Below are 113470 nucleotides of genomic sequence, written 5' to 3'. Positions count from 1 at the left end.
ATCGGCGAAATAGGCGGCATCGGCCATCGCCTCCATCGGGAAGAGGGCGACGGCCTGCAGCGCGATCCGGTCCTTCCAGGCGTCGCGAACCTCGTCGAAGACATCGAAGGAGATGCGGTGCTGCGGCGCCAGCGAATCCAGGTGGGTGCGGATCAGGCTGGTGCCGTGGGCATAGGCCGAGCGCAGCGAAAACTCCATGCGCGCCCGGACGTCGGCAGCCGACCAGTGGGCCTCGCGATCGGTGCGCACGGCGTCGAGCGCGCCGGTGAACGTGCCGTCCGGATTGGCATGGCGCGCGGAGATGTGGCCTTTGTCGAGGTGGGTATGGATATCGGCAAAGCAGGGCCAGACCATGCCGTCCTTCAGATCAGATCTCGCCAGCTCGACCGGCGCGCTGCCAGCGGGCAGGATCGCCTCGATCAGGCCGTCGTTGACGACGAGGTCGGCCTTGACCAGGCCCTCGTTGGCGGCTGTGGCAAAGCCCTCGACGGCAACCGCCGGCAGCGTCGCATGGCTGAGCACGAAGCGTGCGGCATTGGGCGGGGAGAGGAAGGATATCGACATCAGTTTTCTCGCTTCAGACTGCTTTCATGCCAACGGTGCAGGCTTGCCCAGGCAATGAAGGAGGTAATCGCGAAGATCGCCACGCCAAGCAGCGACAGCATCAAAAGGGCGGCGAACAGGCGGGGAATGTTCATGCGGTATTGCGCTTCGAGCAGACGGAAGGCGAGGCCGGAGCCCGCACCCGCCGAGCCAGCGGCAAACTCGGCGACGACAGCGGCGATCAGCGCCAGGCCGCCGCCGATCCTGAGCCCGGTCATGAAATAGGGCTGGGCTGCCGGAAGTTTCAGGTAGAGCAGCGTCTGCCAGCGGGACGCGCCGTAGAGCTCGTAGAGATTGATGAGGTTGTGATCGACGCTCTTCAGCCCTTGCACCATGTTCGAAAGGATCGGGAAGAAGGCGACGAGAAAGGCGCAGATCAGCAGCGCCGACTGGGTCGAGGGCGCATAGATCAGGATCAACGGCGAGATCGCGACGACGGGCGTAACCTGCAGGATGACGGCGAGCGGATAGAAGGCGAGCTCGATCCAGCGCGACTGGACCAGGAAGATGGCAAAGCCGCAGCCGCCGACCAGCGCCAGCAGCAGCGAGATCAGCGTGATCTTGGTGGTGACCCAAAGCGCCGGCGCGAGCGTGCCCCAATCGGTAACGAAGGCATTGGCGACGGCGACCGGACCGGGGAGAATATAGGGCGGAATGCCGGAGAGACGAACATAGGCATACCAGATCAGCACCAGCGCGGCGATGACCAGCAGGGGAACCGTGATGCGCAGCACGAGGTCGCGATACGCGGCCCTGGATGCCTGCAACTGCTGTGGCGACGGTGCGACGGTCGGCTCGAGGCTCATTGCTCATCCTTTGCCGCGTTGATGGCCCCGATCAGCGCGCGGGACACGGTTTCGCAGGCCTGCCGATATTCCTCGGAGGTGCGGTAATGGGCATCCCGCTCGAGGCTGGTGATCAGCGGCAGATCCGCGTGGACGCGGCCGGGCCGCGATTTCATCACGACAATGCGGTTGGAGAGATAGGCGGATTCGAACACCGAATGGGTGACGAAGATCACCGTGATGCCGGTGGTCTTCCAGAGCCTGAGCACGTCGTCATTGAGCTTCTGGCGACTGATCTCGTCGAGCGCGGCAAATGGCTCGTCCATCAGCAGCAGCTTCGGCTTCGTCACCAGTGCCCGCGCGATCGATACGCGCATCTTCATGCCGCCGGACAGTTCGCGTGGATAGGCATCGGCGAAATCGGTGAGACCGACGGTCTCCAGCGCCTCCATGATCGGCGCGCGGGCGGCTGCCTTCGACACGCCGCGCAGGCGCAGCGGCAGATAGACGTTTCCGAAGGCCGTCTTCCAGGGCATCAGCGTCGGCTCCTGGAAGACGAAGCCGATGTCGCCTTCCGGCAGGCCCCTGGCGTTGATGCGCGAACTCGGCCAGTCGATGCTGCCGCTGCTGGCGCCGCCGAGCCCGGCGATGATGCGCAGCGCCGTCGACTTGCCGCAGCCGGAGGGTCCGAGCAGGCTGACGAACTCGCCGCTCTCCACCGTCAGCGACATGTCGGACAGCGCGGTCGTGCCGCTGGAGAAGACCTTCGACACCGACTGCATGACGACGAGCGGACGTTTGCGGGCTTCCGTCGGTCGTGCCGCCTGGGGTTCGGCTAGGGACATGGACTGGCTCTTCATGGAGGCGGTTGCGGTTCGCCTTGCTGACATGGCGAACCTCTCGGGCGTCGTGGCGACTATTTCTTCAGCGCCATGCCGGTGCCCTTGCAGACGAACTTCGTCGTGAAGGCCTTGGTGTAATCCGTGTCCGGCTTGACGACCTTGATGCCAACCATCTCCTCGAAGAACTTCTTGTAGTGGGCGTCCGTCATGCAGCCGATGCCCTTGTCGAGCGCCTCGCCGGATTCGACGATACCGTATTCCTTCATCTTGGCGATCGAATAGGCGATCTGCCCGTCCGTCATGTCAGGATTGTCGGTCTTGATCAGGGCGTTTGCCTTGCTGTTGTCGCCGTAGAGATAGTTGTACCAGCCCTCGATCGAGGCATCGACGAAGCGCTGGACGACATCAGGCTTGCTGTCGATCATCGTCTTCGAAGTGGTGATCATCGTCGAATAGGGCGAATAGCCGCTGTCGGCGAGCAGGAAGACCTTCGGGACAATGCCGGTCTGCTTTTCGATCTCGTAGGGCTCCGAGGTCAGGTAGCCCTGCTGGGCCGATTGCTTGTCGGCAAGGAAGGGCCCGGAATTGAAGGTATAGGGCTTGTACTGCTCATCGGCAAAGCCCTTGAAGTTGGCCTTCATCCATTCGAAGTAGGTGAGATAGCCGTCCTTGCTCATGAACAGCGTATGGAGCTTGGCCAGATCCTCGAACTTGTCGACACCGGCATCGGGATGGGCGAGCAGGACCTGCGGATCCTTCTGGAAGATCGCCGCAACGTCGACGATCGGGATGCCCTGTTCGACAGCCGAAAGCTCCTGCTGCGGTCCACCCATGTAGAAGTCGATCTTGCCGGCAATCAGCAGCGCGCTGTTGGCGGCGTTGGGACCGCCCTGGACGATTTTGACGTCCAGCCCGTGCTTGGCATAGGTGCCGTCAGCGACGGCCTGGTAGAAGCCGCCGTGCTCGGCCTGCGCCAGCCAGTTGGTGCCATAGGTCACCTGGTCCAGCGCGTAGGCCGGGGCAGACGCAAGCGCGCCGCCGAGGCTGAGACCGAGAACCGCAGAAAAGGCAATGGTGTTCATGAGCTTCGACATGGCAGGCGTTCCCCTTTGTGGCTGCCGACGGCCCTTCCAGGCTGCCGCTTTTTGCCATTTGAGCGGTTGCCTTGCGCTTTGAAAAGCACCAAAATTCGTGCACAACGATGCCTTTTTGGCATCCCACGGATGGCCTGTACCGAATTTGTGCGGACTGCCCAAAATTAACGCATGGAGGCGACGATGCTGCATTCCAGGAAGCTTCTCTACATGAATGAGATCGCCCGCTGCGGCTCGATTCGTAAGGCGGCGGCGCGGCTGAACGTGGCTTCGTCGGCGATCAACCGGCAGATCCTGGCGCTGGAGGAGGAAATGGGGGCGCCACTGTTCGAGCGCCTGCCGCGCGGCCTGCGCCTGACGGCGGCCGGCGAGCTCTGTATCGAGCATATCCGCGAGGTGCTGAAGACCTATGAACGGCTCGAGGGGCGCATCCGCAGCCTGAAGACCCAGCAGGCCGGCAAGATCCGGCTGGTGACAACAGTCGGGCTCGCCTCGGGACCGTTGCCCGATATCATCGCCCGCTTCCAACTGGAGCATCCGCGCGTCTTCCTGCAGCTGCGCAACGATGCAGGCACGACGACGGTCAACCCGGTGCTGACGGGGGAGGTGGATATCGGCCTCGGCTTCAACATACCGGCCACACCCGGCATTCGCACCCTGGCGAATTTCGACATCCCGATCGGCGTGGTCTTTCCGCGCGGCCACCGGCTCTTGGCACCCGGCCCGATCAACCTTGCCGACGTCGTGCAGGAGCGGCTGGTGCTGGCGCAGTCGGGCACCAGCCTGCGCGACGCCATCAACCTGATGCTGGCCCGGCTCGACGTGCATGTCGAGCCGGTCGTGGAGACCAATGCCTCGGAAATGCTGAAGAAGCTGGTGAAATGCGGGGCGGGGCTGACATTGCTGAATCCGCTCGACGTTATCACCGAATGCCGCTCGGGCGAACTGGTGTTCCGGGCGATTGCCGAACCCCATACCCGCCATCAACCGATGAAACTGTTCGCCCGGGCGCGCGCGCCGCTCGACGCCGCCACCAGCCTGTTCGTCGAATATCTGCTGGCCGAGCTGGCCGGGCTCGTCAAGGAGCTGCAGGGCAAGGGCCATATCGCCCCCGACCGCCCGGCCGTCGCCTGAGGATCACGGCGTGTAGAGATTGGAGAGCGGATAGGCCTTGAGGTCGTACAGCATCTCGACGAAGCCCTCGACCTGATGCCGGCAGATGGCCGCGCCCTTTTCCGCGGTGCCGAGTGAAGCGTCGCCGACGACGCCGTTGGGGTTGAGGTCATGGGCGATCCAGGCCAGCGAATGCGGCGGCAGGGGCTGGATATATTTCGACTGCTCGCCCATCCATTCTGCTTTCGAGATGAAATTCTGCGCCTTGTCCATCCGCACCAGATCCGGGCGGAAATGCAGCATCAGCGAGGTCTCCACCTCGCCGCCGTGGATGCCATAGCGCGATTCATGGTCGCTGATCAGGCCTTCCGGATTTCCGAAGCGGCCCCATTGCGTCGACAGGACGGCCATCTGGTAGCGGACGCGCAGCTCGCGGGCGACGATGCTCATGATGTCGACATTGCCGCCATGGGAGTTGACGATCACCATCTTGCGCAGGCCCGTTTCGGCCACCTTGGCGCCGATCGCCGTCCACACCGGGATCAACAGTTCCGCACTGAGCGACAGTGTGCCGGGACCGTAGACATGCTCGTTGGCCTTGCCGATTTCCTGGGTCGGCAGAACGAGGATGTCGAGGTCGTCCTGGCGCTGACGGCGCAGCTCGGCCAGCATACCGTTGGCGATCGCCACATCGGTGGCAACAGGCAGATGCGGGCCATGCTGCTCGGTGGAGGCGATCGGCAGGATGGCGATGGTGGTGTCGGGAGACAGCCCGGCAAAATCGTAGGTGTTCAGCTCGTTCCAGTAAAATGGCGTCGACATCGCCCTGTCCCTCATTGTCTGTGACTTCTGAGTAAAGGAAATCCACCGCACGCGAAAAGCATCAATTTGTGCCAGCGCTGATGCCTTTTTGAGGGCATTGGAGAGAATGGCATGCCGGCTGGGACTAACGGCGACGAACGGACGGCCTCAGTCGGCGGCAAGCGGTCGCGGACCAGCGCACGACCGTCTCGCCTGCTCGCCCAAGGTCGGCGAGACAGTGTTGACGGACGCTTCGGGCTGAGCGAAAAGCTTTGCCATGTCGCACGAGGACGTCAGGCCATGACAGGCGTTGAGCTCCCCGACATTTGAGGAGAGCCCCATGGCCGAGGCATTTATCTGTGACTATATCCGAACGCCGATCGGCCGCTTCGGCGGCGCTTTGAGCTCGGTTCGAACCGACGATCTCGGCGCCGTTCCTCTGAAGGCCTTGATGATCCGCAACGGCTCCGTGGATTGGGACGCGGTGGAAGACGTCATTTTCGGATGCGCCAACCAGGCCGGCGAGGACAATCGCAATGTCGCGCGCATGTCGTCGCTGCTGGCCGGCCTGCCGATCTCCGTCCCGGGCACGACGATCAACCGCCTCTGCGGCTCCGGCATGGACGCGATCTTAGCTGCCTCCCGCGCCATTCGGGCAGGCGAAGCGGAACTGATGATCGCCGGCGGCGTCGAAAGCATGTCTCGCGCGCCCTTCGTCATGCCGAAGGCCGAGACCGCCTTTTCTCGCAGCGCCGAGATCCACGACACGACGATCGGCTGGCGCTTCGTCAACCCGCTGATGAAAAGGCAATACGGCGTCGACAGCATGCCGGAAACCGGCGAGAACGTCGCCGAAGAATACAAGGTCAGCCGCGACGACCAGGACGCCTTCGCGCTCTCCAGCCAGGCCAAGGCAGCGGCGGCCCAGGCCAACGGCCGGCTCGATAGGGAGATCACCCCGACCACCATCGCCCAGCGCAAGGGCGACCCGATCGTCGTCGACAGGGACGAGCATCCGCGCGCGACGACGATGGAGGCGCTCGGCAAACTGGGCACGCCGTTCAAGAAAGAAGGCGGCACCGTCACGGCCGGCAATGCCTCCGGCGTCAACGACGGCGCCGCATCGTTGATCATTGCCTCGGAAGCCGCAGCCAGGAAACATGGCCTGACGCCCATTGCGCGCATCCTGGGCGGCGCGGCGGCGGGCGTGGCGCCACGCCTCATGGGAATGGGGCCAGTCCCGGCATCGCGCAAGCTGATGACGCGGCTCGGCATGACGCAGGACCAGTTTGACATCATCGAACTCAACGAGGCCTTCGCCAGCCAAGGCCTTGCCGTGTTGCGGGAACTCGGAATTGCCGATGACGACGGCCGCGTGAACCGAAACGGCGGGGCAATCGCGCTCGGTCACCCGCTCGGCATGTCCGGCGCGCGAATCACCGGCACGGCAGCTCTCGAACTGCGAGAAACCGGCGGCCGTTATTCGTTGTCCACCATGTGCATCGGCGTCGGTCAGGGGATCGCAATCGCGCTGGAGCGCATATAGATCAGGGCCTTGAACTGCCGTGACCGGCGAGAATAACATTATTGTAAAACAACCGCATTCGGCATCGTGACATTTGTTGACACGGCAAATTTGACCTGTCAGGACGAGCAATGGCCCAACGTCAATCTCGCAATGTCTCACTTACCCCCGAACTCGAGGGGTTTATCAACGACAGCCTAGCATCCGGCGATTATGCCAATGCCAGCGAGGTGGTCCGTGCCGCCCTTTGCAAGCTTCGCGACGGCGAGGTTGGCCCGATCAGTTTGCCGGTCGGCAACTGGCCGCTCGGCGGCGGCGAATGCGGCGCACTCATCCGATCCCGCGACTGGAACAAGAGCCTGCTCGGCCCCATCGAAGGATGGAGCCTGGAAATGCGGGCGACCGTTGCCAACATCGTCAATTCGCCCGTCGCAAAAGTGCTGATGTGGGGCGAGCAGCACGTCATGATCTACAATGATGCCTACACCCGGATCGCGGACGACCGTCACCCCATGGCGTTCGGCACGCCCGTGGCGGCCGCCTTCCCGGAAGTCTGGGAGTGGAACCGCCCCATCCTGGAGGCCGGGCTGCGGGGTGAGACAGTCACCCACCGCGATCAGCCGATCACCTTTAACCGCGCCCATGGCGCGGAGATCCTCTATCTCGACCTTTTCTATACGCCCGTTTATGACGGCGACGGCCAGGTCGGCGGCGTCATGTGCACTCTCATCGACAACAGCGCCCGCATCCTGGCCGAAGCCCGGCTGGCGGCGCGCGAGGCGGAACTGCGCAGCGTCACCGATGCCGTGCCGATGCTGATTTCCTATGTCGACCAGGATCACATCTATCGGTTCGCCAACGGCACCTACCGGGAGTGGTTCGGCGTTGATCCTGCCAGCATGATCGGCCGGCACGTGCGCGATGTCATCGGCGAGGCGGCCTATGCCAATCGCGCGGCTTCCATTTCGCGCGGGCTTGCCGGCGAAAGCTTCGCCTCGGAAGCCATCCTTCCCCACGTCAATGGCACCACGCGCCGTATGGAAGTGCGCTATGTGCCGCGTATCGAGCCCGATGGCTCGGTGGCGGGAGTGCACATTCTCGGTGTCGATATCGAGGAGCGGGCCCAGCGCGAAGCCGCCCTTGCCGTCAGCAACAGCCGCTTCCGCAAGGCTATGGATGCCGTCCACGGTGTGTTGTGGACCAACAGCGCCGACGGCCGGATGATCGGGGAGCAACACGGCTGGTCGAAACTGACGGGGCAGACGCGCGAAGAATACGAAGGCTACGGCTGGACGAAGGCCGTCCACGGCGACGACGCTGAAGCCACTGTCGAAGCCTGGCAGCAGGCCGTCGATACGAAAAGCATGTTCGTCCACGAGCATCGGGTACAAAGGCACGACGGCGCGTGGCGGCGGTTTGCGATCCGTGCCCTGCCGATCCTCGACGCGGCGGGCGAGATCTTCGAATGGGTGGGCGTCCACACCGACATCACCCACCAGCGGGCGGCAGAGGCGGCCTTGCGCGAACAGGCCGATGCCCTGGCACGGCAGGTGCGCCATCGCGAACGGGCCGAGGAGCAGCTTCGCCAGGTCAATGAAAACCTGGAAGCGCGTGTTGTCGCCGAGATCGGCGAACGGCGCGCTGCCGAGGCAAAACTGATGCAGGCGCAGAAGATGGAGACCGTCGGCAAGTTGACCGGCGGCGTGGCGCACGACTTCAACAACCTGCTGCAGGTCGTATCCGGCAATCTGCAGCTGCTGGCAAGGGACATTGCCGGCAACCAGAGGGCGGAAACCCGCGTAGCCAATGCCATGGCCGGCGTGTCGCGCGGCTCAAAGCTGGCAAGCCAGCTTCTCGCATTCGGCCGCCGCCAGGCGCTCGAGCCGAAGGTCGTCAATATCAGCCGCTTCGTCAACGGCATGGACGACATGCTCCGCCGGGCGATCGGCGAGTCGATCGAAGTGGAGACCGTCGTCGCCGGTGGCCTGTGGAACACCTATATCGACCCTGCCCAGGTCGAGAACGCCCTGCTCAATCTGGCCATCAATGCCCGCGATGCGATGAATGGCAATGGTAAGCTGACCATCGAACTCGCCAACGCGCATCTCGACGATGCCTATGCGCTTGACCACGACGAGGTTACCCCGGGCCAGTACGTCATGCTCGCCGTTAGCGACACCGGCTCGGGCATGTCGCCCGACATTCTTGAAAAGGTATTCGAACCCTTTTTCTCCACCAAGGCGGAAGGCAAGGGCTCGGGGCTCGGCCTGTCGATGGTCTACGGCTTCGTCAAGCAGTCCGGCGGTCACGTGAAGATCTATTCCGAAGTGGGCGAGGGAACGACGATCAAGCTGTACCTGCCGCGCGCGGTGCAGAGCGAGGACATCGAGATCGCCGTCGACACTGGACCGATCGCCGGCGGCACAGAGACGGTACTTGTCGTGGAGGACGACGATGCGGTGCGAGAAACCGTCGTCTCCCTGCTGTCCGACCTCGGTTATCGCGTCCTCAAGGCCGTCGATGCGGCCAGCGCCCTGAACGTTATCGAAAGCGGCATCCCGATCGACATCCTGTTTACCGATGTGGTCATGCCGGGAACGCTGAAAAGTCCCGAACTCGCGCGCAAAGCCCGCGAGCGCCTGCCCGATATCGCCGTGCTCTTCACCTCGGGCTATACGGAGAACTCGATCGTGCACGGCGGCAAGCTCGATGCCGGCGTCGAACTTCTCTCGAAGCCCTATACGCGCGAAGCCATGGCCCGCAAATTCCGTCACGTGTTGAGCAACCGGAGCCAGCGGATACTGGCAAAGGACAGCTCCGCGAAGGTGGCGTCCCCCACTTCGAGCAACGCGTCGGTTCACAAGCCCTTTGTTACCTCGCAACTGACCGTGCTGCTGGTCGAGGACGACAATCTCATCCGCATGAGCACCGGCGAGGCGCTTCAGGAGGCCGGCTGCATCGTTATCGAGGCCGGCAGCGCCGAAGAGGCAATGGCGGCGCTGGAAACGGTGCCATTCGACGTTCTCGTCACCGACATAAACCTGCCTGGCGTTCCCGGACCGGAGCTTGCCAAGCGGGCGCGGGCGATACGACCCTCGGCTGCTATTGTTTTTGCAACAGGCGATCCCTCCAGCGTCGCCGGCGACCGCGATGCCTTCGTGCTCGGCAAGCCCTATGACGCCAATGCCCTGATTGCCGCCGTCTGCGCATCGGTGTCGTCAGCGACGAGGACGGAGGAAAAAGCCTCCGGTGCCGAGCCGACCAGGGGCTGACAACGGCAACCAACGGCCCGAGCGGCTTTCCCGACTGGGGGCAAGCGCCTGCGGCGGCCGACGCGGGCGGACTTGCCGTGATTGACTGCGCAACACGGCGGGCCGATCTGTGCCTGCGGCAAATTTTTCCTGAACTTGGTACGGTTCCGAACGTTTTCCTCGCACCTGGTTTTTACTAAAGTCGTTGCGAACACGGGAACAGACGATGACAAATCAATGCCAAGGCTGCAAGGACGGCCAAAAATTTCCAATGCCCTTTTCGATGGCGCTGCAGCCTATCGTCAATGTCACGAACGGCACCGTTTACGCCCATGAGGCGCTGGTGCGCGGTGCAAACGGCGAGGGTGCCGGCAGTGTCCTGTCCGCCGTCGCCGATGAAAATCGCTATGCTTTCGACCAGCAATGCCGCGTCAAGGCAATCGAGCTCGCTTCGCGCGTCTTTCCGGAGCAGGAAGCCCCCCGGCTCTCGATCAACTTCATGCCGAACGCGGTCTACGAGGCCAAAGCCTGTATTCAACTGACGCTGGCGACCGCCAAGAAGACCGGTTTCCCGGCTAGTCAGATCATCTTCGAATTCACCGAGGATGAAAAACTGGATACCGACCATGTGCTGCGGATCCTCTCCACCTATCGTGAAATCGGCTTCATGACCGCGATCGACGACTTTGGCGCGGGTCACGCGGGGCTGGGTCTCCTGGCGAAGTTTCAGCCTGACATCGTGAAGCTCGACATGGAGCTGATCCGCAACGTCGACAGCAATAGCGTGAAGCGCACGATTGTCCGGCACACGGTGGCGATGTTAAAGGACATGGGCATCATCCCGCTCTGCGAGGGAATTGAGACCCAGGCGGAACGGTTGGTGCTTCAGGACCTGGGCGTCGAACTGATGCAGGGTTACCTCTTCTCCAAGCCGGTGTTCGAAGCGGTTGCGAAAGACATCGCCTTCCTCCAGCACTAGCCCCTGCTACCACAGGTAGCGTGCAAGCGGACACACCGGGCTCAATTCACGCTTTCCGGAGCGGCCATTCCTTACGGAACTGATTGGAAATAGGCTGGTTACCCTCCCCGAAGCAAAAGCTGAAAGGGAAAGCACGTGACCAAGAAAGACGAATCCGCGACGCCGAAACTAACCCGCCGATCGATTGTCGGCGGTGCTACTGCAGCCGTTGCCGCCGCCGCCATGTCGACGCGCGGAGCCGAGGCAGCACCGGCCGCCGCGGCCCCGTCGCAGCCGAAGATCAGCAACCCAGCGACACTCTACCCGAAGCCGCCCTTCAAGTCGCAGACGCAGCCCTGGCCTGGACTTGCCGGCAAGATGGATCCGAAACCGGACCACGGCGAGACCAGCTACAAGGGCTCCGGTCGATTGATGGGGCGCAAGGCACTGATAACAGGCGGTGACTCCGGCATGGGCCGCGCGGCGGCCATCGCCTATGCGCGAGAGGGCGCCGATGTCGCGATCAGCTACCTGCCGGATGAGGAGCCCGACGCCCGCGAGGTGATCGATCTCATCAGGAAGGAAGGCCGGATCGCCGTGGCGCTGCCGGGCGATATTCGCGACGAGGAGCATTGCCGCAAGATCGTCGACGAGGCAGTACGCCAACTGGGCGGGCTCGACATCCTCGTCAACAACGCCAGCCGCCAACAGCAGCGCCCCTCGCTCCTCGACATATCCAGCGAGGATTTCGACGCGACGATGAAGACGAACCTCTATGCGACTTTTTGGCTGACGAAGGCGGCGTTGCCGCATCTTCCGCCGGGCTCCGCGATCATCCAGACGACGTCGGAGCAGGCCTATGACCCCTCTGAGAACCTGGTCGACTACGCCATGACCAAGGCGGGGATGATGTCCTTCACCAAGTCCATGGCCAAGCAGCTCGGCCCCAAGGGCATTCGCGTCAACGGCGTTGCGCCCGGTCCGATCTGGACTCCGCTGCAGGTTAGCGGCGGCGCCACCCAGGAAAAGCTGATGTCCTTCGGCGGCGACACGCCGCTGGGAAGGCCCGGCCAGCCGGTCGAGCTCGCTTCGATCTACGTCCAGCTAGCCGCCGCCGATGCCAGCTATGCGACGGGCCAGGTCTACGGTGCCGCCGGCGGCAGCGGCCAGCCGTAAGGCAAAGCAATAGCACCAATGAGCAAGCGCCCGGGAAACCGGGCGTTTGCATGACACTCCGAAGCCCGGAGCTTATGAAAAGAAGCGTCTGAGCGGCGGGACGAAGCGGATCAGCAACTGGTCGATCAGGATCATTGCAACGATGGCGAGGCCTGTCAGCGGGAAGGCCAGACCAAAGACGATGGCGATCAGCCAGAGGCCGAGATAGACCGATTTTTCCGCCGGCATCGGCGGTACGCCGAGCCGCCCGGACGGCCGCCGCTTCCACCACATGACGACGCCCGTCGCGCAGCAAAGGATGATCGCAAGGCAGGTCGCCAGCATCACCAGCTTGTTGAACATCCCCCACTGCTGACCCTGATGAAGATTGATGCTCCACTCGATCGCGCGCCCTAGAGCCGGATATTGATCGTAGGAGATGTCGACCAGCGGTTTGCCGCTGTATTGGTCGATATGGACGGTCCGCTCCTTGGCGAGATCGCCGAAATAGTGGCTTGCCGTGTAGACGCCAGTGCCGCCGTCGGGGATCGACATGTCGGAACCAGGCGCCATCCCCAGCCCGTGCATGACGGCAACAGCCTCGTTGAGACCGATCGGCGTGCCGCCCATCGCCGTGGCGGAGGCATCGGAAAGCGGGACCGGCGCATTCTCCACCACCCAGCCGGGACGACTGACCACATGGTGCGTCATCTTCGTCGAGACAGGAACCTTGTCCCAGAGTGCTGCCGGCGCTCCGAGATCATGCGCCGTCAGCCAGGCATTGACATTGGCGCCCCAATAGCCGGACCAGGGCATGCCGCTAAAGGCGAGGAAGAAGATCACCACGCCGGCGACCGCGCCGGTGACCGCGTGCAGATCGCGCCAGAACACACGGCGCGACGGTGTGCCGCGAATGCTGAGGACCCCGCCCGTCTGCTGCCTTGGCCACCAGAGATAAATCCCGGTGACGACCAGCACCAGGGCGAAGCCGGCGACGATCTCGACGATCCGGTTGGTCCATTCGCCGAAATATTCGAGGCTGTGGATGCGCTTGACGACCCAGCTGAACTCTTCCTTCGAGCCAACGGAAGCGAGCACCTGTCCGCTATGCGGATTGACATAGACGATGGTGGAGTGGCCGTGCTGCGAGACTGTGACGGCCGCCGAGCGTTCTCCCGTCGGCGCCTCTCGGTAGGATGTGGCGATCGCGCCCGGCTGGCTTGCCACCGCCGCATCGACGATCTGCTCGGGTGACAGCAGCGGTCCGCTATCCGCTACGATGTTGCGGGATGCGTAGAAGGTATCGGCGATCTCGTCCTTGAAAAGATAGAGCGAACCGGTAACCGCGAGATTGATCATGAAGGGGATGACGAGCAGCCCCGCAAAGAAGTGCCAGCGCCATATGGCCCGGTACAAAGAGATATTCGTCGTTGAGATGGCCGATGGATCGGCCGCAGAGAAAGCAGACATGAGGTCCCCTGGGAGCGGGCGGCGGGATGGATCATGGGGCTGTGGGATGATGTGACATTGCGGTCGAAGCCGCCACGCGCCAGATCACTGAACGGATCGTCGTTCAGTTTGCGCGCGCTTGCGAAAGACCAGTCATTCTCACAGCCCGCCCGACCGCAGTCGGTGCATCCGGCCGCCGTTGACGAGAAACGTCGCAGCGAAGCTGCAACGCGAAGGCTCAGGCAACGGTCGTGAGATGGGGTGGCGCACGCGGGCCGCTGTTGGGCGGATAGAGCCTGCGGTGGAAGGCTGCGCGGCGCGGCGCCACAAAGCTGGCAACGACGAAGGGCAGGTGGCCGCTGTCGACGAAGGGTACCGCCGGCAAAAGAACCGCTGAGGCAAGCTGGCAAGCATAGCAGGCAGGTACATGCACCTTGCCGCGCGTCTTGCCGTCCTCATCCTTGTAGGTGATGCACAGGATCGGCAGCGAGCCGTCCGGCAATCGATATTGCGCGAGTTCCGCCGGTGTCAGCTCTGCCGCACCGGCAGCGGGCGATTGAGAACCGAAGCCGGCAACGACAAGCGCCAGCACGCAGAATATGCGCACCGCCCATCGTCTCGTTCCGGAAAAACCTCTGTCCAACGCCGCCCACCGCCCTGTCTGCCTCTTTGCCTAAGCGATGAAGGCAGCAACTTCAATGCGGCAAATCGGCCGATCAGCGCGGGTGGCATCGCGCTTGGCGCAAAGGCAGGAGGCTTGACGGCAACAGCCGCGCATCGGGTGGATGCGCGGCTGCGATCTGGCGGTACGCTCAGCCTAGCGGGCTGGCGGGGTCGGTCCCTTCAGGCGATCGAGAACCTGCATCAGGGTATCGGAGCAGGCCTTCATCGGTTCATCGTCCGCGCACTTGATGTCGATCACGTTGCGCCCATCGTCGATGTGGAAATGGGCTGCCTTGGACGGCGGAGGCGGCGGCGGCGGGGGCGGGCGATGACCGTCCGGACCCATGTCGGGACCAGGTCCACCAGGACCACCGGGACCACCAGGGCCGCCAGGGCCGCCAGGGCCGCCGGGGCCGCGCGGGCCGCCATCCGGACCGAGCGGCGGAGGACCGGCGCGGTCGGCAGGACCGGGGCCACCGGGAGCCGGCGGAGGTGGCGGAGGCGCTGCCGGATCGACCACCGGCGCAGGGCCCGTTGGGGGAGCCGGCGGGGGAGGTGGCTGCTGCGCGAAGGCGGCACCGGCAAAAGCGGCAAAAGCCACGGCGGATAGCAGGTATTGTTTCATGGGATCATCTTTCTCTTGGGGTTGAAGAGGCGTTGACTGATGGGGGTGGAAGCCATCAAGGCCGCGGAGGATGTGCAGGACCGCCGAACTCGGGTGGTGGCGGTGGAGGCGGGCCGGGCGCACGCAGTTCTTCGGCCTTTCCATCCTTGTCGACGAGATAGCTCGCCTGGACAAAGCCCTGGTCGAAGCGGCCCTGCACGGTAACGGCTTCGTTCTGGGTCACCAGGCCGCCGCCTTCGCCGGCCGGTCCGGTCTCAACAAGGGCCCGGCCGCTGGCATCCTGCAGAACGAACTTGTTGCCGTAGATCTCCGCAACGGTGCCCTTGATGGTCACGAGGCCGGAGGTCGGCATCGCCGAAATCGCAACGGGCGTCATCGGCGCCATTTCCGCTGTCGGGCGAACCATCTTCATCGCGACCGCACCGCCGGCCACGCCGACTGCAAGGGCAACCGCCACCGCCGGCAGCACGACCCAGCCTCGACGGCGTAGGTGCGGCGGCAGATGTCTTGGACCCTTGCCAGGGCCTTCGCTGGTATCATGCTCGATCGTCATCTTCGATCTCCTTGGTAAGTGACAACGCCAACTTACGCGCTATGTCCCCTCACGCGCCTGAACCCGCTGGTTCAGATTGAGTTCAGGCATTTTCGATAGGACTAGCCCCATCTCTTGCAGCGGAAAGTCTCCCCCCATGCGCGTATTGCTTGTTGAAGACGACGACGACCTCAGCGGCCGTATCGCCAGCGCCCTGAGAGCCGAAAATTTCGTCGTCGATGTCGCTCGCAACGGAGAGGATGCGATCCATGCGGGTCTCACCGAGATGTTCGACGTTGCGGTTCTGGATCTCGGGCTGCCGAAGGTCGATGGCGTCACCGTTCTGAAGACCTGGCGCGAGGGTGAGCGCAACCTGCCGGTGCTGGTGCTCACCGCCCGCGACGGCTGGCCTGACAAGGTGTCGAGCTTCAAGGCCGGCGCCGACGATTTTCTCGGCAAGCCGTTCAGGGTGGAGGAGCTGGTGCTGCGCCTCCGGGCGCTGGTCCGCCGGGCCACCGGTCACGCCGCCGCGCGCGTGAGCTGCGGTGCATTGGTGTTCGATGCCCAGCTCGGCACCTTCGAGCTCGATGGCCTGCCTCTCAAGCTGACGGCACTGGAATGGCGGGTACTGTCCTGCCTGATGCTCCGCAAGGAAACCGTCGTCGATCGCAGGGAGCTCAACGAACGCGTCTATGACGGAGACGCGGAGGTCGATTCCAACTCGATAGAGGTCATCATCGGGCGGCTGCGCAAGAAGCTCCGCCCGGAACTGATCGAGACCGTGCGCGGTCGCGGCTACATGCTAACCGCAGCGGGGGCGACATGAAACGCGTTCTCTTAAGGCGACCCAAGTCGATCGCCGGGCGGCTGCTGATCTTTTCGGGGGTCTTCGTGACGCTGGCGCTGGTGGTCGCTGCGGCGGTGCTGTGGCTTGCCTTGAATGCAGTCATCCGCGAACAGGTCGACCAGCGCCTCGACACGCAGATCGGCGCCCTTGCCGCCACCGTCTCCCATGACAGGAACGGCAGGATAGCGCTGTCGGCAAAGCTGGATGCGCCGCCCTTCGATCGCCCCGGTTCCGGCTGGTACTGGCAGATCGACGGGAGGGATCAGCACCTCGTCTCGCACTCGCTTCTCGACGGGACCATCGACGCGCCGCCGCCGCGCCAGGATTTCGTCCAGATGCTGACCTCCATGCCGACGCCTGGGGCAGGCGAGGCGCAGGGCCGCAGGCTCTATCTTCGCCAGAGCACGCGCGACATAGACGGCGAACTGCTGCTGATTACCGCGACCGCGCCGGAGAGCGCACTGGTCGACCCGGCCTGGCGGGCGCTCCTCTGGCTCGTTCCCTGCATGCTGCTGCTCGGCCTCGTTCTTCTGGCAGGCACGCTCTGGCAGATCCGGTTCGGCCTGAGGCCGCTGAAATCGATGGCGGACGACATTGCGGCCATCGAGCGTGGCGACCGGTCGCGGCTGCCGGATCAGGCGACAGTCGAGCTTTCACCGCTTGCCTCAAACGCCAATGCACTTCTGCAATCGAACGAGGAGCGACTGAGCGCGACGCGCATCCAGTTCGCCAACTTGGCGCATGGCCTCAAGACGCCCGTCGCAAGCCTGCTTCTCGGGCTGGACGATGGCAACGATCCGGACGGCACGCTGCGCAGCCTTGCCTTGCGCATCGACAACCGCATCAAGCATCATCTCAGCGCCGCCCGCCGCGTCATGGCATCGAACGACAGCGCGGCGACCACGGATGTCGCAGCCGCACTTGCCGATCTCCACGGCGCGATCGGCCACATCTACGCCGATCGCATGATCGCCTTCCAGGCCGACGTCGCAGAGGGCCTGTCCGTTGCCTGCGAGGCGAGCGATGTCGAGGAGATGCTCGGAAACCTTATGGACAATGCCTTCAAATGGGCAGCCAGCCAGGTCAGGGTGGAGGCGGCGCGGGATGGCGCCTTCGTGCGGATCGCCTTTGCCGACGATGGACCGGGCATTCCGCAGGACCGCCTTCAGGCCGTGCTGTCCCCGGGAGTGCGCGAGGACGAGCGCGTCCCGGGAGACGGTTTCGGCCTCACCATCGTCGTGGAAATGGCCGGCCTCTACGGCGGCTCCCTCCTGCTGGAACCCAACCTGCCAAAAGGCCTCAAGGCCGTCCTCCGGCTGCCGGCGCTTCGTCAGCCGAAAGGCTGAGAGGGGGATTATTGGTCAGGCGGCCTCATGCGGCGTGTGCCCTGGCTCCGGCGCGCCGCGGGCGAGCATCCTTTGCAGGGTGCGGCGGTGCATGTTGAGCAGACGGGCCGATTCCGACATGTTGCGGCCGGTCCCCTCGAAGACGCTGAGAATATGCTCCCAGCGCGCCATGTCAGGAGGGATCAGCGATGTCGCAGCCCGGACGTGCGACTTGTCCAGCAAACCGAGGACTTCGAGGATTTCATCCGCGTCCGCCGGCTTGCTGAGGAACTCTGTGGCGCCGAGCTTGACGGCGACAACTGCGGAATGGATGTTTCCGTAGCCGGTGAGCACAAGCGTCTTCGTTTGGCTGGACAGCGCCCGGACGGCTTCTATCACGTCGAGGCCGCTTCTGTCGTGGATCCGAAGGTCGGTGATGACGATGTCGGGATGACGGTCGCCGACGATCTCTATCGCTCGGTCGACAGTCTCGCATACCTCGACCTCGAAGCCACGGTCGGAAAAGGCTCTCGCCAGCCGATGGGCAAAGACGCCGTCGTCATCGACGATAAGGATCGATCCATGGTTGAGCCCATAGGTGCCGGTTGGATGTTCAAGTCTCGCTGCCGCCTGGTTCATCGCACTTTCTCGCATCTGGTTAAGACCGTGATTGGCATAAAAGCGGAACGCTGCTCTCGGGATATCGGAGAGACAAAAGGTCGTCGCGCTCGCCTACGAACGCGCCGCGACCTGGCAATGGGCAAGCCTTGCAAAGCGCCAGCGCGCGAAAACGGGGTAGATCGCCCGCATCAATGCCGTCACCGGCGGGAAGCCGGCGATGGTCCCAACCAGTCTCCAGCTGGGGATGTTCCGCCAGATCAGCAGGAAAGCATCGACGCCGACATGCATGACGCCATTGTCGTCCTTGGCATGCAGTTCCATGAGGGCATCGGCCAGCGACATCGGCTCGTTTGCCAGGGCGGTCGGATTGGCCATGACGTCCACCCAGTCGAACACGCCTTCAGGCGCGACCTTGCGGTAGTGGTTGATTTCCCGCGTACACAAGCCGCAGGCGCCGTCGTAAAATATCCTGATCATGAAGGGTATACGGGGCCCCCGCGCTTCGGATCAGAAGAAAGTCTGTTGTCCCACGTCACCAGGGGATGGTCGTGCCGTCATAGGCGAAGAAACGTCCCGTATCCCTGGACTGCAATCCATCCAGGGTCGTCAGGATGCGCTGGGCGGCATCGCTGGGCTCGAAGCGCTGGTGTCCTGCGGCAAATGCCTCCGACAGCTCGGTCTTCACCGTGCCCGGATGGATGGCGACGATGGTCGAGGCCGGCGCTGTCCGAGCAATCTCGATGGCCGCAGTGTGAACGATCTGGTTGAGCGCCGCCTTCGACGCGCGGTAGGAAATCCAGCCGCCCAGTGCATTGTCGCCGATCGAACCGACCCTTGCCGACAGGAATGCCATGATTGCGCGACGCCGCCTTGCAAGAAGCGGCGCGAAATACTTGAGGACAAGAGCCGGACCGACGGCATTCAGCGCAAACTGCGCCATCATTGCCTCGGCCGAGATCTGCTTGATCGATTTCTCTGGCCCGACCCCGCCGATGGTCAGTGCGCCGGTCGCGCAGAGGATGATGTCGAACTCCTGGCGTCCCAGCCCCTCGGCGACCCTCTGGACCGAAGCCTCGTCCGTGACATCGAGCCCATCCGCGCGACGGGAGAGGCGGACGATCTTCTCGCAATTGCCGTCCTCGGCCAGCTGGTCCGCCAGCGCCTTGCCGATCCCGCCACTCGCCCCGATCACCAGAGCGCGATAGCCGACATCGAGCGACATCATCAAAGCATCCGACATTGGCTCCTCCTTTCTCCGACCGACCGTCAGCCCCGCACGAGCATGATAAAACGCGACTGGTCGGATGCCGACATTTCGAAGCTTCCGGTGAAGCTGGTGGTCAGCGTCTTTGCACCCTGCTTGGCGATGCCGCGCATGGCCATGCACATATGCTCGGCCTCGATCATGACGGCCACGCCCTTCGGCCGCAGGCTGTCATCCAGGGCCTGGGCAATCTGGGCGGTCATGGTTTCCTGGGTCTGGAGGCGTCTCGCATAGAGGTCGACGAGCCGTGCCATCTTCGACAGCCCGAGGACGCCGCCGTCAGGAACATAGGCAATGTGGGCCACGCCGTGGAATGGCACCATGTGGTGCTCGCAATGGGAGTGGAAGGCGATATCCTTGACGATCACCATGTCCTTGTAGCCCGAAACCTCGGAGAAAGTCCGGGACAGCACGTCCTCCGGCACCTTTTCATAACCGGAGAAAAGCTCCCGGTAGGCCTTGGCAACGCGCTTCGGCGTGTCGAGCAGGCCCTCGCGCGCCGGGTCGTCGCCGGCCCAGCGGATCAGCGTCCGTACGGCCGCCTCGGCTTCCGCCTGCGTCGGTTGGTCAGAAGCGGCCACAAGGCCGGCCGTGTTGGCAATCGCATCCATACACACTCTCCAGATTTCGATAATCGACCGGCATTACGCGATTTGCGGAATTTCAGATCAAAATGCCTTTCCCTTCGCGGAAGATGCCTGTTTGATCCGTTTCAGCGACGATGACGTATCTCTCGAAAAATCCACGGATGGCCCGCGTGTCACGCAAGATTGCAATTGTTGGGAACGGCTCCTTTGAGAGCCATGAGGCGGTGATGATCGACGCTTGCGATCTTGTCATCCGCTTCAACGATTGCCGCTCGCTCGGTCGCGGCGGATCGCGCACGGACGTCGTCGCCGTCTGCAACACCGGACGGCCGGCGCACGGGATGGTCAGGCAACGCGCCTGGCGGGAATTACCGGCGGTGGCCGGCGCCTCCGAGATCTGGTGCGTTCGCGACAGCATGAAATTTGCAGAACTGAAGTCCGGCCTCGCCCCTGGGCTGGAGGACTTCTGTGACGATTACACGGCCGAGTTCGCCGAGTTCGCCGCAGAGACCGGCAAGGCATTCAAGGTCATTCCGCGCCGCCACCACGACAGGATCGACATCGAACTGAAAGCCATCCGGTCGGCGGAATATATCGTGCCAAGCTCTGGCCTGATGGCGATCGCCTATGTCATCGAGGAGGCGGCAGACGTCGGAGACCGCGTCATGCTCGCAGGTTTCGACCATGAGGGATGGAACGGGCATCCTTTCGACGCCGAACGCGTTCTCATAGAACGCTACATCGTCGAGGGACGCGTCCGCAGGCTGACGGCAGTACCGCAACGATATGCAGACTGCGGCGCCTGAGGCGACGTCGCTGCCAGATGCAACGAGACATGCCGCGCCTTTTCTCGAGAAGGCGGGCTTAACGGACCGGAAGATTGATGGCGGTGAGCATACGGATAGGCATTATCGGGGCGGGAATGGCCGGACTGACCCTTGCACGGGGACTTTCGGATCGCGCTGACGTCAGTATATTCGAAAAGAGCCATGGTGTCGGCGGTCGTATGGCAACGCGTTGGATCGACGGCGTCAGCTATGACCATGGCGCCCAATATCTCACAATTCGAGACGCTCGGTTTCACGACGCGCTGGAGGCTGCCCGAGCCGAAGGGCTGGTGGAGCCGTGGAGCGGCCAGGTGGCGTCGCTCGGCGAGGATGGGCTGATAGAGCGGACGGCAAAGGGAACGATCCGCTATGTCGGCAATCCGTCGATGAACGCGCTGCCGAAGTTCCTGTCGGGCGGCATCGATATCCACCCGCACGCGCAGGTCGGCGCCATCAGCGGGGAGCCTGGTCGATGGTTCGTGAGTGTCCGTGACAGCACGGAAGGGCCGTTCGATTGGGTGGTTGCCGCGGCGCCTGCGCCGCAGTCGGCGCGGCTGCTTCCGGCCCGCTTCGCCCATCACGACAAGCTCGGCAGCGTCGAGATGAACGCCTGCTTCACGCTGATGACGACGCTGCGTCATTTCGCGCGTTTCCCTTTTGCTGCAGCCCATGTCGACGATCCCGTCATCAACTGGATTTCGCTCAACAACACAAAGCCCGGAAGACCATCGACGCCCTGTCTTGTGGCCAATTCCAACTCGGTCTGGGCCGATGTGAATATCGAAAAGCCGCTGGACAGCATCAAGCAGCAGATGCTGGAGGCGCTGCGGCTCTATGTCCAGATCGACCCCGACGAAGCGCAAGCGGCAACCGTCCATCGCTGGCGCTATGCCAATGTCCAGCAGGCCGCTGGGGAGCCCTACCTTATCGACCGCGATTCCCAGCTCGCCGCCTGCGGCGACTGGTGCATCGCCGGCCGGGTGGAAGCGGCCTTCCTCAGTGGCGCCGGTCTCGGCGACGCCCTTGCTGCCATCATAGAGGCCGCGGAATGAACGCCAGCCCGCGCCAGGTCTCTACCGTTCTAACCCTCTCAGGCGTTCTGCCCTTCTGGTTTCTGGCGCTTTCGCCCGAAAGCCTGTTCGGGCTCAACACCGCTTTGCTCTTTGTGACCTATGGCGCGATCATCAGCGCGTTCCTGGCCGGAGCGCTCTGGGGCTGCGTGCAAGCCGGACCGCAGGGCAACCGCAGCACCATCCTGCTGCTGGTCACGAGCAATGGGCTGGCCCTCATCTCCTTTGCAACGGCGGTCTTCAGCCTTTCGCCCGTAGCCCTCCTGATCCAGTTGATCGTCTTTGCGATTCTGCTTGTCGTCGACCATGGAATCTACGCCGGAGACGGGGCGCGGCGCTGGTATTGGAGGTTGCGATTGGCGGTGACGCTGCTGGTTTCGCTCGGCTACGCCGTCATGCTTCTCAAATGGATGCTCGCAGCCTCCCCTTGAAGAAGGCTCGGCATACTGGCACCGTGCAAAAATGATCCGGCATCGGCAAGCACCCGTATACCGGCCATGAGATCACTCGAGCGCGACCGAATTGCATCCTCTGTCCAACAGGCCGCCACGACGCGTCCCGCGAGACTGCCACGTTTTGATAGGAAGGTCCTGCCTTTGGCAGACACACAACCCGCACTCGACCGGAACCGCATCAACGCGCTGATGGCCGCGGTCGCCGAGCGGCAAGACGTGGATTCCTACGAGGCTCTCTACAAGTACTTCGTCCCCAAAGTACGCTCCTACATGTTCCGGATCGGGGGAGATCGAATTCAGGCCGAGGAGATGGCACAGGAGGCGATGCTTTCGGTTTGGCGCAAAGCCAATCAATTCGATCCGGAAAGGGGAGCCGCCTCCACCTGGATATATACGATCGCCCGAAACGTGCGCATAGACGCGCTGCGCCGCGGACCGCGTCCGGATTTCGATCCGAACGATCCCTCCTTCGTCCCCGACGACACGCCGGCGGCCGATATTGCCTTCGACAAGGAGCAGGACGCGGAGCGGCTGAGACTGGCCATGGCCTCGCTCAAGCCGGACGAGGTGAAGGCGCTCAGAATGTCTTTCTTCGAGGACATGGCACACCCGGCTATTGCCGCTTCGCTCGGCATCCCGATCGGCACTGTTAAATCAAGGATAAGGAATGCATGCCTGAAGCTACGCAACATATTGAGGGACGAGTGATGGTCTCGCACCATCTCGGCGACGAGCTGCTGATGTCCCATGCTGCCGGAACGCTTTCGGAGGGTTGGAACATAGGCGTTTCGACGCATCTGTCTTTTTGCCCGAGTTGCCGCGCCCGCCTGCGTGAATTCGAAACCATAGGCGGCTATTTTCTCGAGTGTGAACAGGTGGAACCGGCTGGGGCCGACCGCTGGGAAGACATGAAAAGGCGCATGGCGAGCCCGGCGGCGGCCGACCCGGAGCCCCAAATCCGGTGGGATCCGCTGCTGCCGCAGCCCTTGCTGTCCTATGTGGATGCTGCGGGCGGCCTGAAATGGCGTTCGCTCGGGAGCGGCGCCTCGCAGATGAAAATCCCGACATCCGACCCGAGCACAATCGTCCGCCTGCTGAAGATCCCGGCGGGGAAACCCGTTCCCGAGCACGGGCACCGCGGACGCGAGCTCACCCTTGTGCTGGCCGGAAGCTTTGGCGATTCCGTTGCGGTCTTCAAGCGCGGGGATGTCGAACTGGCTGACGATGAGTTGACCCACCAGCCGGCCGCGACGCCGGGCGAAGACTGCATCTGTCTTGCCATCACGGAAGCGCCGTTGCGCTTCACCAGTCGAATGCTGCGCTTTATTCAGCCGTTCATCGGCATCTAGGAATGTAAGAGTTGCCTGATAATGCGGAAAGCTCTGGAACGGACATGCTGGTGACGGTATGAGGAAAGCGAACAGATGAGCGGGAAGCACCAGTGGCACATGACGGCCAAGCAGATATCGATGCCGTTTCCGCGGCGCGCACCCGCCGCGTCGCGCCTTTGGCCATATGTGTGGCACTGCTTCTTCTCAGCGGATGCGGCGGGCGGCTGATTGGCGTCATGGCGCCAAGCGGAGCGGTCATCCCCGGCACCTCGCAGGTGCACCTGCTGGCCGCGACGACCAGGGCGCCGTCCGAAGACAAGTCGATCCTGTTCACGGGTGAGCGCGGCACGGGGCTGAAGGTCGATGCAATAACGGTGTCCATTCCGCCGGAAGCCAACCGCACGGTCGGCCAGGTTCAATGGCCGAGGCGCCTGCCGGCGAACCCGATCAAGGAATTCGCGACTGTCAACGTCAAGCCGCTGGTCTCCAAAGCGGAGGACGAAGCCTGGCTGAAGAAAAACCTTCCACGCAGTCGGCGGGCGCTCGTTTTCGTTCACGGATTCAACAATCGCTACGAGGATGCCGTCTATCGCTTCGCCCAGATCGTCCATGATTCCGGTGCCGAAGTCGTTCCCGTCGTCTTCACATGGCCGTCGCGGGCGAGCATTTTCGACTACAATTACGACAAGGAAAGCACCAACTACTCGCGCGACGCGCTGGAGGATCTTCTTCGGCGGATCGACGCGGAACCATCGATCGGCGAAATCACGGTCATGGCCCATTCGATGGGCACCTGGCTGGCGGTCGAAGCGCTCCGGCAGATGGCGATCCGCGATGGACGGACGCTGCCGAAGATCAAGAACGTCATCCTCGCGTCTCCCGATCTTGACGTCGACGTCTTCAGCCGGCAGTTCATCGCCCTCGGCAAGAACGCGCCGCACTTCACCCTCTTCGTCTCCCAGGACGACCGCGCGCTCGGCGTATCCAGGCGGATTTCCGGCAATGTCGATCGCCTGGGCCAGGTCGACGCCAATGCCGAGCCCTATCGGACGCAGTTCGAGAAGGCCGGCATCAGCGTCATCGACCTCACCAAGCTGAAATCCGGTGACAGCCTGAACCACGGCAAATTCGCAGAGAGCGCCGAAGTGGTGAAGCTGATCGGACAAAGATTGATATCCGGGCAGACCATCACCGATTCCGATGTGGGCCTCGGAGAAGCGGTCGGCGCCGTTGCGCTAGGTGTCTCCACCGCCGTCGGCAACGCGGCAAGCGTAGCCGTCAGCGCGCCAATCGCCGTCTTCGACCCGCGCACCCGGCGCAATTACGGCGAACAGGTAAACCGGCTCGGTCGATCTCTCGAAAATACGGCGGGCTCGGTTGGCGATACGGTCGGCGTTGCCGGCCTGCCGGTAGGGCAGCCACGCTCCGAAGGCGCGTGTCCGACAGATCGACCCGATCCTCAGGGCAGTTGCAAGAGATAGCGATGTTGCGCCTAAGGCGGCTTAAACATCGGCGATCGCGCGGCGACCGACGACATGCATAGGGCTGATGGAGATCAGCGGGATACGGCGTAGGCGGCCGCGACGTCTCCGAGCACGGACAGGGCCAGAGTGTTGGCATCGCGGGCCTTGGCAATGATGCCGATCGGCGCCTTGATCCGGTCGATATCCGCCTGTCGGTAGCCGAGGCTCACCAACGCTTCCGTTCGCCGCCGATGGGTCGTCGAACTGCCGAGCGCGCCGATGTAGAAGGGCTTGCCGTCGAGCGCCGCGCGCAGAACCGGAAGCTCCACGTCAAGATCGTGATGCAGCAGCGCCACGGCCACATCCGCATCGAACAACGCCTGCGGAAGGTCCGCCATGTCCTCGCGTCGCAGGACGTCGTAGCCGGTCGAGAGCGCAAGCTGCATGGTCCGCTCGGCCTCGATCGACCTGCCACTCAGGAAAAGGCGAGGGCGGGGGCGGTAGCCCCGCTGCAGATGCGATCCGTCCCACGACGTCTCTTCCGGAAAGGCGGATGCGGTCAGGGACTGCATGCCGGCATCGTAATGCAATCCCATCCGACGTCTTGTCTTCAATCCTTCGAGAACGGTGTGGAGGTTCAGGCTTTCGCGCAGCACATGGATCGCGAGCGTGATGCCGCCACCGCAAGGAAGGACGATATCGAAGAAACGGGATCCTTCGCCCAGCCTCAGGAAGCGGTCGTTGCCCTTCGAGATCGCCTGCAATGCCTCAGCCGCAACGGCTGCTTCCGTGCAGCCGCCGGAGACGTAACCACAATAGAGCCCGTCCTCCCGCACCGTCATCTGGGCACCGAGGGCGCGCGCCGCGCCGCCGCGGATTTCCACCAGGGTGACAAGGACAGTGCCCACGCCAGCGTCAAAGGAGTCGGCTGCATATTGCAAAATCTGCTGGCTGTCGTCGGTCATGAACGCCATCAGCGGCGTGACGTCCGGTCTGGTCTGGATGAGCGACAACGAGCAGTCCTTCGGTGTAGCGCCGGCTTCTGAGCGCCGGCTGAAATGAGCTTGGGACAAATATAACTTTGGCGCAAGTTATAGGTTCCGTATTGGCGGCCCGTCTTCCCGCCAGACAGCAGGCAGGCATCCAGTTGGCGTCCTCGTCCAAGACGACAAAAATTTCGCTATCCGTCAACCCTCGGGCCTGCGGACCCCGCGCTGCCTGTCAGCCGCCAGTTTGGTTTTAGCTAAGAGGTTGGCGGTTGAGTGCGGTGGTACAGCAAGTCGCTTGCGCGGCTCAGGCGGGTCGCCTTGCCAGGGCAATCGTCGTCTCAAGCATCACGCGGGCGCCCGACAGGATGTGTTCCGGTGCGACATATTCCGCCTCGTTGTGGCTGAGGCCGTCGCGGCAAGGGACGAAGATCATGGCCGAGGGCGCCACGCGCGCCAGGAACAGTGCGTCGTGAAAGGCGCCCGAGACCATCCGCTTGCTGGCGAGAGACAAGCTCCGTGCCGCCATCTCGATCGTCTCGACGACGACAGGCGAAAAGGTTGCCGAGGGCATATCGAAGGTGCGCACGACGGCGCAGCTGCACTGCTGCGAGGCCGCCTGCTCCTCGCAGACCCGGCGCACCTCGGCCTCGATGCTATCGAGGCGGTCGGGATCGGGGTGGCGGATATCGATGCTGAAGACGACTGAATCCGGAATGGCGTTGATCGAACCGGGATAGGTCATCATGCGACCAACCGTCAGCCGCGCCTGCGGGTCGGCGGGCATTATAGCTTCCTGCAGCTGGTGCAGGGCAGCGGCGGCGGCGACCATCGGATCGCGTCGGTAGGCGAGCGACGTGGTGCCGGCATGTCCCGCCTGGCCGGACAGGGTGACCAGCAGCCAGCGCGTACCCTGGACGCCCGTGACGACACCGATCGGGATGTTTTCCTTTTCCAGCGACGGCCCCTGCTCTATGTGCAGCTCGAGATAGGCGGCGACAGGCGTTCCGAACGGACGCATCGTCGCCTCCGGCAGGGCCGCAAGCGTTGCCGCCAGCTCGTCGGCAAAGGAGGCGCCGTCTGCGCCCGTGAGCGATTGCCAAGCGGCAGGATCGGCCGCGCCGGCGAAGGCCATGGAACCCATGACGCCGGGAGCAAAACGGCTGCCTTCCTCATTGGTCCACGCGACAACCTCGATCGGCCCATCGGTCTCGATGGCGAGATCCTCGATGGATTCCAACACCTCGAAAGCCGACAGCGTCCCAAGCGCGCCATCGAACTGCCCGCCGGTCGGCTGGCTGTCGAGATGGCTGCCGATCAAAACCGGCGGACGGGACGGATTGCGGCCTTCTCGTCGGACGAAGAGGTTGGCCATTCTGTCCTGGAACACGCCGAACCCCCGTGCAAGCGCCAGATCGCAGAGCAGCCGGCGGGCGGCGCGGTCGCCGTCGCTGAGCGCCTGCCGGTTGACGCCGCCGGCCGGGGTGGCGCCGATCTCGGCAAAAACCCGCATCCGGTCCAGCAGCCGCTCCCCGTTGATATCGACCTTAATCACTGCCTGATGCCTGCAATGAAAGACTGCACACGCGACAGCTCAACAGGATTCCACCAGACGCCGTCATATTTCAGCGAACTGGCGACGATGACGCCGTCGACGATGCCGAGAATGTCGTTGACGTTCTCCGGGGTGACGCCGCTTCCGACCAGCGTCGGCAGGCCGGCCGCCTCCTTAATCATGCGGATATAGCCGAGATCGGCGGCATGACCGGTGCGCTGGCCGGTGGCGATGACGGCGTCGGCATCGAAGAAGACCAGATCCTTGACCTGCTCCTCGACCGGCCGGTCGGCGACAATGGCGTGGGCGCCGTGCTTGACATGGGCATCGGCGAAGATGCGGATGCCGTTGGCTCGGAGCTTGGCGCGGAAGCGCATGGCACGTGCGGCCTCGCCCTCGATGAAACCTTCATTGGCGACATAGGCGTTGGCCCATTGATTGACACGGACGAAGCCGGCACCGGCGGCGCTGGCGATCGACAGGGCCGGGATCGACGCATTGGCAAGCACGTTGATGCCGATCGGGCGGCCCAGCTCGCGGCGGATACGGTCGGAGACGACGGACATGTAGGCCGAGGTTTCCGGCCCGATATCGTCCGGCTTGGCGAAGGGAATATCGCCGTGATTTTCGACAATGACGCCGTCGCAGCCGCCGTGCAGGTACGCCTTGGCGTCATCGAGGCCGCGCTGATAGATCGTCTCGACGGCCTCGCCGTCATAGCGCGGCGAGCCGGGGAGCGGCATCAGATGCACGACGCCGATCACAGCCTTGGCCTTGCCGAACAGGGAGACCAGTACATTGTCGGCCACCTGGCCGATGCGGTTCGTGGGGGCTGTCATGCGTTTTCCGTTTCCATTTCCATATCGATGAGGTGAGCCATTTCCTGCAGACTGGGGCAGGACTGCATGGTGCCGCTGCGGCCGACCGAGAGAGCGGCAGCGGCGGTGGCGATGCGCACGGCTTGCCCCAGCGGTATCCGCTGGGCAAGACATCCGGCGACACAGCCGCAGAAAACATCGCCGGCGCCGCTGGTGTCGACCACCGTGGCCGCGGCTCCGGCAACGCGGTCGGCAAGCCTGTGGTCGACAACGAGGCAACCGTGCGCGCCGAGGGTGACGATCACCGTGCCGGCACCACGCGTGAGCAGATCCTTGGCAGCGCTCAGTGGCTCGGCATGGCCGGAGATCGCTTCTGCCTCGCCCTCGTTGACTATGACGATATCGGCGTTGGAGAGATCCGGGGTGCTGGCCGGCGCCAGCGGACTGGGGTTGAACAGCGTCGTCGCCCCCGAGGCCTTGGCGAAGCGAAGGCAGTCGGCGGTCACATCCTCCCGCAGGTTGCCCTGCAGGACGACGATGTCGCCGGTCCTGATCGAGCGCTCCAGGTCCGTGTCGCGCAGCGGCTCGAAGGCCTGGGCGCAGGCGACGCCGCTGACGATGACATTCTCGGCCGCCATGTCGACCATGATGGTCGACCGGTCGGTGGGCAGATCGATAGCCGGCATAAGATCTTCGTCGAATTCGGGCTGCAGGAGATCGCGGATGATTGTGGCCGCCAGATCCTTGCCGGTGGCCGCCAGGAAGTCGACCTTGGCGCCCGTCCGTGCGGCGGCAACCGCCTGGTTAGCGCCCTTGCCGCCGACGCCGTCGGCGTGGCTGTCCGCATTCAGCGTCTCGCCCGGCCGCGCAAAGCGGCCGAGACGGAACGTGGTATCGATGCAGACATTGCCGACGACGTGGACGCGCATGGTTCAATCCTTGGTGGTTGCCCAGGCAAGCATCTGCTCGAACAGCGTCTTGTAGCCGCTCCAGGCGATGAAGCTCTGCGGCAGCCAATGGGGGCCGACGTCGGAGGTCCAGGCAACGGTTCGGCCCTTGCCATAGGAGCCGGCGACCAGCAGCGGCAGCGAACCATAGTCGCTGGAGACAGTGGCGAGGATCTCGGCATCCGGCTTGACGGTGACTTCATTGAAGCCGAGCAGGATAGGCCAGTCCTTGCCGAGACCCTTGAGGATCGGATGGTCTGCGTTGCCGTTGACATCGGGTGCAAAGCCTTCCGGCACTTCGACGCGGTCGTCGACCGAGAGGCAGTCAACCGGCAGGACGTCCTCGATCGGCGTCTTGTGGTAGCGGGCACCGCCATTGATGCCCTGGAAGCTGTAGTAGCCGCCGAACATCAGGAGACCGCCGCCATTGCCGACATAATCGCGCAGCAGGCGCAGGCGGTTCGGCGTCGGCTTGGAATGGATCCAGGTGTCGGGATGCAGCAGCAGCGTGTTGGCGCCGATATCAGACAGAACGATGGCGTCATAGGCAGAGAGCGCCTCGATGGTCTGCGGGAAGTCGCGCTGGGCTTCGTGGGCCGGCATGAAGGTGACGTCGAAATCGCTGTCCTTTAGCGCTGTCAGCAGCTCGTCGGCGCCGGTGTGGTAGGTAACGGTCGGGAACTGGTCGAAGCCCTTGATGTGGGTGGCGGTCGACACCCAGGATTCGCCGGCGAGAAGGACCTTCTTCTTGGGCATGCTTTACTCCTTTAAAGACTGTGTTTGCGGTTCAGACCGCTGCGGAAAAGACGGATTTTGGATTGTCGACCAGCATCCGGTCTATGGCGGCCTGATCGACGCCGTGGCGCTTCAGCCGCGGCACGAAATGTTTGAGGATGAAGCCGTAGCCGAACCCGCCGTAGCGGGTCAGCATGATCTTGAGGAACACGTCCTGCGACAAAAGCAGCCGGTCGACGAACCCCATGTCGATCAGCGAACGCAGGGCCCGCGCATTCTCCTCGTCGGACGGCGATTGCGCGTCCTGGTCGGCATAGTAGTAATCCATGCCGATCATGTCGTATTCCAGGAAGGCGCCGCGCTCGGCGAGGCTCTTCTGGTAGGGCAGGTCGCTGTGGCTGGGGTTCATGTGGCAGAGGACCGTGTGCCTGAGATCGGCCCCTTCCTCCTCGACAACATCGAGCACCTTGTGAGCCAGCCGCTCCCAGCCGGGCAGGTGGATGGTCAGGGGCAGGCCGGTGATGCGCGATGCCCGCGCCGCGGCACGCAGCGACTTCAGCTCCTCGGATGTGAAATCCTTGCTGACACCGACTTCGCCGATGATGCCGGCCATGATTTCCGGCTGCGTCTCGCCCCCGCCGACATCGTTGACGATGAATTCGGTGACCGCGTCGACATCCATGGCCTTCAGCCATTCCGGATGGGTGTGCTGCAGGTAGAAGCCGGTGCCCATGATGATCTTCATGCCGGACATGCGCGAGATGCGGGCGAGCTTCACCGGGTCCCGGCCGATGCCGATATTCGTCGTCTCGACGACGGTATGGCCGCCCAGCACCTGGAACTTCTTGAGCTCCGTCATGGCGAGGTCGCTATCGTCGAGCGAGACGTTGTCGCGGTTCATGTAGGGGTTCATGCGGAGCTCGCCGATGATCTCCATGCTAACCGGCTGCTCGGCGATGGCCTTTTCGTCGGGATGGCACGGGCACTTCCAGGTGCGGGCGCCATCGAGAAGGATGTGCTCGTGCATCAGCGTGATGCCGAGGTCATCGACGGCGACGGGGCCTAGAACCGTCATCGCCGTGCCGGAGCGCACGCCGATCTCGGCGCGCTCAGCTGGCGTGGTGTCGAACAGATGATCCATGCTCAGCGGCTCCTCACGGCACCCTTGAAGATGCGGAAATTCAGCCAGATGGCGATGAGGATGATGGACCCGGTGACGATCGGCGTCAGGAAGGGCGACATATGGGCGAGGATCAGGCCGTTGGCAATGACGGCGACGGTGAGGGCGCCGAGCACGGTGCCGAGGATCGTCCCACGGCCGCCGAACAGGCTGGTCCCGCCGAGCACGACGGCAGCGATGACATCGAGCTCGAAGCCCTGACCGGCATTGGACGAGCCAGAGCCGAGACGGGCGGCAAGGATGATGCCGGCAGCAGCAGCAGCTGTCCCCGAGATGACATAGACCATCAATGTCGTCAGGCGTGTGTTGACACCGGCGCGGCGTACCGCTTCCGCATTGGCACCGACTCCCGTGACATAGCGGCCGAACGGTGTCTGGTTGAAGACGATATAGCCGACGCCGAGGATGACGAGCGCGATCAGCGCGGGGACGGGAACACCGAGAAACCAGGCGCGGCCAAGCACCGTGAACGGGTTTTCCGCATCGATCGGAATGGAATAGCCGCCTGTTATCAAGAGGGCGAGGCCCCGGATGACCGAAAGCCCGGCCAGCGTCACGATGAAGGACGGGATCCGCTCATAGGCAATGAAGAAGCCCTGCACCGCGCCGACGAAACCGCCGAGCGCCAGCATCAAGAGGACGACCGCCGGCCATGGGATGCCGGCCTGCAACGAGGCTGCGGACAATGTCGACGTCAAAGCCAGCACCGATCCGACCGACAGGTCGATCCCGCCTGTGGTGATGACGAAGGTCATAGCCGCAGCGACGATCAGCAGCGGGGCCGATTGGCGCACGACGTTGAGCAGATTGGGTGCCGTCATGAATGCGCTTGTTGCAACAGAGAAGACGACGCAGACCACGATGAAGAACAGCGCGATGGAGATGATGCTGCCGTTGGCCATCGCCTTGTCGCGCAGCCGGGTCTTGTGGACGCGCGGTGGTGCGGCGGCGTGCAGGGAGGGTTCGGTGGTGGAAATGGTCATGCCGGTATCCCCTGGTCTTTGTGGCCGGCGGAGCGGGCGTTGAACTTGCGGCCGACAATCAGGTTGACGACCTCTTCGATGCTGGTGTCCTCGATCCGCCGCTCGGCGACGTTGCGGCCTTCATACATGACCTGGATACGGTCGCAGACCAGGAACAGGTCCTGCAGGCGGTGGGTGATGAGGATGACGCTGACGCCGCGGGCGCTCACCGTGCGGATCAACTCCAGCACGGCCTCGACTTCGGCGACGGCGAGCGCTGCGGTCGGCTCGTCCATGATCAGCACCGAGGGATTGAACGAGGCGGCGCGGCCGATGGCGATCGACTGACGCTGGCCGCCGGAGAGGTTTTCGACCTTCAGCCGCGTGTCGGCAATAACGATACCGAGCCGGTCGAGCATGTCGCGGGCTTCATCGTGCATCCTCTTGTTGTCGAGGAAAGGGACGCCCGCGATGTTGCGCCTCGGCTCGCGGCCGAGGAAAATGTTGCCGGCGACATCAACGCTGTCGCAGAGCGAGAGGTCCTGGTAGACCATCTCGACGCGTGCAGCGCGGGAATCGGCCGGAGAAGTGAAGGATACGGTCTTGCCATCGATCTCGATGGTACCGGCGTCTGGGATAACGGCGCCCGAAAGCACCTTGCTGAGCGTCGACTTGCCCGCGCCGTTGTCGCCGACGAGTCCGAGGACTTCGCCCGGTTTCAGCGTCAGCGAGACGTTGTCGAGGGTCTGGATGGTGTTGTAGCGCTTGGAGATACCGGTCATCTTGACGCGGTAGGTATCGGCATTGGTCATCGGGTTTCCACCTGACAGGGAGCTTGGCTCCGCAGCTGTCAAAAGGACCGCGGCCTCTTGCCGGCCGCGGTCGCACGATTCAAGCGGTCTTACTTGAACATGTCCTTGAACTTGTCGACATTTTCCTTGGTGACGATGGTGACCGGCACGTTGATGATCTTGTCGACCGAGCCGCCCTTGGAGATCTTGTCGAGGGCTTCGACGGCAGCCTTGCCTTCGCCGGCCGGATCCTGCTGGATCACGCCTGCAACCCAACCGGCATCGATGCCTTCGATCGCCTGCTTGGTCAGATCCCAGCCGAAGACCTTGATATCGCCGGTGCGACCCTGGCTGGTGACAGCCGAGACGGCGCCGAGCAGGGCCGGTTCGCCGGTGGCATAGAGCGTTGTCATATCGGGATTGGCAGTCATCAGGTTTTCAGCGGCGCTCAAGGCGACGTCCTGGACGTTCTGGCCATCGACGGTGTCGAGGAAGGTGACCTTCTCGCCGCTGTCTGTCACGGCCTTCTTGAAGCCGTCGAGGCGCTGGTTCTGGATGAAGGAGTTGAGCGCGCCGACGACGCCGATCTTGGCCGAGCCCTTCATGTTGGTCTTGACGTAGTCGGCATAGAACTTGCCGATATCGCCGCCGGCCTTGGTGTTGTCTACGCCGACGAAGGCGATGTTGTCGCCATCCGGGATCTGCGCATCGATGGCGATGACCGGGATGCCGGCCTTCTTGGCGGCTGTCACGGCCGGCTTGACGCCGTTGACGTCGATGGCGACGAGGATGATGCCGTCGACCTTCTGGGTGATGTAGGTCTCGATCGCGTCGTTCTGCGCGCTCGGAACGTTGTTGGCGTTGAAAATCACCAGGTCGGCGCCGGCGGTCTTGGCGGCAGCCTTGGCGCCGTCGTTGATCTGGTTGAAGAACAGGGCCTGCTGGTTGATGGTGACAAGCGCGAATGTCTTGGCCATGGCGGCAGCCGAGCCGAAGGCCAGCGTCAGCGAGACGGCGGCGGTGCAGGCCATCAGATATCTGGAAAATCGCATGTAGTTCCCCTTTGCGGAAAGGCCCGTGACCGGGCTCATTGGCTTCAAGCAAGGGCATCATTCAAGAGACTTGAATGCTTGTCAAGAGACTTGAATTCGCTTCTGGCGCCGAAAAGAAGAACTGCGGCCGGTTAGAATGTCGCCGGCGTGTTGACCCAGAAAATACTGGCCCGCTCGGTGCCGATATTGCGGTACCAATGGGGCAGTTCCGATTTGAAAACGAAAGTGTCGCCCTGCGCAAGCTGAAAGGTTCTCTCGCCCACCATCAGTTCGATCTCACCAGCCAAGAGGTAGCCGACCTCCTCGCCGGCATGCTGGATCGGCCCGGCGCTCTCGCCGCCCGCCTCGATATGGTGGATGTTGCACTGGAGCAGATGGCCGGCCGAATAGGGGATGACCCGCTCGAGCGAAATGCCTTCGCCGCGCCGGAGCGGATCGAGCGCGATCAGCGGCCGGTCGCCGGCCCTAAAGACGATGCCCTCGTCGCCGTCGGCTTCCTCGAACATCCAGCCGATGTTGGTGCCGAGCACCTCGACCAGGCGATGCAGCATGGGCAGAGACGGAGACGCCTTGCCGTTCTCGATCTTCGACAGCAGGCTTTCCGAGCAGTCGGCCGCAGTCGCCAGTGCCTTCAGCGTCATACCCAAGGTCTGCCGTGCCAGCCGCAGCCGGGTGCCGAGCCGCGAGTGGGCAAAGGTCCGCCCGTCTTGGGCTGCGGGAATATCCATCTTGTTCATCTGCGATGCCAGGCTGTTGTCTTGAGCAAAAATCAATCCCGCAAGCTTACGGGACGAGCGCGCATCCTGTCCAGACGTTGCATTGCGGCAAGTGGCAAGGCGGCCACGTTCTCTCCTGGCGCCGCCGGTCGGGACCTGACGAATGCCAAGTTTCACCACCAGAGCCGTCTTCGCGCGTCGATTGCGAGGGGGAGGAGACGGGACGTACTGACCGAAATCCGGCAGCACAAAATTACCCATGAAAGCATAATAGTTCTCTGGTGGCAGGATCGTTTATCGGCATAATCCCGACCGGAAGGCAGCGTCGAGCCAGCCACCAGGGAGAGGTGGCGAGGATCGGAGAGGCTGCTTGAGGGCGGTTGCCGCGTGGCGGAGAGCCCTTGCGTCAGCGCGACAGCGCAGTGCTCGATTGAATGACAAGGTGAGGATCATGAGCTTCAAAATCGCTATCATCGGTGCAGGCAGCGTCGGCTTCACGAAGAAGCTTTTCACCGATATCCTATGCGTTCCGGAGTTCCGCGACGTCGAATTCGCGCTGACAGACGTCAGCGAGCACAATCTTGAAATGATCAAGGCGATCCTCGACCGCATCGTCGGCTCCAATAAGCTGCCGACCCGGGTGACAGCGACGACCAATCGCCGCGCGGCGATCGAGGGCGCGCGCTACATCATCAGCTGCGTGCGCGTCGGCGGTCTCGAGGCCTATGCCGACGATATCCGCATCCCGCTGAAATATGGGATCGACCAATGCGTTGGCGACACGATCTGCGCCGGCGGCATCCTTTATGGCCAGCGCAATATTCCTGTCATACTGGATTTCTGCAAGGACATCCGCGAAGTCGCCGAGCCCGGCGCCAAGTTCCTGAACTACGCCAACCCGATGGCGATGAACACCTGGGCCGCGATCGAATACGGCAAGGTCGACACGGTCGGCCTCTGCCATGGCGTCCAGCACGGCGCCGAACAGATCGCCGAAGTGCTGGGTGCAGCCTCCAAGGACGAGCTCGACTACATCTGCTCGGGCATCAACCACCAGACCTGGTTCGTCGACCTCAGGCTCAAGGGGCGCAAGATCGGCAAGGAGGAGCTGGTTGCCGCCTTCGAGGCACATCCCGTCTTCTCGCAGCAGGAAAAGCTGCGCATCGATGTCCTCAAGCGCTTCGGGGTCTACTCGACCGAGAGCAATGGCCATCTTTCCGAATACCTGCCCTGGTACCGCAAGCGGCCGGACGAGATCAGCAAATGGATCGACATGTCGGACTGGATCCACGGCGAGACCGGCGGCTATCTCAGGCACTCGACGGAAACGCGCAACTGGTTCGAGACGGAATTCCAGCAGATCCTCGAATCCGCCTCCGCGCCGATCAATCCGGCCCGCCGCTCCAACGAGCACGCCAGCCACATCCTGGAAGCGCTGGAAACCAACCGGGTGTATCGCGGCCATTTCAACGTCAAGAACAACGGAATCATCACCAACCTGCCGGCCGACGCGATCATCGAATCGCCCGGTTTTGTCGACCGCTTCGGGATCAACATGGTGGCCGGCATCACCCTGCCGGAAGCCTGTGCCGCCACCTGCATTGCCTCGATCAATGTCCAGCGCATGTCGGTGCACGCAGCTGTGACGGGCGACATCGACCTGTTGAAACTCGCCGTCCTCCACGATCCCCTGGTCGGCGCCGTATCGACGCCGGAAGAGGTTTGGCAGATGGTCGACGAGATGGTGGTCGCCCAGGCGCGCTGGCTGCCGCAATATGCCGATGCCATCGAACCGGCCAAGGAAAGGCTATCGAAATCAAAGGTCAAGACGGGCGACTGGAAGGGCGCCGCGACCCGCAACGTCCGGTCGATCGAGGAACTGCGCGTGGAGAAGGCTGGCCTCAAGCAGGCCAGCTGAGTGAGCGGGGGCGGAAATGGCTGCGGAGCGCTTGAGGAGAGGCGTCCGCCAAATGCCGTTCGTCCCGATTTGGAGGAGCAGAGCCGCTTTTGAAAGAGGCGCTCGCGAGAGAGGGGAGAAGACAATGAGCCATTTCCGATCCATCAGACGTTTCGCAGGGCTGGCGCTGGCAGCGTCGGTCATCGCGATGAATGCGCATGCCGCCGAGGTGACAGTCGCACCGGTGGCGCCGACCTTCCCGTCGGAAGGCAAGATCAAATATGTCGCCCGCGATTCCATTCTGGAGTTCAAGGCGCTGCCGGAATACCACGAGCCGGACTGGGTCACCGAGAAGTTCGTCAAGACCGGCAAGCTGCCCCCGGTCAAGGATCGCCTTCCGAAGGAACCGATGGTCTTCAAGACCGGCAACATGCCTGACGGCGTCGGTGTCTACGGCGACACTTTGCGCCACGTCATCGGCGGCCGTCCGGAGGGCTGGAACTATGGCGCGGGCCAGACGCAGGGCTGGGGCGGCATCGACATCGGCCTCTCCGAATGCCTGACGCGCACCGCGCCACTCTTCCAGGTCGAAGCCAAGGACACCGAGCCGCTGCCCAACCTTGCCAAGAGCTGGGACTGGTCGCCGGATGGCCACAAGCTGACGATGCATCTCATCGAAGGGGCCAAGTGGTCCGACGGCGTCGCCTTCAATGCCGACGACGTGATGTTCTATTGGGACGACGAGGTCGTCGATCCCAACGTCTCGCCGCTGAACGGCGCGACGCCAGAGACATTCGGTGTCGGCACGACGCTCAAGAAGATCGACGACTACACCGTCGAGTGGACGTTCAAGGAAGCCTTTCCCCGGCAGTATTTATTCGCCATGGCCTATGGCACCTTCTGCCCCGGCCCGTCGCATATCCTGAAGCCGCAGCATCCGAAATATTCGAAGAACACCTACGAGCAGTTCAAGAATGCCTTCCCCCCCGAGTTCATGAACATGCCGGTCATGGGCGCCTGGGTGCCGGTGGAGTACCGCCCGGACGACATTATCGTCATGCGTCGCAACCCGTACTACTGGAAGGTCGACGAAAAGGGCAATCAGCTGCCCTACATCAACGAGGCGCACTACAAGCTTTCGACCTGGGCAGACCGCGACGTCCAGGCCGTTGCCGGCTCCGGCGACATTTCCAACCTCGAGCAGCCGGAAAACTTCGTTGCTTCGCTGAAGCGGGCCGCCCAGCCCGACGCGCCGGCGCGCCTTGCCTTCGGTCCGCGCCTGACGGGCTACAATCTGCATATGAATTTCTCGGCCAACGGCTGGGGTCAGCCGGATGAGCGGGCGCAGGCCGTTCGCGAGCTCAACCGCAATCTCGACTTCCGCAAGGCCGTTACCATGGCGCTGGATCGCAAGTCGATCGGCGAATCCCTCGTCAAGGGTCCGTTCACGGCGATCTATCCAGGCGGCATTTCCTCCGGCACCAGCTTCTACGACCGGCAATCGACGGTCTACTACCCCTACGACCTTGCCGCCGCCAAGGCGGAGCTTGCAAAGGCCGGGCTGAAGGACACGGATGGCGACGGCATCGTCAACTTCCCGGCCGGCACTGCCGGTGGCAAGGACGTGGAAATCGTGCTGCTGGTCAACAACGACTACGGCACGGACAAGAGCCTTGCCGAGGGTGTGATTGCCCAGATGGAGAAACTCGGCATCCGGGTGATCCTCAACTCCCTGACCGGCACGCAGCGCGACGCCGCCAACTATTCCGGTCGTTTCGACTGGATGGTCAGGCGCAACAGCACGGAGCTGTCGTCCGTGGTGCAGAACACCGAGCAGCTTGCGCCGCTCGGGCCGCGGACAAGCTGGCACCATCGGTCTCCGGAAAGCGGCGAGCTCGACCTGATGCCCTTCGAGCAGCAACTGGTGGATGTCGTCCGCAAGTTCATCACCACGCAGGACAACGACGAGCGCGCCAGCCTGATGAAGCAGTACCAGAAGATCTACACCGAGAACGTCAATACGGTCGGGCTGACGGAATATCCGGGCGCGCTGATCATCAACAAGCGCTTCTCGAACGTGCCGCAGGGAACGCCGATCTTCATGTTCAACTGGGCCGAGGATGCGATCATCCGCGAGCGGATGTTCGTCGCCGCCGACAAGCAGGGCAAGTACGAGCTGTTTCCGCAGCAACTGCCCGGTGCACCCGGTGGCAAGGGGCCGATAGACTAGCCTCCCAAGGCAAAAGGGTACCCGGTCGCAACGAAGGTGGCCGGGTACTCTTCCAAGTGCAAGGACGTTCCGCCGAACGTCCTAACCCTCCGACGGCAACAAGAGAAGCGAACGATCCCATGTTGCGATTTCTACTGGTCCGCATCGCCTCGGCGATACCGATCCTTTTCATTCTCAGCCTGGTGACCTTCACCATCATCCAGGCACCGCCCGGCGACTATGCCGACTACATCCGTTCGCAGGCCATGAACCAGGGTGGCGCCTCCTTCGCCCAGGCCGATGCACAGGCGCAGGCCTATCGCGTCGAACACGGCCTCGATAAGTCTCTGCCCGTGCAGTATCTGAACTGGATCACCGGCATCGTCACGCGCGGCGATTTCGGCTACAGCATGTTCTACAACAAGCCGGTCGCAGACGTCGTCGGCGAGCGCCTGCCGCGCACCCTGATCCTGGCGCTCGTCTGCCATATCCTGGCGTCGATCCTCGGCATTTCCTTCGGCATCATCGCCGCCACAAGGCAATACAGCTGGATCGACAGCGTGCTGTCGGCCGTCGCCTTCCTTGGCATGACGGTGCCGCGCTTTCTGATGGCGCTGATCATCGTCTATCTCCTGGTGTTCCAGCTGAACGTCTCGGAAATCGGCAGTTTCTTTTCGCCGCAATATGGCGGCGCGCCTTGGTCCTTCGCCAAGCTCGGCGATCTCATCCACCACGTCTGGCCGGTGGTTGCCATCGCCACCTTCGGCGGGCTCGCCTACAACATGCGCATCATGCGCGGCAATCTGCTCGATACGCTGAACGCGCAATATGTCGAGACCGCCCGGGCCAAGGGACTGAGCGAAGGCGCCGTCATCATGCGCCACGCCGTGCCGAATGCGCTGCATCCACTCGTCATGTACCAGGGCGTCGTGCTGCCCTACATGCTAACAGGCGAGATCGAGACGGCGATCATCTTTGCCCTGCCGACGGTCGGCCCCGCCATCGTCGGCTCGATGGCGGTCGGCGACGTCTATGTGACGGCAACGTTCATGATGGTCCTCTCGGCAACGCTGATCGTCGGCAACATCATCGCCGACCTGTTGCTGGCCCTTCTCGACCCTCGCGTCCGCCAACAGGGAGGCGCCTTCTGATGTCCGCTGCCATGGAAACGGAAAACTCCAAGCCCGCCGTAGAGACGGTCAAGCTGCGCGGCGGCAACGAAAGCTATCCTGCCCTCGTCTGGCGTCGTCTGAAGCGCTCCTGGACTGGCATGGGCGGGCTGGTCCTCGTCGTTCTGCTGCTGCTGATGTCGGTCTTTGCCGAATTCGTCGCGCCGATGGACCCGAAAGCAACCGACAGCGGCTTTGCGCCGCCGCAGGTGGTGAGCTTTCACGACAAGGACGGCGGCTTCGTGTTCCAGCCGCGCGTCTATGCGCTGGCGGAAACCGATGCGCTCGATCCCGTCACCTTCCAGCCCGTCGTCGGACCCGATTACGACAATCCGCGGCTGATCGGCCTGTTCGTCAAGGGCGACAGCTACCGCCTGTTCGGCCTGATCCCCGGCAATCGCCATCTGTTCGGCTCGACGGACGGCCAGGCCGTGCACTTCCTCGGCACCGACAAGTTCGGCCGCGACGTGCTGTCTCGCGCCATCTACGGTTCGCGCGTGTCGCTGATCATAGCGCTGACCGTGGTGTTCATCGTCACCGTCGTCGGCACCAGCGTCGGCATGGTGTCAGGCTATTTCGGCGGCACCTTCGATGCCTGGATGCAGCGCTTCGTCGATCTTGTGCTCGCCTTTCCGCAACTGCCGCTCTACCTGGCGCTGACATCGCTGATCCCGGTCACCGCGCCGACCAACGTTTTCCTCGCCTTCGTCATCTTCGTCATGTCGGCGCTCGGCTGGGCCCAGATGTCGCGCGAGGTGCGCGGCAAGACGCTGGCACTCGCCCGCATCGATTATGTCCGCGCGGCGATGGCGGTCGGCGCCACGGATCGGCGCATCATCCTGCAGCACATCTTCCCCAACGTCATGAGCCACGTCATCGTCTCGGTGACGCTCGCCATTCCGAGCGTCGTGCTGCTCGAATCCTTCCTTGGTTTCCTCGGCTTTGCCGTGAAGCCACCGCTGATCTCCTGGGGGCTGATGCTGCAGGACACCTCGACCTATTCGGTCATCGGCTCCTATCCCTGGATCCTCACCCCCGTCGCCTTCGTGCTCCTCACCGTCTTTGCGTTCAATGCGCTCGGCGATGGTTTGCGCGATGCCGTCGATCCCTATTGAAGGAGGACGCACCATGGCTCTTTCTGTCGTCGAAAATTTCGCCCCCATGCTCCGGCTCGATCATCCCGGCCGCACCACGACGCCGATCATCGACGCGCGCAACGTCGCGGTGAACTTCAAGGTCGAGGACGGCATGGTCGAGGCCGTCAAGGACATCTCGTTCCAGCTCTATCGCGGCGAGACCATCGCCATCGTCGGAGAATCCGGTTCCGGTAAATCGGTAACGGCGCGCACCGTCATGGGGCTGTTGACCAAGCGAGCCGTCATCTCGCCCAAATCGACCGTCGAATACGACGGCCGCAACGTTCTCAAATTCTCCGAGCGCGAAAGGCGCAAGCTGCGCGGCGACCGGATCTCGATGATCTTCCAGGAGCCGATGAGCTCGCTGAACCCGATCTACACGATCGGCAGCCAGATCGTCGAAGCCATCCGCGTCCACCGTCGCGTCAGCCGGCAGGATGCCTACAAGCGGGCGCTGGAACTGCTGGAAAAGGTGCAGATCCCCGACCCCAAGGCACGGCTAAACCAGTATCCGCACCAGCTGTCCGGCGGCCAGCGGCAGCGGGTGATGATCGCCATGGCGCTCGCCAACGATCCGGATGTGCTGATCGCCGACGAGCCGACGACGGCGCTGGATGTTACAGTCCAGGCGCAGATCCTCAACCTGATCCGCGATCTGCAGAAGCAGCTCGGCATGGCTGTCATCCTGATCACCCATGACCTTACCGTCGTCAAACAGTTCTCCGACTACGTCTACGTGATGCAGCTCGGCGAAATGCGCGAGCACAACACGACGCAGCAGCTGTTCGCCAATCCGCAGCATCCCTACACCCGACACCTCTTGGCATCGGAACCGAAGGGGCATGCGAAGCCCCTGCCGGAGGGATGCGAACCCATTCTCGAGGCCAAGGCGGTGCGCGTCTCCTTCATGCTCAAGCACGGCACCTTCTTCAAGCCGGAGATGCGCGAGCTGGTGGCGGTCGGCGGTCTCGATCTGGAGCTGCGCCGTCACGAAACGCTCGGCATCGTCGGCGAATCCGGCTCCGGCAAGACCACCTTCGGCCAGGCGCTGCTGCGGCTGATCAACGCCGAAAGCGGCGAGATCTATTTCGACCGCCAGCCGATCCACGACCACACGCGCAACCAGATGCGGCCGCTGCGCTCGCGCATGCAGATCGTCTTCCAGGACCCGTTCTCGTCGCTCAATCCGCGCATGCCGGTCGGCCAGATCATCGAGGAGGGGCTGATCGTCAACAATATCGGCGCCAACAAGGCGGAGCGGCTGGAGCGGGTGAAGGAGGCGCTGGTGTCCTCAGGCATGCCATCGAACATCCTGTCGCGCTTCCCGCACGAATTTTCCGGCGGCCAGCGCCAGCGCATTGCCATCGCCAGGGCAATCGCGCTCGAGCCGGAGTTCATGCTGCTGGATGAGCCGACATCGGCGCTCGATCTTTCGGTCCAAGCGCAGATCATCGATCTCCTGCGCAAGCTGCAGGACGAGCGCGGCCTCAGCTATCTCTTCATCTCGCACGATCTCAAGGTCGTGAGGGCCCTTTGCCACCGCGTCATCGTCATGCAGAATGGCAATATCGTCGAGCAGGGACCCGTCGAAGACGTCCTCTCCCACCCCCAGACCGCCTACACCGAACGGCTCGTCAAAGCCGCTTTCGAGGTAGCCTGAACACCCATTGCCCGGAGAATAACATGGCAAACAACCCCAAAATCACATTCATCGGCGCCGGCTCGACCGTCTTCATGAAGAACATCATCGGCGACGTGCTGCAACGTCCGGCTCTGTCGGGCGCCAAGATCGCGCTGATGGATATCAACCCGGAGCGTCTCGAAGAGAGCGCCGTCGTCGCCCGCAAGCTTGCCTCGACGCTCGGTGCCTCGGCCACGGTCGAGACCTTCACCGATCAGCGCCGCGCGTTGGACAAGGCCGATTTCGTCGTCGTCGCCTTCCAGATCGGCGGTTATGAGCCCTGCACCGTCACCGACTTCGAAGTGCCGAAGAAATACGGCCTGCGCCAGACCATCGCCGATACGCTGGGCGTCGGCGGCATCATGCGCGGACTGCGCACTGTGCCCCATCTGTGGAACATCTGCGAAGACATGTTGGCGGTCTGCCCGGACGCCATCATGCTGCAATATGTGAACCCGATGGCGATCAACACCTGGGCGATCTCGGAGAAATACCCGACCATCAAGCAGGTGGGCCTCTGCCACTCGGTCCAGGGCACGGCGATGGAGCTGGCACTCGACCTCGAGATTCCCTACGAGGAAATCCGCTATCGCTCGGCCGGCATCAACCACATGGCCTTCTACCTGAAATTCGAGCACCGCCAGCCCGACGGCTCCTACCGCGATCTCTACCCGGATCTGGTGCGCGGCTACCGCGAGGGCAGGGCGCCGAAGCCCACCTGGAACCCGCGCTGCCCGAACAAGGTGCGCTACGAGATGCTGACGCGGCTCGGCTATTTCGTCACCGAAAGCTCCGAGCACTTTGCCGAATACACGCCCTATTTCATCAAGGAGGGCCGCGACGACCTGATCGAGAAGTTCGGCATCCCGCTGGATGAATATCCGAAGCGCTGCATCGAGCAGATCGCCAAGTGGAAGAGCCAGGCCGACAAGTATCGCAGCGCCGACAAGATCGAAGTCGCCCAGTCGAAGGAATATGCCTCGTCGATCATCAACTCGGTCTGGACCGGCGAACCCTCTGTCATCTACGGCAACGTCCGCAACAACGGCTGCATCACCTCGCTGCCGGCCAATTGCGCCGCCGAAGTCCCCTGCCTGGTTGATGCGTCCGGGATCCAGCCGACCTATATCGGTGCCCTGCCGCCACAGCTGACCGCCTTGATGCGCACCAACATCAATGTCCAGGAACTGACCGTCCAGGCGCTGATGACGGAAAATCGAGAGCACATCTACCATGCGGCGATGATGGACCCGCACACCGCCGCCGAACTCGATCTCGACCAGATATGGTCGCTGGTCGACGACCTGTTGGCAGCCCACGGCGAATGGTTGCCGGAATGGGCGCGGACGAACAAGGCCGTTCGCGCCGCCTGATCATCCGGTCAGTCCGAAACGTAACAGGCGCTGCAGCAAAGCTGCGGCGCTTGTTCATGTCACGAATTGCGCCAGCGGCCGATCACCATCTGAGCAGTCGGCTACCCAGCAGTGCGCCGAGCCCTGTCACGAGGGTAATGGCAAGCGTGTACCAGGCGGCGACGAACAACGGGCTGTCGTCGGGGCAATGCCAGGCATAAGTGGCGGCGGCGATCGCCCCGGCGGCAAGGCCAGCCACAGCGCCGGCGAGCCCGGGACTTTCCGGCGCTCCGTTGCGCAGCGCCAGCAGGAAGCCTGCCAGGGGCGCCAGCGCCAGCACGGGAATAAAGAAGACACAGAAGGCCGCGTGGCGTCCCATCATGTTCGCCCTCCAGGCCTCTGCGGGAACAACGGACATCTCGCTGGCAACGGCAATGACCAGCGCCGCGACGGGCAGCAGCAACCAGGCCGATATTGTCAGTGATGCGCCGGGTCGGCCGACCCGGAAGACAAGGCCGCAGGCCGCAACCGCGAGGACGAACGTCACCACGAGCTTGAAGATCACGCGGATCGTCTCGATGGCGCTGCCCATGTTGGCCCGCATGCCGACGGTCGACAGCAACAGACCGGCCGAGACGAGGATGCCGACCGCCAAGGCCAGCGCCAGCATGCGACCGAGCCGCAGGCGAACCGGGGCGTCTTGCGCCAAAAGGCTGATCAGATCATTGGTCTTCACGCGTTTCACTCCGATAAAAGGCTGCCAGGGACTTCAGGGCCCGGTGCAGTGCGACGCGCACGGCACCTTCGGTCATTTTCAGCCTTGCGGCTGTCTCGCTGATGCTCGTTCCCTGCAGGGAGATGGAGCGGACAATATCGCGCTGCGGATCTTTCAGTCTCTGCAGCAGGTGTTCTGCATCCAGCCGGTCAAAGCCATCGCCTGATGGCTCTGCCTCCAGCGTCTCGATGACGTCTTCGATCGGCACGTTCACCCGCCGGCCGCGTCGCCGCAGGCTGTCGATCAGCTTGTTGCGAACGATGATCGACAGCCAGGGGCCGATCGGACGGGAGGGGTCCCAGGTTCCGCGCTTCAGATGCACGGCGAGCAGCACTTCCTGCACCACGTCTTCGGCCTCGCTCGCAGGTGCCCCCAGCTGCTCGCAGCGCCTGCGGGCCATGGCACGCAAGTGTGGCGTAACTGCCGTCAGAAAGCGGTTATAGGCCTGCGTGTCGCCACCGATGGCCCGGCGCATCCAATCCGCCCATTGCTCTTCGCGCGCTGAATGTTTCAACCCACATTATCCTCTACGGCGTGACGCACGGTATTGTTACCGAGGCCGCAAATATCTTTTCCGATTGCCGAAATCCGCCGCCAGACCTTGTCCCTCGCATTGGCAAGGACGGCAAGATGCCACCGCAAAAAGATTTCAGCCGGCCTGTAACAACGCTCCCGTCGCCGCCGTAGACCCTGATGTAAGCCAATCACGGCTCACCTTACGGGAGATGAAGACCATGAAGAACACCATCGCTACCCTGGCACTCGCCGGCTCGCTGGCATCCGCACTCGCCACCGTTGCCGCCCCCGCCGCGTTTGCCGCCGACACCAAGGAAAAGTGCTACGGCGTCGCCATGAAGGGCCAGAACGACTGCGCCGCCGGCAAGCATGACTGCGCCGGCAAGTCGACGATGAACTACGACAAGATGTCCTTCAAGCTGGTCCCGACCGGCACCTGCGTCTCGATGAAGACGCCGCACGGCCACGGCATGCTGAAGTCGGCCTAAGCGGCCAACCCCCAAAACCATATCGGAGTCTGTCATGACCAACGTATCTGCCACCGTCTTCGTCGCATCCGTCGCCACGGCCCTGAGCCTGCTCGGCGCCGTCCAGGCCTCGGCGACCGACGCGCCGAAGGAGAAGTGCTACGGCATCGCTCTCAAGGGCCAGAATGATTGCGCCGCCGGTGCCGGCACCACCTGCGCCGGCACCAGCAAGGTCGACTACCAGCAGAATGCCTGGAAGCTCGTTCCCGGCGGCAGCTGCGTGAAGATGACCACCCCCAAGGGACATGGCTCCCTGAGGCAGGGTCCGGCACCGGTCTGATCCGCGCATCTTGGCAAAAAAAAGCTGGCGGCACGCCCTGGTGCCGCCGCTCCATCAACCTAAGGGGAGCGTCCTATGAAATCCTCCGTCCTGCCGCGCCGCGCCGGCGTCGGCTTCAAGCCCGAGCATTTTTCCGCCATCAACGCCGCGCCGCAGCCGATCGGCTTTTTCGAGGTGCATGCCGAGAACTACATGGGTGCCGGCGGACCGCCCCATGCCCAGCTTTCCCGACTGCGCGAAGACTATGCGCTGTCCATCCATGGCGTCGGCCTCTCCATCGGCTCGATGCAGGCGCTCGATACCGCCCATCTTCATCGCCTGAAGATTCTCTGCGACCGCTACGAGCCGGAGAGCTTCTCCGAGCATCTCGCCTGGTCGAGCCACGACACCGTCTTCCTCAACGACCTGCTGCCGCTACCCTATACGCCGGCGACGCTGGCGCAGGTCGCAGACCATATCGATGAAGTGCAGACGACGCTGAAACGGCAGATGCTGCTCGAAAATCCGGCGACCTATGTGCTGTTCGAAGAGAGCACCGTCGAGGAGACCGACTTTCTCGCGGAGCTCGTCCGACGCACCGGCTGCAGCCTGCTGCTCGACGTCAACAATGTCTTCGTCGCCTCGACCAACCATCGCATGGATCCGCGTGCCTATCTCGACCGCTTCCCCGTCCACGCCATACGCGAAATCCACCTGAGCGGCCATTCCGAAACCACCGACGACGCGGGCGCGCCGCTGCTGATCGATTCGCACGATACCCCTGTCAAGGACCCGGTCTGGGAGCTCTACGAGACGTTGATCGCCCGTACTGGTCCGGTCGCCAGCTTGGTCGAATGGGACAATGATGTGCCATCCTGGCCAACCTTACGGGCGGAAGCAGAGCTGGCCGACGCCATCGTCCAACGCGCCGCCGCGCGCCAGGCCGCGTGAGGCTTGCCATGTCCCTTGATACGCAGAGGCAATTCGCGATCGCTGTCCGCGATTTACGGCAAGCAGTACCGGACGGCTTGGTGGCCTGGAATGAACCTCGACCGGAACGCCGCTTCGGCGTCTATCGCAACAATGTCGCGATCGCACTGACAGGCGCGCTCGCAGCACGGTTTCCGGTCTGCGAACAGATCGTCGGCGCCGCGTTCTTTACGGCGATGGCGCATGAATTCATGCGTCTGCATCCACCGCTCTCGCCGCTGCTGCTTGCCTATGGCGACGATTTCCCCGCCTTCGTGGCAGACTTCGAACCGGCTCCCGAGCTGCCTTACCTGCCCGATGTCCTTATGCTGGAGGTAGCGCGAGGCAGGGCCTATCATGCAGAGGACCGGGCGCCGCTCGAGGCTAGCGACCTTGCGGCCGTGGCTCCTGAACGGCTGGGAGACGTCGTCCTTCGACCGCATCCCTCTCTATCGGTCCTGCGCTCGGCGCATCCGGCCGTGACAATCTGGGCGATGAATTCAGGCGAGACGGCACTCGCGCCGATCGACGACTGGTGCGCAGAGGATGCGCTGGTCGTGCGGCCGGAAATGATCGTCAATATCCACCGCCTGCCGCCGGGCGGGGCGAGTTTCGTCGGGTCGCTAGCCGCGGGTCGGACGCTTGCGGAAGCTGTCGCTGTCGCCACCGAGGATAGCCCTGACTTCGATCTGAGCGCCAATCTTGCCGGCATTCTGCAGGCAGGCGCTTTCACCGCAATCCTTTGAACCCGCTGGAGTGACCACGATGAACAACGCCATGACACCAACGGCATCGTCGGGACGGACGTTGCCGCAGAAACTGTACGACGGGCTGCACCTCCTCGACCGAATTCCGCACGATGCCATCGCTCTGCTGTCGAGAGTATCGATCGCGGCGGTCTTCTGGCAATCCGGACAGACCAAGGTCGAGGGCTGGCATGTGACCGACAATGCCATTTACCTGTTCGAGACGGACTACAAGCTGCCTTTCGTCGATCCCTGGCTGGCAGCGCATCTTTCCGCTCTCGCCGAACATCTCTTCCCGCTGCTGCTGGTCATCGGACTTGCAAGCCGGCTCTCGGCCCTGGCCTTGCTCGGCATGACCCTCGTCATCGAAATCTTCGTCTATCCCGACGCCTGGCCGACGCACGGCACCTGGGCCGTCTGCTTCCTTGTCGTCATCGCTGGCGGACCGGGTCGAGTGTCGCTCGACCACTTCATTGCAAAGCGACTCTGGGGAAGACCTGGACTGGAGTAAGAGATAACGGACCGACGGTCGCACAATCCATTTCTTGAGTATAATCGACAACAAATCTTTCGATCTTGTCTCGTTTATGATGGTCTTGTTAAGTAAACCAAGCCGCTGTAAGTCTGGTGAAATACAGACGCACGACCAAGCCTGCATGGAATTGCCGTGCAATCAGGAGGACTTGTCGATGACTCTCTCGAAAATTATCTGTGCGACCGCTGCCACCTTGGCACTGGTATCCTTCGCGGCTCCATCATGGGCTGACACGGCGATCAAGGTCGTCGAGACAGGCGAGGGCGGCGGCGCTATGGGCCTCAAGCTTGACCCGGCGACGGTCAAGGCAGGCCCTGCGGTGCTTTCGGTTCACAACGATGCAACGACCGAAAATCACGAGATGATCGTCGTCAAGCTCAAGTCGGCAGACCAGAAGATCCCGCTGAACACAGCCAAGCACCGCGTCGACGAGAAGCAGCTGAAGAGCCTCGGCGAGGTCTCGGACCTGAAGCCCGGCGCGAACGGCGAACTCAAGGTTAACCTCAAGCCCGGCAGCTACCTGGTGTTCTGCAACATCAAGGGACACTACGAGGCCGGCATGGCCGCAACGCTGACGGTTACCCCCTAGTCTTTTATCGGGGCCGGTCCCGAGGCGGGATCGGCCCCGATTGCATTCACGGCATCAGGCATTGTTCGAATGCCTCGAGCCATCCCCAGGATTGGAGATCACGCTATGCGCGCTAGAACAATGGTTACGACGTTCGTCATCGCAATGGGTCTGACGGCAGCCTTCGCCGCGGACGAAGGCACCAAGGCCGCGCGCGAGGCGATGATGAAAAAGATCGGCGGCTCCGTCGGCGTGATGGCAGCGATGGCCAAGGGCGACAAGCCCTATGATGCTGCAGCCGTGAAGACAGCGCTGACCACGATTTCTGAGACCGCCAAGGCGTTCCCGGATCAGTTCAAGCCGGGCTCGGACAAGACCGACAAGGCTGCCAGCCCGAAGATCTGGGAGAACGCAGCCGACTTCAAGGCGCATGCCGACAAGCTTTCCGCCGATGCCGATATGATCGCCATGCAACTGCCGGCCGATGCCGCAGCGCTGGGCCCGGCTCTGAAGCAGCTCGGCGCGGATTGCAGCAGCTGTCATCAGGCCTATCGCCTCAAGGAATAGTCGGGCATCCCCCCGGATAGCGCGTCACTTCGCCGCCCCGCCAGGGATGGCGCGGCAATGGAATTGGGAGAGCGGACTTGGCCTTAAGCTTTCGGCGCGTACTTGCGGTGGTCGCCGGGGCCGCGGTTATTGGCGCTGCGGGATTCTACGTCCTGACCAGGCCAAATCCGCTGCCCGACAGCGCCTGGTCCAATCTCGGGCCTGCGGATGTCAAAAAGGGCGAGATGGTCTTCTGGGCCGGCGGCTGCTCCAGTTGCCATGCCGTCAAGGGCGCGACCGGCGACGCCAAGCTGGTGCTTGCCGGTGGCCTGCCGCTGAAAAGTCCGTTCGGCACATTTCACGCCCCGAATATCTCCCCGGATGAGAAGGCCGGCATTGGCTCCTGGACGCTGGCTCAATTCGGCAACGCCATGAAACGCGGCGTCGGGCCTGAGGGCGAACATCTCTATCCGGCCTTTCCTTATGGCTCTTACAGCCGCATGAGCGACGCCGATGTCAACGACCTGTTCGGCTACCTGAAAACGCTGCCGAAGAGCGCCGATGTCGCTCCGCCGCACGAGCTTCCCTTCCCATTCAATGTCCGCCTCCTGCTGGGCGGCTGGAAGCTGCTCTACTTCAACGACAAACCGCGCGTTGCGCTGAGCAACCCGGACGACAAGGTCAAACGTGGCCAATATCTCGTCGAGGGCCCCGGCCATTGCGGCGAATGTCATACGCCACGGGATGCACTTGGCGGCTTCAAGGCGGATAGCTGGCTTGCCGGGGCGCCCAATCCGGAAGGCGAGGGCACCGTTCCGGACATTACGCCAGGATCCAAGTCGATCGGATCCTGGAGCGAAAGCGATATCGCCAGCTATCTAGAAACCGGCATGACGCCCGACTTTGACAGCGTCGGCGGCTCGATGGTGGAAGTACAGCAGAATATTGCCCATCTTCCCGCCTCGGACCGGGAAGCCATCGCCGCCTATCTGAAGGCGGTGCCGGCGCGGTAGGCGTTGCCTCAGGGAGCCCTATGCCTGGGATCGTCCTGTCTCAGGACTGACAACCTCTGGATAACAGATCGGCCGCCGCCCCGGACACGAGGATGACGGAATAGCCATCTATGACGCGATCTCCCGCGTGGCGGCTCAGCGCTTCGACGGGACCGGCTGTACCGAAGCACTTCAGGTACTGGTCGAGATGGCCCTCCTGGGTGCGCACGACGAGCAGGGCGGGCTTGCCCAACAGCGCCCTGTCAGGGTTGTCGAACGAATAGCGCTGGCGATCGACGATCGACTGCACCTGCAATCCGCCGCGCAAATAAAAGGCGAGCTCCCCGGTGAGCCCGTAATCCGTCGTCGCGATCCAGGCGGCACCGGACTGCCCAGCCTTTTCCTCCACAGCGGCCGTGAGATCCCGCCAGCCGAGCACGGTGTCCGCGGGGCTAGTCCAGGGAAAGGTGCTGCCGAGCGGCATCGCGAAATAGAAAAGCACCAGCGAAGACAGACCGATCCCGACCGGCGCCACCCAGCGCTGAAGCCGCCGCAGATGGATGCTGCCCGAGCCCATTTTCGCCGCTGTCGCGGCAGCGATCGCAAGCGTCGGATAGGCGGGACCCGGCCAGTTCGGATGCACCCGGTCGTGGGCGGAATGGATGACCAGGTAGGCAAGCATCGGCACGGTCAGCGCGATCAAGAAGACGAACGGGTCGGAAGATCGCTCGGTCGCTTTTCGCCAGAAATACCAGACGGAAAGGCCGGCGAAGATGGCGATGACGGGATTCATCAGCCCGAACTGGCCGGCCAGAAACTGGAAAAACGAGGAGAGCAAGAGGTGATGGTCAGCGATGCGGCCGAACTGCTTGGCGAACGAAATCCAGCCATGCTCGGCATTCCACACCAGCACGGGCAGAAACACCGCAACGGCCGCGAGACCTCCCAAAAGCACCCAGGGGCTGAAGCGCCACCTGGCAGCACGGGCATCGAGGAGTAGCCAAAGCAGGATTCCCGGCCCCAGGAAGAAGTTCGTGTACTTCGCCACGCAACCCGCTCCGGCGAGGATGCCGATGACAAGCCAGAGATGGGGATTGCCGGTACGTCGCAGCCGCGCCAGCGCCCAGACCGCCAATGCCCAGAGCATGATCGACGGCGCATCCGGGGTCGCGAAAATCGCCTCGAGGCTGACGAGCAGCATGGCGTTGAACCAGATTGCCGCCCTTTTCGCGAGCGCAACGTTGTCATAAAGTTCGACGGTAATGCCGTAGACCGCGACGGATGCCACAAGAACCGAGAGGATCGGCAGCAGCCGCACCCCCAGCTCAGTTGGGCCTAACAGGTTGCCGCTCAGCCATATCCACCAGGCAATCATCGGCGGATGGTCGTAATAACCAGCCGAGGGTACGCGAGACCAAAGCCAATAATAGGCCTCGTCGGAATTGAGCTCGATATGGGCCATCGCCCATAGACGGAAGATCGTCAGGAGCACCAGGAAGATGGCGACTGGCAAGAAGGCGCCGGTCAGGTTGCCGTTTGTTCTTTCACGCACGCTTTAAAACCGCCGGGTGAGATGATCTTGCGCTTGCGCGCTCGCCTGCGCCGGCACGGGAAAGGGGAGTGAGCGTCGACCGTAGCACGTGATGTCCTCGATAAGCTGACAAGGTCTTTGAACCCTGGTCGGTTCAAATGCCCAGCCCTTTGCCAACCTAAACTTACAGCAGGCTTAACAGCGCCGCGCAACAAGCTGTCCATCGGGCCTTTGCACGATGTCGCGACAACCGTTCAGGTCGATGTCAGCTGTTTGATGTCAAAGCTCTGGCAGAGATGTTACAACGGGAGATTGACCTTGGAAGCTCGCATATCTAACGCATTTTCGCTGCCACAGCGCGTGCTGCATTGGCTTACGGCAGCGCTGGTCTTCTTCAATCTGCTGTTCCCGGACGGGATGGAAGCCTGGAATCGTGCCGTCGACCAGACGGGTTCGGCGACGGCCGATCAGGTATCCAGCGCCAATATTCATGCCTATGTCGGGATCGCCATCCTGGTTCTCGTCGCCGCGCGGCTCATCCTGCGCTTCACGACAGGCGTGCCGCAGTCACCTCCCGAAGAACCGATGCTGTTTCGCCTTGCAGCAAAGTTTGCCCATGCGCTCCTCTATTTCCTGCTGATCGCGATGCCGCTGACAGGCGCCGCTGCCTATTATCTCGGATGGGGCGAGGCTGGCGATATCCATGCCGACGTCTTCAAGGTCGTTCTCTGGGTGCTGATCGCCGGGCATGTGCTCGGTGCGCTCGTCCACCATTTCTACTGGAAGAGCAATGTCGTCAGGCGAATGACTGTCGGCTAAGGGTCTCGCGGTAGATCCGAGGGATTTTCGCGTTCCTCTAGAACCGTCTGATCGCTTTCGTTGACTGCAAAGCCCTGAAGGGGCGGTGCCTCCGCGCGAATGGCTCCATGAAAGAGGCGTGGGGGCGTCACTCGGTCGGACGGTGCGCATGATCACGCCTCACCCGATCATCAGGGTTTTACAAAAGCCCGCTAGGAGATCACCAGGCAAGATCGCGAACCGCGCGCTTAGAGGGGGACACCGCATTGGAAGCTAGTCGCACGCGAACCGATGTGGGCCGCGGAATCGCAAGCGGCATAAGCGCTGCCGCAGATTTTCTTTTCCGTTTCAGGCTGATGTCAGCGTCTGACGTTATCCACGCGCCTACCACCAAAGGAAGACGGATGCGGATCGGGACGGTGTCGTTGCGGTCGGAGACTGTAAGCGAGAACGGAAATTCGATGTTTGAGTTTACGAGCATTGCGGTCCCGCAAAGCCTTCCAACGAGAAGCCGCTCGATTTTCCTGGTGACGCTGGTTGTCTGGTGGGCCCTCCTCGCGCTGTTCAATGCCTTTCCGTCTATCGATATCGCCGTCGCCAATGCGGCATTCACGCCAAGGAACTGCAGCATCTTCAGCAGCATCGGCAGAACCTGCGGCGACTTCGCCTGGGACAAGAGCCCAGTCTTCACGGGCGCACGCAATGTGTTTTATATGCTCCCCTATCTTGCGGTCATCCTGCTGGTGGCCGATCTCATTCGCGACCGGATCAACCAACGTCACGCCTCCAACCTGGATGCCCGCAAAGCAATCTGGCCCGACCTCAGGATCACCGCGCTGGTATCGCTCGCGCTCGGATGCGGCGTGACCGTCAACCTATTCCTCAAAGCCTTCTCTGGACGCCCGCGCCCGCGCGATACGTCCCTGTTCGGCGGTCAACTGGACTTCGTGCAGGCCGGATCCTTTGCAGGCAAGTGTTTGCGGAACTGTTCTTTCATTTCCGGGGAATCATCCTCGGCCGGATGGCTCTTCTGTCTGATCCTGCTGCTACCGGCCCGCTGGCGCCTGTCGTTCGGGTTTCCCCTGGCCGTGGTATCCTTGCTGATTCCCGCCATGCGCGTGCTTACGGGTGCCCATTACCTTTCCGACGCCATGCTCGGCTGGCTATCGTCCCTCGTCATCTTCGCCGGTGTCCACGCGATAGCTGAGGAAATTGCCAACCGCCGGGAAGGCTGAACGTCTCCTTCAATCGGCGCGTTGCGGTTGCTGCTTGCGGCAAGCTCCATGCGCGGGTCTCAGGGAAGGCACGCCCTTCAGTCCCTGTAACATATGTCGGGTCTGCCCAATCCTGCGCTGCGGTCACCCTCTCGCGGGATGGCAAAGCGATCGATGCGCACCACCGCGTCATTGAGGTCGAAGGGCTTCGGCAGGTAGTCGACCGCGCCGCCCTCAAGCCCGGCAATCTTTACCGACATCTGGTCATAGGCCGACAAGATAATGACAGGCGTGCCGCAGGACGCATCCTGCATATGCCTGAGGAGATCGAACCCGTCCCCATCGGGCAGATGCAGATCGAGAACCACCAGCGCGTAACACCCTGCGTCGATGGCCAGCTTTGCCGTCGCGAACGTCATGACCCAGTCGACGTACCACCCCTGCGCGACCATGTGATCGTGCAGCGCATCGCCTATGAGGACGTTGTCCTCCACCAAAAGAATATGCAAGTCCGCTGCCCTCGAACCATCAACACGGATGCATGCTCCGAATTGCTGACATCCACCTGAAACGCTCACGGATCAGCCGAATGCGGGCAAACAACCTGCCGGTGCGCGGGAAATCTGCATTTGACTGCGCCAATTCAGTTCTCCTTCAGCTTTTGCTGAAAGACTGATCACCGACTGGTCTTCGACGAGGCTGCCGCTGGATCCGCTAGTCACGGCGTTCGTCGGCACGGCGAGGTGCCGTCCCGTTTCCATCCGAAGGCTCGAAGCTTGATGAATTCGAATGTTTCCGTCGCACGGCTGAACGCCGATGAGATTTCCTCGGTCGACACCCAGATGGGGCCAAGTCTCCCCGGTCCGCAACTTTCCATCGTCATTCCGACGCTGAACGAGCGCGAAAGCATCCCTTTGCTTGTCGACCGGCTGCGCCAGACGCTGATCGGCATCGACTGGGAGGTCATCTTCGTCGATGACGATTCAGCCGATGGCACGATCAGCCAGGTCCGCGCGCTGTCTGATGGCGATCGGCGCATTCGCGGCCTGCGCAGAATCGGACGCCGCGGCCTGGCCGGCGCCTGCGTGGAGGGCATCCTGTCGAGTTCCGCTCCGTTCGTCGCAGTCATGGACGCCGATCTTCAGCATGACGAGACGCGCCTGACCAAGATGTTTGACGTCATCAGCAACGGCAAGGCCGATCTGGTGGTGGCAAGCCGCTACATCGAGGTGGATGGCGCCTCGGATGGGCTATCGCCGATCCGCCATGCCGGTAGCCGCCTTGCGATCCGAATGGCGCAGAGGCTGCTCGGGGTAGAGCTTAGCGACCCGATGAGCGGGTTCTTCATGATCCGCCGCGAATTCGTCGACGCAGTCGCGCCGCGCCTGTCCAACCAGGGCTTCAAGATCCTGCTCGACATCGTCGCATCGTCGCCGAGGCAGATGAGGATCGATGAAGTCTCCTACACCTTCAGTCCCCGCCTCCACGGCGTAAGCAAGCTCGATGCCTCGGTGGTGTTCGAGTATATCGGCCTGCTGGTGGCCAAGGCATCAGGCGATTTCATTTCTGCCCGGTTCCTTGCCTTCTGCCTGGTGGGCTCGGCGGGACTGGCCGTCCATCTCGGTGTTCTGCGCACATTGTTGGGCACCGGCCTCGATTTCCCCGTGGCGCAGACGATGACCATGACGGTCGCCATGATCTTCAATTACACCCTGAACAACGCTCTTACCTACCGCGACCGCCGCCGCCGTGGCTGGAAATTCGTGACGGGGCTAGGCCTGTTCGCCGCACTCTGCAGCGTCGGCGTCGTCGCCGGGGTCGGGGTCTCGTCGGTGTTCTACGAAAGCGAGCCGCGCTGGTGGCTGGCCGGTCTCGCGGGTGCAGCCATTGGCGCAGCCTGGAACTATGTCACCAACTCGGCCATCACCTGGCGAAAGGGCTAGACAGCCAAGTGCCGCCTGCCTCGAGCCCCGGCGTGAGCGTCCGTGACAGGCCCTTGATGGCAGCGAGGTAGAGACTTGCCGGAGCCAAATTTACCGGCCAAGCAGAGCCTGCCGCCGGCGATGAGATTGAAGTCGATGTCGCAGAGAACCCGCCTCCGGTCTTCCGGCAAAGGGTTCAGCAAGAGGAAAGCGGAGGGAGATGATCCCTCCGCTCCCGGTTTCAAACCTCGCGTTCGATCACGACTTTCAGGGCGTTTCGGTGAGTATCCCAGTAGGGAAGCGCCGTTTCTGCATCGCTGAAGGGAATAACCTTGCTGATCAACGCGTCGGCGCTGGCCCCTATCGTCTCGAGATGGCTGACGACCGCGAGGAAATCCTGCATCATCGCATTGCGCGAACCCATGATGTCGAGTTCCTTGAGATTGAAGAACTGCGTCTGGTAAGTGACCGGCGCCTTCGAGTAGCCGACATAGACGACGCGCCCGCCGAAGCAAGCCAGATCGATGCACTGGGTGAAGGTGGCGGGAAGGCCGACAGCCTCGAAGGCCACGTCGACACCATCGTCGCCGGTCCAGGCCATCACCCTTGCGGTCACATCCTCGCTACCCGCGTCGATCGTCTCGACAGCGCCGAACTGCTTGGCGAGCGCCCGTTTCTCCGGGCTGAGGTCAACCGCGATGACATCGGCGCCACGGGCAACGGCGGCGATCAGCACGCCCATGCCGATCATGCCGCAGCCGAGCACGGCCACGCGGTCACCGCGCGCGACGCGACCGCGTTCGACGGCATGGAAACCGACAGAAAGTGGCTCGACCAAAGCCAGATGGCGCGGCGGCAGCACGTCGTTGAGGATGAGCTTTTCGGCAGGCAGGACGATCTCCTCGGCAAGCCCGCCATCCTGTTGCACGCCCAGCGTCTTATTGTAGCGGCAGGCATTGACCCGCCCCTTGCGGCAGGAGGTGCATTGGCCGCAATTGGTATAGGGCATGACGATGACCCGTCGGCCGGGCGCATAGTCGGCCGAAACACCTTCGCCCGCCTCGAGAATGACGCCGCCGATTTCGTGACCGGGAATGCGAGGAAGCTGAACCAGCGGATTGAGGCCCTTGAAGGTATTGAGATCGCTGCCACAGAGGCCGACATGGCGGACGCTGACGCGCACCTGGCCGGGGCCGACAGGCGCCGCTTCAACGGAATGAAAACGCGTGACGTTTTCGGCTTCGATACGCAATGCCTTGATCATATTCCCTCCTTGACCCGTCACTCTTCCCAGACAGGCTTATTCACATGGCCTGTCATAGCGTCTTCGCTACAGAATCGCTACAGCCCCGAAGCTGTCTTTTGACGACTTCGGGGCTGCGCATAGGAGGTCATTATCTAGAGGGCCGGATCGGGCTTTGCATCCGGCGGCGGCGTGTCGTCAGTTGCCTTCTTGCCCGTGAAGATCCGGCGCACCGAGAAGAACAGCAGCGGGATGAAGAATATCCCGAGGATCGTTGCGGCCAGCATGCCGCCCATCACGCCGATACCGATCGAGTTCTGGCTGCCCGAGCCGGCTCCGTTGGCGATTGCCAGCGGCATGACGCCGAGAATGAAGGCGAGCGACGTCATCAGGATCGGCCGCAGGCGCTGGCGCGACGCCTCCAGTGTACCGTCGATTAGGCTCTTGCCGTGCTTTTGCTGCTCCAGCGCGAATTCGACGATCAGGATGGCGTTTTTGGCGGCCAGGCCTATCGTCGTCAACAGGCCCACCTTGAAGTACACGTCGTTCGACTGGCCGAACAGCGTCGCCGCCAACAGCGCGCCGAAGATGCCGACCGGGACGGACAGCATGACGGCGAGCGGAATGGACCAGCTTTCATAGAGTGCCGCGAGCGCAAGGAAGACCACCAGGATCGAGATGGCGTAGAGCTGCATCGCCTGACTGCCCGACAACTCCTCCTGCGCTGACAGTCCGGTCCACTCCAGCCGGAAGCCCGGCGGAAGCTCTGCGACCAGCTTGCTGACTTCCTGCATCGAAGCGCCGGAGCTGACGCCGGCTGCCGCTGCGCCCTGGATTTCCACGGCAGAAGAGCCGTTGTAGCGCTCCAGGCGCGGCGAGCCGAAACTCCACTTGCCCGTGGCAAAGGCCGAGAACGGCACCATCGCCCCCTCCGAGTTCCGGATGTACCAGCGATCGAAGTCCTCTGGTTGCATGCGGAAATCCGCATCCGCCTGAACGTAGACCTGCTTGACGCGGCCGCGGTCGATGAAGTCGTTGACGTAGCTGCCGCCCCAGGCGGTGGCCAGCGTATTGTCGATGTCGGCAAGCGAGATATCGAGCGCGCTGGCTTTTTCCTGGTCGATCTGAACCTGGTACTGCGGCTGGTCCTCCTGGCCGTTCGGTCGGGTACCGGTCAGGTTCGGATTCTTCGCCGCAAGCCCAAGCAACTGGTTGCGGGCAGCCATCAGCTTCTCATGCCCCTGGCCGTTGACGTCCTGCAGATAGAAGTCAAAGCCGCTCGACGAGCCGAAGCCCGGAATGGCCGGCGGCGCCAAGGCAAAGACGCTGCCGTCCTTGATCTTCGAGAAGGCTGCCATGGCGCGACCGGCGACGGCCTGCGCCTTGGATTGCGGCGTCGTTCTGACAGCAAACTCCTTGAGCTTGATGAAGGCAAGACCGATATTCTGCCCCTGTCCGCCGAAGCCGAAGCCAGCCACGGCGAAGACACCGTCGACATAGTCCTTCTCGGTGTTGAGGTAGTAATCGCGGACCTGCGCAAGCACCTGCTTGGTTCGCGCATCCGTCGCGCCGGGCGGCAGGGTGACGCTCGTGATCAGGATGCCCTGGTCCTCGTCCGGAAGGAAGGAGCTCGGCAGGCGAGAGAACAGGAACCCGACCGCGACAACGATGAGCGCGAAGGCCACAAGCCCGATCCAGCTGCGCTTGATGATACCGCCGACGCTGCGCTGATAGGCATGGCTGCCACGATCGAAATTGCGGTTGAACCAGCCAAACACGCCCTTCTTCTTCGCGCCGTGCTTCGGCTTGCGCAGCAAGGTGGCGCAGAGGGCGGGGGTCAGGATGAGGGCGACGATGACCGACAGGATCATGGCCGAAACGATGGTCACGGAAAACTGGCGGTAGATGACGCCAACCGACCCGGCGAAGAAGGCCATCGGAATGAACACGGCCGACAGGACGGTCGCGATGCCGATCAGGGCGCCGGTGATTTCATCCATCGACTTGATGGTGGCCTCGCGCGGGGAAAGATCTTCCTCCTCCATCACGCGCTCGACGTTCTCGACGACCACGATGGCATCGTCCACAAGCAGGCCGATGGCCAGCACCATCCCGAACATGGTCAGGTTGTTGATCGAATATCCGAACAGCGACAGGATGCCGAAGGTGCCGAGCAGAACGACCGGCACCGCCAAGGTCGGGATCAGCGTCGCGCGCAGGCTCTGCAAAAACACGAACATGACGATGAAGACGAGCACGACCGCCTCGATCAACGTCTTGACCACGTCTTCGATCGAGAGCTTCACGAAAGGCGTCGTGTCGTAGGGATAGACCACCTCGACGTTGGCCGGCAGGGTCTGCTTCAGGCTGTTGATCGTCGTCTCGACCGCCTCGGCGGTGCTGATGGCATTGGCGCCGGCGGCCAGCTGGATCGCCAGACCGGCCGAAGGATGGCCGTTATAGGTACTCGAGCTGGAATAGCTCTTGGCCCCGAGCTCGACCCGGGCGACATCGTTGATGCGCACCAGCGAGCCGTTCGGCAGGCTCTTGAGGATGATGTTTTCGAACTGCTCCGGCGTCTGCAGCCGACTCTTGGCGGTCACGGTGGCATTGAGCTGCTGGCCGGAGCGTTGCGGCAAGGCGCCCAGCTGGCCCGCTGCGACCTGGCTGTTCTGCGCCTGGATGGCGGCCGAGACGTCGCTGACCATCAGCTGGTACTTGGCGAGCTTGTCTGGATCGACCCAGATGCGCATGGCGTAGTTGGCGCCAAACAGCGTGGTATCGCCGACACCCGCGACGCGCTTGATCGTGTCGTTCAGCGTGCTGTCGACATAGTCGGCGAGATCGTTGGCGTTCAGCTTGTTGTCCATCGACACGAAGCCGATGACCATCAGGAAGTTCGAGGTCGACTTGGAAACGGTGATGCCGGTGCTCGTCACCGACGATGGCAGCTGCGACTGGACAAGCGCGAGCTTGTTCTGCACCTGCACCTGTGCCGTGTCGGGGTTTGCGGCATTGGTGAAGGTGAGCGAAATCGAGGTCTGGCCGGTCGAGGTCGAGGTCGACGTCATGTAGTCGAGATTGTCGATCCCGGTCATGCCCTGCTCGATGACCTTGGTCACCGAATTTTCCACCGTGGAGGCGTCAGCGCCGGTGTAGTTGGCGGTGATACGCACCGTCGTCGGGGCAATCTGAGGATATTGCGAGATCGACAGCGTCATGATGGCCAAGCCACCGGCGAGCATGATGACGATGGCGATGACCCACGCGAAGATGGGGCGGTCGATAAAGAAACGTGACATCGTGCAGCTTACTCCGCGGTGCCGGCGGCGGCACCCTTGTCGGTAATTCCGAGGCTGGCTTGATCCGTCGACTTGGGCACATCGGCGGACGCCTGCTTGATGTCGCCGGTAGCGTCGTCGATGGTCACCATCGATGCATTGACGTCCTGGCCGTCCTTGACCCGCTGGCCGCCCTCGATGATCACCCGATCGCCGTCCTTCAAGCCCTCGCTGACCAGCCAGCTATTGCCGATGCTGCGCTGGACCTTGAGGGTGCGAGCCTGGACCTTGCCCTCCGGCGTCACGAACATCGCCGTCGGCTCGCCCTTGGTGTTGCGGGTGACGGCGCGCTGCGGCACCAGGAAGCTGTTGGGGGCAACGCCTTCCTCGATGTTTGCGCGGACATACATGCCCGGCAGCAGGAGCCGATCGGGATTGGAGAAGATCACCCGAACGCTGATGGTACCGACGGTTTCGGCAACGGTGGCATTGGCGAACTGGAACTTGCCGGTCTGCTTGTAGGTCGATCCGTCCTCGAGCTTCAGATGCACGGCAACATTGTCGCCGCTCGTCTTCAGCCGGCCCTCGTCGACCGCGCTGCGGAATTTCAGAAGGTTGGTGCTTGATTGCGTCACATCGACGTTCATCGGATCGAGCTTGTTGATCGTCGTCAGCGCCGTGGTCTGGTCTGCGGTGACGAGCGCGCCGACGGTCACAGTGGAGGCATCGACGCGGCCGTCTATCGGTGCGCGGATCTTCGTATAATCGAGATTGATTCGGGCCGTCTCGAGTGCCGCCTTGGCAGCAGCGACGTCAGCCTGGTCCTGCAGCAGCGTCGACTGGGCATCGTCGAAATCCTGCTGGCTGACCGCGTTCTGCTGGCTCAGACCCTTGTAGCGATCGAGCTTCGCCTGGGCACTGGGGATGGCCCCTTGCGCCTTCTGGAGAGCGGCAGCGGCGCTGTCGTAGGAGGCCTGATAGGCGCTGGGGTCGATCTCGTACAGGATGTCGCCTTGCTTGACCTCGCTGCCTTCCTTGAAGTTGCGGCTGCGAATGATGCCGCCGACCTGCGGGCGGACGTCGGCCGTCAGATAGGCGGAGGTCCGCCCTGGAAGTTCTGCCGTGATCGCAACCGACTGGGGGTGCAGCGCCACTGCCGAAACCTCTGGCTTGACCGCAGGCGCATTGTTCTGCGCCGACTTCTGTTCGTTGCAGCCGGCGACCAGCAACGTCATTCCCAGACCGGCAGCGGCAAGCGCGCACAGTCGACCGATCGACCGTCCACGATCTCGTGCCAGAGGAGCAGGCATGCGTTCCGATACGGTCGAGGAGAAGGCGAGGTTTAGCACGTTGCGGTTTCCAGTCCTGTTATTTACAGTACGATCTAGTACGCGAAATATGTTAGATACCGGTAATGTCAATTCCGGTCGGAGTTTGTCAATGCAAAATACGACGCGGACGCCGTCCGAAGCCGAGGCTAGCCGTCGCCCGCGCGGCCGTCCGCGAACCACCACGGATGAGACAAAGCGGGATGCCATCATTGCCGAAGCGCGCAGGACCTTTCACGAATTGGGTTACGCCGGGACGACGATGGACCTGGTGGCGACGCGGTGCAGGATCTCCAAGCAGACACTTTACAGACTTTTTTCGAGCAAAACAGCGCTTTTCCGGGCAATGATCGCGGTCCATCGCGCATCCATGGTCGCCTTGCCCCGGGCGGAAGGGGAGACGCTACCGCTTGCCGAAACGCTGGAGCAGATCTTCAGGATCGATATCGACGAGGAGGCCGACCAGGATCGCAAAGCCTTCATTCACTTTATCGTGGGGGAGGCCGAGCATTATCCGGAAATTGCTTGCCTGCTGCAAAAGGACGGCGTCGAGCAATCACGCCTATTGCTTGCAGATTGGCTGAGACTGCAATGCGATCGCGGTCGGATCGATATCACCGACGCAGAAAGCTGCGCGCGCATGTTGCTGAGCATGGTCTTGGGAGCGTTGGCGCCTATCCCCGGCGATATCGACCAGTGGCCGAGCCGCCTTGCCCGGGATGCCCATCTGCGCGGTTGTTTCGATGTTTTCCTAAATGGCGTTGCATCGCGTCAACCGCGCTAGATGCCTACGGGTCTAAAATGCCCAGGCGCAGGGAAGCCCGCGCACACCGGCGATGCTAAAAGGTCAGTGGCGCCGCAATAGGGTGCCTGCATCCTCATCGAAATCGGCAAGGTGTGGCTGCTCGGCGCCTGCGGGATAGATTTCCTGCAGAATGGCGGCCAGGGCCATGTCCAAACACCGCACAGGAAAGTCCGCATCGAGGTTTTGGGCGCTCTGCCGGGCATAGCTGATGAGCCGGGCGATCGAAGCCAGCTCCTTCAGCCTTTCCTGATCCAGTTCACTCACGGCGGTGGAAGGTAATGCCATCACGGATGCCCCACATTTGTCCCGAATCACCAAGGCCGACATACCGCAAGATCTTGCAGTTGGCGCGTCACATCCGGCGGGTGAGGCCACGAAACAGCGGCTCATTTTAGGGCAATTCGAAGCGAGCGCCCCGCAGGATGCTGCTTGTTCGAATAGCTTGCGAGGATGGGAAACAGAAAAAGCGCGCTCCATCGGGAACGCGCTTTCGTCATCAGCAAATAAAGGTTCGACGGGCGGCATCTAGTGATGCAGCGCGACGCCCTTGTCCTTGTTCACGACAACATTTGAAACGGCCTCTTCGGAGGCGTCGCCAAGCGAGGTCACGAGGGTGAGGATGGACTTACGAACAGACGCATCGCCGATCTTCATGAACGCCTTATTGAGTCCGAGACCTTCTTTCGAGGTGAGGAATTCCGAAAGATCGTCCAACCCGTTGAGATGGCCGATACCGTCTGTCGTCAGGGGCTGCGAATTGTCCTGCTGGAAGAAGTAACTGACAGGAATAGCCAGGACGCCGGCAATCGTCTGGAGACGACTCGCACCGATTCGATTTGTGCCTTTCTCATATTTCTGGACCTGCTGAAACGTTACACCGATCTTGTCAGCAAGCCGTTCCTGGCTCATTCCGAGCATCAGTCGGCGCATGCGCACCCGGGATCCAACGTAAATATCGATGGGGTTTGGTGTCTTTGCAGTCACGGCATAGTCTCCTGGATGATGTGGCAATGCCAACCGGCAACACCCCGCCTTCGGGAATGCTCAGGAAAAATCCCGAAGCAAAACTAGCCTCGAAATTTGTCTGAAAAACGGCTGGAATTTTTCGTGCGCGTATTTTCACGCGTCAGCCGATTGCATCGTTTTCATTCACGCTACCGCGGCTGCAGCACGGTACTCGATCGGCAGTTTAGCACCGGGCAGCTTTTGTTGTCCTTCGTGGGCACGGAAGTGTCGGCCGCGTAGGAGCCTGAATTGCATTGATTCCCGTCGGTGACGTAGCGATCGTAGAGAACGATGTTGCCGCTGAAGGACGGATAACGCAGCAGCACCGCTCCTTCGCGGGCGATACTTTGCTGCACCGTGCCGCAGGTCCGCTCCATGGAGTTGTAGCGAGAAATCGCCATCGCAGGGGACGTCAACAACAGCAGCATCGAGGCTGCGACTGCCAGTTTCATAGTAATATCTCCGGAGGTCCTGAGGCGCCCTTTGCCGGATATCATGACGCGAGGAACCAATCGATCGATAATTAGGGCCCTGAAAGCGGAATGAAAGGTTGGCGCGCTAGTTTGCGGCGACGTCGTGGAGGAGCCGCGCCCAGGATGGGCCGGGCACGATGACCAAACTGGAGGAGATGCCCATGCGTTCCAACGCATTATTTCACACCGTAGCCCTTTCCCTCGTCATGACGGCGGCATCGCTCGGTGCGACCACGGCTGCGAAGGCTGCCGACAAGATCACCATCATGGTCGGCGGCTTCGAGAAGCAGATCTACCTGCCGGCCAAGCTGACCGAAGCACTCGGCTACTTCAAGGACGAAGGTCTCGACGTGGAGCTGCTGAACGAAGCGGCCGGCGTCGATGCCGAGAACCAGCTGCTGGCCGGTGCCGTCCAGGGCGTGGTCGGGTTCTACGACCATTGCGTCGACCTGCAGGCCAAGGGCAAGTTCGTCGAATCCCTCGTGCAGTTCAGCCAGGCGCCCGGCGAAGTCGAGCTGGTGTCGACCAAGCATCCCGAAATCAAGTCGCCCGCCGATTTCAAGGGCAAGAACCTCGGCGTGACCGGCCTCGGCTCGTCGACCAACTTCCTGACCCTCTACATGGCCTCGAAGGCCGGCCTGAAGCCAGGCGACGTGGTGACCATTCCCGTCGGCGCTGGTGGTACCTTCATCGCCGCCATGCAGCAGGACCAGATCCAGGCCGGCATGACCACCGAACCGACCATCTCGCGCATGCTGAAGACGGATGAGGCGAAGATCCTGGTCGACATGCGCACCGTCGAATCGACCCGCGCGGCCCTTGGCGGCACCTATCCTGCGGCCTCCTTCTATATGGAGAATGCCTGGATCGACAGCCACAAGGAAGAGGCACAGAAGCTTGCCAACGCCTTCGTCAAGACGCTGCGCTTCATCAACACCCATTCCGCAGCCGAGATCGCCGACAAGATGCCGAAGGATTTCTACGTCGGCGACAAGGACGGCTACATCAAGGCGCTCGAAGCCGGCAAAGGCATGTTCACGCCTGATGGCGTGATGCCGGAAGACGGTCCGAAGACTGTCCTGACCGTGCTCTCGGAGTTCTCGAAGAACGTCAAGGGCAAGCAGATCGACCTCTCGAAGACCTACACGACGGAATACGTCAAGAACGTCAAATAGCCGGTTTCGACCGCTTCCTGCACACGCCGGAGGCGGTCACCGATCGTTCGGGGCAGCGCGTGCACGCCCCTCGACAGGCACGCATCAGGATTCAATATGCAACAGGATCAAGCCAAGGGACCGGCGATCGAGCTGATCAACGTCAGCCGCCGCTTTGTCTCGCCGACCGGCAAGTCGCTGACGGCACTTCGCGATTTCAACATGACCGTCGAGCGCGGCGAATTCGTCGCCGTCGTCGGACCGACCGGCTGCGGCAAGTCGACCACGCTCAACCTCGTCACCGGCCTTAACAAGCCCAGCGCCGGCGAAGTCCGGCTGATGGGCGGCCCGGTCGATGGCATCGACCCGCGTGTCGGCTTCGTCTTCCAGACGGATGCGCTGTTTCCGTGGAAGAACGTCATCGACAATGTCATGGCCGGCCCGCTGTTTCGCGGCAAGTCGAAGGCGGAAGCCGAGAGCACCGCCAAGGACTGGCTGGCCCGCGTCGGCCTCACCCGCTTCCTCCACCACTATCCGCACCAGCTTTCCGGCGGCATGCGCAAGCGCGTTTCGCTGGCCCAGACCTTCATCAATGAGCCGGAAATCCTGTTGATGGACGAGCCCTTCTCGGCGCTCGACGTCCAGACCCGCACCGTCATGCACGAGGAACTGCTGAAGCTGTGGGCCGAGCGCCAGGCGTCCGTCGTCTTCGTCACCCACGATCTCGAGGAAGCCGTGGCGCTGGCCGACAAGGTCTATGTGCTCACCGCTGGACCGGCGACGGTCAAGTCGGTCTACAAGATCGACCTGCCGCGTCCGCGCGTGGTCTCGGAAATCCGCTACGAGCAGAGCTTCATCGACTACTGCAAGACCATCTGGGAGGACCTTCGCCAGGAGGTCGAGACCAGCTATCGCCGCGCCAGCGAAGCAGCCTGAGGGAGGATCGGATCATGTCAATCACCACACTCGAAACTAGCGTCGCGCCGATCTTCCGTGCCGGCACCTCCGATGCCGAGATCGAAGCCGCCGCGCTGAAACTCATCACGCGCCGCAAGCAGCTCGTCCTGTTCTGGCAGATCGCCATTCTCGTCGTCACCATCGCGCTCTGGGAACTGACCTCACGCTTCAACATTATCGACCCGTTCTTCTATTCGAGCCCGAGTTCGATCGCCTCGCGCCTCTACGAATGGGCGACCGAGGGCACGACGGAAGGGTCGCTCTGGTACAATCTCTGGGTCACCATGGAGGAAGCACTGATCGGCTTCTTCGCCGGCTCCATCACTGGCGTCCTCGTCGGCGTCGGCCTTGGCCGCAACCGGTTCCTGGCCGACATCTTCTCGGTCTACATCAAGGCGATCAACTCGATCCCGCGCGTGGTCCTCGCTCCGATCTTCATCATGATCATGGGCCTCGGGCTTGCCTCGAAAGTGGCGCTCGCCTTCATCATGGTGTTCTTCGTGGTCTTCGCCAATGCCTTCCAGGGGGTGCGTGAAGCCGACCGGAACATGATCGCCAATGCCCGCATCCTCGGCGCCTCCGACTGGCAGGTGACACGGGAAGTGATCGTACCCTCGGCGATGAGCTGGATCTTCGCCAGCCTGCATGTGTCCTTCGGCTTTGCCATCATCGGCGCCATCGTCGGCGAATTCGTCGGCGCCCGCTACGGCATCGGCCAGCTGATCTCGATTGCCAAGGGCACCTTCGATGCCGCCGGCATGTTCGCCGCCATCATCCTCGTCATGATCGTGACGCTGATTGCCGAATTCATCATGACGATGGTGGAAAACCGCCTCGCCAAGTGGCGGCCGCAGCAGCATATGGACGCGCAGTGAGCCGTCGCTGAAAATACGCTGGAGGCCGGGCATCGTCCCGGCCTTTTGCTATGGCATCACCACCGCCAGCGGCAGGCGGATGGTGACGAGCAGGCCGCCCCTGACCGCCTCGCTGAGGTCGACCGTGCCGCCGGCGCCGTCGACAACCTCGCGCACGATCGCAAGGCCGAGGCCGCTGCCTTCCGACTGCGTGCCCATCACGCGGTAAAACCGCTCGAAGACCGGCCCCCGTTCGACCTCGGCAATGCCCGGACCATCGTCCTCGACGGTCAGGATCGCGGTCGCCCCATCGCGCGCCACGGAGACCGTGACGACACCTCCGTCGCGCCCGTAGCGCAGGGCGTTGTCGACCAGGTTGACCAGCATTTCCCTGAGCATCGTGCCGTCGCCCTCAACATGCACCGGATCGCCGGCTTCGAGGCCAAGATCGATGCCGCGGCGCAGGGCTTCCTCCGCCTGGTTTTCCAGCACGTGGCGCGCCGTCGCGCTGAGGTCGATGACGTCGCTACGCGGTCTTCGGCTGCCCGGCTCGGCGCGGGACAGGGTGAGCAACTGACTGGCGAGGCGCGTCACTTGGCGGGTGCTCGCGCGCAGGGCCTGCAGCGCCTCGTCGCGCTTGAACCGATCCTCCTCACGCGCGGCAACGCTTGCCTGGGTGGAAATCAGCGCCAGCGGCGTGCGCAACTGATGGGCGGCGTTCGACACGAAGCGGCGTTGCGCCGCCATCTGGTTCTGGACCCGCTCCATGTGGTCGTTGAGCGCCTGCACCAGCGGATGCAACTCGCTCTGCACCATGTCGGTGGACAGCGGATCGAGGCGGTCCCGCCCACGGTCCCGCACCGCATCGCGCAGACGCATCACCGGCGCCAAGCCCCGCTGCAGGCCGACGATCGTCACCAGGCTGGCGATGACGACGAGAGCCAGTTGCTTGGTAAAATCGGAAAGCCACAGGCGGCGGCGCATGGCATACTGACTGTTGTGGGTGACGGCGACCGTGACCGAAATCGTCCCATCCTCGCCAAGGCCGACAATCGGGTGGATCAGCATCATCGCCCGCACGGTATCGCTGCGAAACACGCCGTCTTCTCCGCGCTGCGCCACCTTCGGCTGCGGCAGGCCCGGCAGGCCGGCCACGAGGCCGCCCCAGGCGGTGATGACCTGGTAGAACACGCGATCGCCGAATCCGGTGTCGAACATCTCGAGCGCTGCCGGCGGTATATTGGCTTCGACGCTGCCGCTGGCATCGACCCGCACGGCCTCGGCGATCACCCGCGTGGCGGCGAGCAATGTGTGGTCGATGACGAGATCGGCCGTCGCCTCGGCGGATTTGTAGCTGACATAGAGATTGACGCAGATCGCACCGGCGAGAGTGAGCAGGATCCAGGTCAGCAACTGCACTCGCAGACTGTCGCTCATCCGGCTGATGAGACGGGCTGTTCTCTTCAGAAGACCGGCATGATCGTCGTCATTGGGCATGGCGCAACATATATCCGAGGCCGCGCAGTGTGGCGATCTGCGCGCTGCTGCCTTCCAGCTTCTTGCGCACGCGATGCACGTAGATCTCGATGGCGCTCGGATCGGCCGCATCGTCGAAACCGAAAACACTTTCCGAAAGTGTATCCTTGCTGACGGTAGTGCCGACCCGCATCACCAGATGCTCCAGCACCGAATGTTCGCGCGGCGTCAGCGCAAGCACCTCGCCCAGAAGCTTGAATTGCCGCGTCCCGCCGTCGAAAAACAGGTCGCCGACGACGATTTCAGGGGCAGCACGATCATGACCACGGCGCACAAGGGCGCGAATGCGGGCCTCCAGCTCGGGCATCTCGAAGGGCTTGGCCAGATAGTCATCCGCGCCGCTGTCCAGCCCTGCGACCCGCCCATCGAGGCTGGCATTGGCCGTGAGGATAATGACCGGCACCTTGTTGCCGCCTTGGCGCAGCCGCTTGAGTAGGGTCAGACCATCGAGCTTCGGCAGCGACAGGTCCAGCACCACGGCGGCATAGAAGGCAACCTTCAGCGAGTGCTCGGCATCCTCGCCATCATGAACGATATCGACGGCATAATGGGCCTGGCGCAGCGCCTTGCCGAGCCAGGACGCCAGTTCACGATTGTCTTCGACCAGCAGAATCCTCATCCCGCCAGTATAAGGGTAAGGCCGCGCCCTGACGAGAGCCCAGATGCCATGGGAGCCGGCCGGTTGCATTGACTGTCAGAGCGAGCGCGATCCGGTCGATGCTTGCTAGCGCGAGACGATATCGGCATCGTTGTGAAGATGCAGCGCCAGCCGCAGCATCCAAGGGAGAGGTGCCCACCAGCCGGTGGAAATCCCGGCCTGCCGCAGCATGGCTGCCGTCCAGCTGTTGCAGCCGGAAAGGACGTTAAAATAGCCGTTGGCCTCGAAGAAGAGATCGTAGGGCCCATAGCCGCCGCGTTCGAGCGCCGTGGGTGGCGCGGGACTGTTGGCAAAGCTCTGCCTGATGGCACCGAGCACGCTCTGGTAGCCTTCTTCATCTATTCGCACTGTCGTGGCATAGGGAACGCCGTCCGGAATCTCGCCGCCAAGCTCGACATGCATCACCGAGCGATCGAGCGTCAGGCTTTTCAACACAGGGACAGTCTTCAGGTGGGCCCAGGTCGGCGTTTCCGTGTAGAAGGCGCGTCCACCCCAGCCGAAAATGACATAGCCCACGCCATTGAGATCGACGTCCAGACCGGCGCCTTTCATGAAACCGAACGTCTTGCGGACGTCATCATCGACCGGGATGGCGATATCCGTGTGAATGGGGTTACTGAGGACAAGAATACGGTGGGTCTTCGGCTCCACGGCCGGTGTCTGCCACAAGGGCCTCGGGACCAGTATCCCCGCGATGACACAGCAGGCCATCAATCCGATCGCGATGGCGACGATGCGTCTCAGTCTCGAAAGCACGGCAGAACCTCGTCAGCATGACCATCGGGACATGTGGCATGGCTGCATGGGAAAAGCTATCGATGCGTCTGCCATCCGCAATAGTTCGAGGGCTTAATTTGATCGTGCTCCAAGACAATAAAAAACCCCGCCGGTGGGCGAGGTTTTTCCGTTGGGATAGGGAGACTTTTATCGGCTTACAGGGCAGCCGGGGCGGTTGGCGAAGCTGATACGGTCGGGGCCGTCTTCGGTCATGCCTTCGACGACGACGCGGCGGTCGGTGATACGCGCAATGCGCGGGTGACGAAAGCCTTCGTCGCGTGCGGCAGCCATGGCGTCGCGCGGGCTGCATTCGCCACGGCCGCGGAATTCCCGGTCGCGGAGATCTCGGTCGCGGATGACCGGGCGGACGCCATCAGGTCCAACCTGGATATCGAGGTTCTGGGCGGAGGCAATCGATGCCGATCCGAGGAAAAGACCACCGACGAGGGTAAGGCTCAGGCCGGCAAGTGTAAGCATCTTGGACATGTCTAATCTCCCTGTTCAAACTCGGCCGTTCCGGCCGCATATTACTGGCAGCTAAACACTCTTCTTGATCTTTGGTTCCGGCAGGACGCCGTCTTTCTTCACTCGATCGTGATCGAGATGTTATCATCCGCGCCGTTGGGAAAGCGCGGATCGGGCATGCAGAGCTCTCCGTACTTTGTAACCTATTGCCCCGTCCGACGGTATGGCGCCGTTGACAAGCCGCCAAGCTGCTGCACTGTTGTCGAAGCCGATTCAAGGGAGCTGCCCGTGACCTACAAAGCCAATTCCGTCGAGGCGCGCGACGCCGCCTATCATCTTCATTCCTACACCAATGCGCGTCGGAACGAGGAAGAGGGTCCCTTGGTCATCGAGCGTGGCGAAGGCATCTACGTCTACGACAACAGCGGCAAGAAATATATCGAAGGCATGTCGGGCCTGTGGAGCGTCGGCGTCGGCTTTGGTGAGAAGCGGCTGGTCGAGGCAGCGGCGCGGCAGATGGAGAAGTTGCCCTACTACCACACCTTCACGCAGAAGAGTCACGCGCCCTCCGTCGACCTCGCCGAGAAGCTTGTCGGCATGGCGCCGGTGCCGATGTCCAAGGCCTATTTCACCAATTCCGGGTCAGAGGCCAACGACACGGTCATCAAGATGATCCGCTACCGCTCCAATGCGTTAGGATTGCCTGCCAAGAAGAAGATCATTTCCCGCGTCAAGGGCTATCATGGCGTAACGCTCGCGAGCGCCAGTCTGACGGGCCTTCCGAACAACCACCGCTCCTTCGACCTGCCCATGCCGGGCGTGCTGCATGCCGGATGCCCGCATTTCCGCGCCTTCGCCCATCCAGGCGAGTCCGAACTCGCCTTTTCGGCGCGGCTGGCCAAGGAACTCGAAGAGATCATCGTTTCCGAGGGACCCGAAACCATCGCCGCCTTCATCGGCGAGCCGCTGATGGGCGCCGGCGGTGTCATCGTCCCGCCGGAAGGATATTGGAGCGCCATTCAGGCGGTGCTCGACAAATATGACGTCCTGCTCATCGCCGACGAAGTGATCTGCGGCTTCGGCCGAACCGGCAACATGTTCGGGTCAGAGACCTACGAGATGCGTCCCGACATCATGACGCTGTCGAAGCAGCTGTCCTCCTCCTACCTGCCGATCTCGGCGCTGCTCATCAACGACCGGGTCTACCAGCCGATCGCCGACGAATCGAAGAAGATCGGCACGTTCGGGCATGGCGTTACGGCCGCCGGTCATCCGGTGGCGGCAGCCGTCGCACTGGAGAATCTCGCCATCATCGAGGAGCGCGATCTGGTCGGCAACGTGCGCGATCTCAGCGGCCACTTCCTATCCCGCCTGAAGGCGCTGGCGGAGCATCCGCTGGCGATCGAGGCCCGAGGCGCCGGCCTGATCGGTGCGCTGGAACTCGCGCCGCGCGAAGGCTATGCCACGGGTACGCTTGGACCGAAGCTGTTCTCCATCCTGCAGGGCAACGGCCTGATCGCCCGCGCCATAGGCGACTCCTTGGCGCTCTGCCCGCCGATGATCACCACCCGCAGCCAGCTCGACGATATCTTCGACATCTTCGAGCGCTCGATCGAGGAATTTCAGACCGAACTCTCGGCCGCCTGATCGAGCTTGCGCCGGTCAGAGACACGCATCCGTGCCTCAGTCAGGCTCGGATACCGATTGCCAATCGAAGTGATCTCGATCGTCGACGCGATGATCGAGGGGCGACATTCAAACTACTCGGCGTCGATCCTCGCCGGCAAACTCCAGGTATGACTATGAAACGCGTATTGATTGCCGAAGGCAGCGAAGAAATGGCCGCGCTTTTTCGCGCGGAATTGCCCGAACATGAGATCCTGATCCACCCGCCGGAAGCGGTCGGTGCGCCGGTAGATTACATGGTGGTCGGCCGCCCGAGCGCCGGGTTCATGGCAGCGCGGCCGGAGGTCAAGCTGATCCTGAGCCTCAATGCCGGCATCGAACATCTGTTGCGCTCGGGCGAAATCGCCGAGCAGACACCGATCGTGCGTATGGTCGACAGCGGTCTTGCCGAAGGGATGACGGAGTGGGTGCTGGCCGAGGCCTTGGCCTGGCATCGCAACATCCGCCTCTACGAACGTTTCCAGCGCGACCACCGCTGGCAGCCGCAGGCCGAAAAGCTTGCCCACGAGCGGCTCGTGACGATCCTCGGTGCCGGAGCGCTCGGAACGCCCGTGGCCAGGCACTTTGTTGCCTTCGGGTTCAAGACGCGCGTCTGGAGCCGCAGCGGCCGCGCGGTCGAGGGGGCAGAAACCTTTGCTGGCAATGAAGGCCTCATCCCGGCGGTCACCGGTGCCGACATCGTCGTCAACCTGTTGCCGCTGACGGCGGAAACGCGGGATATCGCCGAGGCCCGCCTGTTCTCGGCGCAGGCAAAAGGAGGCTTCTTCATCAACGGCGCGCGTGGCGGCCATGTCGTCGACGCCGATCTGATTGCGGCCGTCGACAGTGGCCAACTCAGCGGCGCGGTCCTCGATGTCTTTCGGGTCGAGCCGCTGCCGGAAAGCGATCCCTTCTGGCGCCATCCCGATATTCGCGTCAGCCCGCATGTCGCAGCGCCAACTCATCCGCGCATCGCCGTCGTTGAAATCGCCCGCAACATCAAGCGCTTCGAGCGCGGCGAGGCAATTCCCCATCTCGTCGACAAGGCGCGGGGCTATTAGCAGAGCGACATCACATTGGACTAAAGTTCCGTCCGCCTCTCAAACTTCTCTCGGTCGCCAATGTCAGCTTTGGTCAAGACTATGCGATCAGAGATCAGAGAGGACTCGGTTATCCGGCAAATCAGCTCGCGAAATAGCGCGTTGGCGTTGTGCCCAGTGCCTTCTTGAACATGACGATAAAGGCGGTGGCGGATTCGTATCCCAAGTCGCTCGAAACCCTCTGAACCGTCGCGCCGCTGGCCAGTTCGCGCAACGCGATGACCAGGTGCAGTTGCCGCCGCCATCGGCCGAAGGTCAGTCCCGTTTCCTGGACCATCAGCCGCTTCAGGGATCGCTCACTCATGGCAACCTGCGCCGCCCAATCGACGAGGGTGCGGCGGTCGCTCGGCTCCGCCATCAGGGCAGCGGTGATCACGGCGATTTTGGGATGGCTGGACGCGGGTAAATCCAGCCCCTGTATCGGCATTTGCGCCAGTTCATCGAGCAAGACCCGCACCAGACGGACGACATGATCCTCCTGAGCGGAATTTTCCGGTACATCCGCCAGTCGGAGGATCATCTCGCGGATCATCGGCGACACGGACAAAGTGCAGCACTGCTGTGGCAGCGTTGCGGCGCCTGGTTGAACGAACAGATAGGACAGGCGCGCGTTGGGCGTGACCTGATTGCTGTGAGGCACCCCGCCGGGTATCCACACCCCGCAGTCCGGTGGGACAATCCACAGGCCATTTTCCGTCCTGCAAGTGACGGCCCCGTGCAGGGCCAGAATGAGCTGCCCTTGCTTGTGCTGGTGCTGGTGCACTTCAGCTTCATAATCTCGGAAGTCGAGGCGAACTGCGACGGCCGGACGATCCGACCGGTCGGGATCGAAATCATCGAAGCAGGAACGCAGCAGCTTTGCGGATTGGCCCAATTTAGAGATCATCTGGCATTATCTCCAAATTCGTGCGGCCCGCAATAGTCTACCATCGGGCGATCAACAATCGAATGGAGACTGCCATGAGAATTTCTATCGTCGGCGCAACGGGACGAGTTGGCGCCAAGCTGACCAGGAGTCTGCTGAAGGCCGGGCATCAGGTCAGAGCCTTGTCGAGAGGTGGCCCAGCGCTCGACGCATTGGTCGAGCTTGGAGCAGAGCCATTCCTGGGAAGTTTTGACACAGGAGCGGGAGACCTTGACCAATTTTTCCAGGATGCGGATGCCGCCTTTCTCATGGTAAAAACCGATTGGAACAACATCGAGGGACACTACCCCGCTGTTGCCCAGCGCTTTGTCGATACGCTCGAAAAATCCTCCGTCAAACTGGCCGTAAGCCTGACGGCCATGGGTTCGGACGTGAAGGGCAAGACGGGCCATTTCGAGTGCTTCCACGATCTGGACCAAAAGCTCAATGAACTCGGCAATATCAACTTGGTCCACCTGCGCGCCGCATGGTTCATGGAAGATGTGCAGGCGTGGACGGCTCCGGTTGCCAAATACGGTCGAATTGCTTGGTTCTGCAAACCTGATTTGAAGATGCCCTGGGTAGCAACCGATGACATCGCATGGCTGGCAGCGAAGGAACTGACCAATCCGACGGGCAGACACCGCGTCTATCTCGAAGTCGGCTCGGAAGATGTGTCGATGAACGAACTGGCCGCGACCATTGGCAGGGCGATCGAAGGGCCGGTGGAGTACCGATACATCGAGACGACCCGCAAAGACGTGGAAGCTGAGTTTCTGGCGCGGTTCGGGACGCCGGAGAAATGGCAGGACGACACTCTGAGTGCTGACGCTCTGAACAATGGCATCGTGAGGTTCCATGGGAAGCACGAGGATCGTCCGAAATTGCCCACGACGATGGAGGCGTTCATTGGGGATGTTTGGAAGCCGCGTTACGTGGAGGTGGTCAGAGCGGGAGACCACCGAGAAACGTTTCCGATGTGGACCGCCAGGGACTAGCGGGATGTCATGCTGATTTTTTGAACCCTCCCAGCAATCCCGGGTCTTAATTGAACGCTGCCGCAAATCATCAGATTGCGGCAGCTTTGCTCGTACCCGACCCATTCGAGATCGGACACAGCGATCAGTCGGCCGCTCAGACTTGCCGCAAGCCGCCGTCAACGCAGAGTTCAGCACCGGCGATGTAGCTCGCATCGTCGCTCAACAGAAACAGGGCCGCCGCAGCTACTTCCGAAGGCCGAGCCATACGACCCATCGGTATAGGAGCGACAATTGCCGCGCGCGTGTCTTCCCCAACTGCAGCCATCATATCCGTATCCGTTGGGCCGGGTGCAACGACGTTGACCCGAATCCCCTTGGGTGCGAGTTCCGCCGTCCAGGTTCTGGCGTAGGATCGAATGGCCGCTTTGGTCGCGGCATAGGTTCCGTAAGCCGCGTAGCCCGCGCTCCCGGCAACGGATCCAACGAGGACGACCGAGCCGCCTGCTGTCATTGCGGGGAGAGCTGCCTGGAGGCCGAACACCATCCCTCGGACGTTGACGTCGAAGTGGCGGTCGAAGTGCTCCGGTGTAATTTCGGCGATCTGCGAAGGCTCGGAAATACCTGCATTCAAAACAAGCGCGTCGATACGACCGTAGGCTTTGCGCACCTGTTCGACAACAGCGACCATGTCTTCCGGCGAGCTTGCGTCGGCGGTAATGCCGACCGTGCCATGGCCGATGCCTTCGGCCGCTTTGTCGGCATCTTCACCTCGACGACTGGTGATGAAGACATTTGCGCCTTCGGCCGAAAGCCGCTCGGCAATGGCGAGGCCAATACCCTTCGCGCCGCCAACGACCAGTGCAACCTTGTTACTCATGCGATCCATCGTAAATCCCTTTCACTGAATGGTCTCGACATGATATACGATGGATATCTGATATCAATTACGCACCTGGAATAGCCTAGATATGGACAAGTATACCGACTTGGAAGCCCTCTCACATCGCACGCTTTGCGACATGCCCCTGGTTCGCCCGGTGCTCGACAAGATCGCTGACAAATGGACGATCCTGATACTGACAGTCATCTGCCCACAACCCGCGCGCTTCAACGAAATCAAGCGGCGTCTCGACGGCATAACGCACAAGGCTCTGGCCGACGCATTGAAGAGGCTTGAGCGGAACGGCCTTGTGACAAGAACCGTACTCCCGACCCAGCCGATTGGCGTAGAATACGCAATCACGCCCTTGGGCCTTTCCCTGCGGGAGCCGTTTGAAGCATTGTGCGCGTGGGCAGCGGCCAACGGCGACAAGGTCGAGGCAGCCATGCTGCGCTATGACAAGGCGGGAATTCGTCGTTGACGGAGTCGCTGTGCCCGCTTCTGGCGCGAAGCAGCCAGACGATGCTGCCGACAGGCTTAACCGAATGGTCCGCCACCCCGACGGGAGTGGCGGCGACGATCTTGAAGGTTACTCGAGGTCTGCGTCGATCCGTACTATCAAGCCGTCGGGGTTAATCGCAACTTTCAACATTCCGATTTCGTGGCCAAAATCTCCGGTGAAGTCGAGCCGGGCGACCGCAGTCCGGTCGTCTACCTGGTCGATCGAGAGGAGTTTGCTCGAGGTATTGTAGCCCAGGAAAAATCTATCGAGGTAGAGACGAACGCTGTCACTTCCCACGAAGTGTTCGCCGACCGAAACGTCAGCAATGACCGCATCGGGAGTCGACCTGAAACGGATAAATGAGCCGTAGGACGAGACCTTCCGCGCATGACGCGGAAGGTCTGGGTCTGATTTATTTGCGATTCATTTCACGCCCGCTAAATTGACTTGTGCTGTTGTGCGATCCGCGCAACTCTCGCGCCGTAGAGACGCCCGGTTTCAAGATCGCCGCGCGACATTTCCTCTGGTGCGGCATCGGCGTCCGACTGCGCCATCGGGCCGAGATAGGATCCCATTCGGTTCGCGTCATCTCGCTGCGACGACTTGGTGTTCGACGGCTTGATGGCGAGGCTCACCCACAAGCCACCATGCTGCCCGGCAAGGAGCGCGAAATATTGGAGGGTGTTGAGCTTGTCACCGTTGAGGCTGGCGCTGTTGGTAAAGCCACCAAAAAACTTGTCCTGCCATTTCGCGGAAAACCAAGGCTTCGAGGACGTGTCCGCGAACTTCTTAAACTGCCAGCTGGGTCCGCCCATGTAAGTTGGTGCGCCGAAGATGATGGCGTCGGCGGCATCGAGTGCCGCCCATCCATCCTCGGAAAGGTTGCCCTCAGCGTCGATGGGAAGGAGCGTCGCTCCGGCTCCATCGGCGACCGCCTCTGCCAGGCGGTGCGTATGGCCGTAGCCGGAATGATAAACGACAACGGTGTTCGAGGTTAGGTTGGTGGTCATGACTGGCTCCTTTGGCCGTGGTTTTGCGCCTCGCCGATGGAAGTCGGCGCGGTTCGACGTTTTGAATTTGGTTTTGAGACTGAGGGCTTTCCCGTCGAGGCTATGCGACCTGGATGAAGATCGCGATCAGCAGAAGCAGCAGGAAAATGGCTGGCGGCGGGATGTGACGAAAGGCACGTGCTCGAATGACAGAGAAGATCGCAGCGACCATGATGCAAACCCCGAGCGCGATGCCAATCGCGAATGTCGGGCGCATGACCAGAAGCACCGCCGTCATGAATTCAAGCAGTGCGGTGACCCAGCACCACCACCATGGAAATCCAAAGCGGACGAATTCTTCGCGGATCGGCTTGCGAGCGGTCGCGTTGACGACGCTGCCTATGAGGAAGGCCACAGCGGCCGCCAGCGTCGCGGCGTTACCAAGTGAAAGCGATATCAGGTTGGACATAGAGGGACCCTAACGGTGCAATCGTCGGCACGACGATAGCACTGAATATATTTCTAGCATTGCTAGATTGTCAACCGTTGCCATAAATAATTTAGATCGCTAAAGTCCACATCGACAGATCGAAGGTGAAGGAATGGGCATCAACGAGCGTAAAGAGCGCGAAAGAGCAGAGCGGGAGCAGCGTATTCTCTCCGCAGCACGGATGCTTGCTGAGCAGCATGGGTGGGCCTCGGTTACCGTCCGGCGCCTCGCCCAGGAGATAGAATACAGTCAGCCGGTCCTGTACGCCCATTTCGAGAACCGCGAGGCGATCGTCGGAGCCGTAGCGCTTGAGGGGTTCGGCGAACTCGGACCAGCTTTGCGCGCCTCCGTCCGCCGCGATGCAACTCCGGCGGAGGCTCTCCAAGATGTTGCCGCGGCCTATCTCGAATTCGCCTTCGAAAGGCCGGCCCTCTACGAAGCCATGTTTGTTCTCCCGAGCGGCCTTCGCTTCGCGAAGTCCGACACGCCGCAGGTCCTGCGCGGCACGTTCGGGGCCTTGATGGCGGTCGTCGAGCCGTTTTGTGCTGACTCTGAGGTCGCGACCGAAGCCTTTTGGGCTGCATTACACGGATTGGCTGAGCTCGAGCGCCATGGCCGCATCAGGCCAGCGTTCCGCAATGAACGGGTGAGGCGCCTTGTTGCGATGTTTGCGATGGCTAACTGACCGACCCGCACGACGCCATGGCGCGGAGGTAGGGAGTTGCCCATTGCAGCACCAGAACAGCGAATTTCAAGAACTCGGTGCTCATGCTGTGTCCGATATTGGCGCGAAGCGGCCATGGCAAGGGCGCTGAAATCTGGCGTGTCCGGCTCTACGCACAAGGCGAAGAGCCAGACTCCTAACTAAAGTGTTGTCGGCAGTCCTCGGCTCAGACCTGTGCCATGCCGCCGTCGACGAACACCTCGGCACCGGTCATGAAGCTGCTGTCGTCGCTGGCGAGGAACAACGCGACGGCGGCCGTCTCCTCCGGCTGGCCGATCCGGCCGAGCGGCGTCAGCGCGGCAAGGCCGGCGACGAGGGCTTTCTCCTCTTCGGGCGTGCTGGCGAGACCCTGGAGACCAGGCGTCAACGTCGCTCCCGGCGACAGCACGTTGACGCGGATACCGCTATCCTTGAGGTCGAGCGCCCAGCTTCGCGCGAAATTGCGGACCGCGGCCTTGCTGGCGCTGTAGACGCTGAACGCCGGCGTGCCTTTCGAGCCGGTGGTCGAGCCGGTGAGGATGATCGAGCCGCCGGCCTTCATCAGCGGCAGCGCCTTCTGCACGGTAAACAACGTGCCACGGACGTTGATGTCGAAGGTGCGGTCAAACTGCGCCTCGGTTATCGAGCCGAGGGGTGCCATATCGCCACCACCTGCATTGGCAAACAGGATGTCCAACCCACCCCGCTTTTCGCGTACGACCGCAAACAGCCTGTCGAGGTCGTCGAGGCTGGATATGTCGCTCTGAATGCCGGTGACAGCGCCGCCAATCTCGGCGACCGCCTTGTCAAGTTCGGCGCGGCGACGCCCGGTGATGAAGACATGCGCTCCCTCGGCGACGAAGCGCTTTGCGGCTGCCAGTCCTATGCCACTGTTGCCGCCGGTGATGACAGCCGTTTTACCCAAAAGCCTGTTCATGTGTGTCTCCAAAAATCGAACAATGCAGAGATAGACATGAACTATCACGGTCGCTAGTATGCACCTTTTGGTAAGTATCAGGTAAGTTCGATGACGAGCATGCGATTCAACTGCGGTCTTGACGTCGCTCTGTCGGTTGTCGGCGGCAAGTGGAAGCCGCTGATCCTGTTCCATCTTGCGAACGGGGCGCGGCGCTACGGAGAGCTGAAACGTGCGGTCGGCGGCGTGAGCGACAAGATGCTGATCCAGCAACTCAAGGAGTTGCAGGCTGATGGCGTCATTGATCGCCGCGACTATCAACAGGTGCCGCCCAAGGTCGACTATTCGCTGACGCCTTTCGGCATAACGCTGGCCGACGCGCTCGTACCGCTCTGTGCGTGGGGCACCGCACATGTCGTGAAGGTCGAGCAACTCATGGCCAGGCGAGTCGCCAATGAGGTGAATGTCAAGGCTGTTCCAGGGACGACTGCCTGACAAAGGGAGCGCGCGTCACTGAAGTCGGTGCGACAGCGCTGGGAATAAGCAATTTGCGCGGAGAGCCGTTGCTCGCAATGACTGGGCTTTCCTGCAATGGCGTGTCTGACCGAAGAGGCCACTCAGGCGATTACATCGTTGGGATTCCGCTCCCAAACCTCTGATAGTTTGTCTTAAAGCCAAAACATGACTGCTTCTGGCGCGCGCGGCCAACCGTCACGCGGTGACCCGTTTCCGATGTGGGTCCGGGCGTGCAGAGGCATGCTTTGCCCCGACGACCTTGACAAGCATCAGCACGTCTTCCGCCTTTACCGAAACGCAACTCCGCACAGCACGAAACGTGGGTCGACCCAGCTCGAGGCGCCTGCGCAAAATTCATCTTCCACAAAAGCGATATACGCGAGCGGGTTTCTCTTGTCGCCGACGCCACCCCTAGATCAACACCCGCTTCGCCCGGTTTGGAGTAATATTTTCCAAAGATTGGCCAAAGCCGCCATACCATGCCTCGCCCCGTCACCTCGCCCGGACTAATTTGCGGTGCTGTTCATCAACGCTGGGGTTTTCATGTTTCGATTTTTGACGCTGGGCGCCGCGCTGGCGGTCGTCCTTTCCGGTTCGGCTATGGCAGAGACGCCGGACAAGATCTTGAACGCGTCCTACGATGTCTCCCGCGAGCTTTTCGTCGCCGTCAACAAGGCGTTCGTGGCGAAGTACAAGGCCGATACAGGCCGCGACATCACCGTCAAGCAGTCCCACGCCGGATCCTCCGCGCAGGCACGCGCGGTGACTGAGGGGCTGCAGGCAGACGTCGTAACCTTCAACCAGGTGATCGACATCGATCATCTCGCCGAAAAGGGCGCCGTGTCTAAGGACTGGAAGCAGCAGTTTCCGAACGACGCCTCGCCTTTCTACTCCTTCCCGTCGTTCCTCGTTCGGGCCGGTAATCCGAAGAACATCAAGAACTGGGACGACTTGGTTCGCGATGATGTGAAGGTGGTGTTTCCGAACCCCAAGACCTCGGGCAACGCCCGCTACACCTATCTTGCGGCGGTGGCTTTCGCCAAGCAGGCCTATGGCAACGACGAGGCCAAGGTCGCGGCCTTTTCTAAAAAGCTGTTCAGCAACGTGCCGGTCTTCGACACCGGCGGCCGCGCCGCCACGACGACCTTCGTCGAACGCGGAATAGGGGACGTGCTGGTGACGTTCGAGGCTGAAACGCGGGGCATAGCCAAGCAGTTCGGCGCTGACAAGGTTGTGGCAGTAACGCCTTCCGTCAGCCTCCTGGCAGAGTTTCCGGTCGCCATCGTCAACAAGGTGGTCGATGAGCGCGGCTCACGCGACATCGCCAAGACCTATCTCGACTTCCTCTACACCAGCGAAGGCCAGCGCATTCTCGCCCAGAACGGCAACCGCGTGAATGACCCGGCAATCTCGACCGAGTTCAAGGCCGATTTCCCCGAGATCAAATTGCTGAAGGTCGAAGACGTCTTCGGTTCCTGGGACAAGGTGCAGAAGGACTATTTCGCCGATGGCGGGCTGCTCGACCAGTCCTTCCAGCACTGAGGATACCACCAACAGAAAACCCGCCGTGCGAGCGGCGGGTTTGTCGGAGATATCGAAGTCGGCCGATCAGGGAAGGATCTGCACGACCTTGCGGCTTGCGGGTTCGACGATTACTCGCTGATTGTTGACGATCGCATAGGCGAAGTCGACATTGTCCGGCACCGGTACCAAAACCACATGCAGCGAAAGCGCCTGGCCGACGACGAGGGGTTCCTCGACGAGCGCTGTTGAAACCGGATTGGGCTGCCCCTCGACAAACGACACCACCGCCTGCGGCGGCGCATCCGGCACATCTCCCGCAGAGACTTGATAAGCACTCGCGGCGTAGCCGGCCGTTGTCAGTATTGTAAGCGCAAGCGCGCCTGAGACTATCAGGGCCTTATTCATAAATGCTCTCCAAACGAGAATTGTCGCGGGCAGAATGATTGTGGAGGCATGTCCGTTCCGTGGGAGCGCTTGTGGAGGCATCACGCTTTGTGATGGTTGTTATGGGAGGTGAATGGGGGGACTGATCAAAATAGGCAAATCGCCATTCCAGTTCTTGCTTTATCAATCACCCATTGCCGACACCGGGCACAGCAAAGTACATGAAATAACGGGGATGAAGACTGCGATCATACCATAAGCGCGTATCATGTATGTTGAATTGATGTTCATCCTTTATGTAGTTGGTTTTCTGGCTCCACTGCCCGCCAACGGCTGGAAAGCCTTGGCTTTGCGCTTCCTGATCTGCCTCGGGATAGTTATCGGACTTTTTTATTGGACGAGCCGCCTCGATTTCCTCCTTACTCTTGTATTCTCAATTCCAGTGATCTGCTTCGGCGCGGGTGCATTGTCAGGGAGTGCCACTAGAGCAGTTCTCCTCGGGCTTCGATGGAAAGCCTCTACGGGTAAGGGAGTTCTAGTGATTTTAATCGGTGTACTGGCGTTACCTGCCGCCCGAGTAGCTGCTGGCCTATATGTGCAGTGGCAGTCACGTACCGCTTATGCTGCTCTGCCGACAGCAAGTACTCTTCCCATGATCCCGGCCTGTGACGTATTCCGGGAGACGGGGCCGCTAATCAAAACCGTCATGACCAGGCGCTCGAGCGAAACGCGGCCAGGGGCAATGCCGGCCCAGGACATCCAGATCCTCTATCCCGCCGCCTATAGGGAACCATTTCCGCCATCATATCCGCAACCTGACGAAAAATTGCCGTGGGTTAATTTCGAGATGTACATCTCAGACGCACAGCCCGCACCGATCAAGGACGAGAATGATGCCGATGGAAATATAATCCCGCTTGTAAAGCGGCGATCATCGATACTGTTCCACTTCCGGTCCCGCCCTCCAATCGCCAAAACAGCATTACTTTTGCTCAATATCACCCACGGTAAGTCCATTGAGCTTGAAGAGATGCCTGACATTAAGCTCGCTAACTCAACTTATCCTGGTTTGTCGCTTGTCGTCTCTCCGCAGCCGAACCCAACTTATCAGGAAACGAAGAGTTTTGTCTCCATGCATGAGGGGTTTATCGAGGAACTGGTCGAGTGTTCGGGAGCAGGAACATTTCCCCACTGTAGCTTCGCGCTGGACGAAAGCGGAATACCGATTGAAGGTACGTTTCCACAGACGAGCCTTTCCAAGTGGGCTAGCATCCCTGACAATATCAGGGCCTTCGCCAGTTGCAGTGTTGCGGCTGGCAAGAAAGATGCAGGTTGATGCCTCGCGTTTTCACGCGACAACCAGCCACACCAACACCTTGCCAGCCCAATTCACTTCACCCGCATATGGTTCCTCGTCGCAAGCTGCGTCGTCACCGCCTCGATCTCGACCGACACGCGCGTCTCGTCCCAGCCCCGCACCTCGGCCATGGCCGCTGCGATCCGTTGCAGGTCGAACAGCGTCAGCGATCCCGTGATGGCCAGCGTGGTGCGGCGCATGACGATGTCGGAGAGATGCTCGACGGCTTCGTTCTGAAGGATGAAGTCGATTTCCGCGAGGCTGTGATCCGTGGAGTGGGGCAGGCGGTCGCTGTCTGTCCATAGGCCGCGATGGCGGGCTATCTCTCGGGCCTTGGTGCCATAGCGCGTCAGAAGCTGGTCGAGACGGGCAATCTCGAGGCCGGTCTCGACGCTCTCCCGCTTCAGCCAGTCGGCCCGCGCCGAAGCCGTGGTCGGAAAGTCCTTGCCGCCGCCGATCGGCATGGCGCGGGTCGTCGTCTTGCGGCTGGCGCCGAGGCGCTTGACGATGGTGTCTGTGACCTCCTCGGCGAAGCCTCGAAACGTCGTCCACTTGCCGCCGATGAGAGAAATGATCGGGAAGGGGCGTGCCTGATCGGGCTCAGCGACCGGTGCGGAATGGTCGCGGCTGATGAGACCCGGGATCGAGGCGTTCGAAGCGGGCAGCGGCCGGATGCCGCTATAGGCATAGACGATCTGGCTGTGGTCGAAGGTCATGCCCGGCATCAGGCCGCGCACGCTGTTGATCATGTAGTCGATTTCCTTGGGATCGCAGACGACGCTATCCGGGTTGTCCGCCGGAATGTCGGTCGAGCCGACCAGCGCCAGGCCGAGATAGTCGTAGACCAGGCAGATGCGCCCATCGTCGGCTTCGAAATAGATCATCCGGCCGGCGAGGGCCTTGAGCAGTTCATCGTGCTTGAGAAGGATATGCGAGCCCTTGGTGCCGCCGATCATCTTCGATGGGACACCCAGCGCGGCGTTGACATGGTCGATCCAGGGGCCGGCAGCGTTGACGACCAGCTTCGGACGCACGGAGAATGCCGGGCCGCTCTCCGTCTGGAAGGTCAGCACGCCGTCACCGGCCGAGATCAGCGTCGTATAGTTGGCGGCAGCGGAGCGCGGATTGGCATCCAGTCCGTCGGTCACCAGTTCCAGCACCAGGCGCTCGGGGTGGCTGATCTTGGCGTCGTAATATGTGCCGGTGGCGACGATCGACTTTGTCATGGCGGGGATGTCGCGCAACGCCGCCTTCCGACCCACCAGCTTGTGGCGCGGCATGACCCGGTCGCGCGAGCCGTAATAGTCGTAGATGAAGAGACCGATCTTGATGAGGATGGCGCCGCGACTGCGCGGCGCACTGGTGGAGCCGAAGAGGGTGCGCAAGGCTGCCCAGATCCCCTTGGTCCAGGAAAAGATCGGGATGATCGTCGGCAGCGCCGTCACGCAATGGGGCGCGTTCTTCAAGAGGAGATTGCGCTCGAGCGTCGATTGCGCCACCAGCCCGAACTCCCCGGTTTCGAGATATTTGAGCCCGCCATGGATCAGCCTCGAGGGTGCGGCGCTGGTGCCGGAGCCGAAATCCGCTTTCTCGACGATCAGGCAGCGGACGCCTTGCGCGCTCAGATCGCGAAACAGGCCCGCGCCATTGATGCCGGCCCCGAGGATGACGACATCCACTTGCCCATCGGCAGCCAGGGTGGAGAGACGCTCGGCGAAGCCGGCAGACAAGGTTTCCGGCGAAGTCATGATGCCATCCCTACGATCTTCAGCCGGGCACCGGCCTGTTCAAGCTTTTGTGCCGTTGCATCCGCGATGCCGTCGGTCACCAGGACGGCGTCGAATGCCGTCAGGTCGTCGAAGAGATGCAGCGCCGATCGGTCGAATTTGGTATGATCGACGAGCAGCAGGCGGCGGCGGGAGGAGGCCATCATCGCCTGCTTCACCCGCACGACCTGCTGGTCCTGAATAAAGCCGGTCGTGCCTGATATGGCCGAGGTCGAGCAGATCAGGATGTCGGCGCGCAACCGCGATATGGCGTTCTCGGTCACCAAACCGATGAAGGCATTGTAGGTGCGGTGATACTGGCCGCCGAGACAAATGAAATCCATGTCCTCGACGTGGATCAGCAGTTCCGCGGTCGAGACGCTATTGGTGATCACGGTCAGCGGCTTGATCTCGGCCAGCAGCGGTGCGACCGCGCTGGCGGTGGTGGAATCATCGAGCATCACCACCTGGCCAGGCTCGACATAGTCCAAGGCCGCCCGCGCCAGCGCATCCTTCTCCGCGCGACCGACCGTCATGCGATAGCGGAAGGTGCTTTCATAGATGCCGGACGGCTGGACGGTGACGGCTCCGTGCAGCTTACGCAGCACGCCCTGCTGCGCCAATTGCTCGATATGCCGGTGGATCGTCATCCGCGAGACGCCGAAATGCTCGACCAGATCGTCGATGCGAACTTGCCCGCACTTGATCACGTAATTGGCGATTTCCTCGCGCCGCTCGTCCGCCTTGATCATCCGGCGCCGCCTGTCGGCATGCCAAGGCGCTCGATCGCCGGCCATTCGGGCTTGAGAACCTCCGCAAGGCGCGAATAAAGCGCAAACCGTTCCTCGTAGGAAGCGTTGCGGGCCGCATCCGGGCGATAGGTGCTGCTTGCGCCGCCAAGGGTCAGTTGCGGCTGCTGCGGCGAGGTGTAGAGGCCGATGGCCGTACCGGCGCAGAGCGCCGCCCCGAAGGCAGCCGGCTCATCCGTCGCCGTCACGGTGACCGGCATGTTGAGAATGTCTGCGAACATCTGGGCAAAGGCCGGATTGCGCGATGCGCCTCCCGTCAGCCGCACCTCGCTGAACGCAAAGCCATCGCGCAGGGCATCGACATGGGTGCGATGATTGAAGGCAATTCCCTCCAGCACTGCCTTCAGCATATCGCCGCGGTCGTGCCAGCCATGCAGGCCGAGGAAGCTGCCGCTCGCCATGTTGCCGTAGGGCGAGCCAAACAGATAGGGATGGAACATTATTGTGGACGGCCGCTTCAGCGCCGCGTCGATCTCTGTCGCCAGAAGGGCATGGATCGACCCACCGGCAGCTGTCGCGCCCTCCTGGTCGCTGCGGCAAAACGTATCCAGGAACCAATCATAGTTGGCGGCCGAGGCCGGCGAAATTGCCATGGCGTTCCATTGGCCGGGCGCAATGGCGTTGCGACAGAACCAGCGCCGGTCGGTGAGGGGCTCTGCCGACACGACCTCGTTGATGGAATAGGTGCCGGCGACAACGCTGATGACGCCCTCGACATGGCCGCCGATACCAAGCGCCGAGGCCGTGACGTCGTGAAGACCGCAAGCAACCGGCGTCCCCTCGACAAGGCCCGTCAGCTTTGCCGCCTCGGCCGTGACATGGCCGACGATCTCCGCTGGGTCGGCTATCGGCGGCAGGGTGTTCCACAGGCTCTCCAGCCCATAGATCCGTAAGGCCGCAGGTGAATATTGCTGGCTGTTGACCTCTGTGAAGGAGGTGCTCGCCTCCGTCCTATCCGTTCCGATGGTGCCGCTGAGGCAAAAGCGCAGCCAGTCCTTGCAGGCAAGGATATGACCGATGCGACCGAACCGATCCGGATCGTTTTCCTTCAGCCAAGCAAGCAGCGCCGAGGGTGCGGAGGCATGGGGCACCTGGCCCGTGAGCGCAAGCGCCTCATCGAAGAGCGACCCCTCCGACCAGCGGTCGACAATACCGCCGGCGCGGCTATCGAGGGAAAGGATGCCCGGGCCGAGCGGCTTTTGATCGCGATCGAGCAAATAGATGCCATCGCCATGAGCCGTGGCGGCCACCGCTTTGATATCGCTTGCCGGCCGGCCGCAAAGGACGATCGCTTCCGCGATTGCCTCGGCCGTCGCCTGCCAGAGGCCCGGCATGTCGCGCTCGACGAACCGAGCCCGCGGGATCGATTGCGGCACGCGACGACGCGCCACGGCAAGCTGCGTGCCGTCGATATCGAAGATGACCGCCTTCGTCACCGTCAGGCCGTTGTCGATCCCTAGCAGGCTGGGCATGATCCTCGCTCCCTCTTCATGACCCCTCGTGCAGGAGTGTCATTGGGACGCTCGAACCGCACATCATACAAAGTCGACCGAACATAGAAAAATGGTAACTTCACGTCAAGTAACGTTACGTTTGGCGACGCGCGAAAGGCGGCTGTCGCCAGACCGAATGTCGGTCGGGTGCCGGTCTCTAGCGGTTCTGGGGATCGTAGCGCTTCAGTGCCGAGGCATGATTGGGGCCGCGCGTCGGGGCGACGACGACATTGATGCCCTTGTCGCGCATGCGGGCGATGTGAACGGGCGGGGTACCATCGTCGACGATGACAATGTCGAAGTCGGTGAGCGGCGAGAATACATGCAAGGCCCGGCGATCGAATTTCGTGTTGTCGGCAAGCAGGATGCGTGTCGAGGCGGAATCGAACATGGCCCGCTTGGTATCGACCATCTCGAGGAACTGGTGGAAGACGATATCGTCGGTTATCGCCGACATCGACATGAACAGGGTATCGGCGCGCAACTGCGAAATCTCATGCGTCGTCATCCGGCCCATGAAGGCGTTGCACCAGTTATAATACTGGCCACCGAGGCCAAGCAGCGTCAGGTCGCGGACACCCTTGAGGTCGTTCATCAGCGTCAGCGAATTGGTGATGACGGTCAGCGGCACGGCCGAGGGAAGGAACTGTGCCATCTGCAGGACGGTGGTCGAATCGTCGAAGAAAATCGCCTGGCCCGGCTCGACAAAGCGCATGGCAGCAAGCGCGAGCGCGCGTTTCTCCACGGATTGGCGGCTCGATCGATAGACATCGCTGGATTCGATCAGGCTGGTCGGTGCAGCCGAGGCGATGCCGCGCGTCTTGCGCAGGATGCCGCGACTGACGAGTTCGTCGAGATCGCGGTGGGCCGTCATCAGACTGATGCCGTAGCGCTCCGCCAGGTCCTCGATCCGCACCGAGCCTTCGGCCATGACGGCCTCGGTCATCGACTGGCGTCGGGCGAGCTGACGCGCGAGCCTCGTATCGCTCGGAACCTGCTCCTGCATCAGGGGATTGCCGGTGGTGTCGCCGGCATCGTCATGATCACTCATTGCCATCGCCCGTCTCCGCAACGAAGGAAACAACAAGCGGCGACGGCGCGTTCGACGCCTTCCCGCGTTTCATCCATCGTTCCTGTAGAATCCGAAGTCCATGTCATCAGGATCGGCCCGACCGGCGAGAGTTCGATAGGGCGGTTGCCTGCCCCGGCACCACTCCTTCATGACGCGAAGCGGGCTCCGCTACAAATGGTAAAGTGTCGGAAGTAGTCTACCGACAGGCCTGCGATGTGGACAACATCAGCCGGCTCAGGGATAGCCCCCTAAAATAAAAGGGGATTGGCCGCAAAGGCCAACCCCCTGATGTCATTACTCAGACAGGGTGAACGGCGCCGTGTACTTGGCGATGTTGTCCTTGTTGATGATCAGGCAATCGAAGAGCTGCTTCTCGGTGTCGACACCGGTCTTGCCCGTCTTGAGGAAGGCGTCTGCCTGTTCGACGGCCTTGGCCGAGAACACGGCAACTGGCTGCAGGACAGTGTACTGCAGATCGCCGGCCTTGATGGCGGCAACAGCATCAGGCGAACCGTCGAAGCCGCCGACCTTGATGCCCTTGAGCTTGCCGGCTTCCTTCAGCGCAGCGATCGCGCCGAGAGCCATTTCGTCGTTGCCGCTGATGACGCCGGTGATATCCGGATGCGCCTGGAGCAGGTTCTGCATCTTGTCGTGGCCCTGGGTACGGTCCCAGTTGCCGACGTCGGAGCCGACCTTTTCGAGGTCCGGATACTGCGTCAGCACGGTTTCGTAACCGTTGGAACGGGTTGCAGCGTTGTTGTCGGAAGGCGCGCCGAGCAGTTCGACGTATTTGCCCTTGTCGCCAACGGACTTGATCCATTCCTGCGCGCCGAGAGCAGCGCCCTGGGCGTTGTTCGAGACGAGCTGTGCCTTGGCGAGACCGGCCTGGTTGATTTCAGCGTTGACCAGGAACACCGGAATGTTCGCGGCAACAGCCTTCTTGACGGCGCCGACCGAACCGCTGGCGTTGGCCGGGTCGAGGATGATGGCGACGGACTTGTTGGTGATCGCGGTGTCGATCAGGTTGCTCTCTGTGTTGGTGTCACCCTTGTGGGCGCCGACATTCGAGGTGTAGCCGAGCTTCTTGGCTTCGGCCGCAGCAACGTTGCCTTCGGTCAGCCAGTAGGGGTTGGCCGGGTCGTTGACGATGATCGAGATCAGGCCGTCGGCGAAGGCCGAGGTCGAAGATGCAGCCATAAGCGGTCCGGCCAGAACGACGGCCGACAGCATGAGAAGTCTTGTCTTGTTGAACATGTGAACTTTCCTCCTTGGTTGATGGTAGTGCCCGGTTACCCGGTAGTCTTCTCGGCTGCGGAACAAGCCTTCACGCTTTACCTCCCAGTTGCGGAGAAGTGGTCTGGCCGCCTGTCGAGACAGGTTTCTTGGCGCGGCGGCTATACTGGATGGCATTGAGCAACACCGCGAGCACGATGACCGCGCCGGTGAAAACCGTCTGCCAGTAAGAGGAGATGCCGATGATCACCAGACCGTCGGACAGGAAGCCAATGACGAAGGCGCCGAGCAGCGTCCCGCGAATGTTGCCGCGGCCACCGGTGAGCGCAGCACCACCGATGACGACAGCGGCAATCGCCGTCAGCTCGTAGGACGTGCCAGCGGTCGGGCCGGCCGATGTCAGCTGCGAGGAAAGGATCAGACCGGCGATCGAGGCACAGACGCCCGACAGCACGTAAACCAGGATCTGCACCCGCTTGACCGGAACGCCGGACAGTTCGGCGGCGCGCTCGTTACCGCCGGAAGCGTAGAGCCAGCGGCCAAAGGCCGAGCGGTTCAGCATCACGCTGACCAGGAAGGCGATGACAACGAGCACAATGACGCCGAGCGGCACGCCGGCAAGCCGGTTGAAGCCGAGCCAGTCGAAGCCGGTGTTGCCAAGCTCAGGCTTGCCGCCGAGGTTGTTGTAGGTGAGGCCGTTGGTCATCAGCAAGGCAACGCCGCGCACCATGTACATGACGCCGAGGGTTGCCACGAAGGCCGGAACCTTGAAGCGGGCAATCAGCACGCCGTTGACGAGGCCGACCAGGGCGCCGAGGCAGCAGGCCAGCACCGCGACCACCCAGACCGGCGGAAACAGGATGACGCCGAACACCTTCAGCGACACGCCCTGCATCATGAAGCCGGCGATGCAGCCGGACAGGCCGAGCGTCGAGCCGACCGACAGATCGATGCCGCCGTTAAGGATGACCAGCAGCATGCCGACCGCCAGGATGCCGAAGATGGCGACGTGCGAGGCCATTGTCAGGAAGTTGGCGGTGGAGAAATAGTAGGGCGAGAGCATCGAAAAGACGACGATGATGATGATCAGCGCAAAGAATGCGCGCCCCTCGAGCAGCAACCTGCCGAGATCGAAGCCGCCGCTGAACAGGCCAGGCTTGGTGGTGGTGCGGGATGGACCAGCTACGCTCATGGTCATGGCTCCGTTCTTCTTCGTCAGTGTTCGATCACGGCTTCGCCCGAGGCGGCCATGATCTGCTCTTTTGTTGCGTCGGAACCGAACTGTGCCGAGATCCTGCCCTTGCTCATCACGATGATGCGGTGGGCGATGCTGAGGCATTCGGTGACTTCCGAGGTCGAATAGATGACCGCGAGGCCCTGGGTCGCCCGCTCGGCCAAAAGCTTGAAGACCTCCGCCTTGGCGCCGATGTCGATGCCGCGGCTGGGCTCGTCGAGCAGGATGACGCGCGGGTGGGTGGCGAGGATCTTGCCGATCACCACCTTCTGCTGATTGCCGCCGGACAGCGAGCCGATCGGCGCGCCGCCGCCTGCGGTCTTGATGTGGACATTCTTGATCGAGTCGTCGATCAACGCCTGCTCGCGGCCGCGCGACAGCAGCATGCCCCTGACGAAAGTGCCGATGCTGGCGAGCGACAGGTTGGTGCCGACCGACATTGTCTGGACGAGACCGTCGCGCTGGCGGTCTTCCGGTACGAGCGCCAGCCCGCGACCAATACGGTCGGCGATGCTCAGCTTCGACACGTCCTGGTTCTCGAGCATGACCTTGCCTCCCGTCGACGGCACGCGGCCGGCTACGCATTCGAGCAGTTCGGTGCGCCCGGCGCCCATCAGGCCATAAATGCAGACGATCTCGCCGGCACGCACGTCCAGCGACAGGTTGTCGACGACGGAATAGCCGGTGCCCGATGCATCGGCGACGCTGATGCCCTTGACCGAAAGCGCCACCTCACCGAATTCGTAGCCCGAAGGCGGGGAACCGAGATCGAAGTTTTCGCCGACCATGTTGCGGACGATCCATTCGAGATCGATATCCGCAACATCGGCCTTGGCCGTCATCGCGCCATCGCGCAGCACGACGGCATAGTCGGTGATCTGCAGGGCTTCCTCGAGATGGTGGGAAATGTAGACGATCGATACGCCGCGGCTCTTGAGATCGCGGATGACCTTGAACAGCACCTCGACTTCAGTCGCGCTCAGCGCCGAGGTCGGTTCGTCCATGATCAGGATGCGTGAATCGACCGAGAGCGCCCGGGCGATCTCAACGATCTGCTGCTGGCCGAGCCGCAGTTCCTCAACGCGGGTGAGGGGATCGATGACTTCGTTGAGGTCTGCCATCAGGGCCTTAACCTGGCGGGCTTCCTCGGCGAAGTCGACGCCGGTCGGGCCCATGATCTCGCGGCCCATGAAGATATTGTCACGGACGCTGAGATTGGGCGCCAGGCTGAGTTCCTGGTGGATGATCGAGATGCCGCGATCGCGGGCGTCCGTCGACGAACTGAACACGACCCGTTCGCCGTCGAGCACGATGTCACCCGATGTCGGCGTGATCACGCCCGACAGGATCTTCATCAGCGTCGACTTGCCGGCACCGTTTTCGCCGAACAGCGTCGTCACCTTGCCGCGACGGATGTCGAAGTTGACACCCTTCAGGGCATGAACGTTGCCATAGGACTTGGCGACGTTATGCGCAGAGAGAACGACATCGCCGATCTGTGGCGCGGACTTGAGTGCGGCGCTCATTGGACGTCCAGCTTGGCCGGCGTCACCAGCCAGCTGTTCGGGTTGATGAGCTGGAACACGCCGACAACCGAGATGGTCTTCCCGGTGAGGTTGGCGGTATCGACCTTAGAGAGGACCTGCGCCTTCATCTCCTTGTTCAGGGCCGATCCAGCGTTCTGATACTCGATCTGGTTGGTAAACTGCTCGAAGGACACGGTCCCCGTCGCGTCGCGCAGATCCGTACCGTTGATGGCCGGGCCCGTCTGGACGCGGACCGTCACCGTGCTCGGTACGCCCGGAACCGCCACGGTATAGATGCCCGACTTTGCCTGGCCGACGACGCCCGTGAACTTGACCGAAATCTCGGGTCCGACGCCACCCGGCACACCATACTGCTTGGCAGCTGCCTCCTTGTTCGCCGCAATCGCCGTCGCCAAGGTGTCGGCGCTGACCGCGCGCTTCTCGATCGCCGCCTGGATCTTCGGGAACTCGGTGGCGCCGTATGTCTCGGGAGAGAAGGCATTCGGCTGCGAGTCCGCCTCGGAACCGATCTTCACCACCTTAGTGTCGATCGCCATGGCGGCGATCAGCACAACGACGGCAACGGATCCTAGGATCAGGCGTAGGCGAGGCTTGGGAGGACTGTTTATCGAGGTACCGACCAGATTGCTCATGGTGTGACCACCTTTGACTTGACGATGCGGAAAGGGGAAGGGCGACCGTGAGAAGCGGCACGACGAAGCGCGCCACCCAAACCGGCGGATGCGGCATTCATGGAGAGATGAACGGGGCGATCGGCTGAAACTAGCATTTTCGCCCCTCCTCCAAGCGGCTGACTGCATCAGGCGATACGGGGATCGCCCTTGGCATTGTGAATTTCAGATGCGGCTAATTTAACTCAGTCCGCGCATTAGTTGTGGTATCTTTATGTTATCGAGCACCTTCACTATGTGATATGGTCTACACCTTGTCAATCGCTGGACCATCATGCGTTCAGCAAAAAGTTCACATTTAAGTGCGCTGAACAGGGACGGGAGGGAGTCGCTGCTCCTTTTCGTAGACAACCCGCTCCGCCGGTGATTTTAGCGTGCTGCCGGAAAGCTATGCAAAAACGAGAGTTGCTGCGCTACCATTTAGCATAAAAGCCTATAAAATAGACACAATTCGACCATGGCGATGACATTTCTCTCATCATGGCTTTACCTCTGCCCGGCAGCGGCGTGAGGCATGCGGCCCCAACGACGCGCGCGAGAGAAGCGCGACTTTCCTATGAGATAGTCCATGTGATAATCTTGACTTGTGTTATGAAAGAGTGCAAAAAATTACACGAGCTACCATTAATTTCAAAAGCAAAGCGAGGCATCCGGGCGATGGCGCGATCTGCCGATAAGCGCGACAATGAAGACAGCCTCGCGGTCCGCGCGGCCTGGCTTCATTATGCCGCCGGCCTTACGCAGTCCGAAGTCGCGACACGCCTCGGCGTCACCAGCGTCAAGGCCCACCGGCTGATCGCCCGCGCCAACCAGAATGGCGCCGTGAAGGTGACGATCGAAGGCGACATTGCCGAATGCGTCATGTTTGAGCGCAAGCTGGAGAGCCGCTACGGCCTGGATTATGTGGAGGTTGTCCCCGATCTCGCCGAGCAGGGATTGCCGTTGAAGGCGCTCGGCATGGCTGGCGCCGGCTTTCTGCAGCGCGAGATCGAGAACTTTCAGGGCGGCGTCATTGGCATCGGCCACGGCCGGACATTGGCAGCGGCTGTCGCAGAGATGGCGCGGACCGATGCGGCGCGGGTCCGGTTCGTGTCTCTGCTCGGGGGCGTCACCCGAAATTACGCGGCCAACCCGCACGACGTGATGCACCGGCTGACCGAAAAGACGGGCGCTGCGGCTTACGTCATGCCGATCCCTTTCTTTGCCAACACGGTCGAGGATCGCGAGGTGCTGCTGTCGCAGCGCGGCGTGCGCGAAATATTCGACCTGGCGGAGCGCGCCGATCCGATGATCGTCGGCATCGGTACGGCTGAAGCGGATACCCAGTTGGTGGCGTCGCAGATGATCGAGGCGGCCGAAATCGCCGACGTGAGGGCCAAGGGCGGCGTCGGCGAAGTGCTCGGACACTTCTTCGATGCCGAGGGCAAGCCGATCGAGACATCGCTGTCGGCGCGGACTTTGTCGCCTGGCCTCGAGGCCATGCGGGGTCGCCGGATCGTTGCCATCGCCGGCGGCAAACAGAAGGTCGCGGCCATCGATGCCGTCCTCAGAAGTGGTTTTCTGCGGGGACTGATTACCGACGAACGCACGGCGCAGACGCTGGTGCGGGATGATCTGGCCTGAGCGGCAGGCGAGGAGGAGCGCATAATGGACGACTGGAAGACATTGCGCCCGGCCACGGCAGGGACTTCGTTTCATGGCTGATGCCGGGCAGGACATACTGATCGGCATCGATGCCGGGACGTCGGTGATCAAGGCCGTCGCCTTCGACCTCGGCGGCCGGCAGATCGCCGCGTCGTCGGTTGCCAATCGCTATGCCTCCGGAGCTGACGGATCGGCGACCCAGCCACTGGATCGTACCTGGGACGATTGCGCGGCAGCAATCCGCGGGCTCGGCGACAAGGTACCGGAGCTGGCCGCCCGCACCGCCGCGGTCGCTGTGACCGCCCAGGGCGATGGCACATGGCTGGTCGGCGCCGGCAACGCACCGGTCAGTGACGCGTGGATCTGGCTCGATGCGCGGGCTGCCCCCACGGTCCGCCGACTGGTCAATGCATCCGATGAACGCTCGCGATTCGAGACCACGGGCACTGGGCTCAACACCTGTCAGCAGGGCGCGCAGATGGCCCATATGGCAGCCACCGCGCCCGAACTATTGGATCGGGCCGAAGTTGCGCTGCACTGCAAGGACTGGCTCTATCTCAATCTCACCGGCATTCGCGCCACGGACCCGTCCGAGGCCTGCTGGACCTTCGGCGATTTCCGCAGCCGCTCCTACGACGATGGGGTGATCGCGGCGCTCGGGCTGTCAGGCCGCCGGCACCTTCTTCCCGAAATCATCGACGGCACCAAGACCACGCATCCGCTGACCGCCGCCGCTGCCACCCGGACAGGGCTGAGGCAGGGCACGCCCGTCAGCCTCGGCTATGTCGATATGGTGATGACAGGCATGGGGGCAGGGGTCTGGACCGGCGATCTCAACGCCGCCTGCACCGTCATCGGCTCGACCGGCGTCCACATGCGGCCCGTATCGACCGAAGCGGCGCGGCTGAATGCCGAGGGCACGGGATACATCATGGCGTTGCCGGTGCCCGGAATGGTCACGCAGATGCAGACCAACATGGCGGCAACGCTGAACCTCGACTGGATCCTGCGCGTGGCAGCCGATCTGATCGGCGAGGGCGGCATCTCCCCATCCCATGCCGAGATGGTCGGCCGCATCGACAGCTGGATGGCCGCCAGCCGTCCGGGCGCCATCCTTTATCATCCCTACATTTCCGAAGCCGGCGAACGTGGTCCCTTCGTCAATGCCAGCGCCCGTGCCGGCTTCATCGGACTGAGCGCCGGCCATCGCTACCCGGATCTCCTGCGCAGCGTCATCGAAGGCCTGGGCATGGCAGCGCGCGATTGCTACTCGGCGATGGGCGCTCTTCCCCTTGAACTGCGCCTGACAGGCGGCGCGGCCCGCTCCAAGGCACTGGGCGGCGTCCTTGCCGCGGCGACGGGCGCCAGCGTGCGGGTTTCCGCCCGCGAGGAAGCCGGTGCCGCCGGTGCTGCGATGATGGCCGCCGTCGCGGTCGGCATCTATCCGGACATGGATGCCTGCATCGCCGAATGGGTGACGCCGCTTCTCGGCGCCGGCGCAGCCCCGGACCCCGAGCTTGTGCCGATCTATAATCGGACGTTCCCCGCCTACCGGCAAGCCCGCCTGGCGCTGGAGCCCGTTTGGGACCTGCTGGCATCGGCGCAGGAGAGTGCAGCGTGATCCCCGTTCGGAAAAGTCCCCCAGACAATCATATCCGGCAGACCCGGAACAAGACATTGGCATATGCCGCAGGAGAATGCAGATGAGCGATATTCAGACGGTAGACATGTTCATCATCGGTGGCGGCATCAATGGCGCAGGCATTGCGCGCGATGCTGCCGGCCGTGGGCTATCCGTCATCCTTTGCGAGAAGGACGACCTGGCGCAAGGCACCTCGTCGCGCTCCGGCAAGCTGGTGCATGGCGGCTTGCGCTATCTCGAATACTACGAATTCCGCCTGGTCCGCGAAGCGTTGATCGAGCGCGAGGTGCTGCTCAATTCGGCAAGCCACATCATCTGGCCGATGCGCTTCGTCCTGCCGCACAGCCCCAATGACCGGCCAGCCTGGCTGGTCCGCCTCGGCCTCTTCCTCTACGACAACCTCGGCGGCCGCAAGAAGCTGCCGGCCACCCGGACGCTTGACCTCCGGCGTGACCCCGAGGGAGCGCCGATCAAGGATGAATACACCAAGGGCTTCGAATATTCCGACTGCTGGGTGGACGATGCCCGCCTCGTCGTCCTGAATGCCAAGGATGCCGCCGAACACGGCGCCGAGGTGCTGACGCGCACGGCCTGCACCAGCGCGCGCCGCGAGGGCGATCTGTGGCGGGTGCAGATGACCGACACGCGCACCGGCGCCAAGCGGGTCGTCATGGCGCGGGCGCTGGTCAATGCCGGCGGCCCCTGGGTCAACGACATCATCGGCCGCGTCGCCGGCACCAATTCCAGCCGCAACGTCCGTCTGGTCAAGGGTAGCCATATCATCACGCCGAAATTCTGGGACGGACCGCAGGCTTATCTGGTGCAGAACCATGACAAGCGCGTGATCTTCATCAACCCCTATGAAGGTGACAAGGCGCTGATCGGCACGACCGACATTCCCTATGACGGCGCACCGGAAGCCGTTTCGGCCGATGAAAGCGAGATCGAATACCTGCTCAACGCCGTCAATCGCTATTTCAAACAGACGCTGCGCCGCGAAGACGTGCTGCAGACATTTTCGGGCGTTCGGCCGCTCTATGACGACGGCAAGGGCAATCCCTCCGCCGTCACCCGCGACTATGTCTTCGACCTCGACACGACGGGCGGCGCGCCGCTGCTCAATGTCTTCGGCGGAAAGATCACCACCTTCCGCAAGCTGGCAGAGCACGCGATTCAGAAGTTGCAGGCGACCTTCCCGAAGATGGGGCCGGACTGGACCGCCAAGGGTGTCCTGCCGGGCGGCGAGATCGAAAACGCCGACGTGCCGCGCTTCCTGGAAAAGCTACAGGGCGACTACGGCTGGCTGCCGCGCGGGCTGGCCCGCCACTACGCACGTCTTTATGGTGCCCGCACATCGAGGCTGATCGGCGGTGCGACGTCTGTCGCGGCGCTCGGTCAACATTTCGGCCCGAATTTCTACGAGGCGGAAGTGCGCTATCTGATGGCGCAGGAATGGGCCGAGACGCCGGAGGACATCCTCACGCGCCGCACCAAGCACGGTCTGCATATGAGCGCCGACGAGAAAGCCGCATTTGCCGCCTGGTTCGATGGCCAGATGGCACTCTCGGCCTGAGCCGGGCTCGCCAGGTTTCGCGCGGCGGGCAGGACCGGCCGCGCACCGTTTACAGGAGACACCGATGGGGCTGACGCTGTCGCTCAACACCAATCCGCTGGTCAACCGCTTCGCCGAACCAGACGACCTGATCGACGCCATCGCGCAAAAATTGAAGATCCGCGACGTGCAACTGACCCATGAGTTCATCAATCCCTCGTGGCCCGCTGCCGTCATCCGGCGCCTGACCCGGGACATGAACAAGGCGATGGGCCGTACCGGCGTGCGCGTGACGTCGGGCATGACCGGGCCCTATGGCCGCCTGAACCATTTCGGTCATCCGGACAGGGATGTGCGGCGCTATTATGTCGACTGGTTCAAGACTTTCGCCGACATCACCGCCGACCTCGGCGGTAGTTCGGTCGGCACGCAGTTCGCGATTTTCACCTACCGCGATTTCGACGACGCGGCACGGCGCGAGGAATTGATCCAGATTGCCATCGATTGCTGGGCAGAGGTGGCCGAGCATGCCAAGGCGGCGGGCCTCAGCTATGTCTTCTGGGAGCCGATGTCGATCGGCCGGGAGTTCGGCGAAACCATCGCCGCCAGCCTCGCCCTTCAGGACCGCCTGACCGCCGCCAACATGGCGGTGCCGATGTGGATGATGGCCGATATCGACCACGGCGATGTCACCAGCAGCAATGCAGACGATATCGATCCCTATGCCTGGGCGCGCGCGGTCCCACCGGTATCCCCGATCATTCACATCAAGCAATCGCTGATGGACAAGAGCGGCCACCGCCCGTTCACGGCCGACTTCAATGCCAAGGGACGCATCCAGCCTGAGCCTTTGCTGGCTGCCTTTGCCGAGGGCGGAGCCAGGGACAACGAAATCTGCCTCGAGCTGTCGTTCAAGGAACGCGAGCCGAACGACCGGCAGGTGATCGAACAGATCGCCGAGTCCGTCGCCTTCTGGGCACCGCACATCGACACCGGGATTTCGGACCTGCACCTCTAGCCCATTGAAACCACAGAAGCGCAAGACGAGCGCCGGGAGATAGCACAATGACACAGACGCCCTTCTGGATCGGGACCAGCTGGAAGATGAACAAGACGCTGGCCGAGGCGCGCGCCTTCGCCGAGGGCCTGGCCGGCGCCGATATCGTCAACGATCCCCGCCTGCAATGTTTCGTCATCCCGCCCTTCACGGCAATCCGCGAAGTCAAGTCGATGCTGCGCGACAGCGCCGTCAAGGTCGGCGCCCAGAACATGCATTGGGCCGAAGCCGGTGCCTGGACGGGCGAGATTTCGCCGCTGATGCTGGTCGACTGCGGCATGGATGTCGTCGAGCTCGGCCATTCGGAGCGGCGGGAATTCTTCGGCGAGACGGATGAGACTGTCGGCCTCAAGGTCGAGGCGTCAGTGCGCCACGGGATGATCCCGCTCATCTGCATCGGAGAGACGCTGGCCGACCGTGAAAGCGGACGGGCCGACGAGGTTCTGGCAGCGGAAGTTCAAGGCGCGCTCGGAAAGCTGAGCCCGGAACAAAAAGCAGCCCCCATCCTGCTCGCCTACGAGCCAGTCTGGGCGATCGGCGAAAACGGCATTCCGGCCAGGGCCGACTATGCCGACGCCCGTCAGGCTGAAATCATCAAGGTCGCTGAAGATATGCTCGGCCGCCGCGTTCCCTGCCTCTACGGCGGCTCGGTCAATCCCGGCAACTGCGCCGAGCTGGCCGCCTGTGCCCATATCGATGGACTGTTCATCGGCCGCTCGGCCTGGAACGTGTCCGGCTACCTCGACATCCTGGCGCGCGTTTGCGCGGTGCTCTAATCGACACCATTTAAGTTCACTGGAAAAAGGAGAAAACCCATGAAACTCGCAATCGCTGGCGATAGCGCCGGAAACGGTCTCGCCCATGTTCTTGCCGAATATCTGAAGGATCGCCACGAGGTGTCCGAAGTCTCGAAGCCGGCCGACGGCTCCGACGAATTCTATGCCGGCCTCTCGGCCCGCGTTGCAGCCGACGTGCTCTCCGGCAAGTATGACCGCGCCATCCTGGTCTGCGGCACCGGCATCGGCGTCTCGATCTCCGCCAACAAGGTGCCGGGCATTCGCGCAGCCCTTTGCCACGACACATATTCTGCAGAGCGTGCAGCGCTGTCGAACAATGCCCAGATCATCACCATGGGCTCGCGCGTCATCGGCAGCGAGGTCGCCAAGTCGATCGCCGACGCCTATCTCGCTCAGACCTTCGACGAGAACGGCCGCAGCGCCTCCAACGTCGCTGCGATCAACGAGCTGGACGCCAAGTTCCGCGACTAAGCAGCTTGCACGGCGGCTTCAGCAGGGCTGGGGCCGCCGCTCTTTGCCGGACGTCCCGGGCGCATTTCGCCTCGACCAAACGACCGCCCGCCCGATTGGCCACCGATTGAACCAATTCCTTTCCAATGCGTTAACGAGCGTGACGCGAAGGATGGACAAATGGGCCTGCACGACCGAACTCTGACGACCACGACATCCGAACCCGCTTTCGAGGCCGCAGCCGTGCTGCACGCCGGTCGGGCCGTGCGGGAGTTCCTCGTCTATCTGAAAGCCAATCCGATCACGGATACCGTGATCCTCGATGGCGATGAACTGCCGCTTTCGAAGGCTACGATCGTCAACGCCTTCAGGTTGCTGATAGCTTACGAGACAAGGATGGAACAACGCGCTCAACTTCAGAAAGTCGGGCTCCTGCTTGCGCAGTTTCAGGGCGTTGCCGATCAAGGGACGATCAATCAACTGCCTGAAGATCCTCTGGAATCCTGGATAGACACGGTCGCCGATGAACCCTCTTCAAACGAAAATCTCTGGCTTGCCGCCTATCGCGAGCAGGAGGAGTTGAAGCAACTCTTCGACGCCTCTGCCCGTATGGCCGAGCGACGCGCCGATGTGCACTCTTCGGACGCGGAAATACAGTCGGGCCACAGTCTCCCGAACTGATCGACTGCCTGGCATCAGGTGCGTTTTCCGGTCATGCGACCGTATCCCCAAAATTTCATTTCACCTGATCACCAGCCTGGCACAAGCCGCTTAGCTGTAAATAGCGAAGATGGAACGACCCATGGTCGTGTCGATTGACGGCTATGCGGGGGAAGACGTGGGCGAACGCAATCTGCAGCTGGAATGCTTGCCATGAGCCAGATCGCGAGAGGCAACATTCTCGCCCATCGCGGCAGTTGGGGTGGCAAAGTCGCGCGTAATTCACGCGAGGCCTTGTCCAACGCCATTCTCGATGGCTACGGTCTGGAAACAGACATCCGCGACCTCGACGGGACGCTGGTCATCTCCCATGATCCGCCAAAGCATTCCGACGATGTGATCCCCTTCGAGTGGCTGCTCGAACTCTATGCGAAAAATGGCTGCTCCGGCGTCTTGGCCTTGAATATCAAGGCCGACGGATTGGCGGCGCTTTGCGACCGGGCTCTGCGGACCTATGATATCAGGCGCTTCTTCATGTTCGACATGTCCATCCCGGACATGCTGTCCTATGTGAAGGCGGGCATGCCGGTCTACAGTCGCGTCAGTGAATATGAGCCTGAGCCGGCACTTGCCGCCGAATGCGCCGGCATATGGCTCGACAATTTCACTGGCAACTTTGCGCAGATAGACGTCGCCGGGCGGCTTGCTGCGAGCGACAAGCCGATCGCTTTCGTGTCGCCGGAACTGCACAAGCGTCCGCACGAAGCCATCTGGACCTCGCTTCGCGAGCATTCCGGAGTCGATCTCTCTTCGCTGCAGCTCTGCACGGACTTTCCAGATCAGGCAGCTCAATTCTTCGGGGGTTCACGTTCGTGATCAAAACGGTTCTGTTCGACATGGATGGCGTTCTCATCGACGCCAAGGACTGGCACTACGAGGCGCTCAATCGGGCACTGGAACTGTTCGGCTATACAATCAGCCGCGAATCCCATCTCTCGACCTTCGATGGCCTGCCGACCCGGCGCAAGCTGGAGATCCTGACGGCCTCCCACGGTCTGCCGCGCGGCCTGCACGATCTCCTCAACGGCTTGAAGCAGAACTACACGATCGAGCTCACGCATCTGCGCTGCAAGCCGGTTTTCCATCATCAAAAGGCCCTGTCGCGCCTGCACAAGGCCGGACTAAAAATCGCCGTCTGCTCGAACTCCATCCGCAACTCCATCGAGGTGATGATGCGGCTCGCGGCCTTGTCGCCGTTCATCGATGCAATCATCTCGAACGAGGACGTGGCTAAGGCCAAGCCGGATCCCGAAATGTATCTGTCTGCCATGCAGCGTTTCGGCGTGGAGCCGCACGAGTGTCTCATCCTCGAGGACAACGAGCATGGCATTCGCGCGGCCAGGGCGAGCGGCGGCCATGTCCTTGTCATCGGCACACCGGCCGATGTGACCTATGAACGGATCATGGCGCGCATCAACGAGATCGAACTTGCGGAAGTTGGCAGGCTTTTGGCGGAGGCGTCTCCCGCTTCCCTCGCCGAACCGGCCAATGGCGGCGAGCCGGCAGTTTCCCTCCGCAAGACAGCGTAACACGCTCAGGATTTCGCTATGCAGATTCTCATGCCGATCGCCAGCCGCTCCCAGTTCTTTCCGGAGCAGGAGTATTTCTTCCCCAAGCCGTTGATCGAGATCGCCGGCAAGCCGATGATCGATTGCGTGGTATCGGCGCTGCGGTCCACCATTTCAGGCGCTCGGTTCTGCTTCATCATCTCGGCCGATGACGCGCGGCGCTTTTCGCTGGACGAGACGTTGATGATTGTCGGCGGCCCCGGCACGAAGGTCATCCAGCGGATCGGCGAAACCAAAGGCGGGCTGTGCTCGGCGCTACTGGCGGGGGACGAGCTCGACCTCGACGAGCCACTGGTCATCTGCAACAGCGACCAGATCATCGACGCCCCGCTGATGGAGATCCTGGAGAAGTTTCGAACGGACGACGTGGCATCCGGCGTCGTCACCTTCCGCTCCGTCCATCCGCGCTGGTGCTATGTCGTGCCGGAAGGCGAGGGGCGTGTTGCCCAGGCGGCTGAAAAGCGTGTCGCCTCCGATATCGCCGTTGCCGGCTTCTATTATTTCAGGCGCGCCGGCGACTTTTTCGCCGCGGCACGGCGGGCGATCCTCAACGGTGACGACGTCGAGGGGCAGTACTACTTCTCCGCCGCCCTGAACCAGATCATCCTGCGCGACGAAGAGGTCGCCTACGTAAAAATCGAAGCCTCGAAATATTACAGCTTCTATTCGCCCGAGAAGATCGCCGAATTTGCCGCAACCGAGCTGGCCGCAAGCCTGCGCGATCAGCCGAGCCATGAGCGACCGATCAATGTCCTCATTCCGGCAGCAGGCGAGGGCAGCCGCTTTGCCAAGCAGCATTGGGGCAAGCCAAAGCCGTTCATCGACGTCGATGGCAAGATGATGCTCGAGCATGTCATCGCCAATGTCTGCCCCGCCAATGCCAGCCCCACCGTGCTGCTGCGGGCAGAGCACATGAAGGCCTGTGATCGCGAGGTTCAGCTGTTGCGCGGAATGGGCACCACCATACGTTCTGTCGATCGCCTTACCGAGGGTACCGCCTGCACCGTGCTGCTCGCACGAACCAGCTTCGACAACGACCGTCCACTGCTGATCGCCAATTCGGACCAGTGGGTTGATTTTGACTGCAGCGCCTTCATCGACGATTGTCTCGAGCGCAATCTCGATGGGTCTATCCTGGTATTCCGCGATGTCCTGATGGACCCGAAGTGGTCTTTCGCCAGGATCGACGAGCGCGGCCTGGTGGTCGAGGTCGCCGAGAAGAGGGCGATTTCCGATCTGGCGACGGTCGGCATCTACCTCTTCCGCCGCGGTTCCGATTTCGTACGCGCAGCGGTCGACATGATCGCCTGCAACGACCGGGTCAACAACGAGTTCTACACCTGCCCGACCTATAACTACATGATCCGAAACGGCGCCCGGATCGGCGTCTACGAGGTCGCCGCCGACGCCATGAAAGGGCTCGGCACGCCGGAGGATCTGACAGCATTCCTCATCTCGAGCGGTGCGCCGCCCTCCGCCGACGCGCCCCTCGCCATGGCTGGCTGACGCGCATGAACGTGCCCGCCGCCACCATTGTCGTGCCGCTGGCTGGACCGGATTTCGTCTCCGACGATGGCGCGCTGAAGGCGCTTGCCGACATCGGCGAAGACGAACCCTTCCTGCTTGCGACACTGAAACGGAGGCCCTGGGCAAGGGACACCGCGCCCTCGAATTACGCCTTCGTACTGCACGATCGGGAGGAGACCCGGCGGTTTGCAAGCCATCACCTCCAATCCTGGTTTCCCGGCTGCCGCGTCGTCTTCCTATCCCACTTCACCACAGGTGCCGCCCTCAGCAGCCTTGCGGGCGCCGCTCTGCAACTCGGTGCCGACAACGGGCCGGTAATCGTCGACCTCGCCGATATCCTCTATACCTCCGACCTTGATCCGGCGCTTCATTTCGCGCGCAATGCGCATGTCGGCGGCCTTGCATTGACCTTCGAAAGCACCAATCCGATCTACAGCTATCTTCGCAGGGACGAACGCGGGCAGGTGGTGGAAGCTGCGGAAAAGCGCGTGATTTCCAGCGAAGCATCGGCTGGAACCTATGCCTTCCGCTCCGGCTCGGTTTTGTTGAAGGCCGTAGCCCATGCCCTCGAAAACGCCGGCTCACAGACCTACCGCAACCTGTTTTTCGTATGCCCGCTTTTCAACGGCGTTCTTGCCCAGTCGCTTGCGGTCACCACCCAAGCGGTGCGCAATGTCAGGGATATGAAATAGCTGCGCGCCCAGTGCGGCCGTGCTCGGGTCCACTGCCGCGCGGCAATTTTTTCGAATCTGTAAAGATCGCATTCAGTCTTTTTTGGTAATCCATCCTTAGGAATTGGTGGCAAGGGCTCGGAATGGCGCGCGTCCCCAATAGGCATATGTACTGCGTACGGGTTCCTTTATGCGTTTATTGGCGTTTTCAGCGATTATCTCGATGTGCCTGCTCGCTTCCGGCTGCACGTCCCGCTCCAGCTCAGAACAAGTTGCCGCTGCCGCGCCCTCACCGGAAACCACGGGGTCCATCGCGGTGCCCTCGAATTTGGTGCCGCCTTCGAATGTCGGTCGAAGCACTTCGAGGCCGGCGCCGTCGCGCGGCGGGCAACTGGCCTTCGCGGCGCCGGTCGCTCCGCCGGTGCCCCTGTCGCTGGCGCCAAACGGCGTGGCCCGACCGGTCCCGTCCGAAAGACCCGGCGCATTCGCGACGGCACCGGCCCTGTCGCTTTCCGATGGCCAGATCTACGGGCATCGCTTCCGCGATGCCAAGCCCATCAATTTCGGCCGGTCGTCGCCGCGCAAGCTAGCGGTCCATGGTGTCGACGTGTCGCGCTGGCAGGGGGATATTGATTGGCAGAGATTGCGCGGCCAAGGCGCGAACTTCGCCTATATCAAGGCAACCGACGGCGGCGACCATCTGGATCCGATGTTCAAGACCAACTGGCGCAAGGCAAAAGAGGCCGGCGTACGCCGCGGCGCCTACCATTTCTTCTACTGGTGCCGTACAGCCGGCGAACAGGCGGACTGGTTCATTCGCAATGTACCGAGGGAGGCCGGCGCCCTGCCGCCGGTCATCGACGTCGAGTGGAACGGGGAATCGACCTGCAAGCAGCGCCTTTCACGCGCAAGGGTGCTGGAAAAGATCAAGGTATTCGCCGAAAAACTGGAACGCCACTACGGCCGCCGGCCGATCATCTATACCGCGCCCGATTTCTACCGTGACAACCTCCAAGGCGAACTGCTTGACTATCCATTCTGGCTGCGCTCGGTCGCTGCCCATCCGGCGGATCTCTATCCGGGGCGGAAATGGCTGTTCTGGCAATATTCCGGCTCCGGACTGTCCGATGCGGTCAAGGGCAAGATCGACCTCAACGTCTTTCACGGCAGCGGCGATGAATGGCACAACTGGGTGGCCTCGCGCTGACAGGCGGAATCATTCCGGCTTCCTCTGTGACAACATGCGATATTTTTCTGACAGGATATCGCTAAATTTCCGGCATTGCTAAAATGGCGGGGGCTTTTTTTCATGTTTTATAAGCTCTTGGCCGTAGGCTCCAAGTTGAACATAAGCCCGCTTGAGCATTGACAATGAAACACCTGCTGGAACACGACCGCCTCGACGTCCTCTCCAAGCTTAACATCCTGGATACGCCGCCAAACGAAAATTTTGATCGCATCACGCGTATGGCCAGCCAGATTTTCAATCTTCCCATCGCCGCCGTTTCGCTGACCGACACAGATCGGCAGTGGTTCAAGTCTCGCGTCGGTGTAGACCACACATCCATACCGCGCGAAGGAGCCCCCTGCGCAGAGGTGGCCGAACGCACAGACGCGCTGGTTATTGAGGACATGGCTGCCGACTCCTGCTACCGCGACAGCCCGCTCGGTAAAAGTGGTATCCGCTTTTATGCGGGAATGCCGCTGACGACGCGGGAGGGGTATGGGCTTGGAGCACTGTGCGTACTCGGCACCGAGCCCCGGACGGTGACGACGCAGGAGATGGCGGGACTTCGAGACCTTGCCGCGATGGTGATGTCCCAGATCGAGCTGCAGCACTCCATCAAGCGCATCGATCCCATTAGCGGGCTCCCCAACCGCACGCAGTTCATTGAAGACCTCTCCGATCTCGAGCGTGATGACCACGGCGGCATTCAACGCTTCGTGGTCATGGTCGATCTCGCCGAGAGCGGACAGATCGACCATCTTGTCAGGGTCATGGGCCCCAACCACATCGACGCCAGCGTCCGCAGTGCCGGCCGGCTCGTCGAGTCAGCTTTATCAGGCGGCAGGATCGCCTATCACGTCGCGCCGACGCAATTTGTCTTTCTCGCGCCGCAGGGTGCTCGCAAGCAGCGATACATGTCCAAGCTTGCCACTATGCTGATGCAGATAGAGGAAACCTCCAGCCTCCGCTTCTCGATGACGCCCGTCATCGGACTTACGCCCTTCGTCGTCGGCAAGAAGTCGCCAGCCCAACTCCTGCGGGAGTTGAACAGTGCGGTCCAGGATGCTCGCTCGTTGGAATCCCGGGTGAGCTTGTTCTCGCCTATCAGCCACGCCAAACAGGCGCGCGCCCACCGGCTGCTTGAAGACTTCGGAGTGGCGCTCGAGGCCGATGATCAGCTGGCACTCGTGTTCCAGCCGCGCATCGACATGGCGAGCGGGCACTGCATCGCGGCAGAGGTACTGTTGCGATGGACCCATCCCGAATTGGGAGCCATATCGCCCGGCGAGTTCATTCCGATCGTCGAACATTCGCCGCACGTGCGGAAGATGACCGCCTGGATATTGGACACGGCCCTCCGCCAGACGAGGGTCTGGACGGATATCGGCCTGCGCTTGCCGCTCTCCGTCAATGTGTCGGCGGCCAACCTCGAGGAAGAGGATTTTCCCGAGCAGGTGGCGCTGGCGCTGATGCGACACGGCATACCGGCCTCCATGCTGGAGCTGGAGATAACCGAGAGTGCCATCATGAGGGATGCCTCAAGGGCCATGGAAAAGCTGAATGCGCTTGCCGAAGCCGGCATAAAGCTGGCGATCGACGATTTCGGAACGGGCTACAGCAGTCTATCCTACCTGCAGATCTTGCCGGCAAGCGTCGTCAAGATCGATCAGTCATTTATCAAACACCTCAGCGACGGCATGCGGGAGCTCAATCTCGTGCGGTCGATGATTTCCCTGTCGCATGACATGGGCTACCGGGTGGTGGCCGAAGGCGTCGAAACGGCGAAAGTGCGCGATATCCTCGCTGCCATGAAGTGTGACGAGGCCCAAGGCTATTTCTTCGCAAAACCGCTGCAGCCTGCTGAATTCGAAGATTGGCACGGACTGAACAACACCAATTCGCTGCGGGCCACCGGGTAACCCCCCACCTGCTCGCAGTCGACGCCGTTCAGCGCGACCGAGGCCATTCCGACGGGTTGTCAGGGACACGTACGCGCCTTCCTGTCGATGCGGATCGAAACATACTTAACAGCGGCAGGTTCTTATTGTTTCCCGCGAGCTAAGTCTTTGTCTCTGCTCACCCTTGTCAATTTGAGATACTCCGCCACGTAGCTGATGATGCGAACACAGCAGTGCTTGCTCAACGCTCGAGAGACAGGAGTTACAGGTGACGGCATCGTTCAGCGAAATTTCCGGAAGCACTTTGGAGGGGATGAACGATGAGGCACTGGACAGCCTTCCTTTCGGTGTCGTGGGTCTCACTCCAGACGGCGTCACCAAACGCTACAGTGCTCGGGAAGGAGAACTGGCGGGCCTGAGACGCGAGACTGTGATCGGCACTGACTATTTCGATGAGATTGCGCAATGCATGAACAATTTCATGGTTGCGCAGCGCTTCGAGGATGAGCCTGAGATCGACGATATCATCTCCTACGTCCTCACGCTAAAAATGCGCCCCACACCGGTGAAGCTTCGCCTACTGAAAGGGAATGCGTTTTCGCTCCGATACATTCTGATACAGCGATGAACAAAGCCTCCATGGAACAGCCGCATCAGGACGAATACGAACATCTCCTCCATTTCCTCTATGCATGCCCGATCGGGCTGATCGACATGACGCATGAGGGGACGATAGAGTTGATGACCCCCCTCGCGAGCAATCTTCTCATGCCGTTGGCAACGGACGGCGTGTTGACGAACCTGTTGACTGCCCTTGAAGATGCTGCGCCCGAATTGCACAGCCTGATCGATGAGTTCACGCCTCGCCGGGGCACGATTTGCGAACATCATCGCATTCATGTCGACCCTTCCTCCCAGGTAAACGCGGACGAGCGGCGCGTGCTGAGCTGCACGGTGATAAAGCTCAACCCCAATCGATACGTGGTTGCCCTCACCGATGTATCGGCGCAGGTCCGTCAGGAGCGTCGCCTGCGTGAGGCGGAGACATGGTTCGGCTCGTTGCTCGAAGGCGTCAAGGAATTCGGGGTGGCTTCTCTCGGAACCGACGGTCGTATACAGGCTGTCAATTCGACACTGGTGGACCGGACCGGCTTTGCAGAACAGACGTTGACGGACTCGCCGGTCGCGATCCTGGTGGAGGCCGACCCCGCCGACGCCGCATCCAAGATGGAACGACGCCTGGAGCAAGCCGAGCGGGACGGTTGGCAGATCAGCGAAGGCTGGGCGCGGCGCAGCAATGGCGAGAGGTACTGGTGTCAGAGCTTGATCGCCGTGTGCGCCGAGCGATCTCCCGACAACGGCTCCTTCACACGAGGATACACGTTTATTCTGCGCGAAGTGGCGCGTCGCGACAATGATATGCTCGAACTCAAACGGCTGTTGCGCACGGATCATCTCACCGGTGCCTACAATCGAGGCGCGTTTTTCGACGCCGCGGAGAAGGCATTTCTGAAATGTCAGAAGGCTGCGCGGCCATTGTCGATGATAACCTTGGATATTGACCACTTCAAACTCATCAATGACACGTACGGCCACGGCGTTGGCGACGAAGTTCTGCGCTCCGTCTCGAATGCCTGCAAAGCTGCGGTCAGGCCGCACGACATATTTGCACGCATCGGCGGCGAGGAATTCGCAATCCTTTTGCCCGACACCACCTCGGAAGAATCGAGACGTGTGGCCGAGCGCGTCCGCCAGGCCATTGCCACAGCCCCTATATCGGTTGGCGAGGCTGCCTTGGTTGTGACGGCCAGTTTCGGTTGTGCCACGGGACCTTGCTTGACCGGAGGTGCTGCAGCCATCCTGGCTGCCTCGGATGCTGCTCTGTACGAAGCAAAACGCACCGGCCGGAACCGCATAGCCTGGGCCCCGGCTCGAACGGCGTGACGTCACCCCGATGCTCAGCCGAAAAGCCACCGCCCGCGTCTTGCAAGCCTTGATAGAGGCTGAACGTGCAGCCTCCCGGCGACGCCTGTCCGGCGCCACGCGACTACAGGGATCATCCGTCGGATCCTGGCCGGAAGAGATATCGCTGAGCAGTGGCGAACGGGGTCACCTCGGCCTGGATTCCCTCGAGATGATGGCCACCGCCGCTGCCATCAACGAAATGTTCCACCTTCACGAGAGCGCCGACGAAATTGATCTGATGGCCCTCGACACGTTCGGGGATTGGCTGGATATCATTCTGGCGGCTTGGAACAGCGGCGTGTCGCAGATGACGTTCATGACGTCCGGTTCAACCGGCGTTCCGAAGAGATGCGTCCACAAGCTCGAGAGTCTCGCCGAAGAGGCGGACTTCCTTGCGCAGCTGTTCCAGACGCGCCGAAGGCTCTTAGCCCTAGCACCCGCCCATCATATCTACGGCTGTCTGTTGACTGCATTTGTCGCCGACCGGCTGGCGGTGGATGTGGTACCCGCCACAAATTGCACGCCGAAATTCATGAACGGCGCGCTTATGCCCGGCGATCTCATCGTCTCGTTCCCCGAGCGATGGGCGGCAATAGACCGAATGGTCGTCTCATGGCCGCCCGATGTGGAAGGTGTCGTCTCGACCGCCCCCTGTCCGCTATCTCTCCTCGCGTCGCTCCACGATCGCGGGATGGCCGGCATGACGGAGTTGTATGGCTCCAGCGAGACGGGCGGCATCGGCTGGCGCAGATATCCCTCGAGCGAATTTGCCCTTATGCCACAGTGGCGATTTGCCGAAACCGACGACGGAGAGGCCGCTGAAGTCGGGCTTCTTTATCGGAACGGCCGATCATGCGAGCCGCTTGATCACCTCACACGACGGGGCAGGCGCACGTTCACCGTCGGCGGCAGGCGAGACGGCGGCGTGCAGGTGGGAGGTATCAACGTCTGGCCGCAGCGGATCGCGGCCGAGTTGGAACGTCATCCAACGGTGAGAGCGGCGTTCGTTGACCTCACGGTGACGCCATCAGGTCCATGCCTCGAGGCTTTCGTCGTTCCTGTCTCGTCCGATCTGGAGGATGACCTGCGCCCGGAACTGGAGACGTGGTGTCGCCAGCGTCTGACCATGATCGAGTGCCCGCGCATCTGGTCCTTCGGGGACGTCCTCCCCTCCAGGGCGCCCGCAAACGGATAATTCCGCCTGCGCCCGCACTCCATCAAGGCGCCTTCGCGGAAGCAGCGGCGTTGACAGCGGGTGGCGCGGTTGCCAGGATCTGGGAGGCGTTATCGGCAGACGTCGGCTCGGCCAGCCACCACCCGCCAACTGCGGAAGCTAGAATTATGACGAGGGCGATGACCCACACGGATCGCCTGTTGCTTGACTGGGGCGCGACGCCCTTGCTCAGTTCCATATGTATTCCTTCCAAAATTCAATCGGCGAAGGCTGCGGAGTAGGATGCCTAGCGGCAGTCGGTCGGCGGTCGGGCAGATGGTGGTCCGGTGGGAAAAAGCCGGAGGCAGATGCGAAGGCATCCAAGACGCCTGCAGCATCCACATCGGATACTGTCGGTCAGTTCTTCGTCGGATCAGGGTGGTTGCTTGACTGAGACGCCCATGCTAGCTCCTTAACATAGAACCGAACGGTTCGGTTCGATTATCTCACATGGCCCGGCCAGCGCAAGGGGGGCCGGGGAAAGGGTTCAGCTAGTGAGGCAGCAAGCCGTTGAAGATGACGTCGAGGTGGGCGGCCACTGCGGTGCCGTTCTTGGACTCTCGTCGTTGATCGAATATCAGGCGGAAGATCATGGCGAGCACGATCGGAGACATGACAACGTCCGCGACAGCGCCTGGGCCGGCCCTGAATTCGCCCGTGCGGCAGCCCTCGTCGATGATGGATTGCATGAATTCGATCAGCGGATCGATAAATCTGCGGTGGTTCTCGTCAACCACATGCGGGAATCGCGATCCCTCGGCAATGATGAACCTCAAAAATTCCCGTACCTTGCGATCCTCGACCAAACTCCTGTGAAAGATATCGATCAAGCCCCGCAAACGCTGTTCACAGTTTCCCTGTAGCTCTCTTCCGCTGGCCAATATATCGTCGAATGGGGTGGAGATGTGCCGGATCATCGCCGAGAACAGTTCTTCCTTCGTCTCGAAGTAGACGTAGATCGTACCCTTGGTGACGCCAACGCGGTCCGCGATATCTTCGACACGGGTCGCCACGTAGCCGCGCTCAACGAACTCCTCGAATGCGGCATCCAATATCTGCTTCGGCCGGCGGGCTTTCTGTTCCGCTCGCGTTAGCTTATTTTCATTAGTCATTGCGTATGTTCTTTCTGCATGGCCGTCCAGCAACACACAATTCGAAGAGATATCCATTGACTATTGAGTCAGTCAATTATATCAGCAGCCCACTGATAACAAGAGGCCCGTTCATGAAAAGCGTGTTTTGCCTTGCGCTTCTGGCTTCGGCTGCTTTGTTGCTCTGCTCGTGCGAGAAGCAGGAAAGTACCGAAGCTAAACCGAAGATGGTCGGAACGGTCGTTGCGTCAACCGCAGCCGTTGCCGAGAGCAATACAATTACAGGTGAGATCGCCGCTCGCGTCCAGAGTGACCTGTCGTTCAGGGTCAGCGGACAGATTATCGAGCGTCTTGTCGATGTCGGCACAGCCGTCAAGGCAGGGCAGGTGCTGGCGCGGATAGATCCCGCCGAGCAGAAGGCAGATCTCGCAGTCGCCAAGGCGACGCTGGAATCGGCGGAGGCCTCCGAGACACAGGCGCGGCTGGCATTCGAGCGCCAGCAAAGCCTGTTCAAGACGCAGGTGACGACCAAGGCTTCGCTCGACCAGGCGCAGGAAACGCTGCTGACGGCCCAGGGCACCACAAAATCGGCCGAAGCTTCGCTCGAAACGGCGCAGGACGCGCTCTCCTATACGGAGCTAAGGGCCGACGCCGATGGCGTGATCACCGCCCGCAACGCCGAGGTCGGCCAGGTCGCCCAAGCTGCGTCTACGATGTTTACGCTCGCCCATGACGGTGCCCGCGATGCGGTCTTCAACGTCTATGAATCGCTGTTCCTCAAGAACAAGCCGGTCGATGCAGNCTTTCCGACCCGAGTCGCCATGTCGACGCGCCCGTGCGCGAGGTATCGCCAACGATCGATTCCGCGATGGGAACGATCAAGGTCAAGGTCGGACTCGGCGAGAC

General features: G+C 62.0%; 110 protein-coding genes and 1 pseudogene (1 of these 111 cut by a window edge). 59 read left to right on the top strand and 52 right to left on the bottom strand.

Annotated elements, in window-relative coordinates:
- The 4 genes from VH564_RS17800 to VH564_RS17785 all read right to left on the bottom strand — a co-directional run.
- A protein-coding gene (locus VH564_RS17800) for a cytosine deaminase (RefSeq protein WP_423341196.1) crosses the window boundary here: on the bottom strand, nt 1-564 show its start. The gene continues 750 nt to the left of window position 1, outside the view; 564 of the gene's 1314 nt are visible here — the first part of the coding sequence; it begins with the start codon at nt 562-564; its stop codon lies off the left edge, out of view.
- Nucleotides 564-1409, bottom strand: coding sequence for an ABC transporter permease (locus tag VH564_RS17795; RefSeq protein WP_423341195.1), 846 nt, complete (start codon nt 1407-1409; stop codon nt 564-566). The genes VH564_RS17800 and VH564_RS17795 overlap by 1 nt, the downstream gene beginning before the upstream one ends.
- On the bottom strand, nt 1406-2233 hold the full coding sequence (locus tag VH564_RS17790) for an ABC transporter ATP-binding protein (protein WP_423341194.1): 828 nt from the start codon (nt 2231-2233) through the stop codon (nt 1406-1408). Before VH564_RS17790 ends, VH564_RS17795 begins: the two co-directional genes overlap by 4 nt.
- A 71-nt stretch (nt 2234-2304) precedes the next feature.
- Nucleotides 2305-3324 (bottom strand): ABC transporter substrate-binding protein, encoded by a 1020-nt coding sequence (locus VH564_RS17785; protein ID WP_423341193.1) that lies wholly within the window; start codon nt 3322-3324, stop codon nt 2305-2307.
- A 183-nt stretch (nt 3325-3507) separates the two neighbouring features.
- On the opposite strand from VH564_RS17785, the gene VH564_RS17780 reads away from it, so the two are divergent.
- A complete protein-coding gene (locus VH564_RS17780; RefSeq protein ID WP_423341192.1) occupies nt 3508-4458 on the top strand; it encodes a LysR family transcriptional regulator in 951 nt (316 codons plus the stop codon).
- A 3-nt stretch (nt 4459-4461) separates the two neighbouring features.
- Here VH564_RS17780 and VH564_RS17775 read toward each other — a convergent pair whose 3' ends face one another.
- Nucleotides 4462-5259 carry a creatininase family protein gene (locus tag VH564_RS17775; protein ID WP_423341191.1) on the bottom strand — a complete coding sequence of 266 codons (798 nt, stop codon included), beginning with the start codon at nt 5257-5259 and terminating at the stop codon, nt 4462-4464.
- Nucleotides 5260-5578: 319 nt separating this feature from the next.
- Here VH564_RS17775 and pcaF point away from each other — a divergent pair, with 319 nt between their 5' ends.
- The 4 genes from pcaF to VH564_RS17755 all read left to right on the top strand — a co-directional run bounded on the left by pcaF (nt 5579) and on the right by VH564_RS17755 (nt 12148).
- Nucleotides 5579-6784: a 3-oxoadipyl-CoA thiolase gene (gene pcaF, locus VH564_RS17770; protein ID WP_423341190.1), complete on the top strand. Its 1206-nt coding sequence runs from the start codon at nt 5579-5581 to the stop codon at nt 6782-6784.
- A 110-nt stretch (nt 6785-6894) separates the two neighbouring features.
- On the top strand, nt 6895-10035 hold the full coding sequence (locus tag VH564_RS17765; RefSeq protein WP_423341189.1) for a PAS domain-containing protein: 3141 nt from the start codon (nt 6895-6897) through the stop codon (nt 10033-10035).
- 205 nt (nt 10036-10240) lie between these two features.
- The gene (locus tag VH564_RS17760; protein ID WP_423341188.1) at nt 10241-10993 is read left to right on the top strand and encodes an EAL domain-containing protein; all 753 of its coding nucleotides are present in this window, start codon (nt 10241-10243) and stop codon (nt 10991-10993) included.
- Between the two features lie 222 nt (nt 10994-11215).
- The gene (locus tag VH564_RS17755) at nt 11216-12148 is read left to right on the top strand and encodes an SDR family oxidoreductase (protein ID WP_423341370.1); all 933 of its coding nucleotides are present in this window, start codon (nt 11216-11218) and stop codon (nt 12146-12148) included.
- A gap of 72 nt (nt 12149-12220) precedes the next feature.
- Here the strand turns inward: VH564_RS17755 and VH564_RS17750 are convergent, their stop codons facing one another.
- From VH564_RS17750 to VH564_RS17735, 4 genes are all read right to left on the bottom strand, one after another.
- Nucleotides 12221-13597 (bottom strand): PepSY-associated TM helix domain-containing protein, encoded by a 1377-nt coding sequence (locus tag VH564_RS17750; RefSeq protein ID WP_423341187.1) that lies wholly within the window; start codon nt 13595-13597, stop codon nt 12221-12223.
- 217 nt (nt 13598-13814) lie between these two features.
- Nucleotides 13815-14183: a hypothetical protein gene (locus VH564_RS17745; protein ID WP_423341186.1), complete on the bottom strand. Its 369-nt coding sequence runs from the start codon at nt 14181-14183 to the stop codon at nt 13815-13817.
- Nucleotides 14184-14393: 210 nt separating this feature from the next.
- Complete coding sequence (locus VH564_RS17740; RefSeq protein WP_423341185.1) at nt 14394-14864, bottom strand: hypothetical protein; 471 nt, start codon at nt 14862-14864, stop codon at nt 14394-14396.
- Nucleotides 14865-14919: 55 nt separating this feature from the next.
- On the bottom strand, nt 14920-15417 hold the full coding sequence (locus VH564_RS17735; RefSeq protein ID WP_423341184.1) for a hypothetical protein: 498 nt from the start codon (nt 15415-15417) through the stop codon (nt 14920-14922).
- A gap of 136 nt (nt 15418-15553) precedes the next feature.
- Between VH564_RS17735 and VH564_RS17730 the strand changes: the two genes are divergently transcribed.
- Nucleotides 15554-16222, top strand: a complete 669-nt coding sequence (locus VH564_RS17730; protein WP_423341183.1) for a response regulator transcription factor — start codon at nt 15554-15556, stop codon at nt 16220-16222.
- Entirely contained in the window at nt 16219-17589 is a 1371-nt protein-coding gene (locus VH564_RS17725; RefSeq protein ID WP_423341182.1) for an ATP-binding protein, read from the top strand. The genes VH564_RS17730 and VH564_RS17725 overlap by 4 nt, the downstream gene beginning before the upstream one ends.
- A gap of 15 nt (nt 17590-17604) precedes the next feature.
- Here the strand turns inward: VH564_RS17725 and VH564_RS17720 are convergent, their stop codons facing one another.
- From VH564_RS17720 to folE, 4 genes are all read right to left on the bottom strand, one after another.
- Nucleotides 17605-18207, bottom strand: coding sequence for a response regulator (locus VH564_RS17720; protein ID WP_423341181.1), 603 nt, complete (start codon nt 18205-18207; stop codon nt 17605-17607).
- Nucleotides 18208-18300: 93 nt separating this feature from the next.
- A complete protein-coding gene (locus tag VH564_RS17715; RefSeq protein WP_423341180.1) occupies nt 18301-18666 on the bottom strand; it encodes a thiol-disulfide oxidoreductase DCC family protein in 366 nt (121 codons plus the stop codon).
- Between the two features lie 55 nt (nt 18667-18721).
- Nucleotides 18722-19429: an SDR family NAD(P)-dependent oxidoreductase gene (locus VH564_RS17710; protein ID WP_423341179.1), complete on the bottom strand. Its 708-nt coding sequence runs from the start codon at nt 19427-19429 to the stop codon at nt 18722-18724.
- Between the two features lie 26 nt (nt 19430-19455).
- Complete coding sequence (folE, locus tag VH564_RS17705) at nt 19456-20064, bottom strand: GTP cyclohydrolase I FolE (RefSeq protein WP_423341178.1); 609 nt, start codon at nt 20062-20064, stop codon at nt 19456-19458.
- Nucleotides 20065-20210: 146 nt separating this feature from the next.
- Between folE and VH564_RS17700 the strand changes: the two genes are divergently transcribed.
- The 6 genes from VH564_RS17700 (at nt 20211) to VH564_RS17675 (ending at nt 25204) form a co-directional block, all read left to right on the top strand.
- A complete protein-coding gene (locus VH564_RS17700) occupies nt 20211-20846 on the top strand; it encodes a Urease operon accessory protein (RefSeq protein WP_423341177.1) in 636 nt (211 codons plus the stop codon).
- Nucleotides 20847-20923: 77 nt separating this feature from the next.
- Entirely contained in the window at nt 20924-21919 is a 996-nt protein-coding gene (locus VH564_RS17695) for an NAD(P)/FAD-dependent oxidoreductase (RefSeq protein ID WP_423341176.1), read from the top strand.
- A complete protein-coding gene (locus tag VH564_RS17690) occupies nt 21916-22368 on the top strand; it encodes a DUF3429 domain-containing protein (RefSeq protein WP_423341175.1) in 453 nt (150 codons plus the stop codon). The genes VH564_RS17695 and VH564_RS17690 overlap by 4 nt, the downstream gene beginning before the upstream one ends.
- A gap of 165 nt (nt 22369-22533) precedes the next feature.
- Entirely contained in the window at nt 22534-23100 is a 567-nt protein-coding gene (locus tag VH564_RS17685) for a sigma-70 family RNA polymerase sigma factor (protein ID WP_423341174.1), read from the top strand.
- Entirely contained in the window at nt 23064-23741 is a 678-nt protein-coding gene (locus tag VH564_RS17680) for a ChrR family anti-sigma-E factor (protein ID WP_423341173.1), read from the top strand. Before VH564_RS17685 ends, VH564_RS17680 begins: the two co-directional genes overlap by 37 nt.
- Before the next feature lie 158 nt (nt 23742-23899).
- Nucleotides 23900-25204, top strand: coding sequence for an alpha/beta hydrolase (locus VH564_RS17675; protein ID WP_423341369.1), 1305 nt, complete (start codon nt 23900-23902; stop codon nt 25202-25204).
- Nucleotides 25205-25278: 74 nt separating this feature from the next.
- On the opposite strand, the gene VH564_RS17670 is transcribed toward VH564_RS17675, so the two are convergent.
- The 10 genes from VH564_RS17670 to VH564_RS17625 all read right to left on the bottom strand — a co-directional run bounded on the left by VH564_RS17670 (nt 25279) and on the right by VH564_RS17625 (nt 34949).
- Nucleotides 25279-26199 (bottom strand): XdhC family protein, encoded by a 921-nt coding sequence (locus tag VH564_RS17670; protein WP_423341172.1) that lies wholly within the window; start codon nt 26197-26199, stop codon nt 25279-25281.
- Between the two features lie 280 nt (nt 26200-26479).
- Entirely contained in the window at nt 26480-27685 is a 1206-nt protein-coding gene (locus tag VH564_RS17665; RefSeq protein ID WP_423341368.1) for a Zn-dependent hydrolase, read from the bottom strand.
- Between the two features lie 38 nt (nt 27686-27723).
- Complete coding sequence (locus VH564_RS17660) at nt 27724-28566, bottom strand: BtpA/SgcQ family protein (RefSeq protein ID WP_423341171.1); 843 nt, start codon at nt 28564-28566, stop codon at nt 27724-27726.
- Entirely contained in the window at nt 28563-29474 is a 912-nt protein-coding gene (locus VH564_RS17655) for a ribokinase (RefSeq protein ID WP_423341170.1), read from the bottom strand. Before VH564_RS17655 ends, VH564_RS17660 begins: the two co-directional genes overlap by 4 nt.
- A gap of 3 nt (nt 29475-29477) precedes the next feature.
- Nucleotides 29478-30248, bottom strand: a complete 771-nt coding sequence (locus VH564_RS17650; protein ID WP_423341169.1) for a glutamine amidotransferase — start codon at nt 30246-30248, stop codon at nt 29478-29480.
- 31 nt (nt 30249-30279) lie between these two features.
- Nucleotides 30280-31368 carry a phosphotriesterase family protein gene (locus VH564_RS17645; RefSeq protein ID WP_423341168.1) on the bottom strand — a complete coding sequence of 363 codons (1089 nt, stop codon included), beginning with the start codon at nt 31366-31368 and terminating at the stop codon, nt 30280-30282.
- Between the two features lie 2 nt (nt 31369-31370).
- Entirely contained in the window at nt 31371-32390 is a 1020-nt protein-coding gene (locus tag VH564_RS17640) for an ABC transporter permease (protein WP_423341167.1), read from the bottom strand.
- Complete coding sequence (locus VH564_RS17635; protein WP_423341166.1) at nt 32387-33181, bottom strand: ATP-binding cassette domain-containing protein; 795 nt, start codon at nt 33179-33181, stop codon at nt 32387-32389. The genes VH564_RS17640 and VH564_RS17635 overlap by 4 nt, the downstream gene beginning before the upstream one ends.
- Nucleotides 33182-33270: 89 nt before the next feature.
- On the bottom strand, nt 33271-34212 hold the full coding sequence (locus tag VH564_RS17630; protein ID WP_423341165.1) for a substrate-binding domain-containing protein: 942 nt from the start codon (nt 34210-34212) through the stop codon (nt 33271-33273).
- Nucleotides 34213-34343: 131 nt separating this feature from the next.
- Entirely contained in the window at nt 34344-34949 is a 606-nt protein-coding gene (locus VH564_RS17625) for a cupin domain-containing protein (protein ID WP_423341164.1), read from the bottom strand.
- A 430-nt stretch (nt 34950-35379) separates the two neighbouring features.
- Here VH564_RS17625 and VH564_RS17620 point away from each other — a divergent pair, with 430 nt between their 5' ends.
- The 6 genes from VH564_RS17620 to VH564_RS17595 all read left to right on the top strand — a co-directional run bounded on the left by VH564_RS17620 (nt 35380) and on the right by VH564_RS17595 (nt 44393).
- A complete protein-coding gene (locus tag VH564_RS17620; protein WP_423341163.1) occupies nt 35380-36846 on the top strand; it encodes an alpha-glucosidase/alpha-galactosidase in 1467 nt (488 codons plus the stop codon).
- Between the two features lie 124 nt (nt 36847-36970).
- Entirely contained in the window at nt 36971-39055 is a 2085-nt protein-coding gene (locus tag VH564_RS17615) for an ABC transporter substrate-binding protein (RefSeq protein WP_423341162.1), read from the top strand.
- Nucleotides 39056-39174: 119 nt separating this feature from the next.
- Entirely contained in the window at nt 39175-40185 is a 1011-nt protein-coding gene (locus VH564_RS17610; protein ID WP_423341161.1) for an ABC transporter permease, read from the top strand.
- An 11-nt stretch (nt 40186-40196) separates the two neighbouring features.
- On the top strand, nt 40197-41318 hold the full coding sequence (locus VH564_RS17605; protein WP_423341367.1) for an ABC transporter permease: 1122 nt from the start codon (nt 40197-40199) through the stop codon (nt 41316-41318).
- Between the two features lie 13 nt (nt 41319-41331).
- Nucleotides 41332-42999 (top strand): ABC transporter ATP-binding protein, encoded by a 1668-nt coding sequence (locus VH564_RS17600; protein WP_423341160.1) that lies wholly within the window; start codon nt 41332-41334, stop codon nt 42997-42999.
- A gap of 23 nt (nt 43000-43022) precedes the next feature.
- On the top strand, nt 43023-44393 hold the full coding sequence (locus VH564_RS17595; RefSeq protein WP_423341159.1) for an alpha-glucosidase/alpha-galactosidase: 1371 nt from the start codon (nt 43023-43025) through the stop codon (nt 44391-44393).
- A gap of 82 nt (nt 44394-44475) precedes the next feature.
- Here VH564_RS17595 and VH564_RS17590 read toward each other — a convergent pair whose 3' ends face one another.
- Nucleotides 44476-45108, bottom strand: coding sequence for an NrsF family protein (locus VH564_RS17590; protein WP_423341158.1), 633 nt, complete (start codon nt 45106-45108; stop codon nt 44476-44478).
- The gene (locus VH564_RS17585; protein WP_423341157.1) at nt 45095-45661 is read right to left on the bottom strand and encodes a sigma-70 family RNA polymerase sigma factor; all 567 of its coding nucleotides are present in this window, start codon (nt 45659-45661) and stop codon (nt 45095-45097) included. The genes VH564_RS17590 and VH564_RS17585 overlap by 14 nt, the downstream gene beginning before the upstream one ends.
- A 220-nt stretch (nt 45662-45881) precedes the next feature.
- On the opposite strand from VH564_RS17585, the gene VH564_RS17580 reads away from it, so the two are divergent.
- The 8 genes from VH564_RS17580 to VH564_RS17545 all read left to right on the top strand — a co-directional run bounded on the left by VH564_RS17580 (nt 45882) and on the right by VH564_RS17545 (nt 50826).
- Nucleotides 45882-46151, top strand: coding sequence for a DUF2282 domain-containing protein (locus VH564_RS17580; RefSeq protein WP_423341156.1), 270 nt, complete (start codon nt 45882-45884; stop codon nt 46149-46151).
- Nucleotides 46152-46185: 34 nt separating this feature from the next.
- Entirely contained in the window at nt 46186-46470 is a 285-nt protein-coding gene (locus VH564_RS17575; protein ID WP_423341155.1) for a DUF2282 domain-containing protein, read from the top strand.
- Between the two features lie 75 nt (nt 46471-46545).
- Complete coding sequence (locus VH564_RS17570) at nt 46546-47400, top strand: DUF692 domain-containing protein (RefSeq protein ID WP_423341154.1); 855 nt, start codon at nt 46546-46548, stop codon at nt 47398-47400.
- A gap of 8 nt (nt 47401-47408) precedes the next feature.
- On the top strand, nt 47409-48164 hold the full coding sequence (locus VH564_RS17565; protein WP_423341153.1) for a putative DNA-binding domain-containing protein: 756 nt from the start codon (nt 47409-47411) through the stop codon (nt 48162-48164).
- A gap of 19 nt (nt 48165-48183) precedes the next feature.
- Nucleotides 48184-48675 carry a DoxX family protein gene (locus tag VH564_RS17560; protein WP_423341152.1) on the top strand — a complete coding sequence of 164 codons (492 nt, stop codon included), beginning with the start codon at nt 48184-48186 and terminating at the stop codon, nt 48673-48675.
- Nucleotides 48676-48853: 178 nt separating this feature from the next.
- Nucleotides 48854-49288 carry a plastocyanin/azurin family copper-binding protein gene (locus VH564_RS17555; RefSeq protein WP_423341151.1) on the top strand — a complete coding sequence of 145 codons (435 nt, stop codon included), beginning with the start codon at nt 48854-48856 and terminating at the stop codon, nt 49286-49288.
- 105 nt (nt 49289-49393) lie between these two features.
- Nucleotides 49394-49834 (top strand): c-type cytochrome, encoded by a 441-nt coding sequence (locus VH564_RS17550; protein ID WP_423341150.1) that lies wholly within the window; start codon nt 49394-49396, stop codon nt 49832-49834.
- A gap of 77 nt (nt 49835-49911) precedes the next feature.
- Nucleotides 49912-50826, top strand: coding sequence for a c-type cytochrome (locus VH564_RS17545; protein ID WP_423341149.1), 915 nt, complete (start codon nt 49912-49914; stop codon nt 50824-50826).
- A 40-nt stretch (nt 50827-50866) separates the two neighbouring features.
- On the opposite strand, the gene VH564_RS17540 is transcribed toward VH564_RS17545, so the two are convergent.
- On the bottom strand, nt 50867-52357 hold the full coding sequence (locus VH564_RS17540) for an ArnT family glycosyltransferase (RefSeq protein ID WP_423341148.1): 1491 nt from the start codon (nt 52355-52357) through the stop codon (nt 50867-50869).
- A gap of 297 nt (nt 52358-52654) precedes the next feature.
- Here VH564_RS17540 and VH564_RS17535 point away from each other — a divergent pair, with 297 nt between their 5' ends.
- Complete coding sequence (locus tag VH564_RS17535) at nt 52655-53155, top strand: cytochrome b (protein ID WP_423341147.1); 501 nt, start codon at nt 52655-52657, stop codon at nt 53153-53155.
- Between the two features lie 383 nt (nt 53156-53538).
- Nucleotides 53539-54369, top strand: a complete 831-nt coding sequence (locus tag VH564_RS17530; protein ID WP_423341146.1) for a phosphatase PAP2 family protein — start codon at nt 53539-53541, stop codon at nt 54367-54369.
- Between the two features lie 77 nt (nt 54370-54446).
- On the opposite strand, the gene VH564_RS17525 is transcribed toward VH564_RS17530, so the two are convergent.
- A complete protein-coding gene (locus VH564_RS17525; protein WP_423341145.1) occupies nt 54447-54857 on the bottom strand; it encodes a response regulator in 411 nt (136 codons plus the stop codon).
- A 270-nt stretch (nt 54858-55127) separates the two neighbouring features.
- Between VH564_RS17525 and VH564_RS17520 the strand changes: the two genes are divergently transcribed.
- Nucleotides 55128-56291 carry a glycosyltransferase gene (locus tag VH564_RS17520; protein WP_423341366.1) on the top strand — a complete coding sequence of 388 codons (1164 nt, stop codon included), beginning with the start codon at nt 55128-55130 and terminating at the stop codon, nt 56289-56291.
- Between the two features lie 220 nt (nt 56292-56511).
- On the opposite strand, the gene VH564_RS17515 is transcribed toward VH564_RS17520, so the two are convergent.
- The 3 genes from VH564_RS17515 to VH564_RS17505 all read right to left on the bottom strand — a co-directional run bounded on the left by VH564_RS17515 (nt 56512) and on the right by VH564_RS17505 (nt 62029).
- Nucleotides 56512-57534: a zinc-binding alcohol dehydrogenase family protein gene (locus VH564_RS17515; protein ID WP_423341144.1), complete on the bottom strand. Its 1023-nt coding sequence runs from the start codon at nt 57532-57534 to the stop codon at nt 56512-56514.
- Nucleotides 57535-57668: 134 nt separating this feature from the next.
- The gene (locus VH564_RS17510; protein ID WP_423341143.1) at nt 57669-60815 is read right to left on the bottom strand and encodes an efflux RND transporter permease subunit; all 3147 of its coding nucleotides are present in this window, start codon (nt 60813-60815) and stop codon (nt 57669-57671) included.
- 8 nt (nt 60816-60823) lie between these two features.
- Complete coding sequence (locus tag VH564_RS17505; protein WP_423341142.1) at nt 60824-62029, bottom strand: efflux RND transporter periplasmic adaptor subunit; 1206 nt, start codon at nt 62027-62029, stop codon at nt 60824-60826.
- A gap of 73 nt (nt 62030-62102) precedes the next feature.
- On the opposite strand from VH564_RS17505, the gene VH564_RS17500 reads away from it, so the two are divergent.
- On the top strand, nt 62103-62906 hold the full coding sequence (locus tag VH564_RS17500) for a TetR/AcrR family transcriptional regulator (protein ID WP_423341141.1): 804 nt from the start codon (nt 62103-62105) through the stop codon (nt 62904-62906).
- A 63-nt stretch (nt 62907-62969) separates the two neighbouring features.
- Here the strand turns inward: VH564_RS17500 and VH564_RS17495 are convergent, their stop codons facing one another.
- The 3 genes from VH564_RS17495 to VH564_RS17485 form a co-directional block, all read right to left on the bottom strand.
- Nucleotides 62970-63452 carry a hypothetical protein gene (locus VH564_RS17495; protein WP_423341140.1) on the bottom strand — a complete coding sequence of 161 codons (483 nt, stop codon included), beginning with the start codon at nt 63450-63452 and terminating at the stop codon, nt 62970-62972.
- Nucleotides 63453-63911 (bottom strand): helix-turn-helix domain-containing protein, encoded by a 459-nt coding sequence (locus VH564_RS17490; RefSeq protein WP_423341139.1) that lies wholly within the window; start codon nt 63909-63911, stop codon nt 63453-63455.
- A 170-nt stretch (nt 63912-64081) separates the two neighbouring features.
- Nucleotides 64082-64384, bottom strand: a complete 303-nt coding sequence (locus VH564_RS17485; RefSeq protein WP_423341138.1) for a hypothetical protein — start codon at nt 64382-64384, stop codon at nt 64082-64084.
- Between the two features lie 182 nt (nt 64385-64566).
- Between VH564_RS17485 and VH564_RS17480 the strand changes: the two genes are divergently transcribed.
- From VH564_RS17480 to VH564_RS17470, 3 genes are all read left to right on the top strand, one after another.
- The gene (locus VH564_RS17480; RefSeq protein WP_423341137.1) at nt 64567-65580 is read left to right on the top strand and encodes an ABC transporter substrate-binding protein; all 1014 of its coding nucleotides are present in this window, start codon (nt 64567-64569) and stop codon (nt 65578-65580) included.
- A 96-nt stretch (nt 65581-65676) separates the two neighbouring features.
- On the top strand, nt 65677-66495 hold the full coding sequence (locus VH564_RS17475; RefSeq protein WP_423341136.1) for an ABC transporter ATP-binding protein: 819 nt from the start codon (nt 65677-65679) through the stop codon (nt 66493-66495).
- 14 nt (nt 66496-66509) lie between these two features.
- The gene (locus tag VH564_RS17470; protein ID WP_423341135.1) at nt 66510-67391 is read left to right on the top strand and encodes an ABC transporter permease; all 882 of its coding nucleotides are present in this window, start codon (nt 66510-66512) and stop codon (nt 67389-67391) included.
- 48 nt (nt 67392-67439) lie between these two features.
- Here the strand turns inward: VH564_RS17470 and VH564_RS17465 are convergent, their stop codons facing one another.
- The 4 genes from VH564_RS17465 to VH564_RS17450 form a co-directional block, all read right to left on the bottom strand.
- Nucleotides 67440-68807: a sensor histidine kinase gene (locus tag VH564_RS17465; RefSeq protein WP_423341365.1), complete on the bottom strand. Its 1368-nt coding sequence runs from the start codon at nt 68805-68807 to the stop codon at nt 67440-67442.
- Nucleotides 68808-68856: 49 nt separating this feature from the next.
- On the bottom strand, nt 68857-69525 hold the full coding sequence (locus VH564_RS17460; RefSeq protein WP_423341134.1) for a response regulator: 669 nt from the start codon (nt 69523-69525) through the stop codon (nt 68857-68859).
- Between the two features lie 105 nt (nt 69526-69630).
- Nucleotides 69631-70320: a TIGR02117 family protein gene (locus VH564_RS17455; RefSeq protein WP_423341133.1), complete on the bottom strand. Its 690-nt coding sequence runs from the start codon at nt 70318-70320 to the stop codon at nt 69631-69633.
- A gap of 168 nt (nt 70321-70488) precedes the next feature.
- Entirely contained in the window at nt 70489-70827 is a 339-nt protein-coding gene (locus VH564_RS17450; protein WP_423341132.1) for a hypothetical protein, read from the bottom strand.
- Nucleotides 70828-71094: 267 nt separating this feature from the next.
- Between VH564_RS17450 and VH564_RS17445 the strand changes: the two genes are divergently transcribed.
- On the top strand, nt 71095-72453 hold the full coding sequence (locus tag VH564_RS17445; RefSeq protein WP_423341131.1) for an aspartate aminotransferase family protein: 1359 nt from the start codon (nt 71095-71097) through the stop codon (nt 72451-72453).
- 155 nt (nt 72454-72608) lie between these two features.
- On the top strand, nt 72609-73532 hold the full coding sequence (locus tag VH564_RS17440) for a 2-hydroxyacid dehydrogenase (RefSeq protein ID WP_423341130.1): 924 nt from the start codon (nt 72609-72611) through the stop codon (nt 73530-73532).
- Between the two features lie 121 nt (nt 73533-73653).
- On the opposite strand, the gene VH564_RS17435 is transcribed toward VH564_RS17440, so the two are convergent.
- Nucleotides 73654-74457 (bottom strand): AraC family transcriptional regulator, encoded by an 804-nt coding sequence (locus VH564_RS17435; RefSeq protein ID WP_423341129.1) that lies wholly within the window; start codon nt 74455-74457, stop codon nt 73654-73656.
- 74 nt (nt 74458-74531) lie between these two features.
- Here VH564_RS17435 and VH564_RS17430 point away from each other — a divergent pair, with 74 nt between their 5' ends.
- Complete coding sequence (locus VH564_RS17430) at nt 74532-75473, top strand: NmrA family NAD(P)-binding protein (protein ID WP_423341128.1); 942 nt, start codon at nt 74532-74534, stop codon at nt 75471-75473.
- 136 nt (nt 75474-75609) lie between these two features.
- Here VH564_RS17430 and VH564_RS17425 read toward each other — a convergent pair whose 3' ends face one another.
- Nucleotides 75610-76341, bottom strand: a complete 732-nt coding sequence (locus VH564_RS17425) for an SDR family NAD(P)-dependent oxidoreductase (RefSeq protein ID WP_423341127.1) — start codon at nt 76339-76341, stop codon at nt 75610-75612.
- 82 nt (nt 76342-76423) lie between these two features.
- Between VH564_RS17425 and VH564_RS17420 the strand changes: the two genes are divergently transcribed.
- Complete coding sequence (locus VH564_RS17420) at nt 76424-76816, top strand: winged helix-turn-helix transcriptional regulator (RefSeq protein ID WP_423341126.1); 393 nt, start codon at nt 76424-76426, stop codon at nt 76814-76816.
- Nucleotides 76817-77274: 458 nt separating this feature from the next.
- Here VH564_RS17420 and VH564_RS17415 read toward each other — a convergent pair whose 3' ends face one another.
- Nucleotides 77275-77847, bottom strand: a complete 573-nt coding sequence (locus tag VH564_RS17415) for a flavodoxin family protein (protein WP_423341125.1) — start codon at nt 77845-77847, stop codon at nt 77275-77277.
- Between the two features lie 100 nt (nt 77848-77947).
- Nucleotides 77948-78295, bottom strand: a complete 348-nt coding sequence (locus VH564_RS17410) for a DoxX family protein (RefSeq protein WP_423341124.1) — start codon at nt 78293-78295, stop codon at nt 77948-77950.
- Between the two features lie 133 nt (nt 78296-78428).
- On the opposite strand from VH564_RS17410, the gene VH564_RS17405 reads away from it, so the two are divergent.
- Nucleotides 78429-79001, top strand: coding sequence for a TetR/AcrR family transcriptional regulator (locus VH564_RS17405; RefSeq protein WP_423341123.1), 573 nt, complete (start codon nt 78429-78431; stop codon nt 78999-79001).
- A 205-nt stretch (nt 79002-79206) separates the two neighbouring features.
- On the opposite strand, the gene VH564_RS17400 is transcribed toward VH564_RS17405, so the two are convergent.
- Complete coding sequence (locus VH564_RS17400; protein ID WP_423341122.1) at nt 79207-79956, bottom strand: SDR family NAD(P)-dependent oxidoreductase; 750 nt, start codon at nt 79954-79956, stop codon at nt 79207-79209.
- 90 nt (nt 79957-80046) lie between these two features.
- Between VH564_RS17400 and VH564_RS17395 the strand changes: the two genes are divergently transcribed.
- On the top strand, nt 80047-80430 hold the full coding sequence (locus VH564_RS17395) for a winged helix-turn-helix transcriptional regulator (RefSeq protein ID WP_423341121.1): 384 nt from the start codon (nt 80047-80049) through the stop codon (nt 80428-80430).
- 564 nt (nt 80431-80994) lie between these two features.
- Complete coding sequence (locus VH564_RS17390) at nt 80995-81993, top strand: sulfate ABC transporter substrate-binding protein (protein WP_423341120.1); 999 nt, start codon at nt 80995-80997, stop codon at nt 81991-81993.
- Nucleotides 81994-82059: 66 nt separating this feature from the next.
- On the opposite strand, the gene VH564_RS17385 is transcribed toward VH564_RS17390, so the two are convergent.
- Nucleotides 82060-82380 (bottom strand): DUF1236 domain-containing protein, encoded by a 321-nt coding sequence (locus tag VH564_RS17385; protein ID WP_423341119.1) that lies wholly within the window; start codon nt 82378-82380, stop codon nt 82060-82062.
- Nucleotides 82381-82627: 247 nt separating this feature from the next.
- Between VH564_RS17385 and VH564_RS17380 the strand changes: the two genes are divergently transcribed.
- On the top strand, nt 82628-83695 hold the full coding sequence (locus VH564_RS17380; RefSeq protein WP_423341118.1) for a hypothetical protein: 1068 nt from the start codon (nt 82628-82630) through the stop codon (nt 83693-83695).
- Between the two features lie 53 nt (nt 83696-83748).
- On the opposite strand, the gene VH564_RS17375 is transcribed toward VH564_RS17380, so the two are convergent.
- The 8 genes from VH564_RS17375 to VH564_RS17340 form a co-directional block, all read right to left on the bottom strand.
- Complete coding sequence (locus tag VH564_RS17375; protein ID WP_423341117.1) at nt 83749-85464, bottom strand: FAD-dependent oxidoreductase; 1716 nt, start codon at nt 85462-85464, stop codon at nt 83749-83751.
- A complete protein-coding gene (locus VH564_RS17370; protein ID WP_423341116.1) occupies nt 85461-86234 on the bottom strand; it encodes a DeoR/GlpR family DNA-binding transcription regulator in 774 nt (257 codons plus the stop codon). The genes VH564_RS17375 and VH564_RS17370 overlap by 4 nt, the downstream gene beginning before the upstream one ends.
- The gene (locus VH564_RS17365; protein WP_423341115.1) at nt 86231-87763 is read right to left on the bottom strand and encodes an FGGY-family carbohydrate kinase; all 1533 of its coding nucleotides are present in this window, start codon (nt 87761-87763) and stop codon (nt 86231-86233) included. The genes VH564_RS17370 and VH564_RS17365 overlap by 4 nt, the downstream gene beginning before the upstream one ends.
- Nucleotides 87764-87941: 178 nt before the next feature.
- The gene (locus VH564_RS17360; RefSeq protein ID WP_423341114.1) at nt 87942-88841 is read right to left on the bottom strand and encodes a DeoR/GlpR family DNA-binding transcription regulator; all 900 of its coding nucleotides are present in this window, start codon (nt 88839-88841) and stop codon (nt 87942-87944) included.
- A gap of 309 nt (nt 88842-89150) precedes the next feature.
- Nucleotides 89151-90110 (bottom strand): D-ribose ABC transporter substrate-binding protein, encoded by a 960-nt coding sequence (locus tag VH564_RS17355; protein ID WP_423341113.1) that lies wholly within the window; start codon nt 90108-90110, stop codon nt 89151-89153.
- Nucleotides 90111-90180: 70 nt separating this feature from the next.
- Nucleotides 90181-91281: an ABC transporter permease gene (locus VH564_RS17350; RefSeq protein ID WP_423341112.1), complete on the bottom strand. Its 1101-nt coding sequence runs from the start codon at nt 91279-91281 to the stop codon at nt 90181-90183.
- Nucleotides 91282-91304: 23 nt separating this feature from the next.
- Nucleotides 91305-92849, bottom strand: coding sequence for a sugar ABC transporter ATP-binding protein (locus VH564_RS17345; protein ID WP_423341111.1), 1545 nt, complete (start codon nt 92847-92849; stop codon nt 91305-91307).
- Nucleotides 92846-93502, bottom strand: a complete 657-nt coding sequence (locus VH564_RS17340; protein WP_423341110.1) for a DUF2291 family protein — start codon at nt 93500-93502, stop codon at nt 92846-92848. The genes VH564_RS17345 and VH564_RS17340 overlap by 4 nt, the downstream gene beginning before the upstream one ends.
- Nucleotides 93503-94198: 696 nt before the next feature.
- Between VH564_RS17340 and VH564_RS17335 the strand changes: the two genes are divergently transcribed.
- From VH564_RS17335 to VH564_RS17260, 16 genes are all read left to right on the top strand, one after another.
- Entirely contained in the window at nt 94199-95164 is a 966-nt protein-coding gene (locus VH564_RS17335) for a sugar-binding transcriptional regulator (protein ID WP_423341109.1), read from the top strand.
- Nucleotides 95165-95237: 73 nt separating this feature from the next.
- Entirely contained in the window at nt 95238-96806 is a 1569-nt protein-coding gene (locus tag VH564_RS17330; protein ID WP_423341108.1) for an FGGY family carbohydrate kinase, read from the top strand.
- An 82-nt stretch (nt 96807-96888) separates the two neighbouring features.
- On the top strand, nt 96889-98400 hold the full coding sequence (locus VH564_RS17325; protein WP_423341107.1) for a glycerol-3-phosphate dehydrogenase: 1512 nt from the start codon (nt 96889-96891) through the stop codon (nt 98398-98400).
- A gap of 64 nt (nt 98401-98464) precedes the next feature.
- On the top strand, nt 98465-99397 hold the full coding sequence (locus VH564_RS17320; RefSeq protein WP_423341106.1) for a sugar phosphate isomerase/epimerase family protein: 933 nt from the start codon (nt 98465-98467) through the stop codon (nt 99395-99397).
- Nucleotides 99398-99444: 47 nt separating this feature from the next.
- Nucleotides 99445-100212, top strand: coding sequence for a triose-phosphate isomerase (locus tag VH564_RS17315; RefSeq protein ID WP_423341105.1), 768 nt, complete (start codon nt 99445-99447; stop codon nt 100210-100212).
- Nucleotides 100213-100251: 39 nt separating this feature from the next.
- Nucleotides 100252-100704, top strand: a complete 453-nt coding sequence (locus VH564_RS17310) for an RpiB/LacA/LacB family sugar-phosphate isomerase (protein ID WP_423341104.1) — start codon at nt 100252-100254, stop codon at nt 100702-100704.
- A gap of 159 nt (nt 100705-100863) precedes the next feature.
- Complete coding sequence (locus VH564_RS17305; protein WP_423341103.1) at nt 100864-101364, top strand: hypothetical protein; 501 nt, start codon at nt 100864-100866, stop codon at nt 101362-101364.
- Between the two features lie 192 nt (nt 101365-101556).
- The gene (locus tag VH564_RS17300) at nt 101557-102219 is read left to right on the top strand and encodes a hypothetical protein (protein ID WP_423341102.1); all 663 of its coding nucleotides are present in this window, start codon (nt 101557-101559) and stop codon (nt 102217-102219) included.
- Nucleotides 102216-102932, top strand: coding sequence for an HAD family hydrolase (locus tag VH564_RS17295; protein WP_423341101.1), 717 nt, complete (start codon nt 102216-102218; stop codon nt 102930-102932). Before VH564_RS17300 ends, VH564_RS17295 begins: the two co-directional genes overlap by 4 nt.
- An 18-nt stretch (nt 102933-102950) precedes the next feature.
- Nucleotides 102951-104477 (top strand): glycosyltransferase family 2 protein, encoded by a 1527-nt coding sequence (locus VH564_RS17290; RefSeq protein WP_423341100.1) that lies wholly within the window; start codon nt 102951-102953, stop codon nt 104475-104477.
- Nucleotides 104478-104482: 5 nt separating this feature from the next.
- Nucleotides 104483-105190 carry a hypothetical protein gene (locus VH564_RS17285; protein WP_423341099.1) on the top strand — a complete coding sequence of 236 codons (708 nt, stop codon included), beginning with the start codon at nt 104483-104485 and terminating at the stop codon, nt 105188-105190.
- Nucleotides 105191-105359: 169 nt separating this feature from the next.
- Nucleotides 105360-106376, top strand: a complete 1017-nt coding sequence (locus tag VH564_RS17280; RefSeq protein ID WP_423341098.1) for a GH25 family lysozyme — start codon at nt 105360-105362, stop codon at nt 106374-106376.
- Nucleotides 106377-106540: 164 nt separating this feature from the next.
- The gene (locus tag VH564_RS17275) at nt 106541-108316 is read left to right on the top strand and encodes a putative bifunctional diguanylate cyclase/phosphodiesterase (protein WP_423341097.1); all 1776 of its coding nucleotides are present in this window, start codon (nt 106541-106543) and stop codon (nt 108314-108316) included.
- Nucleotides 108317-108563: 247 nt separating this feature from the next.
- Nucleotides 108564-108923 carry a hypothetical protein gene (locus tag VH564_RS17270; protein ID WP_423341096.1) on the top strand — a complete coding sequence of 120 codons (360 nt, stop codon included), beginning with the start codon at nt 108564-108566 and terminating at the stop codon, nt 108921-108923.
- Nucleotides 108920-110239: a diguanylate cyclase gene (locus VH564_RS17265; protein ID WP_423341095.1), complete on the top strand. Its 1320-nt coding sequence runs from the start codon at nt 108920-108922 to the stop codon at nt 110237-110239. The genes VH564_RS17270 and VH564_RS17265 overlap by 4 nt, the downstream gene beginning before the upstream one ends.
- A 190-nt stretch (nt 110240-110429) precedes the next feature.
- Nucleotides 110430-111455 carry an AMP-binding protein gene (locus VH564_RS17260; protein ID WP_423341094.1) on the top strand — a complete coding sequence of 342 codons (1026 nt, stop codon included), beginning with the start codon at nt 110430-110432 and terminating at the stop codon, nt 111453-111455.
- A 509-nt stretch (nt 111456-111964) separates the two neighbouring features.
- On the opposite strand, the gene VH564_RS17255 is transcribed toward VH564_RS17260, so the two are convergent.
- Entirely contained in the window at nt 111965-112525 is a 561-nt protein-coding gene (locus VH564_RS17255; RefSeq protein WP_423341093.1) for a TetR/AcrR family transcriptional regulator, read from the bottom strand.
- A 173-nt stretch (nt 112526-112698) separates the two neighbouring features.
- On the opposite strand from VH564_RS17255, the pseudogene VH564_RS17250 reads away from it, so the two are divergent.
- Nucleotides 112699-113470 (top strand): annotated as a pseudogene (locus VH564_RS17250) (efflux RND transporter periplasmic adaptor subunit); the annotation flags it as partial.

The sequence above is a fragment of the Rhizobium sp. HT1-10 genome, from assembly GCF_049472505.1.
In the GTDB taxonomy this organism is placed as follows: domain Bacteria; phylum Pseudomonadota; class Alphaproteobacteria; order Rhizobiales; family Rhizobiaceae; genus Rhizobium.
The sequence above is the reverse complement of the archived record's forward strand: the minus strand, read 5'-3'. Positions and strand labels throughout refer to the sequence as shown.

What these genes read in the sequence shown, in the direction of transcription:
- VH564_RS17350 (WP_423341112.1), bottom strand. Translation starts at nt 91,281, where the DNA reads ATGAGCGTAGCTGGTCCATCCCGCACCACCACCAAGCCTGGCCTGTTC.
- VH564_RS17620 (WP_423341163.1), top strand. Translation starts at nt 35,380, where the DNA reads ATGAGCTTCAAAATCGCTATCATCGGTGCAGGCAGCGTCGGCTTCACG.
- VH564_RS17330 (WP_423341108.1), top strand. Translation starts at nt 95,238, where the DNA reads ATGGCTGATGCCGGGCAGGACATACTGATCGGCATCGATGCCGGGACG.
- VH564_RS17340 (WP_423341110.1), bottom strand. Translation starts at nt 93,502, where the DNA reads ATGAGCAATCTGGTCGGTACCTCGATAAACAGTCCTCCCAAGCCTCGC.
- VH564_RS17755 (WP_423341370.1), top strand. Translation starts at nt 11,216, where the DNA reads ATGTCGACGCGCGGAGCCGAGGCAGCACCGGCCGCCGCGGCCCCGTCG.
- VH564_RS17305 (WP_423341103.1), top strand. Translation starts at nt 100,864, where the DNA reads ATGGGCCTGCACGACCGAACTCTGACGACCACGACATCCGAACCCGCT.
- pcaF (WP_423341190.1), top strand. Translation starts at nt 5,579, where the DNA reads ATGGCCGAGGCATTTATCTGTGACTATATCCGAACGCCGATCGGCCGC.
- VH564_RS17485 (WP_423341138.1), bottom strand. Translation starts at nt 64,384, where the DNA reads ATGAAACTGGCAGTCGCAGCCTCGATGCTGCTGTTGTTGACGTCCCCT.
- VH564_RS17290 (WP_423341100.1), top strand. Translation starts at nt 102,951, where the DNA reads ATGCAGATTCTCATGCCGATCGCCAGCCGCTCCCAGTTCTTTCCGGAG.
- VH564_RS17360 (WP_423341114.1), bottom strand. Translation starts at nt 88,841, where the DNA reads ATGGCAATGAGTGATCATGACGATGCCGGCGACACCACCGGCAATCCC.
- VH564_RS17615 (WP_423341162.1), top strand. Translation starts at nt 36,971, where the DNA reads ATGAGCCATTTCCGATCCATCAGACGTTTCGCAGGGCTGGCGCTGGCA.
- VH564_RS17345 (WP_423341111.1), bottom strand. Translation starts at nt 92,849, where the DNA reads ATGAGCGCCGCACTCAAGTCCGCGCCACAGATCGGCGATGTCGTTCTC.
- VH564_RS17390 (WP_423341120.1), top strand. Translation starts at nt 80,995, where the DNA reads ATGTTTCGATTTTTGACGCTGGGCGCCGCGCTGGCGGTCGTCCTTTCC.
- VH564_RS17410 (WP_423341124.1), bottom strand. Translation starts at nt 78,295, where the DNA reads ATGTCCAACCTGATATCGCTTTCACTTGGTAACGCCGCGACGCTGGCG.
- VH564_RS17565 (WP_423341153.1), top strand. Translation starts at nt 47,409, where the DNA reads ATGTCCCTTGATACGCAGAGGCAATTCGCGATCGCTGTCCGCGATTTA.
- VH564_RS17570 (WP_423341154.1), top strand. Translation starts at nt 46,546, where the DNA reads ATGAAATCCTCCGTCCTGCCGCGCCGCGCCGGCGTCGGCTTCAAGCCC.
- VH564_RS17280 (WP_423341098.1), top strand. Translation starts at nt 105,360, where the DNA reads ATGCGTTTATTGGCGTTTTCAGCGATTATCTCGATGTGCCTGCTCGCT.
- VH564_RS17450 (WP_423341132.1), bottom strand. Translation starts at nt 70,827, where the DNA reads ATGTCCAAGATGCTTACACTTGCCGGCCTGAGCCTTACCCTCGTCGGT.
- VH564_RS17505 (WP_423341142.1), bottom strand. Translation starts at nt 62,029, where the DNA reads ATGACGTTGCTGGTCGCCGGCTGCAACGAACAGAAGTCGGCGCAGAAC.
- VH564_RS17740 (WP_423341185.1), bottom strand. Translation starts at nt 14,864, where the DNA reads ATGAAACAATACCTGCTATCCGCCGTGGCTTTTGCCGCTTTTGCCGGT.
- VH564_RS17435 (WP_423341129.1), bottom strand. Translation starts at nt 74,457, where the DNA reads ATGATCTCTAAATTGGGCCAATCCGCAAAGCTGCTGCGTTCCTGCTTC.
- VH564_RS17680 (WP_423341173.1), top strand. Translation starts at nt 23,064, where the DNA reads ATGCCTGAAGCTACGCAACATATTGAGGGACGAGTGATGGTCTCGCAC.
- VH564_RS17300 (WP_423341102.1), top strand. Translation starts at nt 101,557, where the DNA reads ATGAGCCAGATCGCGAGAGGCAACATTCTCGCCCATCGCGGCAGTTGG.
- VH564_RS17605 (WP_423341367.1), top strand. Translation starts at nt 40,197, where the DNA reads ATGGAAACGGAAAACTCCAAGCCCGCCGTAGAGACGGTCAAGCTGCGC.
- VH564_RS17480 (WP_423341137.1), top strand. Translation starts at nt 64,567, where the DNA reads ATGCGTTCCAACGCATTATTTCACACCGTAGCCCTTTCCCTCGTCATG.
- VH564_RS17720 (WP_423341181.1), bottom strand. Translation starts at nt 18,207, where the DNA reads ATGAACCAGGCGGCAGCGAGACTTGAACATCCAACCGGCACCTATGGG.
- VH564_RS17285 (WP_423341099.1), top strand. Translation starts at nt 104,483, where the DNA reads ATGAACGTGCCCGCCGCCACCATTGTCGTGCCGCTGGCTGGACCGGAT.
- VH564_RS17595 (WP_423341159.1), top strand. Translation starts at nt 43,023, where the DNA reads ATGGCAAACAACCCCAAAATCACATTCATCGGCGCCGGCTCGACCGTC.
- VH564_RS17795 (WP_423341195.1), bottom strand. Translation starts at nt 1,409, where the DNA reads ATGAGCCTCGAGCCGACCGTCGCACCGTCGCCACAGCAGTTGCAGGCA.
- VH564_RS17420 (WP_423341126.1), top strand. Translation starts at nt 76,424, where the DNA reads ATGGACAAGTATACCGACTTGGAAGCCCTCTCACATCGCACGCTTTGC.
- VH564_RS17655 (WP_423341170.1), bottom strand. Translation starts at nt 29,474, where the DNA reads ATGCGCGTCCACGTCGTCGGCAATGTCTGCATCGATACCACGTTCCGT.
- VH564_RS17645 (WP_423341168.1), bottom strand. Translation starts at nt 31,368, where the DNA reads ATGGATCATCTGTTCGACACCACGCCAGCTGAGCGCGCCGAGATCGGC.
- VH564_RS17665 (WP_423341368.1), bottom strand. Translation starts at nt 27,685, where the DNA reads ATGCGGGTTTTTGCCGAGATCGGCGCCACCCCGGCCGGCGGCGTCAAC.
- VH564_RS17275 (WP_423341097.1), top strand. Translation starts at nt 106,541, where the DNA reads ATGAAACACCTGCTGGAACACGACCGCCTCGACGTCCTCTCCAAGCTT.
- VH564_RS17415 (WP_423341125.1), bottom strand. Translation starts at nt 77,847, where the DNA reads ATGACCACCAACCTAACCTCGAACACCGTTGTCGTTTATCATTCCGGC.
- VH564_RS17625 (WP_423341164.1), bottom strand. Translation starts at nt 34,949, where the DNA reads ATGAACAAGATGGATATTCCCGCAGCCCAAGACGGGCGGACCTTTGCC.
- VH564_RS17465 (WP_423341365.1), bottom strand. Translation starts at nt 68,807, where the DNA reads ATGAGCGACAGTCTGCGAGTGCAGTTGCTGACCTGGATCCTGCTCACT.
- VH564_RS17400 (WP_423341122.1), bottom strand. Translation starts at nt 79,956, where the DNA reads ATGAACAGGCTTTTGGGTAAAACGGCTGTCATCACCGGCGGCAACAGT.
- VH564_RS17405 (WP_423341123.1), top strand. Translation starts at nt 78,429, where the DNA reads ATGGGCATCAACGAGCGTAAAGAGCGCGAAAGAGCAGAGCGGGAGCAG.
- VH564_RS17530 (WP_423341146.1), top strand. Translation starts at nt 53,539, where the DNA reads ATGCGGATCGGGACGGTGTCGTTGCGGTCGGAGACTGTAAGCGAGAAC.
- VH564_RS17650 (WP_423341169.1), bottom strand. Translation starts at nt 30,248, where the DNA reads ATGCCCAAGAAGAAGGTCCTTCTCGCCGGCGAATCCTGGGTGTCGACC.
- VH564_RS17470 (WP_423341135.1), top strand. Translation starts at nt 66,510, where the DNA reads ATGTCAATCACCACACTCGAAACTAGCGTCGCGCCGATCTTCCGTGCC.
- VH564_RS17335 (WP_423341109.1), top strand. Translation starts at nt 94,199, where the DNA reads ATGGCGCGATCTGCCGATAAGCGCGACAATGAAGACAGCCTCGCGGTC.
- VH564_RS17395 (WP_423341121.1), top strand. Translation starts at nt 80,047, where the DNA reads ATGACGAGCATGCGATTCAACTGCGGTCTTGACGTCGCTCTGTCGGTT.
- VH564_RS17475 (WP_423341136.1), top strand. Translation starts at nt 65,677, where the DNA reads ATGCAACAGGATCAAGCCAAGGGACCGGCGATCGAGCTGATCAACGTC.
- VH564_RS17495 (WP_423341140.1), bottom strand. Translation starts at nt 63,452, where the DNA reads ATGCCGCCCGTCGAACCTTTATTTGCTGATGACGAAAGCGCGTTCCCG.
- VH564_RS17765 (WP_423341189.1), top strand. Translation starts at nt 6,895, where the DNA reads ATGGCCCAACGTCAATCTCGCAATGTCTCACTTACCCCCGAACTCGAG.
- VH564_RS17600 (WP_423341160.1), top strand. Translation starts at nt 41,332, where the DNA reads ATGGCTCTTTCTGTCGTCGAAAATTTCGCCCCCATGCTCCGGCTCGAT.
- VH564_RS17760 (WP_423341188.1), top strand. Translation starts at nt 10,241, where the DNA reads ATGACAAATCAATGCCAAGGCTGCAAGGACGGCCAAAAATTTCCAATG.
- folE (WP_423341178.1), bottom strand. Translation starts at nt 20,064, where the DNA reads ATGGATGCGATTGCCAACACGGCCGGCCTTGTGGCCGCTTCTGACCAA.
- VH564_RS17630 (WP_423341165.1), bottom strand. Translation starts at nt 34,212, where the DNA reads ATGCGATTTTCCAGATATCTGATGGCCTGCACCGCCGCCGTCTCGCTG.
- VH564_RS17315 (WP_423341105.1), top strand. Translation starts at nt 99,445, where the DNA reads ATGACACAGACGCCCTTCTGGATCGGGACCAGCTGGAAGATGAACAAG.
- VH564_RS17695 (WP_423341176.1), top strand. Translation starts at nt 20,924, where the DNA reads ATGGCGGTGAGCATACGGATAGGCATTATCGGGGCGGGAATGGCCGGA.
- VH564_RS17500 (WP_423341141.1), top strand. Translation starts at nt 62,103, where the DNA reads ATGCGTTCCGATACGGTCGAGGAGAAGGCGAGGTTTAGCACGTTGCGG.
- VH564_RS17730 (WP_423341183.1), top strand. Translation starts at nt 15,554, where the DNA reads ATGCGCGTATTGCTTGTTGAAGACGACGACGACCTCAGCGGCCGTATC.
- VH564_RS17550 (WP_423341150.1), top strand. Translation starts at nt 49,394, where the DNA reads ATGCGCGCTAGAACAATGGTTACGACGTTCGTCATCGCAATGGGTCTG.
- VH564_RS17375 (WP_423341117.1), bottom strand. Translation starts at nt 85,464, where the DNA reads ATGACTTCGCCGGAAACCTTGTCTGCCGGCTTCGCCGAGCGTCTCTCC.
- VH564_RS17660 (WP_423341171.1), bottom strand. Translation starts at nt 28,566, where the DNA reads ATGACAGCCCCCACGAACCGCATCGGCCAGGTGGCCGACAATGTACTG.
- VH564_RS17575 (WP_423341155.1), top strand. Translation starts at nt 46,186, where the DNA reads ATGACCAACGTATCTGCCACCGTCTTCGTCGCATCCGTCGCCACGGCC.
- VH564_RS17735 (WP_423341184.1), bottom strand. Translation starts at nt 15,417, where the DNA reads ATGACGATCGAGCATGATACCAGCGAAGGCCCTGGCAAGGGTCCAAGA.
- VH564_RS17365 (WP_423341115.1), bottom strand. Translation starts at nt 87,763, where the DNA reads ATGCCCAGCCTGCTAGGGATCGACAACGGCCTGACGGTGACGAAGGCG.
- VH564_RS17310 (WP_423341104.1), top strand. Translation starts at nt 100,252, where the DNA reads ATGAAACTCGCAATCGCTGGCGATAGCGCCGGAAACGGTCTCGCCCAT.
- VH564_RS17555 (WP_423341151.1), top strand. Translation starts at nt 48,854, where the DNA reads ATGACTCTCTCGAAAATTATCTGTGCGACCGCTGCCACCTTGGCACTG.
- VH564_RS17715 (WP_423341180.1), bottom strand. Translation starts at nt 18,666, where the DNA reads ATGATCAGGATATTTTACGACGGCGCCTGCGGCTTGTGTACGCGGGAA.
- VH564_RS17510 (WP_423341143.1), bottom strand. Translation starts at nt 60,815, where the DNA reads ATGTCACGTTTCTTTATCGACCGCCCCATCTTCGCGTGGGTCATCGCC.
- VH564_RS17515 (WP_423341144.1), bottom strand. Translation starts at nt 57,534, where the DNA reads ATGATCAAGGCATTGCGTATCGAAGCCGAAAACGTCACGCGTTTTCAT.
- VH564_RS17260 (WP_423341094.1), top strand. Translation starts at nt 110,430, where the DNA reads ATGATGGCCACCGCCGCTGCCATCAACGAAATGTTCCACCTTCACGAG.
- VH564_RS17460 (WP_423341134.1), bottom strand. Translation starts at nt 69,525, where the DNA reads ATGAGGATTCTGCTGGTCGAAGACAATCGTGAACTGGCGTCCTGGCTC.
- VH564_RS17320 (WP_423341106.1), top strand. Translation starts at nt 98,465, where the DNA reads ATGGGGCTGACGCTGTCGCTCAACACCAATCCGCTGGTCAACCGCTTC.
- VH564_RS17725 (WP_423341182.1), top strand. Translation starts at nt 16,219, where the DNA reads ATGAAACGCGTTCTCTTAAGGCGACCCAAGTCGATCGCCGGGCGGCTG.
- VH564_RS17430 (WP_423341128.1), top strand. Translation starts at nt 74,532, where the DNA reads ATGAGAATTTCTATCGTCGGCGCAACGGGACGAGTTGGCGCCAAGCTG.
- VH564_RS17265 (WP_423341095.1), top strand. Translation starts at nt 108,920, where the DNA reads ATGAACAAAGCCTCCATGGAACAGCCGCATCAGGACGAATACGAACAT.
- VH564_RS17380 (WP_423341118.1), top strand. Translation starts at nt 82,628, where the DNA reads ATGTATGTTGAATTGATGTTCATCCTTTATGTAGTTGGTTTTCTGGCT.
- VH564_RS17635 (WP_423341166.1), bottom strand. Translation starts at nt 33,181, where the DNA reads ATGACCAATGCCGATACCTACCGCGTCAAGATGACCGGTATCTCCAAG.
- VH564_RS17780 (WP_423341192.1), top strand. Translation starts at nt 3,508, where the DNA reads ATGCTGCATTCCAGGAAGCTTCTCTACATGAATGAGATCGCCCGCTGC.
- VH564_RS17440 (WP_423341130.1), top strand. Translation starts at nt 72,609, where the DNA reads ATGAAACGCGTATTGATTGCCGAAGGCAGCGAAGAAATGGCCGCGCTT.
- VH564_RS17785 (WP_423341193.1), bottom strand. Translation starts at nt 3,324, where the DNA reads ATGTCGAAGCTCATGAACACCATTGCCTTTTCTGCGGTTCTCGGTCTC.
- VH564_RS17610 (WP_423341161.1), top strand. Translation starts at nt 39,175, where the DNA reads ATGTTGCGATTTCTACTGGTCCGCATCGCCTCGGCGATACCGATCCTT.
- VH564_RS17425 (WP_423341127.1), bottom strand. Translation starts at nt 76,341, where the DNA reads ATGGATCGCATGAGTAACAAGGTTGCACTGGTCGTTGGCGGCGCGAAG.
- VH564_RS17690 (WP_423341175.1), top strand. Translation starts at nt 21,916, where the DNA reads ATGAACGCCAGCCCGCGCCAGGTCTCTACCGTTCTAACCCTCTCAGGC.
- VH564_RS17325 (WP_423341107.1), top strand. Translation starts at nt 96,889, where the DNA reads ATGAGCGATATTCAGACGGTAGACATGTTCATCATCGGTGGCGGCATC.
- VH564_RS17790 (WP_423341194.1), bottom strand. Translation starts at nt 2,233, where the DNA reads ATGTCCCTAGCCGAACCCCAGGCGGCACGACCGACGGAAGCCCGCAAA.
- VH564_RS17750 (WP_423341187.1), bottom strand. Translation starts at nt 13,597, where the DNA reads ATGTCTGCTTTCTCTGCGGCCGATCCATCGGCCATCTCAACGACGAAT.
- VH564_RS17385 (WP_423341119.1), bottom strand. Translation starts at nt 82,380, where the DNA reads ATGAATAAGGCCCTGATAGTCTCAGGCGCGCTTGCGCTTACAATACTG.
- VH564_RS17710 (WP_423341179.1), bottom strand. Translation starts at nt 19,429, where the DNA reads ATGTCGGATGCTTTGATGATGTCGCTCGATGTCGGCTATCGCGCTCTG.
- VH564_RS17355 (WP_423341113.1), bottom strand. Translation starts at nt 90,110, where the DNA reads ATGTTCAACAAGACAAGACTTCTCATGCTGTCGGCCGTCGTTCTGGCC.
- VH564_RS17580 (WP_423341156.1), top strand. Translation starts at nt 45,882, where the DNA reads ATGAAGAACACCATCGCTACCCTGGCACTCGCCGGCTCGCTGGCATCC.
- VH564_RS17775 (WP_423341191.1), bottom strand. Translation starts at nt 5,259, where the DNA reads ATGTCGACGCCATTTTACTGGAACGAGCTGAACACCTACGATTTTGCC.
- VH564_RS17370 (WP_423341116.1), bottom strand. Translation starts at nt 86,234, where the DNA reads ATGATCAAGGCGGACGAGCGGCGCGAGGAAATCGCCAATTACGTGATC.
- VH564_RS17520 (WP_423341366.1), top strand. Translation starts at nt 55,128, where the DNA reads ATGAATTCGAATGTTTCCGTCGCACGGCTGAACGCCGATGAGATTTCC.
- VH564_RS17560 (WP_423341152.1), top strand. Translation starts at nt 48,184, where the DNA reads ATGAACAACGCCATGACACCAACGGCATCGTCGGGACGGACGTTGCCG.
- VH564_RS17640 (WP_423341167.1), bottom strand. Translation starts at nt 32,390, where the DNA reads ATGACCATTTCCACCACCGAACCCTCCCTGCACGCCGCCGCACCACCG.